The following is a 110,541-nucleotide window of genomic DNA, read 5'->3' as shown; positions in this document are numbered from 1 at the left end:
GCCGCCGCGATCATTGCCAGCCCCGACAACGCCAGCCCGGCGATGATGCTTTGCAAGGCGATCGATCGCGTTCGCCGTGCAATCCGAACTGCATCGGCGACGGGCTGCAGCCTGTCGGTCAGCACGATGACATCAGCTGCCTCGGAGGAGGCGGTCGCACCACGTGCGCCCATGGCCACACCGACCGTTGCGGCCGCCAAGGCGGGGGCATCGTTGATGCCGTCGCCGATCATCATCGTCGGCGCCAGGGCTTTCTCGGCTTCGACCGTCGCGACTTTTTCGGCAGGGATCGCATCGGCGACAACGGCGTCGAGGTCGAGCAAGGCGGAAATGCGCGTGGCTGCCGCGCCGTCGTCACCTGTGAGCATGATCATGCGCGCAATGCCGGCCGAGCGTAGCTTGCCGAGTGCGTCATGCGCATCAACGCGCAGGGCGTCTCCGAACGTGAAAACACCGGCAAGCCGTCCGCCGAGTGCTACAAAGACCCTGAGCACCGGCTCGTCCCGATATTTTTCCTCGCCGCTTTTCGCCCAGCGGGGCAGCGGCTTGTCAGTAAGCACGAGAGCCCGTGATCCCGCAGCGATCGACATGTTGTCGACCCGGCCCTTCAGGCCCGCACCGCGGTGCTCGTGAACATCATGCGGATGCGAAAGCATCAGCTGTCTGCCGCGCGCCGCCCGGATGATGGAGTCGGCTAGCACATGGTGCGAGGCCTGTTCCAGGGATGCCAACAGCTGCAGCGATTGGTTCGCGTCACGGCCGGGTGCTGTCTCGATTTCAATGAGTTCGGCGCCGCCGATGGTCAAGGTCCCCGTCTTGTCGAAGATCGCGGTTCGGACCTGCGCAAGAGCCTCCAGAGCCGCGCTGCCTTTCATCAAGATGCCTGCACGCGCGGCGCGGGACACGCCGCCGATGAAGGCAACCGGTGCCGCAAGGATGAGCGGGCAAGGTGTCGCGACCACCAGCACGGCCAGCGCCCGGATTGGATCGCCGGAGATGTACCAGGCGGCACCGGAAACCAGCAATGTGACTGGCAGCAGGAACAGGGCGAAGCGGTCGGCCATGCGGATGAACGGCGATTTCGCCGTCTGCGCTGCAGCCACCATGCGTACGATCGCGGCATAGGTGCTCTGTTCTGCCAAGGCAGAAGCCTGCATGCTGAAGGTCTCGCCCGCATTGATGGTGCCGCTGCGCAGCATATCGCCCGCTGTCCGCCGTTCCGGCAGCGGCTCACCGGTCACCGCTGACTCGTCGAGCGAGGCCGAAGCATCGAGCAGGATGCCGTCGACGGGAAGCAGTTCGCCGGCCCGAACCAGAAGCTCGTCGCCCACGGCAACGTCTTCCACGGAGATGGTCTCTGTCCCCAGTGTTGACGTCCGATGGGCGACACGCGGCGATCGATCTGTCAACGCCTTGAGGCTGCGTTCCGCGCGGCCGCGGGCGAAATCCTCAAGCACCGTGCCGCCGGCATACATGATCGCGACCACTATTGCCGCCAGGGGTTGACCGAGCAGCAGCGCGGCGGACATCGACACCAAGGCAATCGCATCGACACCGAAGCGGCCAATCCAGAAATCACGCAGAATGGAGATGGCGAGAGCCGCCACCACGGGCAAGGTCGCCACCGTCCAGATCGTGTCGGCTTCAATGGGCCCGAGCCCCGTTCGCCAGGCTCCGATTCCAACGGCGAGACCCAGGATGGCGATGACCAGCAATGCGCGTCGTAGTGCAGACTCGTTCATCCGATGTCCCTCAAGTTGGTGGCCCCCTTTGGCGCTAGAGTTCGCGGACCATCTCCTCGAGCAGGCGACGCACATCGTTCGCGACCTGCGCAAGCTCGCGATTGCCGATAGCGCCCATTGAAGCGACCGGATCCACCGCTGCGACCTCCACCTTTCCCGGTCCGACCTCGGTGACGATGACGTTGCAAGGCAGCATGGTTCCGATCTTGTCTTCGGCTTGAAGCGCCCGCCATGCGAAATGCGGATTGCACGCGCCCAGGATCACATATGGCCTGAAATCTGCGCCAAGCTTGGCCTGCATGGTCTGCTGGACATCAATCGAGGTCAGAACACCAAACCCCTTGCTTGCGAGCTTGTCGGTCACGAGGTCGATTGCCGCTGTGAACGGCATGGCGATGATCTTGCTGAAATAGTAGCCCATCCAACTCTCCAGTCATTGGTCGCAACAGCTCGTCGCCACTTTGTGAGCGACCTCGCGCAAGAGCTAATCGCGATGACCAGAGAACGCTTTGATCCAACGCAACGAACGGGCAAGATCGATTGGCGATGATTGCAAGGAATAGGAGACATTGGGGGTGACAATCCGAAATCTCGATCATGCGTTCGCTCCGAAGTCGGTTGCCGTGTTCGGGGCATCGGTGCGCGACGGGTCGGTCGGCCGTGTCGTCTTCGACAACATCGTCAATGGCGGCTTCGAAGGCGAGATCTGGCCGGTCAACCCGAAACATTCGCAGGTGGCTGGTCGACGTTGCTACGCGAAGGCGGCCGACCTGCCAGGCATTCCCGACCTCGGTGTCATCGTGACGCCGCCGGAGACGGTTCCCGGCATCGTGCGCGAGCTCGGCGACAAGGGCACGCGAGCGGCAGTCGTGATCACCGCCGGACTTACGCGCGAGAACGGCCTGCGTCAGGCCATGCTCGACGCCGCCAAGCCCAATCTTTTCCGCATCATCGGACCGAACACGGTCGGGCTGATGATCCCGCCACTGAAGCTCAATGCCGGATTTGCGCATATGGCCGCCAAGCCCGGCAACATCGCGCTGCTGTCGCAATCCGGCGCCATTGCCACGACGCTGATCGACTGGGCGGCTGACAACAATGTCGGCTTCTCGCAGATCGTCTCCCTGGGTGACATGGCGGACGTCGACGTGGGAGATTGCCTCGACATGCTGGCGGGCGACATGCACACGCGCGCCATCGTGATGTATCTCGAGACAATTCCCAATCCGCGCAAGTTCATTTCGGCCGCCCGTGCGGCGGCGCGGATCAAGCCGGTGATCGCAATTAAATCGGGCCGGCACGAGCAATCGGCCAAGGCGGCTGCGACCCACACCGGAGCGCTATCGGGGGCTGATCGTGTCGTCGACGCGGCATTGCTGCGCGCGGGCATCCTGCGTGTCAAAGGCCTGACCGAGCTGTTTGATGCCGCTGAAACGATCGCCCGCTTCCCTCCGCTCAAACGAGCCCGCGTCGGCATCGTCACCAATGGCGGCGGGGCAGGGGTATTGGCCATCGATCAACTCATAGACTGCCAAGGGGAACTGGCCGCGCTATCACCCGCCACCATCGAACGCCTGAATGCTGTATTGCCTCCAACATGGTCGCACGCCAATCCGGTCGACATCATCGGCGATGCCCCGCCGGAGCGCTACAAGGCCGCCGTCGAAGCCGTGGTGGCCGACCCCGGAACGGACGTCGTCCTGGTGATGAATTGTCCAACGGGGCTGGGTTCGCCGCTTGCCGCGGCAAGCGTGGTTGCGGAACTCGCAAGGGAAGGGATGGTCGCCGGCAAACCGGTTCTGACCTGCTGGCTGGGGGAGCATACCGCGCGCTCTGGGCGACAAATCCTTCAGGATGCCGGCATTGCCAGTTTTGAAACGCCGGCTGACGCGGCCACGGCCGTCTCCTACCTCAGCGAATGGTCGCGTGCCCAGCGGGCATTAATGCGCACACCGTCGAGCTGCAGCGAGGACATAACGAGCGATCGAGAAGCCGTTCTCGCCATATTCAGGCAGGTCGCGAGGGAGGGGCGGCGAATGCTGACCGAGCCCGAAGCCAAGGCAGCAATTTCCGCCTACGGCATCCCGGTGCCCGAGACGGTCGTCGCCAAAACTCCTGCCGAAGCGGAAGTGGCAGCCGTGCGCCTCCTCAAAACGTCCGAACGGATCGTCGTCAAGTTGCTGTCCAAGGCGATCTCGCACAAATCGGACATTGATGGGGTGGTGCTCAACATTGCCGATGCCGCAGCCGTCGGAGCGGCAGCACGCGCAATCGAGGCGGGTGTGCGCAAACACGCACCGCAAGCCGATATTGAAGGCTATGCCGTTCAGCCGATGGTGACGCGAAAACAGGCGCAGGAACTCATCCTCGGCATGAGCCGGGATCCGATCTTCGGGCCGGCCATCCTGTTTGGAGCCGGTGGCGTCGCGGTCGAAGTTATGGACGATACAGCGATCGCATTGCCGCCGCTCGACGACGTTCTTGCCAGCGACCTAATCGGGCAAACGCGGATCGGTCGCCTGCTCGCCGGGTTCCGCGATCGCAAGCCGACGAACCGGCAAGCGATCATTGCCGCCCTCAACGGCCTGTCGCAGATGATTGTCGACTTTCCGTGCCTCGTTGCGGTGGACATCAACCCGCTGCTGGCCGATGACGAGGGTGTGATTGCGCTCGACGCCCGCATCGAGATCGAGCCGGAACGCGTGGAAGAGGCCGGGCCTAACCCGGCACTTGCCATCAGGCCCTATCCGTCGGGTTGGGACAAGGCGTTTTCAGCGAGTGACACCCACTACAACATCCGCCCGATAAAGCCGGCCGACATCGCGCTCTATCCCGAATTCCTTGCCAGGATTTCACCGGACGATCTGCGCTTGCGATTCCTGTCGCCGCGAAAGAGTTTCTCCGACCAGATACTGAAGCGGTTCACCCAGCTCGACTATGACCGCAACATGGCTTTCGTCGCTCTGGAGACAGCCACCGGCGCTTTGGCGGGCATCAGCCGACTTTCCTGCGATCCCGATCACCTTAGCGCCGAGTACGCTCTGCTGGTGCGTTCGGATTTGCAGGGTCACGGTCTGGGCTGGGAATTGCTCAGGCAGATCGTCGCCTATGCGAAGGCCGATGGGATCGGACGGATCGAAGGGACAATGCTCGGCGAGAACACGAGGATGCTGGCCATGTGCCGCGAATTCGGCTTCTCGATCGCCCATCTTCCGGACGAACCCGGCCTTGTCGAGGCTAGGCTCCAACTGCACTAAGGGCGATCATCTGCCGTACCTTTCAGGAGGCCGTGCGCAGGGTGTCAGACGCATCGCTGTCGGAAAACCTTCTCAGCTCTGTGACTAAGTCGGCAAGCTTCCGATCGGCATTGATCCTGCGCCAGCTCGTTTGGGCGGCGTTTCGCTGCAATTGCCGTGAAAGGATATCTATGGTGGCGTCGGAAGGGCCGCCCTTGCGATCACTGACCCGTTGCCACAGAACAAGCGGGTCCGCTTCCAACCAGAACCCGGCGAAAGCCACACCCCTGACGCTTGCCGCCTTCTCGATACGGTCGCGATCGGTAGGCCTGTCAAACACAGAGTCAGCGACAACCGAACCGCCCTCCGCAAGGATCAGGCCGGCCCGCCATGCCATGTCGCGATAGACACGGTCCGATACCTCCGGCCGATAAGCTTTGTCCGGCAGCCGCGTTTCGGCCGGCACACCGTGCATGGCCTTGCGGATACGGTCGCTTTCGACAATGCGGGCCCCGGGCGGCGCACCGACATGGGCGGCCAGCGCCTCCGCAGCGGTCGTCTTGCCCGAGCCGCTCAGGCCGCCGATGGCAACGAGCTGCGGCGATGTTTCCTGGAGAAGTGTATGGGCAAGGTCGAAATAGGATCTGGCCTCGGCAGCCAGTCGATCGGAATCGGCGCTGCCTTCCTCGACCTGTGTTGCGGTGACATGGGCGCGCACTGCGGCCCGCACCGCCATGAAGAAGGGCAGCAGGACGAACCCATCCTCGTCGTCGGCTTCGTCGAGATAGCGGTTCATCACAAGATTGGCGAGCTTCGGAAAACCGCAATGCCAAAGGTCCATCAGCAGGAAGGCAAGGTCGTACAGAATGTCGATGCTGGCGATCTGGTCGTTGAATTCGATGCAATCGAAGAGGCGGGGCTCGCCGTCGAAAAGGCAGATGTTGCGCAGATGCAGATCGCCATGGCATCGGCGGACCTTGCCCGCGGCTTCGCGGCGGTCGAGCAATTCGCAATGGCGGGCGAGTTCCGTGCAGAAGGCCTCGGCAAAGGTCTCGATCTCTGCTTTCTTGAAGACATGACTGGTGGCAAAGCCAGCCTCGTTGATATCAAGCACGCCCGCCAGATTGAATGAGCCGCTGCCGTCGTGGATCGTCGGCGCGGCCCGGTGGTATCCGGCAATCATGCGCGCAACTGCGGTCATCAGTGCCGGCGTCAATTCTCCCGCGGTCGCCATACGATCGAGAAGCTTGGACTGATCGAAGCGGACCATCTCGATCGCCGCGTCGACTGTTTGCCCAGCGCCGTCAAAAACCATTTTGCCGTCGGCTTCCCGCGTGATGCGACGCACCCTCAGATAGAGGTCGGGTGCGGTCTTCGAGTTGAGTTCCACCTCTTTCTCGCAAGCGGCCAGCCTGAGGTCTGGCGTCGAGAAATCGACATAGGGCAGCTTGACCGCCCGCTTCATCTTGTAGGCACGCTGGCCAACGAGGAAGATGCATGAAATGTGGGTCTCGATCGCCTCGACCGGTCCGTTCGCGCCATAGGAAGCAGAATCCAGCAGAAACGCGGCTGCGCCTTGCTGGTCGTCGACGATCATAGCCGGCCTTCCCGGTGTGTCCTGCGAAATCGTTTCCGCGATCTGCGCTCATTGCTGCAATGTCTGGACATAACCTGCCAATTCATGGATGCGTTCCCTGGTGACGATTTCGCCGGCGTTCGGGCCATATTTCTTCACGTCCCCAGGCAGGAATTGGCTGCCCCATACCGGCATGTCGCGCTCGCTATGCGCCGGCACCATGGCGCGGCCGTCGATCACGGCATAGACGCGCCAGTACGGGAATTCGCCGCCATTGCGCCTGGAGATGCGTGTCAGGTCGCTCGGACGCTTCAACAGTTCGTCGCCCAACGGTCCATCGCCCTTGCCGTCCGGGCCATGGCAGACGGCGCACGAGTTCATGTATTCGGACTTGCCGTCGCCGAGCTCCTGCGCACTGGCCGTATGGTAGGTCATGCCAGCGAGAGCCGCCGCGACCAGGAATCTCATCTGCGTTTTCCCTGATTAGTTGGCTGAAGCCTACAGCCTTGGCAGGCCAGCACGTTGATGCGGATCAAATAGCCGCCACAGCCAAGACGTTTGATCCAGCGCAATGAACGCACCGGCTCCTGTCGGCTATGCCTCAGCAACGATTGAACCTTCACGCGAAATGAGGAGCTGCCGCCGTGTCCTTCAAGACATTGCTTACGGTTACCGGACCGAACCAGGGGGATGGCGATCTCAAGCTCGCCGCCTCACTGTGCGAACAGATCGCTGCCCACCTTTCGGTGCTCGTCCTTGAGCTTGCCGCACCGCCGTCGGGTGGTGAGTATGCTGCTATCGTCTCACCAGCCTGGCTCGAGGAGCGTCAGGCCGAGCTGAAAAGGCTCGAGAAACGAATATCGGCAGTCGGCGCCTTTCTTTCACAGACCCCGGTATCGGCTGATCTGAGCGACGATTATCCCGACACGGGATGGGCTGACGATGTCATCGGCAGGCGTGCCCGCTACGCCGATCTGACCATTCTGGGACCGGATCTGCTGGCAAGCTATGCGCTGAAGGATAAAGTGATCGAGGGCACGCTGTTCTCATCGGGAAAGCCCATTCTGCTTGTTCCCGAAGGCTCGCGCCCGACGCTGAAGCCGAGACGCATCCTCGTTGCATGGGACGCCCGTCTTGAGTCATCACGCGCCGTCCGCGAGTCGCTCGATATGCTGAAGGGCGCTGAAGAGGTGCACCTGGTTATGGTTGACCCGATCGAGGACGAGTTCCATCACGGCGCGGAACCCGGAGCCGATGCCGCCGCCTATCTTGCCCGGCACGGCCTGAAGGTTACGGTCGAGCGGCTGCCGAGCGCGAACCATTCGGTCGCCGACGTGCTTCGCCAGCGTGCCGGCGATATGGCGGCCGAGCTGCTGGTCATGGGCGCCTATGGTCATTCCCGGTTGCGCGAGCGGATTTTCGGTGGCGTCACGAAGTCAATGCTTGACGATCAATCGCTGCCGGTCCTGATGGCGCGATAACAAATCCACGTCACAGAAAATGGGCCGGCGCTGGATGCGCCGGCCCCATTCCATTTCCCACAACCAAATCGTCGAGCGACTTACTCGCTCGCTTCCCGTCCGGACACCTGTTCAATCAGGATCCGGAAGAAAACATGCGGCGCACTGTCGGCCGTTGGAGGAACGACCGGCTTGAGTGCACCCGGTTCCCACCAGTCGGCATGCTTGCTCAACACCGACCAGGCATGATCCCGCTGGAGCTTGTGGCCGATCCGATCAGGCAGCTCTTCGTAGCGGCCGTCGACGACGACGCTTCTCCATCCTCGCCCCTGGCCATGTTCGTCGACCTGGACGGACGCCAGCGGATTGGTCCGCATCCATTCGATCTTTTTTCCCGGCATCGAAAACCCGTAAAGATGGGCATCTGAATGGGCGTAATAGAAGGGCACGACGTAGGGCTGCCCATCCTTTGCGCATGCCAGGCGGCCCACGCGATTGGCCGTCAGGATTCTTGTGCATTCCAGGGCAGATAGCTCACGGATCAGCATGACATGATCTCCTATTTCTCTCGGTTATTCCGTGGCATTGTTTTCGTGGCGACTTTCGAACCGGCTGCGTGTTGCCCACTTAGGTGTTGCCTATCCGTTTGCGACCGGCCAGCCTCGCCTATGACAGCGACGACATCACTGTCCGAGAGCTGAGGAAACCGCATGTAATGGTAGCTCAGGGCACGGAACTGTCCTGGTTGACTTAGGCAAACCACACGATCTGCTTCGCATGCCAATTCTGCGACCGTCTCTTGCGGCGAAACAGGAACTGCCACGATGATTTCCCTCGGCGAACGGCGCTTTATGGCGCGGATCGCGATTTTCAGGGTCGTACCGGTCGCGGCCCCGTCATCCACGATGATCGCGGTCTTTCCCGCGATCGAGATCGGTTTGGTCTTCCCTCGATAGGCAGCGCGCCGGCGTTCGAGTTCTGGACGCTCATTTGCAATCAAGACGCGTAGCTCGCCTTCATCGAGCGCATAGGCCTCGACGATCTCCCGGTTCAACACGACGTCCCCGGGGTCACCATCGACGATTGCTGCAACAGCCAGCTCAGGATTGCCTGGGGCGCCGACCTTGCGGACGATCAGCAGGTCAAGAGGAGCGTTGAGAGCTCTGGCCACCTCCACTGCGACAGGCACGCCGCCACGCGGCAATGCCAGCACAACAGGCTGATGCAGTTTAAGGTTGCTCAGCTCCAGGCCAAGCTTCGCGCCAGCGTCTTCCCGGTCTCGGAACATGGGTCAATCCACCGGCCACAATTTTCTGAGCGACTTCTTCATCGAGTTTCGGACCTGCACGATCTCGCCATGCGAAATGTGACGGTCGAGAAGCTTGAACACGGCGCTGATCGCGACATCGAAATCGATCTCCTCATCGTAGCCGAAACTGTTTCTGACGCTGAGCATAAAGTCGCGCTTCGTGCGCTCATGCGCAGGCGCAGATGGAGTCCAGGCTTCGAAGTAAATGCCGCGAATCAAAACTGGGAGTTGGGCCGAGAGATCGGCCATTTCCGCTGGCGACAGCCAATCCCGGACAGTGTGCAGAACAGACCTGAGGAGGCGGCACGCGCTCGGCTCGCTCCAGCAGAGATCCTTGGCGATCTCTTTAACCCATTGCTGCGCCTGCTGGGCAGCGTGCGTGAAGTCGGCAAAGGACGTGTGGGAACTATGACCCATGGCGATGCTCCTCGAAGATTTGAGCTCCATTGTTAGGACGTCGAAAAGCTTCGAGCATTGAGCCGGATCAAATTGCTCACAGGCGGTTTGCCCCGATTGCGCTTCCGCCGTCGCCTCGATCAGGTCGAGGAAGCCACACACGGCTGGCAAAGGGGCTGAAGGCCGTTTGAGCAGTCAGCGGCTTTCAGCCGCCGGATTTCTGCGCCAGCAGGGGAATGATGCGGTCGCTCTTGGCCACCGAAGGCCGACCTGCCGAACCATAGGGGATGCCGAGCGCATCCCAGGTCTCGACCAGCGCATCCTGCAATTCGGCGATCAGCGCATCGGAATGGAACGGCGTCGGCGTGATGCGCAGCCGCTCGGTCCCGCGCGGCACGGTCGGGTAGTTGATCGGCTGGATGTAGATGCCGTGCACGCCGAGCAGGCGGTCGCTGGCCATCTTGCAGGCCTCGGGATCGCCGACCAGCAGCGGCACGATGTGCGTCGGCGAATCCATCACCGGCAGGCCGGCGGCCGACAGGATGTGCTTGGTTCGGCTCGCCTGCTGCTGCTGGGCGTCACGCTCGGCCTGCGAGCGCTTGAGATGGCGGATCGACGCGGTCGCGGCGGCAGCGATCGCCGGCGGCAGTGCCGTGGTGAAGATGAAGCCCGGCGCATAGGAGCGCACGGCGTCGATCACAGCGCTGGTGCCGGTGATGTAGCCGCCCAGCGTGCCGAATGCCTTGGCCAGCGTGCCTTCGATGATGTCGATGCGGTCGGCCAGGCCTTCGCGCTCGGTGATGCCGCCGCCGCGCGGCCCGTACATGCCGACGGCATGGACCTCGTCGATATAGGTCATGGCGTTGTAGCGCTCGGCGAGTTCGACGATCTCTTTGATCGGCGCGATGTCGCCATCCATCGAATAGACGCTTTCGAAGACGATCAGCTTGGCGCGTTCGCGCCCCGCCGCCTGCAAAAGGCTTTCCAGATGCGCCACGTCATTGTGGCGGAAGATCTTCTTTTCGGCGCCGGAACGCCGCATGCCTTCGATCATCGAGGCGTGGTTCAATTCGTCCGAGATGATCAGGCAGTTGGGCAAAAGCTTCGCGATGGTCGAGATCGAGGCTTCGTTGGAGACGAAACCGGAGGTGAAGACCAGTGCCGCTTCCTTGTCGTGCAGGTCGGCAAGCTCCACCTCGAGCTCGACCAACGGGTTCGAGGTGCCGGAAATGTTGCGGGTGCCGCCGGCGCCCGAACCCATCTTGCCAGCGGTATTCTGGAACGCGGCGATGACGTCGGGATGCTGGCCCATGCCAAGATAGTCGTTGGAGCACCAGACGGTGATTTCCTCGGCACGGCCATTGGAACGCCAGATGGCGCGCGGGAACTTGCCCGCGATCCGCTCGAGGTCGGCGAAAACGCGGTAGCGACGCTCGGCATGGAGCTGGTCGATCGCTTCCTCGAAAAACCGCTGATAGTTCATGTCGACTTTCCTTTGCCTGGTGAGCAATTGGTGGGGCCGCCGCACCACCTTCGCCGCCTGGAATTTGATCCAGCGGCGCAATTACAGTGCGGCGGCCCTTACCAAGTCTTGTTGCCTACATGACATATCGCTCAGCGCCCGCCCGCGTTTGCTCGCGGTTTCTTTCGCCGCACGTCATCGGCTACGCTCAACTTGGCAAGGATTAGACGTAGCCCGTTGCGGGAAAGGCCGACCTTGATTCATGTCAATATCGGAGAGCCTGAGATGTCTTTTTGCTCAATTTGAGATGAAGCGGTGCAACGAGCCGCTGCGCAGCACAGAACGCGTCACGCCGCCAAAGGTCATTTCCCTAACGCGGCTGTGCCCATACCCTCCCAGAACAATCAGATCAGCCGCAATTTCGTGCCCAATCCGCAGGAGCAGGTCCGCTTGCTCGGAGCCGCGCGCATCCAAAACTTCCGATCGCGCCTTCACGCCGTGGCGTGCCAGGAAGCGCTCGACATCGGCAACATTGTCCCGAGGCGCGGAGTTTCCCCGGTCCACGGAGACGACCACAACATTGCTGGCCTCGATCAAAAGGGGCATTGCGTCGACGACAGCGCGGCGCGCTTCCCGCGTGTCGTTCCATGCTATCAGGATGCTTGCAGCCCTGATCGGTGCAAAGGTTTCCGAGGCCACGAGTATCGGGCGGCCGGCTGCGAGGATGAGGCTTGCCGCATCCAGCAGTCGATGATGGTCGACGATCAGATCGACCGTCGGCGAGCCAGTTAGGATCAGGTCGGCGGCACGCGCATTGAGTGCAAGCTGGCGCGTGGGATTTCCTATTTCTCCGCGCCACGAGGCACGGTTGCTGCCGTTGACTGTGCTCAGGAATTCCTCTCTCAAGCAATTGAGGCGGCCCTCAATCTCCTCCACCTGACACCACAACGCCTTGGTCGCGGCCTGGTCATCGGTGCCGGTTGGTATGACAAAATGCGGCTCGGCTGCACAGAAGCCGATCAGATCGGCATCATGTCGTTGCGCAAGATCCCAGGCCATGGAGATGCGTGGCGCGGCGATGGTGTCCACGTCCAGTTGAACCATGATCGTTTTGAAAGCCATCGCTGCAGCCCTTTTTTTCGTCAGAGCGAGCTAGCCACGAAGAACGAACAACGACCTTGATGCGTGTCAAACGTGGGAACGACATCGGTGGCGCCCGATTGCATCTGTTGATCCGGATCAAGGACCCAGCGACGAATAGCGTTAGCGTCGTATGCTCGAACACTTTTGTTTGCACCCTCACAATGGAGTACCGATCATGCAGATCCGTCCCCAACCGTCGCAATTCGGTATGCAACTATTGCCGATGGTGGAGAATGGCCAGAAGGTCGTCTTCGCTGCGGCGTCTCTTCAGACGCATGCTTTCAAAGCAATGATGCGCTATCACATCGAAACGCTGGGGTTTCTGAAACATCGCTACGAGCAGGATGTAAAGCTGGCCGGTGACCTGATCGACGCTGAGTTCAACGACGCCTTCGACATCTTCTCCACTTTCCTGCAGAATGCGACATTGGAATACACAACCGAAGCCGGCAAGGTCGCGGGCCTGACCTCCAAGCTCGCGTCGGAAACGGCCAAGCGCGTGCGCGAGGAAACCAAAACCGCAATCGAGGACGCAGCGGCGAAGACAGCCGCGTAGATCGAAAGGCGGAGGCCTGGAACCATGAGCAGCCATATGTGCAGCGGGCGTCGCCGGCGGCGGTTTCGATGGGTTTGCGCACCTGCGGCGTTGCTGCTTGGATTCGTGCCTGCACAGGCCAACAGCCTGACGGAACGTGGCCAGGCATTGGTCGAGTTCAATTGCGCCCGCTGCCACGCCATTGGAAAAACCGATCAAAGCACCCATCCCGACGCGCCGGCGTTTCGCACCTTATCGAAGCGCTATCCGATCACGGATCTCGAGGAAGCCCTCGCCGAGGGCATTTCGACCGGCCATCCGGACATGCCCGAATGGGTTGCAAGCCCTGACCAGATCGAGGCGATAATCGCCTACATCAGCGGCTTGCAGCAGCCGTGATCGGGGCCATGGGCGCAACGGTCAACCGAACCAGACGGTCCGCTGCGCAGCCGATCGCGGGCCGTCAGAGCAACTCCAGACTGAGCTAGGGCAACATCCGGTCAGCAGCACGGAAGAACGACCGCGCGTGTGCCACAATCTGGGCCTCCGTAGGATGATCCGCCGTTTCAACACCGACGATGCGATCCTTCAAGTGCGCATGGTGGTCACGGATGTGCTTGGCCAGTTCATCTTTTGCCGATCCTGGTCCCACGATCAGCCATTCCTTGGCTGGCTCCAGGGCGTTGATCACATCGTGGTAGAAGGCATCGTCTTCGGGCGCTCGCTTGCCGTCGATGCTGCCTGCCTTGTTGTGGGTCTGATGATGCGCCAGCGTGGTGACAAGCCTCACGCGCTTCGGCTGTCTCACGGTTGAAGAAAAACACCTTGGCTTCGCGATGGTCGAGCCAAGCGACGGCATGTTGGGTCTGCATGTCTATACGTCCTTGAGTTATTGTTGATCAGCGCAATTGTCGGTGAGCCGTCGGCTGCCTCACGCGGATTGGAACTCCAGCGTTGCCAGGATCGAGCCGGGTTCGATGACGGCATCTGCTGTGGCGACAATCGTCGCGCGGCCACTTGCGGGCGCGACAACCTCGTGAAGCGCGTCTTCGACGCGAATTTCGGCTATTCGCTCGCCGGCCTTGATTGTGTCGCCGCTGGCAATGAACCAACGCTCCAGGATGCCCTCAGGCAACATGCTGGACGCCCATAGCGCTTCGTCGACCTTGATGTACTGCATGACAATCTCCTTCTGCTTCGCATGGTAGGCGCTTCGCCAAACTGGGCCTTGATCACGATCAAACAGCTGCGAGGATGCCAGCATGCAGACAGCGGCCGGCTGTTTTGCAACTCGCACAATGGCCGGGCTGGCATGGCCGGTCGCCAAGCGGCGCGCGCTTACCCCCTACACAACCAAATGATTGGACCTCGTCCGCTCGGAACGAGCGACGCGCATACTTGCCCCCAATCGCATCGCGCAATTTCAGAAATGATCCAGGTCAAAGTGCGCCGCGCTGTTTCCGTCAAAGCTAAGACAATGTGGAACTCTATCCTAAGCGCACCGTATGGTCGCGATCTCGAACTCGCCGTCGTCGACGAGGAGGGGACGCATGCGCTCGTATTTCCGTGCGTAAGGAGTCGAGAAGGCTGGAAGAACGCCACCACCGGCGCCCGTGTCGACATCCGGCCGACGCACTGGCGCGATTGGGAACCGGAGCAGGCTCAAGCCGGATTTGACAAACCTCTCGAAGGCTCTCCCTAGGGTCTGGATTCCACGATCAGCGCCATGCGCACAAGATGTGAAAGGCTGCCCGCGCCCATCTTGCTCATGACATTGGCGCGATGGATCTCGACTGTGCGCGGGCTGATTCCAAGGTCATAGGCGATCGTCTTGTTCGGCAGACCGGAAACAAGTCCATCCAGTACCTGCCGCTCTCGGTCCGACAAGCTCGACAGACGCGCGCGGATATCAGCAGACTGTGGATGCGCCGCGTTCGCCTCGTTCCGGTTGGCCAGTGCAGAGCGGATCGCTTGGATCAGCATCTCGTCGTCGAACGGCTTTTCGATGAAATCGGAAGCGCCTTCCTTCATGGCCTGAACGGCGAGCGCAACGTCGGCATGGCCCGTCATCACGATAACCGGAATTGTATGTCCGCCTGCTCTGAGCTGTCGCAGAAACTCTATGCCATCGATGCCCGGCATGCGGACGTCGGTGACGATGCAGCCGTCGAGACTGCTGGTCGCCGTCGACAGAAAAGCTGTAGCCGATTCGTGCAGGCGCACAGCGAAGTCTGCTGTGGCCAGAAGAAAACCGAGCGACTTGCGAACATCGACGTCGTCGTCGACCACGTGCACCAGATCACTGTCGGCCATTTGTGACCTCTTCTTTCTCTACGATGCGCAAGGTGAACCGGAACGCGGTCCCACCGGCCGGCACCGCCTCGGCCCATATGTGACCGCCATGCGATTCAACGATGGTGCGGCAAATGGAAAGGCCGACACCCATGCCTTGCTTCTTGGTGGTCACAAATGGCTGGAAAAGTTGTGCCGAAACCTCCGGCGCGAGGCCTGGGCCGGTATCGATCACGCTCACCTCGGCCATCCCATCTTCCCGGGCAGCGGTTGTGACTTTCAATTCGCGGCGCGGCGCATCCTGCATGGCCTCAACCGCGTTGCGCATCAGGTTGAGCAGAACCTGCTGAATCTGGATGCGGTCGGTCAAGACCAGTTCGGCGGACGGGTCGAGCTTGTAGCTGACGAGGAGATTCATCTCCCTTGCACCAACCAGGGCTAGGGACGCGGCTTCCTCTATCAGCACCGGCAGTCGTTCGACCTGTCGCTCGATTTCGCCCCTTGCCACAAAATCCCTCAGATGACGGATAACGTCTCCAGCTCGCAAGGCCTGCTCAGCTGCCTTTTCCACGGCATCCCGCAGCACGGGCGCATTCTTCTCCTCGCTGTGCTCGAGCAGCCGCCGGCTACCTTTCAGGTAATTCGTAATGGCGGTCAGCGGCTGGTTGATTTCATGAGCAAGCGTCGATGCCATCTCGCCAAGCGCGGTGAACCGCGCCATGTGCAGGAGTTCCTGCTGCTGTTCCTGTATTCGTGCTTCCGCGCGATGACGTTCGGTCAGGTCGCGGCAAAAGCCGGTAAAGAAGCGTCCGGTTCCCGGATGCATCTCGCCGACGGAAAGTTCCATCGGGAAAGTCGTGCCATCCTTGCGGGCCCCGGTGACGGTGCGGCCGAGCCCGATGATGCGGCGCTCCCCCGTCGTCAGGTACCGAAGCAGATAGGCATCATGCTCGTCGCGGTACGGCGCCGGCATCAGCATTTTGACGTTCTGTCCGATGACCTCGCCTGACTGGTAACCAAACAGCATTTCGGCAGCGGTGCTGAAAGATTGGATACTGCCTTGCTCGTCGATGACGACCATCGCATCGGGCACGGTCGCCAGGATTGAACGCAGATGATCTTCGCGCAACAGAAGCGCAGCATTGGCAAATGAGAGATCGCTGACATCCGTGCCTTCGATGAAGATGGCAGTAATTCGGCCGTCATCGGCCGTGATCGGCTGATAGACAACATCCAGGATACGCTCCTCAATTGGCCCATTGCTGTTGTTGCGGAAGCCGACCTTCACGCCTTTGCCGCTGTAGGTCTCCCCGGTTCGGTACACCCGATCGAGCCGTTCGAGAAATTCGTGTCTTTCGAGTTCGGGAAAGGCCTCGCGCGCCGATTTTCCAATAACTTGCCGGTCACCGATGAGGCGCTGATAGGCGGCATTGGTCAGCACGAATACATGGTCAGGCTCCCGTATCAGAGCCATGAACCCCGGCGCCTGATCGAACATTTGCGACAACAGGGATTTCAGTGTCGTCCCGCCGGGCGACAAACTGAGCGATTCGTCCTGGATCACCTGCGGTTCCTGGGCTCGAGGCACATGCAAGAAGGCCTAACTATCACTTCTCCGTTCAGAGGCAAAACGGATCGATTGCCAACGGTTTTCCCTGCAAATGCAATCGGCGAGCTCTTTGACGCGCATCAAGGAAGCATGCGCCCGCTGATGCAATTCATGAAGCATTCGAATTGCTGCAAGGAAAGGCGCGCACAGTGTCCTACAAGTCGATCATCGTGAATCTCGCCGCAGATCTGCCTCCGACCGCCATCGTAAAGGTGGGTATCGAGCTCGCGGAGCGCTTTGGATCCCATCTCATCGGGCTGGCGGCGGCAGATGTTCCGCCCTTGGTCGCGACCGGCGAAGGCATGGTCTACGAAGGCGAGGTGATGCAGATCGAGCGGACTGAGATCGAAAAGCGGCTTGCCGAATTGCGTGCCGAGTTTGAAAGCCTGGTTCCGGCTTCGATCACAAGCGAATGGGGACAAGCCGTCTGCAGCCCGACCAGGTTCCTAAGCACTTTCGCCCGGGTAGCCGACCTTATCGTGATCGCCGAATCGGGAGACAATGTGTTTCGCGCCGTCGATGTCGGCAGCCTGGCGCTCGGCATCGGCCGGCCAGTCCTGGTCACCGGAAACAATGTTGAACACATCCGCGCAAAAACGGTCCTGGTTGCCTGGAAGGATACCAGGGAGGCGCGAAGGGCGGTGGCGGATGCGTTGCCCTTCCTGGGCAAGGCCGATGAGGTTGTCGTCGCTACAATCGCGGCCAGAGGCGACGACAGCGTTCGTGACAGCCTCGCCGATGTCGCCGTCTATCTCGAGCATCACGGCATTGTGGCTGACACCGAACTGATAGCCGGTGAAGTCGACGGCGAACAGTTGTTGACATTGGCACGCTCTATCCGTGCCGACATGATCATCTCTGGCGCTTATGGCCACAGCCGCTTGCGCGAATGGGCGTTTGGTGGCGTCACCCGCACCCTGATCGAAGAGCGCAGCATCAACCGCTTCCTCTCATACTGATGGCACCGAACCTGGTGCCCCCTGGCGTGAACCAGCAAGCCGGCGCTACCGCCTCAGGTCCCTATTGGTCGATCACCAGCGACGAGCTGGTGCGAAGCCTGGCGACGTCCGTCACGTCGGGGTTGGCAGGGGCCGAGGCGGCCGCACGGCTCGTCTTGTATGGCGCAAACACGCCGGGGTCGAAGTCGCGCGCGTCGGCGCTTACCGTGTTCGCTCGTCAGTTCCGCAGCCCGCTTGTCCTGATCCTGATCTTCGCAGCCAGCGTTTCGGCCTTCGTCGGCGAAGGGCACGAGGCCGCAATCATCGGCGCGATCGTGCTCGCAAGCTGCGTTCTCAGCTTCACTCAGGAATATGGAGCATCGCGAGCGACAGAAGCCCTTAAACAGCGCATCTCGCGCAAGGCTGTCGTGCTTCGAGATGGGGTTGAATCCTCTGTTTCCGCTGAAGAAATCGTGCCGGGCGATCTCATCCGGCTATCAGCGGGAAACCTCATTCCTGCCGACGGCATAATCCTCGACGCACGAGACTTCAATGTCAGCGAGGCCGTGCTGACCGGAGAGACCTTCCCCGTCTTGAAGGCCGCGGGGCGATCTGACCCAGATGCCTCCGTCGCCCAACGCAACAATGCGGTTTTCACGGGCACATCCGTGCGTAGCGGGACTGCAACCGTGCTTGCGGCCGCAACCGGGGCCCGCACCGAATTCGCCTCGATTGCTGCGGCACTGGAGCGACAAATTCCGGAAACAGGGTTCGCCAGCGGGATCAGACAGTTCGGCTATCTGATGACCGAGATCATGCTGGCGATTGTCATCCTGGTGTTCTTCGCCAATTTGATGCTGCACCGACCGCTGATTGAATCGCTTTTGTTTTCGCTGGCACTGGCGGTTGGCCTCACGCCGGAACTGCTTCCGGCCATTATCAGTGTGACGCTGGCGCGAGGCGCTCGCGCCATGGCGGCCAATGGCGTGATCGTGCGCCGTCTCGACGCCATCGAGAACCTGGGCAGCATGGACCTGCTGTGCACCGACAAGACCGGCACGCTGACGGAAGGCGTGATCCACCTCGACGGTTGGCTCGATGTCGACGGCAATTCGTCAACCGATATCCTGCTTTGGGCACGCCTCAATGCAACCCTGCAAACCGGACTGAAGAACCCGCTGGACGAGGCGATCGCAGGTTCGCCGGGCGAGGGCGCTTCACTGGCCGCTTTCACCAAGGTCGACGAGATTCCCTATGATTTCATCCGCAAGCGCCTATCCGTTGTCGTGCGGACCAAGGATGCCGAAGACTTTCTGATCACCAAAGGCGCCGTGCAAAATGTCCTCGAAATCTGCGCCTTCATCCGCACAGCCAAGGGGTTGGAGCCCCTCGATGCAACGCACTGTGCGGCGATCGACGACAAATTCCGGCGCTGGAGCGCGGACGGCTACCGCGTGCTGGGCGTGGCGATCCGTCGATTTGAGACCCGGAAAACGTTTAGCAGGACTGATGAAATCGATCTCGCCTTCGCGGGCTTCCTGCTTTTCCTTGACCCGCCCAAGAAAGGCGTCAAGGAGACACTTGCCGAGCTCGCCCACCGCGGCATCGCGGTAAAGGTCATTTCGGGCGACAATCGCTACGTTGCCGCGCACCTTGCCCAGGCGGTCGGCCTACGCGCCGACAAGATCATGACCGGCGAGGCGCTTTCGAAATTGACCAAGAGCGCGCTGTTTGCAGGTGTTCAGCACACCGATCTCTTCGTCGAAATCGATCCCAACCAGAAGGAGCGCATCGTTCAGGCCTTGCGGAGCAGGGGGCGTGTGGTTGGTTATCTGGGTGATGGCATCAATGATGCGCCTGCTCTCCATGAGGCAGATATTGGCATCTCGGTCGACACCGCTGTCGATGTCGCGCGCGAGGCCGCCGACATTATCCTTCTCAAGCAGGATCTGGGTGTGCTGGTGCGCGGCGTAGACGACGGCCGCAAGACATTCGCCAACACTATGAAGTATATCTCCATCACCACCAGCGCCAATTTCGGCAACATGATTAGCATGGCTATTGCCTCGCTTTTCCTGCCTTTCCTGCCGCTCCTGGCAGCGCAGATCCTGCTCAACAATTTCCTTTCCGACGTTCCTTCTCTGGCGATCGCGAGCGACAATGTGGATCCAGACCAGCTGCGCCGGCCGCGCCACTGGGACATCCGTTTTGTGCGGCGGTTCATGATCAGCTTTGGCCTAGTCAGCTCGCTGTTCGATTTCGCCACGTTCGCGTTCCTGCTGTTCGTCGCTCACGCCACGGCGGCTGCCTTCCAGACCGGCTGGTTTGTCGAATCGTTGCTGACAGAGCTTGCGATCGTGCTCATTGTGCGCACACACGGAGCTTTCTGGGCAAGCCGTCCAAGCCCGTTGCTTGCCTGGCTTACGCTGGCTGTCGGGGTTGTTGCGATCACGATCCCCTATCTGCCGTTTGCTGCCTGGTTCGGCTTCGTGCCCCTGCCACTGCCCGTGCTTGCCGGGCTTGTCGCTATCACCGCGCTTTATCTCCTGGCCTCGGAGGCGACCAAGCGTTGGTTCTTTGGACCGGAGATCCGCCAGTCGCAGCGGAAGAGGGCGGGGCAGATGATCGATAGAGTCTCCAAACCTCATGCGGCCTACTCGAGGTTATAGGCCGGTGTGGGAGGCTTGAGGCGATGATGAAAAGAAGCGCGGGCATTCTGCCCTATCGCAGATCAAGCAATGGGCTGCAGGTGCTGCTCGTCCATGCGGGCGGCCCTTCCTGGCAAAGCCGCGATCTTGGCGCCTGGTCCATCGCCAAGGGCGAGTATGACGACAGCGAGCTGCCAGAAGCCGCGGCGCGGCGCGAATTCCAGGAAGAGACAGGTTGGGAGCCAAAGGGAGCCCTGCTCAATCTGGGAGAGTTGTGCCAGCGAAAGAGCAAAATCTTGCTTTCGCGCTGGAAGGCGATTTCGATACCGCCACGTTGCGCAGCAACATGTTTGAGATGGAATGGCCACGACGCAGCGGCCGCATGCAGTCATTTCCCGAGGTGGATCGCAGTGCATGGCTGGATCTGGACCTGGCCCGGGCAAACCTGCTTGCCGGCCAACGGCCCTTTCTAGACCGCCTTGTCGCTTCGGTTTTGCGCCACACAGCCTGTTGATCGAGATCAACGCCACCTGCCGCCAACATGGCAATGATGGCGAGTAGGCAGGACTGATCAATATGAGCCTTCTCGATTACCTGATTTCGGTCGACGCCAGAACGGCTCTGATGGGTCGCATGATGCGGACGGTCGGCGTCGACAAACATTTGAAGGTCGTGGCAGACCATGCGGCAGTCACCAATCGGGCAGTAAACCGCTGCCGTGCCTGCGGCCATCAGGACGAATGCATGACCTGGCTCGACGAACATCAGCAAGCCGAGAATCCGCCAGGCTATTGCCGTAACAGCGACCTGATCGCACGACTGCAGCACGTAGCCGGCCAACGGTAGTGCATCGAGCAGATCAGCCTTGAGGACGTTATCACTTCGGTGGACGATCTGGCACCAGGGCCAACCAACGCTCTTTTGATGGCGGGGTCGGTCAAACGAGCGAATGCGATCAAACTTTTAGCCGCTCAGGCATGCGGATACGGGATCGCATCCGCGTGCCGGTTGTCGCTGCGTCCACGGATGCCATTCAGATACTGAGGCTGGTTGCAGCCGGATGGCCGTCATTCGTGGGCTGCGCCTGGTGGCGAGCGCCGAGACTAACGTTTCCAAAAAAGGCGATGCCATTTCTGTTGCGGCGACCAGTGCCCTGACCCGAAGGCCTTATTTATTGCCTGGCTATCGTGCCGATGGACATCGAACTGCGGGCGCTGGGACTCTTCTGGATTACGCTGCTTGTGATGACAGCTGCCACAGGATCGTTGTGGCTGTTGCTAGGTCGGCGCTTCAGCGGAGGCAAAAGAATGGCAGAGAGAGTTACCGGCGCGGCGCTTGTTGCATTCGCCCTGCTGCTCCTTCGGCCATTGATCCTTCTAGTCGCGATCTGAGCGCAGCGAAGCGTAAGCGCTCACCTGTTTCGCTGCCGAGCTTTCCTCCGACGCAAGTTCAAGCTCTCTGGGCACAGCGGCTCGCGACACCAACCCGGCGTTGGTCGGCCAGCACTAAGAAACCAGGAGGACGGACACGGGATCAGCGCAGAAGAGACCATCCTCGACCGCTTTGACGCCGGAGACGTTTTCGGCCGCAACAATGGCCGCCTGGCGGTCACGTTCGTCGAAGATGGCACCGCTCAGTTTCACCACCCCGTTTTTCACCGTCACGTTGATCAGGTCCTTGCCGGCCCATTTCTTTGTCGCCAGCTCGGTCGTGATGTTCTGCCGAATCTCTTCGTCATCGATGGCTGAAGGCGTTGCATCTGGAAGGACGTTCAGCAATGCCCGCAGAAGATCAGAGCGGGTGATGATGCCGACGACTTTCCCGGCGTCGACAACTGGAACGCGTTTGACATGGTGACGCGTCATGAGCTCGACGACCTCGGCGAGCGATGCGGTAGGCGGTGCCGTGACGACATCTTGCGACATCACCTCCTCGATCCGTCGCCCGTTCGCGTGGGCATATTCATCGGCGGCCTTTCCGGGACTGACGAGAAACTCCAGCCAGCGCGAGCGCTTGCGCTGCGTGCCCAGTTCCCCGCGACGCAGGAAATCGCCCTCGCTGACGATCCCGACCAGGGTGCCGTCGTCGCGAATGACGGGAAAGCCGCTGATCTTTTTAAAGAGCATCAACCCGGCCGCCTCGGCGATCGATGCGGACGGGTCTATGCCGACGACCGGCTTGCTCATTATGGCTGCGGCTTGCATGTTCGCTCTCCGGAGTTTCTCAAAACCTCCGGCTTCTTAGGCTCCACATGCACGAAGCGCCTTGATCTGAATCATTTTGCCATCGAGGCAAATGGTCCAAAGGTTGGCTCGCAAGTGACGGGCGCGTTTCCGTTAGCCAGCGATCGCGGTCCTGGCGACATTCACGCCAAGTTCGTAGACAAGCAGTCCACCATAATAAGCCGTCGCAGTGACCAGAATTGCTCCGCAGATTTCAATCAAAGGGATGGCGATCGTTACAGCCCGAAACTCGCGATTCCGTACCCAAAGCGCGAGCCGCACCAGTCCCCAGATCAGGAAGGCAAAGGCAGTGATACCCCCCAGGCTCTCGTGGATTTCTGCGATATCGCTGCTGAAGCCGGCCGCTTCGGCGTGATCCAGGGCAAGACCGCCGAAGAACCAGGTCCCGATGGCGAACACTCCGGCAGCCAGGGCCACAAAAGTAGAGATCGTGCCGGCGCCCGATTTCCTGGTGACGGCGCTGCCGCCAGCCAGCGCCACAAGGTCGATAGCCGCAAGCGTGTAGATCAGGACGATAGGAAAATGAACAAGAATGGGGTGGATATGCTGAATGGGAACCACGAAAACTCTCCAGAAATTGGTAGGGACTTTGGACAATTGCCGGCCTTACGGCGAGCCTTGGCCCGACATTTGTGATCGTTATGTGCTGCGACGGGCCACGCACTGGCAACGAGAGATCTAGTCGTTTTCGTCGGCCTCATCGCCCTGCCGGTCGTCACACGCCTCGTCATCACCCCTGATGGCTTTCGGAGTGGTGGCATCCTGCATCGGGATGGCCTGCAGGTCGATCGGGCCGGACGGATCAACGGACGACGGCGCCCCACATGATCCATCGTCCGATTCAGCCGCCGCCGGCAGGGCAAAGATCGTGAGGCCTGCAAGTACTGCAAGGACAAGCATGGAATTGCGCATGGTCTGGTATCCTTCTCGGCGCGGCCATGATTGGACGCGACAATGCCTGATAGGGATCCTCTGCTTGCTGTGGGCTGAGGATGACTGACAGCAAATTGAAAGCTTCAATGTGCGACATGCCTTGCCGATGAAAAGCCTGTTGATGCGTTTGGCGGCGCTGGGGCTCGCTGGACTTGTCCTTGCCATGCCTCTCGCTGCCCACGCCGACGAGGACGATGACGGCGACCATGACCGGGCACGAGATTTGTACGAGCACGGCGAAATCAAGGGCCTTGCCGACATACTCGACGTTGTCCGTGCCAAAGCGCCAGGCGATGTCGTGGCGGTCGATCTCATCCGCAACGCCAATAGATGGGTCTACCGGCTCCAGGTCGTCGGTGCCGATGGCCGACGAAAGACCGTCGATGTCGACGCCGGTGCCGGTGTCGTCATCCACGATGGGGAGGGCGACTGATGAAGATCCTCCTCGCCGAAGACGAGCCCCGTATCGCTGCCGATATCGCGACCGCCCTCAAGGCGTCCGGAATGGCGGTCGATGTTGTAAAGGATGGTGAAGCCGCCTGGTTCGCGGGCGATGTCGAGACTTATGACGCAGCGATTCTGGATCTTGGATTGCCCAAGCTCGATGGCCTCACGATCTTGAAGCGGTGGCGGGCCAACGCCCGCCGGTTTCCGGTTCTGATCCTCACCGCAAGGGGGATGTGGACGGAGCGGGTCGAGGGCATCAACTCCGGTGCTGACGACTATCTTCCCAAGCCTTTTGAAATGGAAGAACTGCTCGCTCGGTTGCGCGCAATCCTGCGCCGCTCGGCAGGACAGGCGGCACCCGTTCTGAGGTCCGGCCCGCTGCTTCTGGACACGCGCCAGATGCGCATTTCGCTGCGCGGCATTCCCGTTTCCCTGTCGCCGCTGGAGTACCGGCTCCTGGCGTTTCTGATGCATCATGCAGGGCGGGTGGTGGCGCCGACCGAACTGGCTGAGCATCTCTACGATTCAGGCAACGACCGCGATCCGAACACGATCGAGGTGATCGTCGCGCGCTTGCGCCGCAAGCTCGGGAGTGGCGTCATCGAAACGCGGCGCGGGTTCGGGTATCTGATGCCCGATGATCCCGCCTGATGGGTAACTCTATCCGCTTCCGGCTGTGGTTGGCGGCAACCATCTCGATCCTTGCCGCGCTCGCCATAGCCGGCGCCGGCTTGCGCTATCTGTTCGAACTTCACGTCGAGCGGCGCGTTGTGGGCGAGTTGACGGTCGACCTCAACGAGCTAATCGGCGCAACGACCTTCACAAGCGATGGCCGCCTTGTCGTGACCCCAGTGCTGACCGACCCGCGGTTTGCCAATCCGCTGTCCGGTTACTACTGGCAGGTGGAGGACGACGCCAACGGCAGCCTCGAGCGTTCTCGATCATTGTGGGACGCCAAGCTGCTCCTGCCTGCCCGGAGCGCAAGTGGTGGGCAGCGAACGGTCGAGGAGTTCACGGGTCCGGGCGGAGAACTCACTATTGCGGTCGAGCGTACGATCATCGATGCCGGAGGCCGGTCCTTCCGTGCCATCGTGGCGGAAGATCATCGAACCGTTGAAGTATCTGTAAGCGAATATGTTCGTGATCTCGCTCCGGCTCTCCTGATGCTAGCTGCAGTTCTCATGGCCGCGTTTTTCATACAGATCACCATCGGCCTTGCACCGCTGGAGACCTTGCGGGTCGCCGTCAGAAGCGTGATTGCGCAGCGATCAGCGCGGCTCGATGTGGTGGCACCGAGCGAGGTGCAGCCGCTCGCTGACGAAATCAATCGCCTTCTCGATGCCCAGGAGAAGGCTCTCGCTCGGGCGCGCTCGCGCGCTACCGATCTGGCGCACGGCCTCAAGACGCCGCTGCAAGTTCTTTCGGCCGACATCCGCGCGTTGAGAAAAAAAGGCGAGACGGATCTGGCCGAGGAGATCGAGAAGAGCACCGGCGCGATCCGCCGCCATGTCGAGCGGGAGCTCGCACGCGCCCGCCTCGCGCCCGGAGTCTCGGGCAAGGCATCCTGTGGGGTGTCGGACGTCGCGGCTGGCGTCGTTACCGTCGTCAAACGAACGCCAAGCGGCAAACAGCTTTCTTTCACTATGGGGGTCGCGGAAGATCTGATGGCGCCAATCGACGAAGGCGACCTGTCGGAAATCCTCGGCAATCTGGTCGAGAACGCCGCCCGCTACGCAAAGTCGTCAGTCCGTGTCGATGCCTCCGCAACCGCCGGCGAGGTAGTCGTCACTGTCGCCGATGATGGTCCAGGCATACCTGATGCCGATAGGGAGTCCGCCTTGTCGCGTGGCGTCCAGCTCGACAGCAAGGGCGGTAGCAGCGGCTTAGGCCTGGCCATCGTTTCCGACATCGTCGAAGCCTATGGCGGACGCCTTGCCATGGCCAACGCCGATCCGGGTCTGGTCGTGAGCATTTCCTTGCCGCGACACATCTGAGCGTGCTTCAGGCAAAACCCGGGAAGTAGTCGACCTTTATCTTCGAACGGCGAACGCCCATGGCCAGGAGTTTCTGACGCAGCGCCTTGACCATCGCTTGCGGGCCGGAAATGTAGAAGGTGCGCTCGAGATAGTCGGGCATAGTCAGACGTATCAGGCGCTCGTCGATGTAGCCGGGGTACTGCCCGCGCTCGCCCCCTTGCGCCACAGCATGGACCGTTTTGATGCCAAGTTCCTGCCTGGCCGCGCCAAGCACGTCCCGATATGCGATGTCCTGCTGTCCCTCGGTTCCGTAGAGGATGACGATCGGTCGCCGCTCCTTGCGGTCGAGTAGATATTGCAGCATCGACCGGAATGGCGTGATGCCGATGCCTCCGGCCAGGAACGCGATCTTGGTTTCGCGCCGGGCGGGCAGCGTGAAATTGCCGGCCAGTTGCGCGGCGTGGATCGTTCTGCCTGGCTTCATGGTCATCAGTTCGCGCTTGAAGGCACTTGATTGCGGGTAGAACTTGACGCCGAGACGGATCGTTTCCTCCGTCGGTGCCGAGGCCACCGTGAAAAAGCGTCGGTTGCCGCGATTGTCGGCACGATCGAGGCCAAGTGTCCATTCGAGATACTGGCCAGCCTCGAAGGCGAGCTTGCGCGGCGAGCGGAAGATGAAGTCAAAGCTGTCGACGGCCGATTGCTCGATGCGTTCCAGCGTCAGCACGAAGCGTCCCTTGGGACCCGCCGCATAGGCAAACAGGTTGCCGGCAAGCAGCGCCAGTTCCGGCGTGAAATATAACGAGGCGATATGGATGTTGGGAGCAAAGAGAAAGCCGACCATGGCGGCAAAGGCGATGCGCGGCCAACGCATCGTCGGTGCCGTCAGCGGCTCGGTCAGCATCACGAAGGCAAAAAACAGCAGCGGCGATGAACCCAAGGTCTCCGCAAGTGCGCTCCGATACTGCGATGGGTCGCTGGTTGCCAGAATCGTCGCAAGCGCCACGATCACAAAAGTCGATACAAGATCAAGCCGGCGCAATTTGCGGACAATGAGCATGCCGCCGACGAGCACGAGTGGAAGCAGAGTCAGATTGCCGCCAACCCACCAGGTGGCTGGCTGGTCGAGCAGCAACGCAGACAGCGCCACGCCCAGTGCAGCCGGATTGAAAAGGTGCTTCCGGCCGATGGCGAGAATGAACTTTGATGAAATCGCCCAGACGGAGGCGAACGCCACCGCCGCGATTCCCTTGATGTCCGTGGCGGCTACCGGATCGAGGATGAGCGCAAGGATGAGCGCGGTAATGTAGACAGACTCGTTGTTAGCTGGGACTGCAAAGATCCGCGCAAAGACCTTGTTGGTGAGCCAGCAGGCGGCCAGCGCCAAAGCCGTCGTGAAGGCGAGCGCAATCGGATCATGTGGCACGAGCTTGGCGAAGCCGAGCACGAGCGCGGCGCCGACCAGCGCCATCAAATAGTAGAGGACCAGTCTGTACATTGTCAGATGATCGAGAAAACGGTCGATGGTTTTGATCATGGCAGGCAAAGGGCTCCGAACCCGGTTGTCGGCGTGGCGCGGCCATTGGCGTCGACGAGATAGCCCTCCAGGCCAGGCATCTGCTCGATGAAGAGAATACCGTCCCGTCCCATGGCGAAGGCCGCGGTGGCAAAACGATCGGCTTCGAGCACATCGGCGCCGATGACGGTCAGGCTGACAATGTCCTGGATCGGACTGTCAATTGCATGCGGGTTGTAGATGTGTTGGCCCCGCACATAGGATCCGGAGGTCGCCAGCCCGCGACCGCGTGGATAGACGATCTTCACGATTTCGTCCGGGTTGAAGGGATTGCGGATGCCGACGCTCCAGTCATGGCCCGATGCATTCTTGCCGCAGGACTGGATATCGCCGCCCGCCTCGATGAAGAAATCCCTGATGCCGCTTCGCTGAATGATGGCTGCCGCGTTGCGAATGGCCCAGCCCTTCACGATGCCGGAAGGATCGATCGAACCGTCGGGCTTGCGAATATCGAAGTATCCATCCGTCTCCTCTTTCGTCTGTTTGGCAATGGCCAGCACTTCCATCATCTCGCCACTCCAGTCGACGACCGGAAAGTCGCCGCGGTTGATGGCCGCGATCTCGCTGTCGGCCCGGTATGTGCTGAAGCGCCGATCGATATGCTGGAAATAGCCGAAGACCGTGTCGATCAACCCATCGGCCGACGCGCCGCCAATGTCGACCGTGATGGGCATGCCCATCAAAATTCGCGTGTCGCGCATGGACCTACGACGACGCTTTCTTCAGCGCGCCGCGCAGCGACTGGATGAAAGCCCTGCTGGTCAGCGTCGCGCCCGAAATAATGTCGACATTGGCGCTCTGGGCGCTGATCGCTTCGTCACGCAGCATGGGCAGCGCCTGCCTGTTGATGTTGACAGAGGTGCGGCGATCGGAGGGATATTTGAGCACTTTCAGCGCCGTAAGCTGCCCGCTCTGTACGAGAGCCTGAATCTGGATGATGCCGTAGTAGGCATCGGCCGTGGGGCCGGTGTAGACGCCGTCAGCATAGCCATGTGCCGCGAGCTTCATCCCCACCCGGACGACACGCGCTGGCGTCTCTGGGTATGCCGGCCTCGGCTGCGGGACCGGTATGTAAACGGCGGGAGTTATGGCGAAGGAAGGTGCTCTTGGCGCAGGATCGGAGGCAGCCGAAGCCACTGGCTGAGCCGACGGCGTCGGCGACGGTTGTGGTGCCACCGGAACCACTGTCTGCTTGTCTGGATCATTTGGCCGTTCAGCGGGCACTGCTATGGCAGCCGTCGTTTCCCGGGCAATCGGGAGCCTTGTTCTGAACCGGGGATCGAGGGGCGCCGGCGAGGTGCTGAGCACCGGCAAAGCCGCAGCGGATGCGGGCTCTTTTGGCTGCACGGAAGGCGCTTTGACCGCGTCGGCCGGCAGCGCCTCGCCGAGCATATCGTTTGCCGGATCCTTGCCGGCCTGATCCCAGACATAAGCGCCAGAGGCTGCGATCACAAAAATCGACAAGGCAATCTGTTTCATCGGAATTGTGTTTCCAGGTTGATTTCTAGCACGGCGGTCCATCTGGTCGTCCGCTTCGGATGCAATATCCCACGACCAAGCTGACAACTGGCTGTCAGCCGAGGTCGAACGGCGAGGAGTCCGTGAAAGCGCAGGAGACAGGAATTGATTTGTCCCAGATCAAGATCGTCGCATAAGCAGCGAGGTAGGAAGGTTCTCTCAAGCGAGGTAGCTGCCTTATGAATGTTGCCAACGAGCCCGCCGGGTACACCGGAACCCAGATAGTGCTGCATTGGGCAATCGCGGTGCTGATCGTCCTGCAGCTTGTAATCGGCGAGGACATCAAGCCGGCTTACCGGGCGTTCTCGCGCGGCACCGAGCCGGCAGCTGGCGACATCTTCAGCGCCAACATTCATGTCTATGTCGGTCTGGCAGTATTGGTGCTGGCGATCTGCAGGTTTGCGCTACGTCTCAGGCATGGCGTGCCGGCGGCGCCGCCCGAAGAAAGCGTCCTGCTGAAGCGGATTGCCGCGGCCGCCCATTTCCTGCTGTATCTTTTCATCTTCGGGATGCCGATTACCGGGGCGCTGGCTTGGTACTTCAGCTTTCGGGCGATGGGCGAGATTCACGAACTCGCCAAGCCGGTGATCATCATTGTCGTCGGCCTCCATGCCGCAGCGGCGCTGTGGCAACATTTTCTATATGAAATCGGATGTTCTGGTCAGGATGCTGCGACCTGCTGGACGGCGCGCGCCGTGATCTCATGAGCCGCCTGCATGCCGAAAACCATCTCGTATCGCGCGTCGGCTGGCTGCGCGCCGCCGTGCTTGGCGCCAATGACGGCATCGTGTCGACGGCCAGCCTGATCGTTGGCGTGGCGGCGGCCAATGCCGCGGCGTCCAATGTTTTGGTGGCCGGCGTCGCCGGACTGGTCGCCGGTGCGATGTCCATGGCGGCCGGCGAGTATGTCTCGGTCAGTTCGCAGTCCGATACCGAACAGGCCGACCTTGCCCGCGAAAAGGGGGAACTGGCGACGCAGCCGGACTTCGAGCGACAGGAGCTTGCGGAGATCTATGTCAAACGTGGCCTGGAGCCAACGCTGGCCTTGCAGGTCGCCGACCAGTTGATGGCCAAGGACGCGCTCGGCGCCCACGCTCGTGACGAACTCGGTATTTCGGAGGTGACGACGGCCAGACCGATCCAGGCCGCGCTGACCTCTGCGGCGGCCTTTTCGGTTGGCGCGGCCATGCCGTTGGCGATGGTGCTTGTTTCGCCGGCCGTCTGGCTTGCCGCAACGGTGTCTGTTGCCTCGCTCCTGTTCCTGGCGGTTCTGGGCGCCATTGGGGCCAAAGCCGGCGGCGCCAATGTGTTGAGGGCAACTGTTCGCGTCACCTTCTGGGGGGCGCTGGCAATGGCGCTGACCGCCGGTATTGGTGCCGTCGTTGGTACTGCCATCTGACGGTCCTGCGACCTTAATCCCGGCCCTTCCCATGGGCGCTTGTCGTACCTCAAATAATCCCGCCAGGATTCAACGCCAGTTCTGTGAAGTTGCGAAAGCGCAACGAAGGCGGCGCGAGCGGGATATATCACGAGACTTCGCAAATCGCGGAGACCCCATCGTGAAGGAACTCAGTTCGATCAAGCGAGACATGGTCGTCGACGAGATCATGAGAAAATGGCCGGCAACGGTGGCAGTGATGCTGAGCCACGGGATGCTTTGCGTTGGCTGCCCGATCGGCACTTTCCATACCGTGGCCGAAGCATGCCGAGAACATCGGATCGACGAGACCCGCTTCATTTTGGACCTGGAATCGGCTGTTCGACGAGAACGGTGAGGATCACCTCTTGTTCCGGTTCTCGGCCAGAACCACAAGGCGATGCGCATCCTTCACGGTGACTTTCTGGCGCCCGCTGACGATGATTCCATTGTCTTCCCACTTGCTGAGCAGGCGGCTGACGGTGTGCAGCGTCGTTCCCGTCATCTCGGCAATATCCTGCCTTGAAATCGGGAAGTCGATTTCGATGCCGCTGTCGGTCTTTCGGCCGGTCTGGTTTGCCAACCGCAACAACGCATGTGCAACCCGCTGCTCCACCTGCTCCGTGGACATTTCGACCACCCGTGTCTGGGCCTCCTGCAGCCTGGTTCCAACCGTCCTGTAGATGGTTGCCCCAAACGCCGGAAACCGTCGCGCCAATTCCGGCCAAAGAGCGTTGGGCCAGGCCAGCACCACGCAGTCGACCGCCGCAACAGCGCTGGCGGGATAGGTCGTCCGGCCAAGCGCTGCGGCGACACCAAAGATCTCGCCTTCGCTGATGTATCTGGCGATGACCTGCTGCCCATCCGGCGTGGTGCGGACGACCCGTATGTGGCCAGAGATCAGCACGAAGAAGGATTGCGCCTCGGCCTCCTGCTCGAAGATCGTTGTGTCTTTAGCATAGCGTGACGATCGAGCGCCTTTGAGAATCTCGCTTTGCTCCTGGGGCGCCATCCCCTGGAAGAGCGGCAGCTGCGATATCAGCGATCGGTCCAGCGCAACCAAGCAGATTTCCTCACAGCGTACGGCACGCACCATTCGTGCGGCAAACCTTTCTTATCCCGAGTTTGCGCCAGCGCAAATTGTCCCCGGCCGCATCAGGCTAAATGGCATGGAACGGCGCAGTGCCGCGAAGACGAAACAAAGGACAAATCAATGAAACTCTCCATCCTCGCCGCCGCCGTCACCATCCTCGCGCTCGCCAGCGGCGCAAGTGCCGCAGAGCATGTAGTGCAAATGCTCAACAAGGGCGAAAAAGGCGCAATGGTTTTCCAGCCGGACTTCGTCCAGGCGGCTCCTGGCGACACCGTGAAGTTCGTACCGACCGACAAGACGCATGATGCCGAGTCGATCAAGGGCATGCTTCCGGATGGCGCCGAGCCTTTCAAGGGAAAGCCCAGCGAGGAAATCACTGTCACGCTGACGAAGGAGGGCGTCTACGGCGTCAAATGTGCACCCCATTACGGCATGGGCATGGTCGCACTGATCGTTGTCGGCAAGCCGGTCAACCTCGATGCCGCCAAGGCGGTCAAGCACGCAGGCAAAGCAAAGACGGTGTTCGCCGATCTGTTCACTCAGATTCCCGCCAACTGACCAGCAATCGACTACAGCCATCCCTGCTCCATGAAAGGGTAGGTGCGGGCCGGATGGACCGAGGACGGCGGTTCATCCGGCCCTGCTCGTTTGAAGGATGCAAATCATGGGAATTCCTCGCCATCGGGCCTACATCGGGCCTGCATTTCTTTCCTACGGGTTCAGGCCCTTCTTCTTCCTCGGGTCGCTTTATGCCGCGCTCTCAATTCTGCTTTGGCTGCCGGTGTATGCGGGCGAACTCGATGCTCATAGTGTTTTTGTTCCCGTCGACTGGCACATCCACGAGATGCTGTTCGGCTATCTGCCGGCGATCGTCACCGGGTTCCTGCTGACCGCCATTCCCAACTGGACCGGCCGGCTGCCCGTGCAAGGCCTGCCGCTGCTGGCGCTGGTTGTCCTGTGGCTTGCCGGACGCGCCGCTGTCTTCTTCTCGACGGATATCGGCTGGGAAGCAGCGGCTGTGATCGATGGCTCTTTTCTGCTTGCGGTCGCAGCGGCGGCGGCACGCGAGATCGTCGCCGGACGCAATTGGCGCAATCTCAAGGTGCTGCTGCCGCTTGGCGTTCTGGCGGGCGCCAACGGCGCGTTCCACATCGAGGCGCACCTTCAAGGCACATCGGCCATCAGCCTCAGGCTCGGCATGGCTGCGGCGATCATGCTCATCTCGCTGATCGGTGGGCGCATCATTCCAAGCTTCACCCGTAACTGGCTCGTGCGCGAAAATCCGGGCAGGCTGCCGGCCCCATTCGAGCGTTTCGACATCGCATCGCTTGTCATCTCAGGCATGGCGCTGGCAGCGTGGACGTTCGCTCCCGACCACCGCGCGTCAGGAACGCTTATGGCCGTCGCCGCAGTCTGCCAGGCGTGGCGTCTGTCGCGCTGGGCCGGCGAGCGCACACTGCGGGATCCGTTGGTGCTGGTTCTCCATCTTGCCTATACCTTCGTGCCGGTCGGTCTTGCCTTGGTCTCGGCGTCGATCTTCTTTCCCGATGCCGTACCGGCGGCGGCAGGACTTCACGCGCTCGGCACTGGTGCGGTAGGTTCAATGACGCTTGCCGTGATGATCCGCGCGACGCTTGGGCACACCGGGCAAAAGCTCAAGGCCGGGAAAGGCGCCTTGTTCATCTTCGTGGCCGTCCTTCTCGCGGGATCATTTAGAATCCTGGCCGCCTTCTTGCCCTATGACGTGGTGATCGACATGGCCGGCACCGCATGGGTGGCGGCATTTGCCGGCTTCACCCTGATCTACGGAACCGCATTGATGACGCCAAAGGCACGGTGAGGCGACGGGGAGAGCAGGTGACAGTCGAAACGCGATGGAACAGCCGCTGCTCTTTTTTCACGCAATGCCGAGGTGGCCGAGGAAACGGTTCGCCCACCCTCGATGGTCCCGGACTAGCCTGAATCCAAGATTGTCGGGAGGCGTGCCAACAGCACAGCCTCCGCTTTTCCCGTCGCTGACGAAGTTCGACATGTAGGCTCTGTGAAGCCCTTCAAGGACGTGGACACCGCAATTGTCGACGGAACTGGCAACACCGGTCCCATCCGCCGCCAACGTGGTGCGGACATAGCAGGTCGACGTCCACTCCCAGACGTTACCGGAAAAGTCGTAGAGGCCGCGCGAATTCGCTCCAAAAGAGCCACGGCTCCTGGGCAAGGGATCCGGTTTGCGATTGAGGTCCACCTCGGCCTGGTAGCTGGTGAGCCAACGCCTGGCAGGGTTGCTGGCATCGTTTTCGACACCCTCAAATTCTCCTGCGAACCGCTCCGCCGCGGCAAACGCCCACTCCTCATCGGACGGCAGCCGCCAGTCGTCGCCTGTCGCCTTCGAATACCATTGGGCGTAGGCATTGGCGTCGAGATAACTCACTCCGGTAACGGGAGCACCGGGCGCGATCGCGCGCGTCTCCTGTGCTGTCTGACAACCGCCAGCCGCAACACAGCTCGCATAGTCTGACACGCTGACCTGATAGGTCATGATTTCGATGGGTTCGTTGAACTGTCGGCTGAGCCGGGGATTTGATTGCGGGCGTCCATTCCTCAGGTACTCGCCCGGCAGGGGATAGGTGATCGAGCCAGGGTCCAAGGTGACTGTCGTGGCGGCAGAGTGGGGCGGTCGATGTCCGCTCCAGCCGATGTTGAGCCAGGACAAGCCCATTGGCACCGTCGCGGCCGCCATGGCGACCGAAACAACCTTCAGGGTGAAAGAAGACATGGCTTTTGTCCATGCCCGGACAGCATCGCCGTCCGGGCAAATTGGAGTGCCGTCAGTTGGTGGCGATGGGTTTAGGCGCCTCGACCTGTGTCATCAGGTCGTCGTCCCAATCGCCCTCGACCATGAAGTGAGCGGTCGCCCCGAGTTCCACGGCTTCGATCAGATTGTGGTTGACGTAAGCGTAGACACCGGGCTGCAGGAACGTATAGAGCGCCGAGCCCGCCGAGCCGCCACGGATGAACCAGGTTTCCAGGTCCTTAGCCGGCGGGTTGGCAAATTTTCCTTGTTCCCAAACATAGTCGCCGTGTCCACCGATGAGATGTGGTCGCGTATCGCGGTTGGCCTGTGAATGGACGATCAAGACGGTTTCGCCGACCTTGGCTTTCATGGCGTTGTCACCGGTCAGGGATCCGACCTTGCCGTTGAACACGACATGCGTCGGGATCAACCCGCGCATGACCTTGACGATGTCGTCGTAGCCGTCGCCGGCCGATTCGTAGCTCTTGAAATTGCCCTTCTCGTCGCGCGGAATATAGAAGTCGCTCTCGCCGATGTAGAAGATCTTGTCGTATTTGACCGGCTCGCCCTTGTCGTTCCTGAGTCCGTCGCGCGGCAGCACCATGATTGCGCCATTCATGCCGGAGACGACATGCCAAGGGATCATCGGACCACCAGGGGCGCAGTGATAGACGAACGTTCCCGTCCGCGTCGCCTTGAAGCGCAAGGTCACCTGTTCGCCGGGATTGATCAGCGTGAGACCGCCGCCGCCCAGAGCGCCGGTCGCGGCGTGAAAGTCGATGTTGTGGGCGAGTGAGTTGGTATCGGGGTTGATGAGCGTCAGTTCGACATAGTCGTCCTGGTGCACGACCATCAGCGGGCCGGGGATCGAGCCGGCATAGGTCATCGCATTGAGCTTCGTGCCATCGGCGTCGATGACGACAGGCTTTTCCTCGATCGACATGGTGAACTCGAGGATCTTCGGTCCGCCCTCGGCGATCTGGTGATGCGGATGCACGAACGGCGGCGCCACGAGCTTGATCTTTTCCCGGGGGAGCCCCTGAATGTCTGCCTTTGTCACCGTTGCCGAAAATGCCGGCAATGCCGCCACGGCGGCAGCGCCAATGGCTGCTCCGAAAAGGGCCTCGCGTCGCGTGATCATGTCAGTCTCCTGTCTTTCTACCGTTGCGGATGAGTAGAAACTATCGGACCTGACGCAGCGTTTCTTTGCGCTGGCGCAAATTGGCGGATGTTAATCCCAGAAACAACAGCCCTCGGATTGCGTCAGCCTTGTGAGCCAAGTTTGATATGCTGCAGTTTTGGTGTCGCATCTTTCTGCAAGCCTGCGCAGTCACTGGCGGCTCTCTGAAGATCAGCCGCCGGTATCGTTCTGCAGATAGATTTGAGTTTGCAAGGTGGCCAAGCCCACCTCGACAGAGGGCAACGGCCATCGCATTTCCGTCAGTGCGCCTGCCGAGAGCGTGCTCGCCAAGCATGAAGGGCGCTACACGCCGCAGGAGGCGCCAACGGCCTCACATCCAAGCGATGTAGGAAGCGAGCAGAACCCGACAGGACTCTTCTTTGCGTCCCCGCTTTTCCGCAGCTACGAAACCATCATCACGGAGAGCGGATCTGTACCGAGGAAGAGGCTGTCCTTGACTTGCCCGACGCCGGCAACGTTCTCCGCTGCAACGATTGCAGCTTTCTGTTGACGCTCGTCGACAATCGCCCCGGTCAGTTCGACGACGCAGTCGCTGACCCTAACATCAATCAAGTCACCACCGGCCCACGATTGTCCCTGCAGCTCGGCAAGTATAGCCTTGCGGATCAGGTCGTCATCGGGTGGCGTGGTGCCCTGTTTCGACGTGGTGCGGATCAGGACACGTAGCAAATCAGTTCGCGTGACGATTCCGACGACCCTTTCCCGATCGACAATCGGCACATTGTTGATGCGGTGTTGCATCATCAAGTTTACAATATCAGCAATCGAGGCGCCTGGGCCGTTCGAGCGCGCATAGTCATCGGCGATTGTGCCCGGGCCAAGATCAAACTCCAGCCAGCGAGGACGCGCCCGCTCAGTTCCCAGTTCCTCTCGGCGCAAGAAGTCGCTTTTGCTTACAATGCCAACAAGGGCACCGTCGCTGCCCGTTACCGGGAGGCAGCTTATTTTGTTTGAGAGCATGAGCTCGACTGCTTCGGCAATCGTCGCGTTCGCATCCGTTGTGATGACTGGCTTCGTCATTATGGCTTCGGCTTGCATGCTCACCTCCTGATTTTTGTCAGACGACGATGGGACATTGCGACACGCGGCGCTTTGATCTGAGTCACTTGGAACGGGGGGCACTCTCCGCGCCGTCGTCGCGTTCGATGAGAATGCGCTCCGCCGCGCCGTCGAGATCCTCGTACTGACCGCTTCTCAACGCCCACAGGAAGCCGGACAGGCCGAGTGCGCCCAGAAAAAGCGCGACAGGTATGAGGTAAGTGAGAGTGGTCATGACGATCCGACCAGTTCGTTGGCGTTGGCCAGTCTTTCGCGGCGAATGTTCTTGGCCGGTGAAATTGGCTCTGACGAGCGCAGGCGCAGCGCATTGCCAATGACAAGCAGCGACGAGGCGGACATGGCGACCGCCGCTATCAAAGGCGTGACGTGCCCGAGGATGGCGATCGGTACCGCGACCGCATTGTAGACGATCGCGATGACGATGTTCTGCCGGATCAAGCGTCCTGCCTGGCGCGAGACGTCCAGCGCCAGTGGGATGGCCAGGAGGCTTTCGCGCAGAAAAACGAAGTCGGCTGCATTGCGGCCAATGTCGGCGGCCGTGGCGGGCGCGATCGAGACATGCGCAGCGCTCAGCGCCGGCGTGTCGTTGAGCCCGTCGCCAACCATCAGGACCTTGTGCCCGTCTCTCGCCAGACTCTCGATGCGTTCGACCTTGCCGGACGGCAGGAGGCAAGGGACGAAGTCATCGACACTCAGAACGTCCGCAACCTCCGAGCAGGCTTTGGCGGTGTCGCCCGAGAGCATCTCCACGTGCAGACCCGCATTGTGCAGTTGATCAATGGCTGTTCTAGCGTCGGCGCGCAGCGCATCCTCGAAAACGAAGGATACGACAATCATCCCGTTTTCCGTCAGGACTGTTCCGCCGTAGCCATGTTTGCCTTCACCGCCGGTTCGAGCCTTCCAGCCCGCCCATCCGCGTCGACCCAGCCGCCAAATGCTTCCAGCGGCGGCGGCTTCGATCCCGAACCCTGGGTGCTCGGTTACTTTATCGAATTTGTGCTGGCTGCTGCTAGCGGCAAGGCCGGCAATAGCCTTTGAATATGGATGGCGCGAATGCGCGGCCATGTCGGCTGCGATTTCCAGCATGGCGGGATCGATCGACGTCGCGTTGACGAGCCGCGGCTGGCCAAGCGTGAGCGTGCCGGTCTTGTCGAACACCGCCGTGTCGATTGTCGCCAGGCGTTCCATGGCCGAGCCGTCCTTGACCATGATGCCGTTCTCGAACAGGCGTCGCGCGGCGACCACCTGCACGATCGGCACCGCGAGGCCGAGTGCGCACGGGCATGTGATGATCAGAACGGCAATGGCGACGGTTGTCGCCCGATGCCAGTCGCCGGTCGCCGCCATCCAGCCCAGGAATGTCACAAACGCGGTGAGATGGACCACCGGGGCATAAAGCGCTGAAACGCGGTCGGCGATACGGCGATATTGCGCGCGGCCGCCCTCGGCGGCCTCCATCAACCGGACCATTTCCGCCAGGAACGAATCCTTCGCGGCGGCTGCCGCCTGGATCGTCAGCGGGCCTGTAAGATTGAGCACACCGGCCTGTACAGCTTCGCCCGGCGCCACGTTTTTCGGCGTGCTTTCGCCTGAGGCCAGCGAGCAGTCGAGATCCGACGTTCCCTGGATGATCTTGCCGTCGACGGGTATCCTTTCACCAGCCGCGATCAACAGCTGCATCCCCGGTTCGATCTCGCCGACCGGCAGATAGTCGCGCGCGCCATCGCCGCGCAGCACCATGGCGCCACGCGCGGCCAGCTGAGACAGGCCTTTCACGGCAGTCCGGGCACGCTCCCGCATCACATGATCCAGCGTGCGTCCGATCAAAAGGAAGAACAGCAGCGATACCGACGCGTCGAAATAGGCATGGTCGCCATGATTGATCGTCTCATAAAGGCTCATGGCGTAGGCGAGCGAAACACCGACCGCGATGGGCACGTCCATATTCATGCGGCCATGACGCAAGGCATTCCAGGCCGAGCGGAAGAAGATGCCGCCGGCGAAGGCGAGGACAGGAATGGCGATCAGCGCCGAGACCCAGTGAAACAGGTCGCGGGTCGCACCTTCGGCGCCGGACCAGACCGAGACCGAAAGCAGCATGATGTTGCCCGCCGCAAAGCCAGCAACAGCGACGGCGCGGATCAGTTCGGCAAGCGTCTTGTCCTTGTCGTCGACCTCGGGTGCGAACAGATGCGCTTCGTAGCCCAGCCTGCCAAGCGCGGCGACGAAGGGTGGCACCTCGTCTCCACGCCACTGGACCGCGACCCGCTTCGTCGACAGGTTGACGCGCGCGCTTTCGACATGATCAAGCTTTCCAAGTGCCGCCTCGATCGTCTGGATGCAGGCGGCGCAATGAACCGCCGGCACTGAAAGGTCGGTCTGGCGAAGGTTGTCGCCAAGCGATCGGCTCGCCAACCTGATCTCCTGGCTGGATGGCAGGACCGACGTGGCGCCCTTCAGATCCAGCGCCATTTCAGCGCCCGGTGCACAACAGCTCATTGCAGCGCTCCATGCGAAATCATGATCCTGCGGACGTCGCGATAGGGTCGCGCCAGGCCGGCATCGGCGTCGACTTCAACGATCCAGACGCCGTCCTTCGGCATGTGCTGCGCGGCGAACTCCGGGCCGGAGGCGAGGGCGAGCGTGACGGACTCGTCCTCTTTCTCGTAGGCGGGATGACGAAACAGGACCTTGACGCCGTGCAGGGGAACTGGCTTGCCGGCAGCGTCGGAGAGGCTGTAGCGGACCTCGCCCCATGCGATGGTCAGCTTGCCGGTCCAACCGAGCGCTGCTTGGGCGCGGCCGGCCTCGGCCTCCTTGTTGAATTGCTGGCTGGCCACATATGTGTTCTCGACGACGAGGCCGGTCCAACTCGTATTGGCGAGCGTGGCCATTGTCAGGTTGACCGCGATGACCACCCCGAAAAAGGTGAGAATGATGGCCAGCATGTGCCTGCCGGTGAATTCGCGAGGCTTTTGGGCATTGGCGGTCATTTGGCGGCCTCTGGCGCATTGAATGTTGCGGTGTACTCGTTCGACTCGAAGCTCGCTCTGTCCTCGACACGGAACTTGAAGGTCTGTGCCGGGGCGTGGATCTGGTCCGCCGGCTGGCGAACGAAGACCTTCAACGTTTTCAGGCGGTCGGGCTCGACCGGGATGGCGAAAGACCGGCCGGCCGGAATGTCGTCGCCGACGACGAGCATGTCGGCACCCTCCAGGCCCTGCATGGTGACGACGATTGTCCTTGGCTCGGGGATCATGTTGAGCAGCTTGACGGTATAGCCATTGCGGATGGAGCCATCGGATAGCGTGACGAATTGCGGATTGCGGTCATGCAGCACGTTCAGTTCGAGCCGATCGCGCGTCAGCAGCGAATAGAGCAGGCCCAGCCCGATCAGCGACCACAGGCCCATGTAGACGTAGGTGCGCGGCCGGAAGATCTTGCGAATGTGAAAATGCGCCACCTGATCGGAGAAGGTGCCGACGGCCGTCCTGACCAGTGACGGATTGACTGAACTGGAGCCGCCCGCGGTCGCCAGCATCATGTTGGCGTTGTAGTCGGAGAGCGTCGCGTAGGCGATCAGCCCGCGCTCCTTGCCGAGCTTGTCCATGACGCCGTCGCAGGCGTCGATGCACAGTGCGCAGGTAATGCATTCGAGCTGCTGGCCGTCGCGAATGTCGATCCCCATCGGGCACACCGCGACACAGGCATTGCAGTCGACGCAGTCGCCGACGGACTGCCCCGAGGCTTGCACCTTCTTCGCATGACGCGAGCGCGGTTCGCCGCGCCAGTCATTGTAGGTGACGGTGAGCGAATTCTCGTCGAGCATGGCCGCCTGGATGCGCGGCCATGGGCACATATAGGTGCAGACCTGCTCGCGCATCAGCCCGCCGAACGTGTAGGTGGTCGCCGTCAACACGGCGATGGTGATGTAGGCGATAGGCGCGGCGGTACCGGTGAAAAGCTCGCCAACCAGCGTCGGTGCATCGGCAAAGTAGAAAATCCAGGCGCCGCCGGTCGCCGCGCCGATGACCAGCCAGATCGTGTGCTTCGATACGCGCAGCATCAGCTTGCGGGCGGTCCAGGGACCTGCATCGAGCTTCATGCGGGCGTTGCGGTCGCCCTCTATCGCGCGCTCGACGACGAGGAACAGATCGACCCACACCGTCTGTGGGCATGCATAGCCGCACCAGGCACGGCCGACAGTCGACGTGATCAGGAAAAGACCGACGCCCGCCATGACCAGAAGGCCAGCCACGTAAAAGAATTCCTGCGGCCATATCTCGATGAAGAAGAAGTAGAAGCGCCGATTGGCGACATCGAGCAGCACGGCCTGGTCGGGCGCAAACGGACCACGGTCCCATCGCAGCCATGGCGTTAGATAGTAAATGCCAAGCGTGATCGCCATCACCAGCCATTTGAAGCGTCGAAAATTGCCCGAGGCGCGTTTTGGAAAGATCTTCTTGCGCGCGGCGTAGAGGGGCTGACGTGTCTTGGCGGAATTGACCGCCTCCGCTTCCAGCCGTTCCACCTGCGTCTTGTCGAGCACGATTATCTCCACTTGCGCGCAGACTGTGATTTTGAGCGCGCCGGGCAACATTGCCGCCGCATGGACCGACCCGCGTTGATGCAGGTCAATCGGCGAATGCCGAAAAGATCGAGGCCCGGACTGGCCGGGCCTCGTCGCTCAGGCGGTGAAGGGCAGGAAATAGGGCCCCCGACCTATTCCCCACCGCCGAGCGAATGGATGTAGACCGCCAACTCCTTGACCTTGGTCTCGCCGAGACGCGCGCCCCATGCAGGCATCACGCCCTGCTTCGGTGCGCGAACCTGGTCACCGATTGCCGTCTCGCCCGACCCGTAAAGCCAGATCGCGTCGGTCAGGTCGGGCGCGCCGAGTTCCCTGTTGCCTTTCGCATTGTCGCCATGACAGGCAACGCAGTTTTCGGCAAAGACCTTGGCGCCGGGTTGGATCAGACTTGCATCGTTGACCTTGCCTGACAGGCTGGCGACGTAGGCGCTGACCTGTGCAATCTGGTCAGCGGTGATGATGTCGCCAAAGGCCGGCATTTCCGACAGGCGCGTTTCTGCATCGTTCGCAAAGCGGATGCCATGCGTGATCGTCTGCTGGACCTGCTCGGCCTTGCCGCCCCACAGCCAGTCGTCGTCGTTGAGGTTGGGAAAGCCCTTGGAACCTTGGGCGCCGGAGCCGTGGCACTGCGTGCAATTGACCTTGAATGCGGCGCCGCCGGCCGCGACCGCGAATTCGCGCAAGGCATCGTCCGCTGCGATTTCCGAGACGGTCTTCGACTCTACGGCCGCGACATACTTGCCCTTCGACACTTCTGCCGCCACCAACTCGTTCTTGACGTCCTTGCGGCTCGAATAGCCGAGCACACCGGTTGTCGCGGAGTGCAGCAGCGGCCATGCCGGATAGGCGATCGTGTAGCCGATCGCCCAGACGATGGTGACGTAGAACGTGATGACCCACCAGCGCGGAAGCGGATTGTTCAGTTCCCGGATGCCGTCCCACTCATGGCCAGTGGTTGAGACGCCAGAGATTTCATCGATGTGCTCGTCGCTCATGATCACTCGTCCTCAAGGGGAATCCGGGCAGCTTCGTCGGCCAGCCTGCGGCTGCCGGGGCGCAGGGCAAAGACAATTGCTCCGACAAAGAAGAGCGCCATGGCGACCAGACCCCAGCTGTCAGCAAACTCCCGCATCAAATTGTATTCCATGGATAAACCTCCTCAGCGGTAACCGGCGGCCTCGTCGTAGTTCTTGAAATCCACCAAGGTCCCGAGCATCTGCAGGTACGCAACGAGGGCATCCATTTCGGTGACCTGTTGCTGGTTGCCGTCGAAGTCGCCGATCTTGGCTTTGGGGTAGCGGGCTTCGAGGCCGGACGTGTCGGCGTTGGGATCGGCTTGCGCCATCAGGTCGGCGTTGGCGTGGGCGACCATGTCATCGCTGTAGGGGACACCGACACGCCTGTTGGCAACCAGATGCGTCGAGAAGTCCTTCACCTCGATCGGCGTGTCTTTGAGGAACGCGTAGCTCGGCATGATCGATTCCGGCACCACCGAACGCGGATCCGTCAGATGCTCGACATGCCACAGATTCGAGTAGCGGTCGCCAACCCTGGCGAGGTCCGGCCCGGTCCGCTTCGATCCCCACTGGAAAGGATGATCGTACATCGACTCGGCAGCCAGGCTGTAGTGACCGTAGCGCTCGACTTCGTCGCGGAACGGCCTGATCATCTGGCTGTGGCAGAGGTAGCAGCCTTCGCGCACATAGATGTTGCGCCCGACAAGTTCGAGCGGTGAATAGGGGCGCATGCCTTCCACCTTCTCGATCGTGTTGTCGAGGTAGAAGAGCGGTGCGATCTCGACGATGCCGCCGACGGTCACCACAAGAAGGGAGCCCACGAGAAGCAGCGTCGCGTTCTTCTCGATGATTGCGTGTCTATCCATCAAGCCCATGTTCTGGCTCCTTATTCGGCAGGCTGAAGGGTGGGAACGGCGCCAGGCATTGGTTGCTCCTCGCGCTGGTGGCCGAGGATGGTCATGGCGATGTTCCAGGCCATGATCAGGGCGCCGGAGAGGTACATGGCGCCGCCCATGGCCCGCATGACATAGTAGGGGTGCATGGCGGCGACGGTTTCAGCGAAGGAGTAGACCAGAAAGCCCTGCTCGTCGTATTCGCGCCACATCAGGCCCTGCATGATGCCGGACACCCACATCACCGCGGCGTAGACAACGATGCCCAGCGTCGCCAACCAGAAGTGCCAGGTAACCAGCCGCAGGGAATAGAGCCGTTGACGGTTCCAGAGCTTCGGCACCATGTAGTAGATCGCGCCGAACGAGATCATGCCGACCCAGCCGAGTGCGCCGGAGTGCACATGACCAATGGTCCAGTCGGTATAGTGCGATAGCGAGTTGACCGTCTTTATCGACATCATCGGCCCTTCGAAGGTCGACATGCCGTAGAAGGCGATGGCCATCACCATCATGCGGATGATCGGGTCGGTACGCAGCTTGTCCCAAGCGCCTGACAAGGTCATCAGGCCATTGATCATGCCACCCCATGACGGCATCCACAGCATGATCGAGAACACCATGCCGAGCGTCTGCGCCCAATCGGGCAGGGCAGTGTAGTGCAGGTGATGCGGCCCGGCCCAGATGTAGAGAAAGATGATCGCCCAGAAATGGATGATCGACAGCCGATAGGAATAGACCGGCCGGTTCGCCTGCTTGGGGACGAAGTAATACATCATGCCGAGGAAGCCGGCAGTGAGGAAGAAGCCGACGGCGTTGTGGCCATACCACCATTGCGTCAGGGCGTCCTGGACCCCGGAAAAAGCGGAGTAGCTCTTGGAGCCGAGAAACGAGGCCGGCATCGACAGGTTGTTGATCACGTGGAGCATCGCGATCGTCACGATGAAGGACAGATAGAACCAGTTGGCGACATAGATGTGCGGTTCCTTGCGCTTCAGGATCGTGCCAAGGAACAGGACGAGGTAGGCGACCCAGACAATGGTCAGCCAGATGTCGACATACCATTCAGGTTCGGCGTATTCGCGGCTCTCGGTGATGCCGAGCAGATAGCCGGTCGCGGCCATGACGATGAAAAGCTGGTAACCCCAAAAGACGAACCAGGCGAGATCGCCGCCGAAAAGCCGGGCGCGGCAGGTCCGCTGCACGACATACAATGACGTGCAAAGCAATGCGTTGCCGCCGAAGGCGAAGACGACCCCCGAGGTATGCAGCGGCCGCAAGCGGCCGAAATTGAACCAGGGCTGGATGTTGAGATCGGGGTAGGCAAGCTGCAGCGCGATGACGACGCCGACCAGCATGCCGACGACACCCCAAAACATCGTGGCGATGGCGCCGTAGCGGATTGGACCGTCCATGTAGGCGGATGGGTCGATCGGAGCGGCCACTTCGAAGCTTGTGTTGCGGATGAGGATGCCGACAAACCCGAGCAGCACAAAAAACAGCACCCACATGTGCTGGCGGAAAGGCTCGTCGACACCGAACCCGGCCGCGACAAGGGCGGCAAATGTGAACAGCCCCAAAGCGAAGATTTGTGTACCAAACTTCATGACATGTCCCCGACGTCGATTCCGATGCGCGGACGCCAATCCGCGTGACACCAATTCAGCAGTCGGCCCACCGCCGCCTTGATCCATGTCAAAGCCACATCCTTTTGGATTGGGCAGCGTCGGTCGCACAAACGATCAGGAGGCTGCCGTTGAACAGGTTGAAGGAGCTGGGATCGTCGCTGAACGAAACAGGCCGTGAAAATACGACAGCTCGATCTGGCCGGGAGGCGGTTCCGGCGGCGGTGATGAAACGTGCCCATCTGGAAAAGCTGCAGCTCTGCGAGGCCCTCGAAAGAATCGCCGACACCTTGCCGAAGGTTGATCGTTTGAATGCCTGAGCACGGCAAACGCGATCGTCCCGCCATTGCGAAACATTCATCGATACGAAGAGACGATGATCTTCCCGGCCTACGAGGCTGGTTTGAACAGCCGCGACGCCAACCTCGATTCCACCCGGCGATTGCGCGCCGAACATGTCGAGGACGAATGCTTTGCCGGCGAGGTGACTGAAATTCTGCTGGCGATCGGCCATGGCAAGACCATCGACAATGCCGAAGCGGTTGGTTTCATGCTGCGCGGCTTCTTCGAAAGCGTGCGCCGCCACATCGCCTTTGAGCGCGAGCATGTCCTGCCGATGATCGGGATCGTCGATTAACTCTTAAGCGCCAGAGCGCATTTGCAGCCGATCCAAGTTCTCGACAACAACATGCCGATTGTTCTCGATGCGGATCACGTGATCCGATCGCAGCCGGGTCAGCTGACGGCTTACAGTCTCGATCGTCAGACCGAGGAAATCGGCGATGTCGGCGCGGGTCAGAGGTAGCTCGAAACGTGTCGACTGGGCGGCGGGGTCGAGCGCGGGATCGATGTTTCTGGCGATCATCAACAGAAAACTCGCCACCTTTTCCGATGCACTCTTGCGCCCCAGCGTCACCATCCAGTCGCGCGCGTCGTCGAGTTCGTTCAGCGTCTGTTTGAAGAGGCGGTGCTCCAGTCCCGGCGACTCTTTCATCATCCGTTCGATCGCGGCCTTGGGGAATGAGCACAGGGAGACGGCGGTAGCGGCTTCGGCGTTGATCGCGCTTTCTCCCTTGAAAGGCCGTCCCAGAAAATCGGGTGCGAACTGCAGGCCGACGATCTGCTGGCGCCCATCCGAAAGGCTCTTTGTGAGCTTGACCACGCCGGAGAGCACGTTCGCGTAACTGTCGACGGCCTCGGCGTCACCGATCAATTCCACGCCCGCTTCAACAGTATGCTTCGACGAGGTCTTGGCAAGGCCCACCAGCTGATCCGGATCGAGCGCGCCGCAAACGCCATGGTGCCGAGCTTCGCATGATTGGCAAAGCACGGGAATGCCGATGCTATGAACATCCTGACGCACTGTCATCGTGATCGTCCGCGGACCCAAAGTCCTTTCACGATATAGCATCGACCCAAGCAAAAGCGCTTGCGGCAGTTTGTCCGCAGCCGATGGGCGTTGACCGAAATCAAGGCGGCTATTGCGTCTCGTGAGCAGAGTCGTGCGAAACAGCCCGGAGCAGATTAGGACATGCGCCCAGATTTAGTTGCCCGACTTGGCGAGAACGTGCCGCGTTACACCAGCTATCCGACGGCGCCGCATTTTCATCCAGGTGTCGATGCTGCCGTTTGTCGCGGCTGGTTGCAAACGCTTGGCGGGGATGACGAGATTTCGCTCTATCTGCACATCCCTTACTGCGACAAGCTATGCTGGTTCTGTGCTTGCCATACCAAGCAGACCCGCCATTACGAGCCGGTGACCACCTATCTGCGTTCACTGCATGCCGAGATCGCCACCGTCGCCGGTCTTGTCGCAGGCAAGGGCCGCGTGCGTGCCGTCCATTTCGGCGGCGGTTCGCCGACGATGCTCAAGCCCGAGGATATGGTGGCGCTGGGAACGGTCCTGCGCAACAGCTTCGCCTTTCTTGCCGGCGCCAAGATCAGCGTCGAAATCGAGCCCAATGATATGGACGATGCCCGCCTCGACGCGCTTACCGAAATCGGCATGACAAGGGCGAGCCTCGGCGTTCAGGATTTCGGTCCGAAGGTGCAGAAGGCAATCAACCGCGAGCAGAGCTTCCTACAGACCAAGACGGTCGTGGACGGCGTTCGTTCGCGCGGCGTCGAATCCGTCAATCTCGACCTACTCTACGGCCTGCCGCACCAGACCAGGGAGAGCGTCGCCTCCACGGTTGCGCAGGCACTGACCCTGGAGCCGGACCGGATCGCGCTTTTTGGCTACGCCCATGTACCGTGGTTCAAGAAACATCAGACGATGATCGACGAGGCTTGGCTCCCCGGTCCCGCGGAACGATTTGCCCAATCGCAACTGGCCGCGCAGGTGATCGTGGACCAGGGCTACGAAGCAATCGGGCTCGACCATTTCGCCAAACCGGGCGATGCGCTGGCGCTTGCGGCCCGCGCCGGGACCTTGCACCGGAATTTTCAGGGCTACACCGAGGATCGTTGCGAAACCTTGATCGGCCTCGGCCCATCGTCAATCAGTCAGTTTCGCCGGGGCTATGCACAGAACATCCCTTCGACCGCCGAGTATGGGCGCATGGTCGCGGACGGCGGATTGGCTACGGTCCGCGGCGTTGCGCTTTCCGATGACGACCGCGTTCGCGGCTGGATCATCGAGCGCCTGATGTGCGATTTCGGCTTCTCCGCAATCGACTTGGTGGAGCGCTTTGGCGAACCCGGCCAGAGACTTCTCGTCAAGGCGAGTTCCACCGCCCTTCACGATCCTGCGCGGTTGCTTGAACTTGACGGTGACCGCTTCGTCGTGCCGGCGGAAAACCGCCCCTTTGTCAGGAGCATCGCGGCAAAGTTCGACAAATATTTCGAAACCGGCAAGGCGAGACATTCCGTAGCCGTCTGAGCGTCAGCTTGGTAGGACCGAGTGCGATGAGACCCGATTTTGGGCCAGGGCCGTCAAGCCTATGACGACCGTGTCCATGACCTGATGGATGACCTACATCCTCATCTGACAGCGCAAATGGTCGACCGCGTCAGGAATCGCTTCTCCCGCCCGTTGTCCAGCGAGAACATGCCGCCGCGACCAGCCACCTTGCGAGGCTCCGATGTAGAAGGGGGCCTCGCCGATGTGGCCGAGCAGCACATCCTGGTCACCAATGATGAAGCCCGCCACCGGACAGCACATCGGCGAAGAGCCGTCGCAACAGCCGCCGGACTGATGGAACAGCACCGGCCCATGATCGGTGACGATCTCCGCCATCAGTTCAAGGGCAGCCGGTGTCGCCGTGACTTTTGCAAGCATGGTCTTGTCCGCTTTCCAACCATGCGCGCGGCCCCAATGGAGCCGCGCGCATGAGCGCAGTGATCAGAAGAAGCCGAGCTTCTTCGGGCTGTAGCTGACCAGCATGTTCTTGGTCTGCTGATAGTGGTCGAGCATCATCTTGTGGGTCTCGCGGCCGATGCCGGACTGCTTGTAACCGCCGAAGGCCGCATGCGCGGGATAGGCGTGGTAGCAATTGGTCCAGACGCGGCCAGCCTGGATCGCCCGGCCGAAGCGGTAGGCGCGGTTGGCGTCGCGTGTCCAGACGCCGGCACCCAGGCCGTAGAGCGTATCGTTGGCAATCGCCAGTGCTTCCTCGTCGTCCTTGAAAGTCGTGACCGAAACCACCGGCCCAAAAATCTCCTCCTGGAAGATGCGCATCTTGTTGTGGCCCTTGAACACCGTCGGCTGGACGTAGTAGCCACCAGCCAGGTCGCCGGGTAGAAGATTGCGTGCCCCACCGGTCAGCAACTCGGCTCCTTCCTGGCGGCCGATGTCGATGTAGGACAGGATCTTTTCCATCTGCTCAGACGAGGCCTGAGCACCGATCATCGTCGCCGGGTCGAGCGGGTCGCCCTGCACGATGGCCTCGACGCGCTTGAGGGCGCGTTCCATGAACCTATCGTAGATCGATTCCTGGATGAGCGCTCGGCTCGGGCAGGTGCAGACCTCGCCCTGGTTCAGCGCGAACATTACGAAGCCTTCGATCGCCTTGTCGAAGAAATCGTCGTCTTCGGCGACGACATCCCTAAAGAAGATATTGGGCGACTTGCCGCCGAGCTCGAGCGTCACGGGGATCAGGTTCTGGCTGGCATATTGCATGATCAGCCGACCGGTCGTGGTTTCGCCGGTAAAGGCGATCTTGGCAATGCGCGGCGACGACGCGAGCGGCTTGCCAGCCTCGAGGCCGAAGCCGTTGACAATGTTGAGCACGCCTGGCGGCAGCAGGTCGCCGATGAGATCCGCCCACAGCAAGATCGCAGCCGGGGTCTGCTCGGCAGGCTTGAGAACGACGCAGTTTCCGGCGGCGAGGGCAGGCGCAAGCTTCCAGCATGCCATCAGCAACGGGAAGTTCCACGGGATGATCTGGGCGACCACGCCGAGCGGCTCATGGAAATGATAAGCGACAGTGTCGTCGTCGATCTGGGAAAGGCTGCCTTCCTGGCCACGCACCGCGCCGGCGAAATAGCGGAAATGGTCGATGGCCAAAGGCAGGTCGGCCGCGGTCGTTTCGCGGATCGGCTTGCCGTTGTCCCAGGTTTCGGCACAGGCTAGGAGATCGAGGTTCTCCTCCATGCGGTCGGCGATGCGGTTGAGGATAAGCGACCGCTCGGCCACGCTGGTGCGTCCCCAGGCATCCTTGGCGGCGTGCGCCGCATCCAGGGCCGCCTCGATATCCTGGGCATCCGAACGAGCAACCTCGCAGAGTAGCTGGCCGTTCACAGGTGAGTAGTTCTCGAAGTAGCGGCAGGACCGCGGCTCGGCCCATTTGCCGCCGATAAAATTGCCATAGCGCTTGTCGAAGGGCGCCTTGACCGGGCGTGAGAATTCAACCTTGTTCATGTGTCTTCCTCCCAAAGCTGACGTCGCGGGATGCGACGCTTCGGAAGAGACTTGCGATTTCCGCCTGGAGTTGTCACCGCACCGGTCACTGCGGTTGGACATGATGTGTCGCAGAATTGCGACAGTCATGGTCGCCAAGGGTGTTCAGTGTGACCGGTGGACATCCAGGCGGTTGAGTTTGCGGTGAAGCGTCGCGCGGCTGATACCCAGCGCCTGAGCCGCCGCGGAGACATTTCCGTCTGCCCGCGCCAGCGCACGCTGCAGGGCGCCGCGCTCTGCTTCGGCGAGGACTTTGGAGTCACTCTCGGCCCAGCCGAGCAGATCGGCGGCGGGCATCGGTCTGTCGAGACACTGTTGCGTAAGGCCAAGCGCCAGGCGGGCCGAACGGGTCGCGCCGACCACGAGATCGTCCGCGTCGACGGCAATCAGCGCACCGGAACCTTTGTCGATCACCGGTGCAAGTAGAATGCGCGCCTTTGCGAACGCCATCTTGAAGTTTTCACTTTCGATCCGTCGCGCCGCGTCGACGACAGCCATCGAGATGAGATTGGCGAAGGCTTCGGTCAGATCGGCCCGGCAGGAGGACACGTCAAGCGCGGCTACAAGGTTCCCCTCATGATCATGGACCGGAGCGGTGGTGCAACTGAGCAGCGTGTTGCGCGTGTGGAAATGCTGGTCACGGTGAATTGTCAACGCCCGGCGCTCAACTAGGCAGGTGCCGATTCCGTTGGTGCCCTGGCTTTCCTCATTCCAGACGGAGCCGGTCCACAAACCCCAAGAATGAAACGTCTCATCGTCGACAGGCGCCCCACGCCGTTCGACCGGCACGCCGTCACGATCGGCGAGCAGGACACAGCATCCGACGCCGCCAACAGCAAGATAGAGACGGTCGAGACTCGATTGGGCAGCTTGGACGAGAGGTTCGATGCGTTGCCGGGCGTGCCCCAGTTCGGCCTCTGTCAGATAGGGTGGGAGACTGCAGTCCGCTGGATCGAGCCGATGCAAATTGGACGACCGTCGCCAGGAGGCTACCAGCGCGGACTTCGCTGCAGCGTCCGAGGCAATCGCCACCTGGATGCGGTCAGCATGATGACCGTATTGATCTTCGCGCATTACTTATCCTCCCGCAACCTGATGTCTTTCCTCCGTCCTGGCCGACCGGTTTGCGGTCCGATCAGCACGTAGTCAATTCGTCGAAAGAAGCAGAAAGGCAGATCGCTTCCTGTTGCCTAAGCTCCCAACGACAAAGCCTACCAACAGAATGCCACGCAATCATTGATCAGGAGCAAGTCTGAGCATCGTTGGTCAGAAATGCTCGCCGGCCTTGAACGGCCCGATGCGGGTGCCTGCCGCGATCAGATAAGCCGTGGACCAGCCGATGAGCAGGAACCCGTTTACGCCTTCAAGCGCGGCCAGGACCCGCCACGCATGGGCGGGTACGATGTCGCCGTAGCCAACCGTCGAAAAGGTAATGGTGGAAAAGTACAACGCCGTTTCGAAATCAGCGAAGATATCGAGCAACCAGTAGAGCCCGGCCCAAAGCCAGACCTCTACGGTCATAACCCCAAAGAGCCCCATCACCACGCTGATCATCGCGACGATGCGGCTGCGGCGCCCGTGCATGCGAAACCGGGCGACCAGGTGTCCCATCGCGTGTGTCACGGCGATCAGACCAAAGGAATGGACCAGGACCGTCAGACTTATGACCGCAGTGCCGATGAGTAGATTGAGGATCATCGGCGAAAGCTAGATGACGCATGGATCTGGGTCCTTGTGCGAAATCAAATCCACCGCAGCATACTCCAAACCGCGACGGGGACTGCGTTCGCATGAACGCATTGGTTGCCGTTTCTGAAGACAAGGTCGTCGCAGGCTTTGTTTGCACCATGTGTGCAGAAAGACTTACTTGTGAAAAGTGGCTTTCTGCTGCGGCTGCAAAAGATCTGGCCTCCAATTGCCCTGGGGTTATTGGATGAACGATCTACGCCGCGAGGGCTGAAGCTCAACCGCAAGCCTTCGGCATCTGCCTCTCCTTACTTTGCTCCCTCGGACCGTGAAATGCGCCGCTCCCGATTGCGGCGCCGGCGCTTTTGTTCCGCGGACACGGCCGCAGCCTGCTTCAGATAAGCCGCCTTTTCCTTTCCCTTCAATTTCTTGGCGAATTCCAGCATCGTATAATACCAGCTGTGATGCGTGGCTGTACCCGTCGGCTCAATCTCCGCAGCCCGGCGGTATTTCTCAAATGCCGCCTTATAGGTCTTGGCGGCGCCGGTTCTACGGGCCAGATCGGCCAGCGCGTGGCCCCAGCTCAGATAGACGCTGTAATAATTTGGATTAGCCGCTCCCGCAGCCTGGAAATGCCCCATCGACTTCTTAAACAGCGCGAGGTCGTCCGTGATCCGCGCCAAATCATGTAGTGCCTTGGCAAAATTGTTGTGAACGACGTCGGGCGTCCGGGTGTGTCGGAGCGCTGCTTCGTAATGGCCAAATGCTTCTCTCAGTATCCCATTGTCGTTGCGGGGATATTCTGCGCGTGCCAGATCCGCCAGCGCATTCGCCAAATTGTTGTGGGCGTCTGAAAACTGAGGATCTATAACCAGTGCGGCCCGATATTTCACGACGGCGCGGTGGAGCAGCGCTTCCGCCGCCCTAGTCATCACTTCCAGTGCACCATCTCGGACTGCCCTAGACAGGTCGAACAGGACATTGCCCCAGTTGTAGAGGGCATCAGCTTCTGTGACCCGAATTTTCGTTGCGATGGCGAAATGCTCAGCGGCTTTCCGATAAAGGTCACGATCATCGTCGATTTTCGCCGCTGAGTGGGCGCGATCGCCCAGAATCATTTGGGGCCAGCCGTAAGTGTCCCGTTCCCGTTCGGTCAGCTTCTCCAGCTGCCGGCCCTTGAACAACGCGGCAACGCGCTCATGCTCGCCTGCGAGGAAATAGTATTCGGTAGATAGGGCCTGCTCTTGGCCGGCGATCAGCGCGTCGAGCTGGGGTCGTATGACGGCGGCGGCGTCAAACCGGCTTTCGCGGAGCCCAGGCTCGTCGTACAGATCGTTTCTCGGAGCTTTGTAGTCCTTCAGCATCTGAAACATAGATTTTAAATGCGAAAACGGCTGCGTTACGAAACGCGGGGGAAAGCATCCGAGCTTTTGAGCCAGCGTGACGAAGAAATCATCGGCATCCCAGTCGCCCAAAAAGTGCGTGCCGCGTCCGGGGGTGAGGAGCCGTTTGGAGACATGGGCCGGTGGCGTCTTTCCATAGCCTACCCAATAGAGGCCATACTCGAACGTCCTAACATCGGCCAGAAGATCAAAAACCGGATCGTTCTCGCCACTATAACCGACCACAATCCAAATCCGGCCTTTGTGCGCATCCTCGAAAACAGGTTTCACATATCGGCGATGTTTGTTCACCTCTTCACGCGTGTTGAGAAGCACAAAGCCATCACGCTGACCATGGAGATGGAATATCGACTTTTCACTCACCTGGTCGGGATTGAAAAGATGCGATGCGGCGAAGTCATAAATCGCCGGGAACGAATTTATAAGGGAGCAGGCCCGGGAAACGAGAGGATCAAAATTGGTGGTAAGTACCCGATCGACAAAGTCGTGATCAATAAGTTGAGCGAGCGCGAGGTGGGCCCAATTGATTTTCGCATTGTCGATGTATCCGCCAATAAGGTCGCGCCGGACCCCACGGTCAAGCGCTGCCATGCAGCCAGGATAGTCTTTCGGGGTCGCACGCGCGTAGGCGGCAGGATATGTGGTCCTTATATGCTCTACCACGGCACCTGCCGACGGAATCCTCGCGCTGATCGAAGAGCCAGCACCGAGTAGTACGGTGCATTTTCGCGTTGTGCCTGGTTTCGGCCGCAGCGCCTCTACAATGTCTTCTAACGTGCGTGGGGACGTTGGTGTCAAACTATTCTCATGTTGAAATTGAGTGCATCACGCCTCAGGTTCCCCGCGTTTTAAAAAGGTCTGCCGGCAACCCATTGCGCTGATAGAATGCGACGAGTCTTGAAAGACTGCCATAGGTTCCGTCCGCCGACCGATCATCACCTCTTAGCCCCTGCCATCTCTCAGGGCGGGTTTCATCTCTAGGCGCTATTCCTTGGAACCAAGCAGCTTCTTGACCGTATCGGTCATTTCGCATTTGTTTGCCCCTTGCGTATGCCTCAACAGAAAGATGTGAGCCGGGCTCTCGCCCGACGTTAACAGACCGGTCCTGGCGCTCTTTAAGGGTACGTTGGGAATGGAAAGATGCATCTCAGGCAGGGCCCAGCGAATTTTGCTGGAGAACACAAAAACGTTCTCAGGTTTATACCTCACCAAAATAGAGGTGAAACGCTCTTTCGCCTCTTCAACCATCTCGCCGGGGATCTGATTATATCGATCGTCAGCGCCACCGATCGATCGTGGCGCGTAGTTGAAAAAAATCACTTGGTTCCAAAATTCCAGAGCATCTGCAAAGGAGAAATAGTCCTTTATCTGCCGGAAGAAAGCGATGTTTTTCCAAGTCCCATCCAGAATTTTGGAAATGACAAACATCGTAGAATCCTCACTGTCGTCTTCGGACCAGTGTGAGTTTCCGACAATCGCGACTCGGGCCCCAGAGATGCCAACTCTGTAATTGGGACCTACCCAAGGCTTGTGCTGAAACATCCACTTCTCCTTACACGCAAAAAGCAGCGTGACAACGGGCTGCAGATCATTCAACCGTCATCTGCCGGAAGCCCACGAGCCGGACACGACGAACGCTGCGCTCGCCGACGGCAGCGCCCTGCGCTCGAACCGGGAATTTCCACCACTCCTCTCGCGAAAGTCACGTAGCGCATCACCTCGCCCGGTGTGGAGCCGACCCTTTCCCAGCAATGCCTCACCCGTGCGGGAGGCGTGACCGCAGCGGGATCACTCGGCCATGCGGTGGAGGATCAGGTGTGACGCAGCTATCCTCGCCTCCGATCTCAAATCAGACTTGCATCAAATCGACGTGAGACAGGAAATCGTCACAAGGATTGGCGGTCTCAGAACCCGCTGCGTTCAGCAATCAATCGGTCGTCTTCGGAGCCGCCCGAACTCGATGACGGGTCAGCCCAGATTAGGGAAATCGGACGTCCCTTCTTCACCGGTTGGAGTAGGACCAACACCGCCCTCGCGTGTGAGGAAGCGTCTTTGACCGAAATAGAGAAGCGCAGCGGCGCAAGCGACAATGGCCGTGACTGATCTTAGCCAATGTGGCGTTTCTTCCGGGTGTTCTTTCCAGGCCACGCCCACGGCGTCCTCGAATGGATTGGGTCTGATCGAAGACCGCCTTCGCTGCGCTCAGTCTCGATCGTCTTCCCGCAACGACGCCGCTGCGTTTTCTTCCCCTGTCCGCTGCGCGTCCATTCCTCGCGATCCAAGAAAGCCTCGCGTCGCCGTCTTTCACTTCGTTTCAGCCCCTTCAGGGGTGCGGACCGATCGTCTCCGGTCTCACGACCACCATCGAGGCCGCGATGGGCGCGGCCCGGGAAAACAAGAAGGAACATCACCATGGCTACGATCGGCACTTTCTCCCGCACCGCGAACGGCTTCTCCGGCTCGGTCAAGACCCTCAATCTCAACGTCAAGACGGTAACGTTCTCTCCGGCCGATGGCGAAAATGAAAAGGGTCCCGACTTCCGCATCTTCGCTGGCGCCACCGAGTTCGGGGCGGCATGGAAGAAGACCTCGCGCGAGGGCAGCGACTACCACTCCGTCAAGCTCGACGATCCCAGCTTCCCCGCTCCGATCTACGCGAGCCTGGTCGAGACCGACACCGAGGGCGACTTCTCGCTCATCTGGTCCCGCCGCACCGCAGAATGATCCATCTCAACACGAAGCCCCACCGCAAGGCGGGGCTTCGCCATGTTCAGGTCAGGCGCAGCCTAGGCCTCTGTCAGATGCAGCAGGTTACGCTTTGGCCCGCGCCTTGCGCGCCTTCTTCACCGGCGACTTGATTGCCGCCGCAGTGGTTCTCGCTGCCGCCGCCCGCACGGCCGGTTTGCGTTTTTCCGCCGCGGCAGACGTGGGCGTCGCCGCCTTGCGCCCGAGCCCTATTGATTTCGCCAGAGCCGACCGGGTAGCCGCGTAGTTCGGCGCCACCATCGGGTAATCGGCCGGCAGGTTCCACTTCTGCCGGTATTCGTCGGGGGTCAGGTTAAAGTGCTGAAGATGCCGCTTGAGCGATTTGAATTTCTTTCCGTCTTCCAGACAGCTGATGAAGTCGGGCGTTACCGATTTCTTGATCGAAACCGCCGGCTGTTGTTTTACCACAGGTTCTATCGCCGGCGTGCCGATGCCATTCAGGGCGGCATGAATGTCGCCGATTAGTTTCGGCAACTCGCCAACCGGTACTGGATTGTTCGATACATAGGCCGCGACAATGTCAGCCGTTATAGACACAGTATCCAGTTTGTTGCCTTGCTGCGAGAGCAGTGGTCATATAATTTCCCTTGTTTGTATCGGATGAATTGAGCGACGTTTGAGTTTTCTGCCCTGCCCACAGCGCAAATAGTACATTTCTTCGTAAAATCCACCTCTCTTGCGCAACATGACAAGAGTAGAATTTCGCTCTTGTCGTCCAATCGGCTGGGATGCCTTTGCCTATCTCATCTAAAGCGAGGAGCTTCCTTCACTTTTCCGCCCGTTCCAGCTGTGCAGAGCAATGCCGCTGGCTCGCGCCCTGGCTACAGAGTTTCTATCAACGCGCAGTGTGCATGATCGCGTGTGTGGGGTGTGCAAGGTTTCGAGGGCAACACGATCTGGCATTTGAAGTTTGCTTATACGGCAGCGCCTGCTTTGACGAGCTTTGCCAACTCGAGCCTTGCGCCCTTCATCATCTGGATCAAGGCGCGCGAGAGAAGATTGTCGCCGGTAGCGACAATCGCGAAGGCCTCCTGCGCAACCGCTTGACTGCGGCGTCGGCGCTGGCGCACCGGCGGAAGTCTGCTGTTGGGCTTCGTACCGGCCGCTGCTCGCGCCAACTGGGGCTAAGTTCGCTGGCTCGTCTTCTCCTCACGCCGTTCACCACCGAACGCCTGCCATCCTTTCGCGGCCCATAGGTCACGCGCATGCTCACCTTGATCGCTCTGCAGCTTGTCGGCGATCCAGAGGAGCGCTCCGTAGATGGTGGCGCGATCATCGTTGGTCAGCTCGACGATGCCCGCCTTGACGACAAGACCGCCGAGTTCGATCAGATGTCGGGTGCGCTTGCGGCGCTTGACCTGCCAAGTGCGCATGTCATGCCGAGCCAGTGCCGCTTGGTGGCGATTGCTGGCTACCCGATTGCGCTGGAGCGCCGCGCAGGTTTCGCTTAGACGCCGGATCAGTTCGCCGGGATCCGCTCTCGAAAAACATCACTCCGCGCTTGGCCCATGCCTCACGCTTTGCGGCTTCCTTCGTCTCGGCTATTGCGACCAGCGCACCAGCCAGTTCGTCAGTGCTGAGTTGATCGGCGCCGGTGGCGATCACCAGTTCGCCGAGCTGCTGGACCTTTCGCGTCTTGAGTTCTCGCGCCTTGTCTTCCAGTGCCTTCAGTTCGGCGTCGAAGTCACGTGGTTTACGCATGGCTGTCTCCATCGATTGTCGATGCGGCGATGATAGGCGAGGGGCCGCCGGAAGGCTTCGGGTGTGCCGAGACAGCCCGGGACGGGCTGGTCCATCCCGAGAATTTTTCGAGGGAGGGCGCGCTTATACGTCGTGCCGACGTGCGCTTTGACGTGCAAATGATCTGGTCGCGATGGCGATCTATCATCTTCACGTCAAGGTCATTGGCCGCAAGGCCGGGAGCAGTGCTGTGGCGTCTGCGGCCTACCGCTCCGCCTCGAGGCTGCGCGACGAGCGGATCGATCGTGTTCAGGACTTCTCCGCCAAACGCGGTGTCGTCCATTCCGAGGTCATGCTGCCGCAGGATGCGCCCGAAGCCTGGCGCGACCGCGAACGGCTGTGGAACGATGTCGAGGCGTTCGAGGTGCGCAAGGACGCCCAGCTTGCCCGCGAGGTCGAGTTCGCCCTGCCGCGTGAACTCAGCCAGGCGCAAGGCATCGAGTTGGCGCGCGACTTTGTTCAGGCCGAGTTTGTCAGCAAGGGCATGGTCGCCGATCTAAACGTGCATTGGGACAGGGCGGAGGATGGCAGTCCCAAACCGCATGCTCATGTCATGCTCACCATGCGGTCGGTGGACGAGAATGGTTTTGGTGCCAAGGTTCGAGACTGGAATGCTACCCAGCTGGTCGAGCGCTGGCGCGAGCGGTGGGCGGAGCTTGCCAATGAACGCCTGGCCGAACTCGACATCGACACCCGCATCGATCATCGCAGTCTGGAAGCGCAGGGCATTTCATTGGAGCCGCAAACCCAGATTGGTGCACCGGCTCAACGGATCGAGGGTGGTGGCCCAGACGCTGGCGATAGTGAAGCAGATCGCGCCGAACTGCACCGCGAGATCGCGCGCAACAATGGCGCGCGCATCATTGCCGATCCATCCGTCGCGCTCGACGCCATCACCCATCAGCAATCGACCTTCACTCGAAAAGACATTGCAAAGTTTGCGCATCGACACAGCGACGGAATGGAGCAGTTCAATGTGGTCATGGCCGCCATCAGCAACGCACCCGATCTGGTCGAACTCGGCAAGGACGGTCGCGGCGAAGACCGCTTCACCACCCGGCAGATGATCGAGACCGAACAGCGCCTTCACCGCGCGGCAGAGCGTATCGATTTGGACGAGCGCCACGCGGTAAGTGACGCACATCGCGAGGCGGCGCTGGCGCAGGCTGCGCAACGCGGGCTTGTCCTGTCAGGCGAGCAGAGCGATGCACTGGATCACATCACGAATAGCCGCGGTCTTGGTGTCGTTGTCGGTTTTGCCGGAACGGGCAAGAGCGCCATGCTGGGCGTTGCGCGCCAGGCATGGGCAGCCACGGGCTTCGAGGTCCGGGGCGCAGCACTCTCCGGCATTGCCGCCGAGACTCTGGAGAGCGGTTCAGGTATCTCGTCACGCACCATCGCCAGTATGGAGCATGGCTGGGGACAGGGCAGGGATCTGCTCACAACGCGCGATGTCCTGGTGATCGATGAGGCCGGCATGGTCGGCACGCGCCAGTTGGAGCGCGTGCTCTCCCATGCGGCGGACGTTGGCGCGAAAGTCGTCCTCGTCGGCGATCCGCAGCAGTTGCAGGCGATCGAAGCCGGCGCCGCATTCCGCTCTATCCACGAGCGACATGGCGGCGTCGAAATCGGTCAGGTGCGCCGGCAGCGCGAGGACTGGCAGCGCGATGCCACGCGCGATCTGGCAACCGGCAGGATTGGCGCCGCGATCGACGCCTACGCCGCGCAAGGCATGGTGCATCAGGCTGCAACGCGCGACGAAGCGCGCAGCGATCTCGTCGAGCGCTGGGATCGCGACAGGCAGGCGCATCCAGAGGCAAGCCGGATCATTCTCACCCACACAAACGACGAGGTGCGGGCGCTCAACCAGGCAGCGCGCGAGCGCATGCGCACTGCGGGAGATCTCGGCGACGAGGTTCAGCTGAATGTCGAACGCGGTGCAAGGAATTTTGCCCGCGGCGACCGGGTCATGTTCCTGCGCAACGAGCGGTCGCTTGGCGTCAAGAACGGCACGCTCGGTGTGATCGAAGAGGTCAGCGTCCAGACGATGACGGTTCAAACCGACGACGGCAGGTCTGTGCGCTTTGACCTGAAGGACTGTGCCCACATCGACCACGGCTATGCCGCGACTATCCACAAGGCGCAGGGCATGACGGTCGACCGCACGCATGTGCTGGCGACGCCAGGCATGGATGCGCACAGCAGCTACGTGTCCCTGTCGCGACATCGGGATGGGATGGAACTGCATTACGGCAGCGATGACTTCGCGGTCCGCGAACGGCTTGTCCGGACGCTGTCGCGCGACCGAGCAAAGGACATGGCGTCGGACTACGACCAGATCGATCCGGCGCAGAGCTATGCCGAGCGGCGCGGGATCACTTTCCGACAGCGTGTGGTCGAGGTCGTGCGCCGCATCGTTCCGGAGAAGCTTCGCGACAGGATCGACGGGCTGCTCGACGGGTTGCGCTTGCCCGCCGACGCCGAGCCCATGCAGGAACGTGGGCGGGGACCGGGAAGGGAGAATGTTGGGGGGCGGCTCGGAGATGCAGGCCGAACGCCGGAACGGGATTCTTCTGCCAGGGAAGTGCCGCGCGACGCGAATGTACCGGTGGACGCGGAAGCGGCGTTGCGCAGTGCTCGTACAAAAGCGCTTGTTCGTCACGCGCGAGCGCTCGACGCGATCCTCAGTACTGGAAATGCGGACGAGCTGGGTACTCCCGAGCAGCTGCGCGAGTTGAGGGATGCCCGTAGCGCTTTCGAGAAGGCGCGGCCGCATGGCTGGCGCGATGCCGAAGCGGCCTATGTGAAAAATCCCGACCTTGTCCGCGAAGCGGGCGCCGGCCGCGTCAGCCGCGTCGTGCTTGCTCTCCAGCTTGAAACGGAAATTCGCACCGGGATGGACCTCGATCCCGGCCGCCGCGCCGACCGTTTCGTGGAACGTTGGCAAAAGCTCGATCAGACGGGACGGGAGCAATATCAGGCCGGCGACATGTCCGGCTACAAGTCAACGCGCTCGGCCATGTCCGATATGGCCAAGAGCCTCGAACGCGATCCGCAGCTTGAATCCCTGCTAGCAAACCGCAAGCGCGACCTTGGGATCAACGTGGATTCGGGTCGTCGCCTGGGCGCGGAACTCGCCCTAAGCCATGGCATCGGAAAGGGGCAGGGCATTGGGATTTAAGTCATGCCGATTTGCCGCCGTTTCCACTCCGCAGGCGGCTGAAGCGACAAACCTGATTGCCTCCAGCACTCGGTCCGTCCTGTCTGTCCCAATAGATACCAGCAACAGCCACTGAGAAGCAGGCAAGCTATGCCCGAGCCGGATCGTATCATTCGCCTCAAAACCGTCATCGCCAGGACCGGCCTGTCCCGTTCAACCATCTATCGCAAGATCGCCGAAGGCACGTTCCCCGCTCAGATCAAGATAAGCATCAACGGGGCGGGCTGGCGGGAATCCGATGTCAATCGATGGATTGACGATCCAGTCTCATGGCACACCAGCGCATCACGAAAAAACAGCGACTAGTGGCGATGGAATGGCACGTTGCTGTCAATGTTGAACACTTTTCTGGGGCAGGTTCAATGACTGGGAAGGGGCCGACCGCCGACGGTCCGCTGGTAGGGTACCCAGCACGCAAGCGGACAATTGAAAGCTAGTGCCGAAGGTCTGGGGCCAGCCCATAGCGGACATTGCATGGGCGACGACGTCGCCGACTTCGAACCACTAGAGTTGTGAAACGACGAGGTCACTTTAGTGCGACGGACGTGGGCGCCTGGATTGCAGCTGTGACCGCTCGCGCAAAGTGCTCGACCGCCGCGTCCGCTATACCCAGTTCTTTCAGTTGCCGCTCTATAACCAAAACGTACTCAACGGCCCGGCCATCCGTGCCTTTTGCACCAAGGGTCATAGCCACAAGGCCTGCAGTCGTATGCCCGGAAAGAAGGTTCTTGCCGCGGTAAAGCGAGGTGGTGGCACTAACCGCACGCCCGTCCTGCAACGTGACATCGACCGTCCTGAACTCAAAGCCGCCTTCACGGTCATTCAGGTAAGCCTGAACGGCTTCGCCATCCTCGAAGCCGAACGCAATACCCGTGCAGACGACTCCGTCGTTCCTGGCAATGTTGAGCGTGGGACCCGGACGTTCTTTCGTGCCCCAGTTCCTGACCGACGCCTTGTTGAAGACACGGCCGTAGCCGTTCAGATTAGCCACAACGCGTTCGCGGCAGTCGTAGTCCTTCTCCCACCCGTCCCACATCAGGGAGCCGTATCCGAAAAACCACTTCATTCTTCCGCCCACAACCCATCAGGCCCGAGATACTCGACGGCGATCTGACCCTTGCCCACAGCGGTGGCCGTCAGCAGTCCACAGCGATCCGGGTTGAGAGGGCGATTGATCGTTCCCAGAGTCCTGAACTCCGCAGTTGTGACGATCGTAGTGCCATCGACGTCTTCGATCACGCGCAGAGGCGTGTCCACCGGTGGCTCATCCCCATTCCAGAAGACGCCGCAGATTTCGCTTTCCGAAGTCCAGCGTGCCCTGGACGTGCGAACAAATCCCTGAAGGTATTCAAGCCACAGGCGATGCGTTTCAGGCGTTGGGAAATTTGCATTGGAGGTGGCCTTGCGTACTTCCGCTCCGCGAAGCCAGGCTCGCAGCCCCTGCGTGGAGTCGAAATCGGGTTTCATGGCGCTGATAGTTTTGATGGCGGCACTCCGGGATGAGAAGCCAGTGCGCATCAACAGGGCCGCGCGGACGTCGAGCGATCCTGTTTCGACAGCAGCGACCGCCCGACCCAGGTCGAGGTCAGCCAGCGTCATATCAGGCAGCCCTTCTGTCGGCTCAAGTTTCTCCCCATTGGCGATGCTACGAACCCGCACGGCTTCCATGGCCCAGGGGAGATGATAGACCAGTCCCTGCTCGACAAACCGCAGGACCCTTTCTTGATCACTGGCGGCCACCGACTTTAGCGCCTTGCCTCGCAGCCATGCATCCAGGATGGCCTTCCAGTTTCCCGGCAAGTTGTCTGGTGTGAATGGGCTGATGCCAAAGACGATCTCTCCGAAGCTGATGATCGCCTCTATCGCGGCGTCGTCGTCTTTGTTCAGGATGGCTCCGTTCGCGACAACCAGCAGCTCGTTCAGCTGTGCAGCGTTCGCATCAAGGGCCCGGCCGGTCGCGAAGCCCACGCCAGAAAGGAAGTAGCCTTTGCGCTGAAGCGGTGTGGAGTTGCCCCAGATCACCTGCGCTCGTCCAAGAAGGATGGATTGATGGACTTTGTGCTGGCCTGGTTTAAGTCGTGAAAGCCGGCGCTGGAAAAGCGACGAACCGAGGACATCGTCGAGAGTCTTGGCAAGGTCGGCATCGGCGACCTCGCCATCACTTAGGAGACTGAGGATCGCCGTATCAAGGCTCGCAAGATGTCGGTTCCATTCGGCGCGTGCCTCAGCGGCGACCGCTGCGCTTTCGGTCTTCAGTTTCGCAAAGTCCCATGCGGCTGCATTATTGAGCGCGTACTCAGTGAGGCCCTTGACCGTCTGGTCCCCAATCTTCAGCGAAATGCGCCGGAGCAGGGTTGCCGTCAGACGAAGGAGCCCGCTTTCCATTTCATGGCCGGCCTGGTTGGCCAGAAGCGCATCCCACTTTGCCTTCCCACTGGTTTGCTTGTCGAACAATGGACAGAGCACCAGACCCTCGACGTCGACATAGGCCCGGCCGGCGCGGCCGACGATGTTCCTGAACTCGGACGACGTGAGGTCTTTCCGGTTCCGCTCGAGACCATGAAAGATCACAGCCGAAGCCGACAGATTGAGACCCTGCGCAAGCGTGGGCGACGAGATCGTCACCGGCAGGATTCCCTCTCTCAGGAGGCGTTCGACTTCCTTCCGGTAAGGCGTGGGTAGAGCTCCGTGATGGATGGCAACGCCCAGCTTGAGGCATTTAAGCAGCGCGTGATCAGCACCCAGCCACTCCGCGCCGATCGCGAGGGCCGTTGAGAGGACGGTCTCGTCGCCCTTGAAGACAGACTTGAGTCCGCCCTGCCTGTGCAGCTTCACGATCGCCTCTGCAAACGGCTGCACCGATTTGCGCAGCGGACAAAAGATCAGAGCCGTCTGACCGTCTTCGACGAGCCGCCATGCTGTTGCGAGACAGAGCTCGCGCTGATCGCGGGGAAACTGAGTTTTTCGACCTTTCGGGATAAACCCGGTGATGTAGTTCTCCACCCAGGGCGCTTCGTTGCCAACGCGCGCGTTAAGACGGGCATGCGTTTTGCGCCAGAGCACCTCCCCGTAGCGCAGGCGCGTCGGACGCCAGTTTTTGCGAACGAGGCCATCGGCGGCATCATTGGTAAGCCAGTCGCAGAAGTCATCCAGTTGATCGCCGTCAGGCAGCACGGCAGAAAGACACACGATCCGCCTATCTTTGGCATCGTCACGACGAAGCAGTCGCTGGATCTGGACCTCGTAGCGGATTTCGCGCTCGCCAAGACCAATCATGTGGCCTTCATCGAGCACGACAAGGCCGACATCATCCAGCAGCGACGGGTCATTCCGGAGTGCAAAATCGAGCTTTTCCGGTGTCGCTACGATCACATCGCGGTCCCCGAAAAATTCGGTGTCGGTTTCTGATACGCCTATGCTGCCGTAGAGACTGGAAACGGTCTTGCCTAACGGAGACAGTGTCTTCTGCAGCGATACTTCCGTCTGTGCCGAAAGCGCACGTAATGGCGTTACGAAGAAAATCCGCTGACCTTTCGCAAGGGCGCGAAGAATGCAGAGTTCTGCGACACGCGTTTTGCCGGCACTCGTTGGAAGCGATACGACCATGTTGCCGCTGCCGTTGACCGCCTGATCGACAGCCTCGAGCTGCGAGGGCCACAGTTCGATTTCGGCACGCGACCGTCTGAAAGCCGAGCCGATGAACAGCCGCCGCAGCTCCGCCCATTCCTCGGAACCCCCAAGGGTATTCGGCGACAGCGGGAGACGCTCATGAAGGCTGCTGTCCCAAAGGTCACGCAGCAGATGCGCAGTAAGACGATGGCACCACCACTGCGGCACCATGTTCATCTCGCCCGCCTCCTCGCGGCCGAGGTCAACACGCGCGACCGCCTCCTGCATCAGTCCGGCATCGCCCCTCTCTAGCGCCAGGAATGCTGTTGCAAGGGCGCTAAGTAGATTGTCGGTCAGCGCCAGATCGACGACATCGACAGTGACATCATCGTCTTCGCCGTCATCGTCATCCGGGGTTTCCTTTGTCCGTCCGACAGCCGTATCGGACGCCAGCATCTCAACGAGACGGCCATCATCGGCCAGTCCGTCACGGTGCCAGTCGAGAATGTCCTGCTGTGCGCGGTCGAGGTCCCGCAGCATGAGAAGGGCAACACAGCGCTCCGCGCGTGAAAGGTTGGCTTCATCAATGCTGGCGCGCAGTGTGGAATAGGCGCGCGCTGAAAAGCGTCCCAGATGGTAGGCGGCCGCGGCAACAAAGCGGTGGAAGTCACGATCAGGCGTGTCCGGACCGTGCACCACAAGGGATTCCAGGGCCTCGGCGCTTTGCTCGAACGCGCTCCGCGCGACGGCAGTATCGCCATCACCGTCCAGAAGCCGCAGGCCCATGTCGAGAAGGCCGTATCCGTATGAGAGCACATCGTAGGACAGCTGCGGGGAAAAATTGGGCGCATCCGGCGGGAGCTGCCCGTCACGCCAGATCAGCGCCCGCGACTGGCCACGCGCAAGCAGCTGCCCACGGAAACCCGCCTCGGTTGCCGTGCGCACGCGGGCTTCGATCGCTTCATTTCCCGTCGGCATTTTTCACGACCTTCCCGTAAACCGACGCGATGAACTCCTGGTGTTCCTTGATGCGCAGACCCACGACGCTTTGTGCAACCTTCCCGGTGTAGGCTTTCACGTTTGCCGACAGCAGCGCTGAGGCGTCATTGCCTGAGAACGTGAAGATCATGTGGGAGACCTGCGAGAGCTTCATGCGGTCGAGCAAAACAGCATCATCGATAAGATCTGCCAAAACATCTTCACCCTCATCGTGAAGACGGTCAGCAATGAACTGCAACGCGTGCGGGGAAGGACGTGAATAGGATTTCTTGAGCGCGGTGCGGGCCTTCCCGAGGATCGCCCCCGTCATCGTCTTCGCGCTTTTTACCTCTCCCTTGAGAAACCGGATCTTGTCCGGTCCGTCCACAGGCTCGAATGCAATTAAATCGTCACCACGCATCGCCATCTCGCGATGATCTTTCCAGCGCAGCTTGTTGACGCCGGTGTCGTAGGAAGTCGTTTCGTTGACATAGGTCGAGCCAAGGATTTCGCCGAGGTCGCCTGAGCGTATCTTTTTCGAGTCGGGAAGCTTCTCTTTGACGAATTTCGCGGCCGCCTTCTTGCCCAGCCGCTTGAGGATTCCCGCGACACGGTCGTCCGATGCGTAGTGGGAAGGCACGGCCTTGGCGACGGCGTCACCGGCTTCCTCAAACCGTCCTGCGTCGAGCTCCAGGACAGTGAGATCATGCGCGCCCACCTTTGTGCTTGTGGTTTTGCACCAGTCTTTAATACCCATCATTTGTGTCCCCCTGCCGTGACTTCTGGATGCAATGAAGCGAGCAGAAATGCCTAATAGTACCGAAAATCCGATGAAATACACGTCATCACACTCATATACTTAGACGAAGCAGAACAAGAGGCGATCCCGTTCTGCTTGGATCAGCGGTCGCTTTCCGTGCGGGGACCTCTACCAGTCCTTATCGCTCGTCGTGAGCAAACCCAGTCAACGACCGCTTCTGGCGCACAGACGCCATTACGCAGAAAGCCATGTGGTGTCTGCTTTAGGGCAGAGGTAACGGCTGACTCTAAGACCGACAAAAGGCGCAAAGCCGCCGCTCGCTCGCTACGGCGCTGTTGTGTGGCGCGCTCGCGAGCGGTTGGGACGGTCTCAGCTAAATTCAGTCTGGTTCTGCTGCCAATCTCTTGATGGCTGAAGAAGGGTCGAACCCCAGGATTTTCGCCAGATCGATGAATTCGACTACGTCGACGCGGCGTTGGCCGCTTTCGAGTCGAGCGACAAACGACTGATATTCGCCGAGCTTTTCGGCGAGCTCGGTCTGTGTCAGCCCGCTAGCCTCACGCTTTGCAATCAGCATCGTGATCAATGACTTGTGGCGCAGCGTTCCGAGCGTTTTCACCACCGGCCTCATCCAGTTCCAGATGAGGGCTTCAATTATATCTGATTTCCAGTTATCTTAAATTCAGATACGACCCAGCCATGTCGAATTGGAGGAATCCAAGATGGCGCAATCAGCAGCAATGAAACATGACCCAGCACTCGCCCTGTGGGCCGCATGGCATCGTGCCCAACACACATCTCTGGTGCTCTGCAGGGTCCAGCAGCGGTTGGAGACGAGAATTATCTGCAATACCGGAATTCAGGCATTGACCAGAGGCGAAATGAAAAAGCAGCCCATGCCAGTGATCGCGCCGGACGGCGTTCAGTACGCTGTTGCTCGGGAGGCCGAAGTCTTAGCGATGACCGAAGCGCTTAAACTTCAAGATGCGCTTCCAGAGGTTCCAGCTCTGTCGTTAGCTGGCATCTTAGCCAAGTTGGAGGTGATCGTCGGAGCGGACCGTGACATCGGCGATCCGACCGATTTCCCTTGGCCACACATCGCTTCCGTATTGCGCGATCTGAAAGCTATCGCGGGCGATTTGCAGCCGTGCGAGTTGGACCGCTTCGCCACTCGCGCTGATATAACGAGGCATCTACAGCAAGCAGCCCAACTCGTAGACTCAGTCGAGGCGGAACAGGCTGCGGAACATATACGCCAAACTGCGAAATCTTTCGCGGAAACATCAGTTCTTCCAAACCCGGCTGACAAACCGGCTGAATTTTAGAAATCAAGTCGGCCCTGTCCCGTCTCAAACGCCAAAAAAGAAGTCGCTAGCTCATGCAGCTTCTTTAAGGGTGACTTTACGCTTCTTCTTCGTCACGAGCTCGCGGACAAACTTGTCCCACCGGGCCATGGCAGCACGCTTTTCCGGCATGTAATTCCAGCGATCGTAGCTCTTGGAACTGACGTCCTGCAGAGTGTGGTTCTGCAATCGGTCTCGGATCTCTTTCGAGAGACCTGCCTTGCCGGCAAGCGTCTTCCAGGTTCGCCGGAGATCGCGGTTTGTCACGACGGGAATGACCTCGCGATCGCGCTGTCGCCACATGAACGAATAGAGCGTTCCATGACTGACAGGCTTGGACGGGTCGGTTGCGGATGGGAAAAACCAACCAAATTCATTCGGCTTGATCGACCCGATAAGCTCGGCCGCGATCTTGGGCACGGGGATGGCGTGAGGCTTTCCATTCTTGGTCTTGGACCAGTCGATGATGCACTCAGCGGCATCCCATTGATCGACGTGTAGCCGAGCAATCTCCTCGACGCGTTGGCCGGTCAGCATAAGAATTCTTACTGCACGCGTGTAAGGGGGATGTACCGGCGCATCGGGATATTCGAGCCAGCGATAGAGACGGACAAATTCCTCTTCGTCCAACCAACGCGTTCCAACGTTTTTTGGTTCTGTCGGAATACCAGCAGCCGGATTGTAGATGAGACGAAAGCGACGGACAGAGGTCGAGCGGTAGTCGTGCTCGGATTTTAGCCCCCAACTGTAGGCCGATCGAATATAGCTGCGAACATGATCGGCCATGGACCGTTTGCCTCGCTGATAGATCGGTCGAATGATGTCCCTGATCTCATCGGGCTCGATGTCACGGGCGGGGCGGTTGCGACCGAGCGAATCGGCGATCTTGTTCAATCCCTTTTCGGCCTCCTTCCAGGACGGTTTTCCATCTGCCTTGAGCGACGCGACGTAAGCCTCAAACAGATCGGCGACCGTGCCGGGTCGCGTATCGCCGGCTATCTTGATGCTGCGTCCCTTTTGGATCATGTCGGCGAAGTCGCGTCTGAAAATCTCGCGAGCCTGGCTGAGGCTCATTGACGGATACGACCCGAGCTTTTTCTTGACACGCTTTTGGTCTCGCCACTGCTGGGCCATCCAGTCCGCCGTTATGCGGGTCGGCATTGGCTTTATCACTAGAACGAGGCGGCCGGTTCCATGACCCTCGCCATCGACAAGGTTCTGCTGCTTTCCGGTCTCCTCGACCTGCTTCAAAGCGCGGCGAATCTCTCCATCGGTAAGGCTTGGCACTGGGGTCTCCCGTAGGCTTTCGAGTGGGATCGGCTGACGGGTAGTAGGGGTCTGTGGTTGGGTCCAAACGGGCCTTCGATCCCCCTAAAACCGACCCCAATATGCCACGATATCCGACTCTGCGACAAGTCGAAAAAGCGATATGTATCAATGTGCTAAAGCGTGATTGTGCGTGATTGAAAAGGGCCGAGTGGGATGATTGTGGACCAGGATAATGGCAGTCGCCGAGAGTTCGAGCGCCCGCTTGATCACTTCTCGCGGGTAGACAGGCGTGTGGTCGACAGTACCCGTCTGCTGCACCTCGTCGGCGATCAGCGCGTTCTTCTTGTCGAGGAACAGGATGCGGAACTGCTCGCGCGCCTCGAAGGCCATTGCTGAGCGGCAATAGTCGAGGAGCTGCTGCCAGGACGAGAGGATCTCGCGGCCGTGGACCTCGCCGCGTGCCATGCGCTGCGCCGTTGCGGCGAGGATTTTCAGGTCGAGTGCCACCGCAGGGCCGATGCCCTTGACCTCCTGCAGCAGGCCCACCGGGGCGCCAAGCACTTCGGCCAGCGTGCCGAAGCGTGCCAGCAGCGCCTTGGCCGCCGGTTTGGTGTCGGCACGAGGGATCAGGCGAAAGAGCAGAAGTTCCAGAAGTTCGTAATCGGGCAGGGCGTCCGGACCCGCCAGGGCAAAGCGCTCGCGCAAGCGGTCGCGATGGCCGAGGTAATGCGGCTTTTCGTCGAGCGTCGCCTTGGCTTTCGCAGCAGGCCGCATCGGCGCTTCGGAGAAGAAACTCCGCTCGTCATCGTCGCTTGTGTTCCCCATACCCCGCCCACATTGCTCCGGCACAGACATTAGAGCTGTTCTGGCCTGGATTGAAACAGTTCCGTTCTCCGATCGCGAGACGATCCACGGCAGATCGTGGCAGCCCGCTGTCAGCCTATGGCCTCCCTATACGGCAAGATGAAACCACGATTGCGCAACAAAACTTAACATCACTTAACGCATGCGGCCACTTTCACCTGACATGGTGACGCCACCGGAGGCTCTTTGCCTCGCTATACTGGAGCACGCATGTTCGCCAAAATTGACTCTGGACTATTTGCCGGCCGGGCATCTCTTGCGGTCATGGCAATCCTGCTTTCAGCCCATTCGGACGGCGCGCTGGCGGCAGACGCCATTGCGGTGAATTCCGACGATTTTACCCTGCCGCCCGAGCCTTCCCGTTTCGGGCGCTTCGAACAGAAACTGTCCGACTGGCACGTCGTGCTCGGCGGCGGCGCCATCATCGTCCCCAAATACGAGGGCAGCAATGAGTTCAAGATCATGCCGGTGCCTTTCGTCACGGCGACGTTCCTCGACACGGTGACGATCGATCCGACAGGTGCCAACATCGCCGTTTATGAACAAGGACCGTTCGCCTTCAGCGCGCGGCTTGGCTATGAGATGGGCCGCAAGGAAGACGACTCCGACCATCTGCGCGGCTTGGGGGATGTCGACATGGGCGCGACGGTCGGCGTGAAGGCAGCGGCGAAGTTCGGTCCGGCCGAAATATTCGCGCAGCTGGACAAGACCATCGGCGGCAGCGATGGCCTGGAGGGCAGGATGGGGATCGAGGTGACCCGGCCTCTGTCTCAATCGTTGATGATCGGCGCCAGCGCGTCCGCCGTGTTCGCCGACGAAAATTACATGCAGGCCTATTTTGGTGTCACGCCCGAGCAATCGGCTCGCTCGGGGCTGGCGCGCTATGATGCCGGCGCCGGTTTGAAGCGCGCCGATTTTTCGGTTTCCGCCACATATATGCTCGACGAGAACTGGATGGTGCGCGGCGAAGCGGGGGTCGGCGTTCTCTTGGGTGACGCTGCCGACAGCCCCGTCGTCGTCGAAAAGATCCAGCCTTCAGGGATGCTTCTCGTCGGATATCGGTTCTGATGCCTACCCAGGGCACCAAATGCAAGCTGGACAAGCTCCGGAATGGCACAGCAACGGCACCAAAGCGATTTGAGCGCCGAATCCAGGTCGGCAAGGCAAGGTTCGCGCATCCTCATTGTCGAAGACGATCTGGAGATCGCGCGCATGCTGGGCGACACGCTCACCGACAACGGCATGACTGTGGAAATTGCCGAGAGCGGCGTCCAGATGAATGCCGCGCTTCGCACCCAGAAATTCGATCTCATCGTGCTCGATGTCATGTTGCCGGGCGAAAACGGTCTCAACATCTGCCGCCGCCTTCGTGCCGCAACCAACATTCCGATCCTGATGCTGACCGCGCTCGGCGAGGAAATCGACCGCATCTTCGGGCTGGAAATCGGCGCGGACGACTATGTGACGAAACCGTTCAGCGCGCGTGAACTGACGGCCAGGATACGGGCGCTGCTGCGCCGTACAGCCTATGATCCCGACGAGCGGGACTGGTCGAAGGTACTTCGTTTCAACGGCTGGCGCCTTGATCCCATACGCCGGCAATTGCATGACCCCAACAATGCGCGGGTGACGACCACGACGCATGAATTCGACCTGTTGCTTGCGTTTTGTCGCAATGCAGGCCGGGTTCTCTCTCGTGAGGAACTTCTGGGCGTAACCCATGCCGGGCTCGCGGGGCCGATCGAGCGTAGCGTCGATGTCCATATCAGTCGAATCCGCAGGAAGATCGAAAAGGACGCGCGCGATCCGGTGCTTTTGAGGACCGTTCGGTTGGGAGGCTACATCTTCACCGCGACGGTGGAGGAAGCATGAGGGATTTCATCCGCCGTTTCTTGCCACAGTCCGTGCGTGGGCAGTTTGTGGCAATCATTTTCATCGCGGTGATCGTGATCATGTTCGTCGGTTCGGTCGTCGAGAGTTTCATAGAGAACGCCGATCTTCCCGCCGCGGAAGATAACGCCGGGCGTGCGGCCGTTGTTGCTGCCTTGTTGCAAGAAACGCCGGCGCAGGCGCGTGGCGCAATTCTGGCGACAGCAAAGCGGGCCGGCTTTGATTTCGAGATATTGCCCAAGGACCGGATACGCGGCATTCCCCAGTCCTATCTGCAATGGCGAAGTGTCGAATGGCTTTTACGTATCGACAGGGGGACGGTTGAGGGACGCTGGATAAGGATCGGCGGCCGATACGCGTTTGTCATCGACCTCGACCAGCAGGACGTCCTGGCCCATTTCGGCATGCCCGATTCCTGGCTGACATCGGGCCTCGTCCGTGCCTCGTTCTACAGGTTCATGGCTTTCGTTGCCTTGCCCGTGCTGATCTGGCTGTTTGCGGTTTGGGCCGTGACGGATCCGTTGAAGCGCATCTCGGCGGCAGTCGGTTCGGCCGAGATTGAGAATGGCGACCAGCTCTTCGTCGAACACGGCTCCATTGAAATGGTGGGGTTGGCGCGCGCCCTGAACAGGATGAGGACGCGTATCCGCACGATGATCGAAAACCGCACGCGCATGTTGCGCAGCGTCAGTCATGATCTGCGCACGCCTTTGACGCGGCTGCGGCTTCGCGCCGAGCGCATGGATGATGGCCCAATCCGAACCGCAATCCTGTCCGATGTCCAGCACATCGAAATCTTGATCGACGAGACCCTTACCTACCTGCGCAACGATGTTTCGACGGAGAAGCTGCAGCGCGCCGATATTGCCAGCGTTCTGCAAACCGTCTGCGCCGAATTCTCCGATGTCGGATTTCCTGTCTCATATTCCGGGCCGGACCGGCTTCTGGGCTGGTGCAAGCCCAATGCATTGGCGCGTGCGATCGCCAATCTTTGCGACAACGGGGTCAAATTCGCTGGCAATGTCACGGTCGCCTTGACGGCGACCGGCACGGCGGCGCGCATCACGGTAGGGGACGACGGGCCGGGTATTCCGATGACGGCACGTGCCCGTGTTTTCGAACCATTCTTCAAGGAAGATGCGTCGCGCGGCATTGCGTCGAAGCATGGCTTCGGTCTGGGCCTCTCGATCGTTGCCGACATCGTCCAGGGGCACGGCGGCAGGATCGAATTGGAGGATAACCAGCCCAGCGGACTGGTCGTTACCATCGACCTGCCGAATGCCGCGGATGTGCAGTCGGCATAGACGGCCTCCCGCCGGGTAAGGTGCGCTCTAAGCCGGCAGGCCGGGGCGATCGAGCTTTTTGGGCGACAGCGTGAAAATCTCGCACCCTGTGTCGGTCACGCCGATCGTGTGCTCGTACTGCGCCGACAGTGAACGGTCGCGCGTTACCGCGGTCCAGCCATCCGACAGAACCTTCACGTGCGGCCTGCCCAGATTGATCATCGGCTCGATGGTGAAGATCATGCCTGGCCGCATCTCGACGCCTTCATTGGCGCTGCCGTAATGCAGGATGTTCGGCGCGTCATGGAACAACTGGCCGACGCCGTGGCCGCAGAAGTCGCGCACCACCGAGCAGCGCTCGCCTTCGGCAAAGGTCTGGATGGCGGCGCCGATGGCGCCGGTGCGGGCGCCCGGCCTGACCGCCGCAATGCCGCGCATCAGGCATTCATGCGTGACTTCGAGCAGCCGCTCGGCGGCGCGCTTGATCGTGCCGACCGGATACATGCGCGAAGAATCGCCGTGCCAGCCGTCGAGGATGTAGGTGACGTCGATGTTGACGATGTCGCCATCCTTGAGCGGCTTGTTGTCGGGAATGCCATGGCAGACGACATGGTTGATCGAGGTGCAGGATGATTTCGTGTAGCCGCGATAGTTGAGCGTCGCCGGCAGCGCGCCGTGGTCCATGCCGAATTCGAAGACGAAGCGGTCTATTGCTTCGGTGGTGACGCCGGGCTGGACCATCGGCACCAGCTCATCGAGGCAGCGCGCGGTGAGATCGCATGCCTTGCGCATGCCGGCAAAGCCGTCCTCGCCATAGAGGCGGATCTGGCCGGTATTTCTGAGCGGGGCCGTGGCAGCGTCGAGATAGGTGACCATTTTGTCCGTGTAGCGGGTAGGGCCCTGCAGGAGAGCCGACGTGAAGATCTCCCCAGATTTGGCACTTGAGGGCAAAAGGTTCAAGGAAGAACTGCCCGATGCACCCGCACAGTTCGAGATATTCGCCTTGCATGGGCGGTTCAGCGACCCAAGTGACGACACATTTCTGGGCCAAAAGCCGGTCAAAGCAACTTTTGACGACGAACGGCGTTGCTGCGGTGGCGCCAGTTCGGGAGACAGGAAATGGACAGACTGCAATTCGAGGTGCCGGTGCGCATAGCGCCCGCGCCCGGCCTGCCGGTCGAGGAGATCTACGGGGTCGAACAGGCGCTCGATTTTCTCCAGGACTGGCCTGCGCGCCGTCAGGGCCCGATCTACCAGAAAGCCTTCAACGCCTGCTTTGGGGCCACGGTAGACGTGGTCAAGACCGAGGATGCTTGCCGGGCGTTCATGGCGTTTTGCCGGGCCAGCGGACTGATGGCCAGGGACATGATGACGCCGCGCAAGCGCGGCGGTGAGGCGAGGGCGCTCCAGGCCTAAGGGCCGCCGCCGTTTCGCCTGCCCCCCACTGCAACCAATGAAGCGCGTTTGACGCACAGGCGATGTCGCGAGCGTATCGTTGCGTCCCCGCACCCACGTCAGCGCCGTTAAGCTTCCGTTTCCACCTTCCCGGCTACGCCATTGCTTGTTGGCAATGGTTGATTCGTTGCGTCAGTCTCATGGTTCGGAAGATGTCCCCAGAAAAAATCCGTGCATTCCCGATCGACCGTCAGGTATTCTTGGTCAGAGAGGTTGCCGCCAAGCTCGGCAATCTGCATGGCGAGCCCGCCACCTCGTTCTGGAGGGCCAAGGCGTCGGAGTTGCTCGATCTTGTGGTCGGCTCCGGCAGGGACAGAACGGCAGCCGGCGACGAAGTGCGCAGGTTCTTCCTGGCCGTACAAAGAGAGATGTCGGCCGGGGTGGTTGCGGAGCCGATGCCGATTCTTTCCGCTTGAAGAAAATCCTGCACAGCTTTGGCTTCCCACTGCATTCTCCAATAGTGCGAGCAGCAACACATCGGTGTTTGCTGCCTTCGACGGCAAGTTCGCTGATCGGGTGCGAACCCATGGCCGCCTATCGCAGGCGGATGCTCTAGGACATCGATGCTCTCTCTCGCCGCCTCCCGCTGGCCCTAGCCCTTCTCGCTTGCCAGGAAGTGCGCTCGCGCGTTGATCAGCCAGCGAAGCACTTCTTTTTTGAAGCCAATGGACCACTGCTCAAAAATGCACCGAACTTTTTAGCCATTCGTTCATTTATGCGTGCTTTCTAATCTAAGCCATGGCCTTGAATAGCTTCACCCGTGTTCGGCTTGTAATGGACGCCATGCGCCGGAGCACGGGCGCAAATGTCGCCACCATTTTTGCCCTCACCTTGCCGGTCGTTGTCGGCGCTGCGGGCTTCGGCGTCGAGACCTCCTATTGGTACTACAACAGCCTGAGATTGCAGGCGACGGCCGATGCAGCCGCCTATGCCGGAGCGCTCGAACAGATTTCGGGTTCCGACAAGCCGACGATCGTCGCGGCTGCGACCCAGTCCGCGGCGTCGAACGGGCTGGGCTCGGGCACGATCGTCGTCAATACGCCGCCCGCGTCCGGACCGAATACGGCGAAAAAAGCGGTCGAGGTGATCGTCGGCCAGAAGCTCGACCGGATGTTCACCCTGATCTTCACACAGGACAAGGTTCCCGAACAGGCGAGGGCGGTGGCCGTCATTACCGATGCCTCGAGTGCTTGCATGCTCGCGCTCGATCCGTCCGCGTCGCAGGCGGTGCTGTTTTCCGGCAGCACCAGCGTTAAACTCACCGGCTGCTCGGTCATGTCCAATTCCATCGCCTCCGACGCCATCAAGCTTCAGGGCGCGGCCGGTCTGCAGGCCGATTGCCTGATATCGGCGGGCGGTGTCTCTCTCAGCAATCCCGTCACGACCGTCTGCGCGGCCCCGATCACCCAGGCACTGCCTGCCGGCGATCCCTTTGTCGACCTGCCGGCCCCGGTGGCCGCGACCCCCTGCCTGAACGACAACAAGGCGACGCTCGGTCCAGGCACCTATTGCAGTGGCATGAACCTGAAGGGCAATGTCACGCTTTCGCCCGGCGTTTATGTCGTCCAGGGCAATCTCAAGATAAACGCCAACGCGGCCATCACCGGCGCCGGGGTGACCATCTTCATGTCGGGCAGCTCGACCGTCAGCATGAACGGCAATGCGTCCGTGAAGCTCAGCGCGGCGACTTCGGGCACCTACTCAGGCGTTCTGTTCTACGGCGACAGGACCGGCATGAGTGCATCCAGCACATTCAACGGCACAGCGGACTCGCTTTTGACCGGGGCCATCTATTTCCCCAAGCAGCAAGTGAGCTATCTTGGCAACTTCTCGGGCAATGGCGGCTGCACCAGGGTCGTCGCAGATACGATTCAATGGTCCGGTAACTCAACCATCAATCAGGATTGCTCGAGCCTCGGAGTGCCCAACATTCCAGCCGCGCGGTCCGTGGCACTGTCCGAGTAGCTCCGTGGGGCGCCGGTCGATGCCGATCCTTGGCGATGATTCGGGCGTTGCGGCGGTCGAGTTCGCGATGGTGCTGCCCATTCTGTGCCTGGTGCTGCTTGGTATTCTGGACGGCTGGTCCTACATAACGAGTTCACTGTCGATGCGCGCCGGTGTGAAGACGGCCGCGAACCTGGTCATGAGCGGATCGACCGATGATGCGGCGACCCAGGCCCTTGCCATTGCGAGCTGGGAAAATCGGCCGGAAGACGGCCAGGTCACGCTAAGCCACATCCGTATGTGCGGGACGACCGTGGTCGACGCTTCCACCATGTGCAGTGGGCCCAAGGTGCCGTCGATCTATGTCCAGATACAGGCATCGGGCACCTGGGTGCCGCCAATTGCCTTCGGCGCCTTTGCCGCTCCCACCGTCATCGGTCACCAGGAGGTGATCCGTGTCCGCTAGGGTAAGCGCGTTGCGGCGGGATCGATCGGGCGGGGCCGGGCTGGAGTTCGCGCTGATCGCCCCCTTCCTTGTCATGCTGCTGTTCGGAATATTCGCCTTTGGCTGGTCGATGCACTCGGTCTCCAGTGTTCGCTATACGCTGGAGACGTCAGCGCGCTCGCTGCAGCTTAAGAACACGCTGACCCAAGCCGACATTCAATCGATCGCCACGCAGAAATTGCAGGCCTTGGGGTTCAAGGACGTGAACGTCACGATCGCCATCGACCCGGTGAGCGGCGGCTTCCGCATGGCGCATCTGACCGCCGCCTATGCCTTCGTCATCGACTTCCCCTACCTCAGTTCCTTCCCGATCAACTACGCGACAACCGTTACCGTGCCGCTGCTTGGCGGCGGCTAGGCTGTGGCCTGATAGCCTCGCGCGCCGGGGCTCTGCTTACTTGTACGCCTTGAGCGTGATCAGACCACCGAGAATGGCTATAGCTATCAGGATCAGCGCCCACGACACGATGTTGTGCGACAGACGCCTCCGTCGGCCGCGCAGGGCGCGGTCGCGCCAGCGTTTGGCCTGATCAGCTCCTATGTTCAGTTTATCCATGCCCTTCTCCCCACGAGCAGAATGCGACTCATGCCGGCTGGTGTCCAGATGGCACCGGTTTGGCGGTCGTGGCGCAAGCTTGGCACTCGGCCTGCTTTTTATGCCACGGGGCTAGCTAATATATTCGTTAGTGCTAATATTAAGATTACGTTACGTCATGTTCGACCATCTGTCGGGTGCAATGTGGGGGTTCCAATGAGAGTGGCTGTATTGTGCGCGGCTGTTGTTTTCGCTGCGACCGGTGTCGCTGTTGCCAAGGAAAAGAAGGCGGCGGTCAGTGACGCTGCCGCCTTGTGTTCCACGAAACCGTCGGCCAAGAAGCCCGTTGCAAATCTGGACTGCGGTTTCACCGGAACCGCCAAATCGGAAGACAGCGGCGCAAAGGCAGAGCCGCGTCTCGGATACGACTCCAATCCGTGGATCATAACAGGCTTTTGACTTTGCACTGTCGGATGCCGGCTGAAGCGCTGAAGAGGGTCGTCTTGAGCGGCGCGCGACCCGTTCTCATGTAGGCTCCCGCATGCAAGCCAGGCAAATAAATACGGACTTGCCACTCCGGGCTTCGCCCCGTTGTCGCAATGCCGTGAAAGCCCAACTCGACCGTGCAATAAAAAGCCCGCCACGGGGGCGACCTGCGGCGGGCTCTTGGAGCGGCTACATCCCTGAGGAATCGACCACTTTGTAGCAGGATTATGACCCGTGTGGCCGCGTTGGCCTATGGTGTGATCGCGGAAGACTGCGCGTCAGTTGAAGAGAGCAGCAGAGAGCCAAGCGAAATTGCCGACATTGGGAGGGAGGTTTGCGCCAAACGCAAATTTTTCTGGTACGCCCAAGGGGAATCGAACCCCTGTTACCGCCGTGAAAGGGCGGTGTCCTAACCGCTAGACGATGGGCGCGCTCAGACGAAGCGGCTTATACTGGCGTTGTGCGCAACCGGCAACCCGTCAGGTGCCACCTTGGACAACTTTTTTCCAGGCCTGCCAAATCAACGGTTTGCCGAGGGTTGGCAGGCTTTGATGATTAGCGGCGACACCCATCGTTTCGTCATCCACGGGTCTTCGCGACAGAGCTGTGCTCCTGCTCCGCCCGAGGATGACGAAGTTGGGGACGCTTCGGCCTATCTCGAATGTTCAGGAGGCTGGAACGATATTGCCGGAACGGCCTTGGCGGCTGACAGGCGTAGGCCGTCAAATAGCGCTGCTAGCCGTCACCGCCGCTGCGCCGGCGGCAGCGCCAGTTCCAGTCGCGCTCGGGACCGACGTCGACGTGAACCGATTCTGTGTGGCAGTATGTGCCGACACCGCCGCGACCGGGCATGCTTCTGATGTAGCTCGCCAGTTCCCATTTCGAAACGCCGGGAACCTGGATGTCTGCGGCGGCGCAATACATGTGCAGCGAATTCTTGGCGCCGTTGGCGCGCCGGTTGCGGGCCGGGTCGCGATAGCCTGACGTCACCGTCATCTTGCGGCCGTAGTGGCCTTCGATCGTCTTCAGCACGCGCACCAGCGACGGCTTCAGGCAGGCCACATCGACGCTTTCGTTCTGCTTGAGCAGCCCGTTGGGCGCCAGCCGGGCCATGCCGGCGGCGGACGCAACCTGATAGGAGCCGCCCACTGGCCCCTCATCCTCGTTGAGGTCGACGTCGCTTTCGTCATCGAGGCCCGACTTGCGCTTGATCTCGAACAGGGCCGTCTGGCGCACGCCGGGCAGGGCATCGCTGCCGGTGATGTGACCGCTATCGCCACCGAGCGAAGCCAACTGTACCGGCTTGGCCGTGGAATCGGCCGAGGCAAGCGTGATGATCGGCTTTGCCGCTGCTGGCGTCGCTTTTGCCTGCGCCGGGGGCTGCTCGCCCGTCCGGGCGTTGCTGATGAGGGGGGCTGGTGTCGCCGAGGCTGGCGTTGCGCCAAACATCGAGGCGAGGAAGCCTTTCTTCTTTGGTGCTTCGGCCTGCGGCATCTCGCCAGCCGTCACATAGACCGGGTTGTTCATGGCCGGAGCGGCAGCGGGCTTCGGCGCCGCCACGTCGCCGTCGGCCGCGGCGGCGATCTGCTGGGCGACCGCATCGGTCTGCTGCGCGGTCTGTGCCTGCTGCGTCAGCGACTGCGGCGTGTTTCCAACGATGGTTTCGGCGCCCGCCGGCATGGTCAGCGGAAAGGCAGCTCCCGGTTTGGACACAGGCACATAGGCGACCTTTTCAGGCAGCGCCGTGTCGCTTGCCGTCATCACGGTCGTCTGCTCCGTCGTGACATCAGACGAATCGGAGGCGGCGATCGCCTTGCCGCTGGAGGCCGCGTTTACATCCGATGCGGTGGCATTGTAGCCGGGCATTCCGACCGACATTGCCGGGTCGCCAGCCGAAGTACAGGAGGCCAGAAGCAAGGAGCAGAGCGCTGCCACAATGGCGCGGCGTTCTCCCTTTGCGAGGCTCCATCCTGCTGATTTCAAAGTCAAATTCCCCCTCGATGTCCGGTCGGCATATCTTGGCGCGGCATGCATGCGTCGCTGCCAAGGTGACCTTTGTCTCCGATCCGGAAACGAGACCTGTGTCAAATCCGCAAGCCTGGAAGTATTTTTGCAGTGATTGCCGAATTACGGCCGCTTGATGGTTGACGACACCATTTCGCCCGCTTTTGGCGGCCCGTCAACTCACCACACATTACAGTCCGTTACACACGGACCTTCACATAGGTGCCCGGAGCATCACCCAAGGTTTTCATATGCTTGCCCGGTTTGCGGGCAGGCACACGGGTGTTGTCCTTGGCCTCTATCCAGCCTTGCCAGTGCGGCCACCAGGATCCTGGATGGTCGGTGGCATTGGCTATCCACTGGCTGAAGTCGCCCGTCGGCGTACCCCCGGTCCAATACTGGTATTTGTTGGATGCCGGCGGATTGACGACACCGGCGATATGGCCCGACCCCGCCATCACATACTCGACCGTGCCGCCGAAATATTTCGAGCCGAGGAACACCGAAAGCGCCGGCGCGATGTGATCTTCCTTGGAGGCGAGGTTGTAGACCGGGATCGTGATGTCGCCGAGCGAGACCGTGCGGCCCGCCAGTTCCATCGTGCCTTGCGAAAGGTTGTTCTCGAGATAGCAGTTGCGCAGGTAGAAAGAGTGGTTGGCTGCGGCCATGCGGGTGGAATCGGCATTCCAGTAGAGCAGGTCGAAGGGCAGGGGATCCTTGCCGCGCATGTAGTTGTTGACGACGTAGGGCCAGATCAGGTCGCCTGAGCGCAGCATGTTGAAGGCGGTCGCCATCTTGGTGCCGTCGAGATAACCCTTTTCGCTCATCGACTTTTCCACTGCCGCGACCTGTTCTTCGTCGACGAACACCTTCAGGTCGCCGGCATAGGTGAAGTCGACCTGCGTGGTGAAGAAGGTCGCCGACTTGATGCGGTCGTCGCCCTCTTGCGCCATCAGCGCCAGTGCCGCCGCCAGGAGCGTGCCGCCGACGCAATAGCCGATCGCGTTGACGTCGCGTTCGCCGGTGGCCTTCTCGACCGTGTCGAGGCCGTATTGCAGACCCTCGCGGATATAGGCTTCCCAGCTCTTGGTGCCGTGGCGCTCGTCCGGATTGACCCAGGAGATGACGAACACGGTGTGGCCCTGTTCAACCGCCCAGCGAATGAAGGATTTCTGCGGGTTCAGATCGAGGATGTAGAATTTATTGATCCATGGCGGGCAGATCAGCAGGGGCCGCTTGAGCACCGTCTCGGTCGCCGGTTCGTACTGGATGATTTCGGCGACGTCGCTGCGGCCGACCACCTTGCCGGGAGTGGTGGCGATGTTCCTGCCGATCTCGAAGGGCGAGTAGTCGGCCTGCCGCAGCTTCAGGTCGCCCTTGCCGGCGGCGATGTCCTCGGCCAGCATCTTCATGCCGCGCACCAGGTTTTCGCCGTTCGAGGCGACGGTTTCGCGGAACAGTTCCGGATTGGTCAGGATGAAATTCGACGGCGAGATGGCGTTGGACACCTGCTTGACGTAAAAGCCGGCCTTGTGGCGGGTGTGCTCGTCAAGACCTTCGGCGTGCTCGACCAGATCGGCCGCCCAGCGCGAGGTGACGAGATAGGCCTGCTTGAGGAAATCGAAGAAGGCGTTGCGGCCCCATTCCGGGTCGAGGAAGCGTTTGTCGCCGCGCTCCGGCTTGACCGCGTCTTCGGTGTCTTGCGCGGCGTTGCTGGTGCGCTGAATGGCGTTGGCCCAGACTGTCATATAGCCGGAGAACAGCCGCGTCTGCGCTTCCAGCGCGCGCTGCGGATCGGCAAGCCAGTATTCGCTGAGCTTGGAAAAGGTCTTCACCATATCGACGACGGGCTCGGCCACATGGTCGCGCACGTCGCCTTTTTCGCGCGGCTCGGCCCAGGCGGAAGCGGCCTTGCCGGCCTGCTCGATCATGCGCGCCATGTTCAGGGCGAAGCGTTCCGGGTCCTTCACCAGATATTGCTCGACGGTCGAAGGCTGGTCATCTTCCGCTTTGCCCGAATCGGGTGTTTTGGACATGGTTGGCGGGGTTCCTCCCGAGGCCTTTTCTTGACATATTAACATGGGACATCCGACCGGGCCAATCTCGCTCTACCTCGGCTGCCAAGGAAACAATATGACGATTAATATTGGCGAGACTGTTTTTTTCGGTGCCGGACGTTTTTGCCGCATCGGCGCGGCGATCGTCCTCATCGGCATTGCCGGGTGCTCGAGCACCAACACGAATGGCCCGACGCCTGTCGCTGTGGGTGCGGGACCGAAGGACACCGGCACCTTCCCGAACCTGAACATCAAGCCGCAAGTGGCGGCGCCGCAGTTCACCGAAGCCGAGAAGAACGCCAAGCTCGCGCAATTGAAGGCGGATGAGAATGCGCAGGCGGCAAAGGGCGGCGGCCCCAAGGTCGCCAACCAGGCGGCGCTGACGGATCTGGCCAAGAAGCATGGCGACGAAACGCTGAAGCAGATCGAAGCCAAATGCGACCCCGCCCTCGACCCTACCTGCAAATAAGTATATAGCGCGCGCCCAACACCCCTTCGCTGTCTGGAACTGCCATGGAAGAATTTCACAAGGTTCGCCGGCTTCCGCCTTACGTGTTCGAGCAGGTCAACCGGCTCAAGGCCAGCGCCCGATCGCGTGGCGCCGACATCATCGACCTCGGCATGGGCAATCCGGACCTGCCGACGCCCAAGGCTATCGTCGACAAATTGTGCGAGGTCGTGCGCGACCCGCGCACGCATCGCTATTCCTCGTCGCGCGGCATTCCGGGCCTGCGCCGCGCCCAGGCCGCCTACTATGGCAGGCGCTTCGGCGTGAAACTCAATCCCGACACGCAAGTGGTGGCCACGCTTGGCTCGAAGGAAGGCTTTGCCAACATGGCGCAGGCGATCACCGCGCCCGGCGACGTCATCCTGTGCCCGAACCCGACCTATCCGATCCATGCCTTCGGCTTTATCATGTCGGGCGGCGTCATCCGCTCGCTGCAGGTGGAGCCGGACGACGGTTTCATCCCGGCGCTCGAGCGCGGTGTCAAGCATTCGATCCCGAAGCCGCTGGCGCTGATCCTCAACTATCCGTCGAACCCGACAGCGCTGGTCGCCTCGCTCGATTTCTACAAGGATGTGGTCGCCTTCGCCAAGAAGAACGACATCATCATCCTGTCCGACCTTGCCTATTCGGAGATCTATTTCGACGGCAATCCGCCGCCTTCGGTGCTGCAGGTGCCTGGCGCGATCGACGTTTGCGTCGAATTCACCTCCATGTCGAAGACCTTCTCCATGCCCGGTTGGCGCATGGGCTTTGCCGTCGGCAACGAGCGGCTGATCTCGGCGCTGACGCGGGTGAAGTCCTACCTCGATTACGGCGCCTTCACGCCGATCCAGGTGGCGGCGGCACACGCGCTCAACGGCGACGGCGCCGACATCGCCGAGGTGCGCGACATCTACCACAAGCGCCGCGACGTGATGGTCGACGCCTTCGGCCGCGCCGGCTGGACCATTCCGGCACCGGCGGCATCGATGTTCGCCTGGGCGCCGATCCCGGAGCCGTTCAAGCATCTCGGCTCGCTCGAATTCTCCAAGCTGCTCATCGAACATGCCGACGTGGCCGTGGCGCCCGGTGTCGGCTTCGGCGAGCATGGCGACGAATTCGTGCGCGTTGCTCTGGTCGAGAACGAGCACAGGATCCGGCAGGCGGCGCGCAACATCAAGCGCTTCCTGTCAACCAGCGCCAAGCAGCCCAACAATGTCGTGCCGCTCTCCGCTCACCGGTAAGCTTGCCGCACGCAAATTCGATCTGACTTTGAGGGACGTCGCCGGACATGGCTGAAGCATTGCGTGTTGGAATTGCCGGCCTCGGCACGGTCGGTGCATCGGTGGCGCGCGTGCTGCGCGACAAAGCGGTGGAACTGACCCGCCAGTGCGGCCGTGACGTGATCGTCACCGCCGTCTCGGCGCGCGACCAGAAGCGCGATCGGGGCGTCGATCTGAGCTCTGCAAAGTGGTTCGACGATCCGGTCAAGATGGCCCAGACCGCAGAAATCGACGTGTTCGTCGAACTGATCGGCGGCGACGAGGGCCCGGCGCGCTCATCGGTGAAGACGGCACTCGAAGCCGGCCGTCACGTCGTCACCGCCAACAAGGCGCTGCTGGCCAAGCATGGCGTGGCGCTGGCCGAGATCGCCGAGAAGAAGGGCGTGCTTCTGAACTACGAGGCGGCGGTGGCGGGCGGCATTCCCGTCATCAAGACGATGCGTGAGGCGATGGCCGGCAATTCGGTCACCCGCGTGTTCGGCATCCTCAACGGCACCTGTAACTACATCCTGACCCGCATGGAGGCCGAGGGCATCTCGTTCGATGCTTGCCTGAAGGACGCGCAGCGGCTGGGCTATGCCGAGGCCGATCCGACCTTCGATATCGAGGGCCACGACACGGCGCACAAACTGTCGATCCTGACCAGCCTTGCCTTTGGCACCAGGATCGCCGCCAACGACATCTACATGGAAGGCATTTCCAACATCACCCAGGCCGACATCCGCGCGGCCGCCGATCTTGGCTACCGGATCAAGCTGCTGGGTGTCGCCCAGCGCACCGAGAGCGGCATCGAGCAGCGCGTGCATCCTACCATGGTGCCGACCGCATCGGTCATCGCGCAGGTGCATGGCGTCACCAATGCGGTGGCGATCGAGACCGACATTCTGGGCGAGCTGCTGCTGTCCGGCCCCGGCGCGGGCGGCAACGCCACCGCATCGGCCGTCATCGGCGACATCGCCGACATCGCCAAGAGCCGGCCAGGCTTCCAGCATGGTCCGGTCTTCGGCCGGCCGGCCAAGGAGCTGAAACCCTACAAGAAGGCGCAGATGCGCAGCCATGCCGGCGGTTATTTCATCCGGCTGACCGTGCACGACCGCATCGGCGTGTTCGCGGCAATCGCCAAGCGCATGGCCGACAATGACATCTCGCTGGAATCGATCGTCCAGCACGCAGTCAACGGCGAGGCGGCGGCACAGAAGACGGTGATCCTTGTCACCCACGAGACGACGGAGGCCGCCGTGCGCAAGGCGGTAGACGGCATCACCAAGGACGGACATCTGACCGACAAACCGCAGGTCATCCGCATCGAACGGGCAGGGTAGCTTTGTCCGACACTCGCGCGGGACAAGAATTCCGCAGGCATTGAAGTCCGGTCTGGAGGCAGGCAGCCGCCACAGATCGGAACGAATTCGCGTCGACGCCGTTCTCTTGGTCACCAAACCAGAGGAACCGCTTCATGGCTGACACCAACAAATCCGACACCCCCGATATCGACGACATCCAGAAGACGCTGGAAAAGCAGATTGCCGAACTGCGCAAGGAGATCACCAAGATCAACAAGAGCATTTCGGCGCGCGGCGCGGAGATGCTCGATGACGCCAGCGAACAGGCGTCCGAGTTGTACGACACCGCGGCGAACCGCGCTTCGCGTACGGCGCAACAACTGCGCAGCCAAGCCCAGGCTGTTTCGGAAGTCGCGCGCGAGAATCCTGGTACGACGACAGCTTTGGTCGGCGTGATCGGCCTGCTCGGCTTTCTGGCCGGCTTCGCCATTGCTCAATCGACGAACGATACCTCCCGCCGCTGGTATTGACCGTAGCGCAATAGGGCCGGGCTTCCGGCCTTTTCTATTGTTTTCAGCAAATCACTTTTAAGGAGGACACCATGGCTTCATCAGCGTTGATCGGCATCCTGATCACATTCCTCGTCATCATCCTCGTTCTCTATCTGGTTCAACGCCTGCCGCTCGATGGCCGGATGAGACAGATAGTTCAGGTCATCGTCATCATCATCGGCATCATTTCGCTGCTCAAATACCTCGCGGTTTTTTAGGCCGCGAAGGCCGCCATTCTCACCGTTTTAAGACTGGCCCGGCGCGTGGCGATCGGGCCGGTCGTGTTTCAAGACGTAGTTTAATCGATTGATATTGTTGGATATTCGATAATATTCGTGGCAGGTCTTGCCGTTGTCATGCTCGTTTGACAAAACAGGCCCGCCTCCGGCGGGAGGCCGCATTGCCAACGAGGAAATCACCAGATGAATGTGGCCCAGAACATCGTCGCCGGCCTTGACCGGATACTCACCATGGAACTGGTGCGCGTCACCGAACGGGCCGCCGTCGCGGCCGCCAGGCTGCGTGGGCGCGGCGACGAAAAGGCGGCCGACCAGGTCGCCGTGGATGCCATGCGCCAGGAACTCAACCGGCTTTCCATCAGGGGCACGGTGGTGATCGGCGAGGGCGAGCGCGATGAAGCGCCGATGCTCTATATCGGCGAGGAAGTCGGCTCCGGCAAAGGTCCGGCGGTCGATATCGCGCTCGATCCGCTCGAAGGCACGACGATCTGCGCCAAGAACCTGCCCAATGCGCTCGCCGTCATCGCCATCGCCGAAAAGGGCAGCCTGCTGTTTGCGCCCGATGTCTACATGGACAAGATCGCCATCGGTCCGGGCTATGCGGACGGCGTCATCGATATCGATGCCTCACCGGCCGAAAACATCGCCAGCCTCGCCCGCGCCAAGGGCGTGGCTATTTCGGACATCACCACCTGTATCCTCGACCGGCCACGTCATGCCAAGCTGATCGATGCCGTGCGCGCCACGGGTGCCGCGATCCGGCTGATCGGCGACGGCGATGTCGCCGGCGTCATCCACACCACGGATCCGGAAGAAACCGGCATCGATATCTATCTCGGCACTGGCGGAGCACCCGAGGGCGTGCTGGCCGCCGCCGCGCTGCGCTGCACCGGCGGCCAGATGCAGGGCAGGCTGATCCTCGACACACCGGAAAAGGTTGTTCGCGCGGCAAAGATGGGTATTTCCAACCCGAAACGGGTCTATCGGACGGAGGACATGGCGCGCGGCGATGTGCTGTTTGCGGCCACCGGTGTCACCGACGGCAACATGCTGGCTGGCGTCAAGTTCGGCCACAATTACATCACCACCCACACGATCGTGCTGCGCTCGTCGTCGCGGACGGTGCGCGAGATCAAGGCACGCCATCAGGGCCTGGATAAGTTCTGACGCTTGCTTGCGAAGCCACCTTGCAATTGTTAGCCATTCGGGCGCACCCGATATTGGCTGCAAGGATTTGACGATGAAACCGTTCGACTGGCACGCGGATCCGATTTCGCGCGCCACCGCCATTACGCAGTCTTATCGCAACACCCAGAATGTGCGTCGCTTTCTCATCCGGGAATGCGGCGACGCATTCAGCTTCGACCGGCCTTTCATGGCCTGGCTCAAGGACGGTGTGGAAAAGACGATGGGCGATGCGGCCGACGAATGGCTTCGGCGCCAGGCTGAAAAGCGGAAAGCGCAGTTTTCTTGACACTTCCCGGACGGCGCACACCGTGAATCGCTTGGCTTTGCCTGCCTTTGGCCTATAGAGCGTCGCATGAACGTGACACGCTTTAAATTGTTGCCAATACAGGTCGTCGTCCCAAAACCGCTGCGCACTTTTGGGCGACATGCACTATCGTGCGGCCAACGATGAGTTGGCAAAGCGTATGACCGGCGAAAAGCGCCTCTTCCTCGATGTCAGGCAGTCGGTGTCAGGGGTTTCCTGGGAGCACCGGCTGACCGAGCGGCAGGACATGATCGCGCTCGCCATCGCGCAAGGCTACGGGGTACCCGATATCGTCGCACGGGTGCTTGCCGGCCGCGGCGTCACCGCCGAGCAGACCGAACGGTTTCTCGATCCGACGATCCGCGATCTTCTGCCGGATCCGGCATCGCTGACCGACATGGACAGGGCGGCGGCCCGGATCGCCGCCGCGGTGATGGCCAGGGAAAAGGTGGCGATCTTCGGCGACTATGATGTCGACGGCGCCGCCTCGTCGGCCTTGCTGAAGCGGTTCCTCACGCATTTCTCGGTGCCGTCGGAAATCTACATCCCGGATCGTATTTTCGAGGGCTATGGCCCCAACCCCGACGCCATGCGCGAACTTGTTTCGCGTGGCGCGACACTGATCGTCACCGTCGATTGCGGCACCAACAGCGCCGCTTCCATCGATGCCGCCAATGAGGCCGGGGCCGATGTCGTGGTGCTCGACCACCACCAGGTCGGCGGTGCCTTGCCGGCGGCAATCGCTGTCGTCAATCCCAATCGCGACGACGACCTTTCCGGGCAGGGCCATCTCTGTGCCGCCGGCGTGGTCTTCCTCGCCCTTGTGCAGACGGCCAGGATCCTGCGTAGCCGCATGGCCGATGCTAGGCCGCCGGACCTGCTTTCGCTGCTCGATATCGTGGCATTGGCCACCGTTTGTGACGTGGTGCCGCTGACCGGCGTCAACCGTGCCTTCGTGGTCAAGGGGCTGCAGATGGCGCGCCAGCAGAAGAACGAAGGGCTCGCGGCACTGGCACGGGTGTCGCGCATCGGCGAGCCGATCAGCACCTTCCATCTGGCCTATCTGATCGGCCCGCGCATCAATGCCGGCGGACGCATCGGCGATGCCGCACTTGGCAGCCGGTTGCTTGCGACCGACGACCCGGTCGAGGCGCGCACCATTGCCGAGACGCTCGACCGGCTCAACCAGGAACGGCAGTTGATGGAGCAGGAGATGCTCGCGGCGGCGCGCGCCGAGGCCGATGCGGAGCTCGCCGGCGGCAATGGCCCGGCTATCGTCGTCACCGCCAGCAACAGCTGGCATCCGGGCATCGTCGGTTTGCTCGCCTCACGGCTGAAGGATCATGCCCGCCGGCCGGCCTTCGCCATCGCCTTCAACGCCAACGGCATCGGCACCGGCTCGGGCCGCTCGGTCTCGGGTTTCGACCTCGGCCGGCTGGTGCGCGAGGCGGCCATTGCCGGTCTGATCGTCAAGGGTGGCGGGCATGGCATGGCGGCGGGCATCACCGTCGAGCGGGCGAGGCTTGGTGAGCTCAGGGCGTTTTTCGAAGAGCGGGCGGCAGCCGACGTGTTTCGCCTGCAGGGCGAGGAAAGCCTGGCCATAGACGGTGCGCTTGCCGCTGAAGGCGCGACACTCGGCCTGCTCGACGCGCTGGAACAAGCCGGACCTTTCGGTGCCGGGCACGTGGCCCCTGTTTTCGCGTTGCCGCGCCACCGGTTGGCCGATGCGCGGCCGGTCGGCACCAATCACATCCGCGTCGAGCTGCAATCGGAAAGCGGCGGCCGCATCCAGGCGATCGCCTTTCGCGCCGTCGATACCGCGCTTGGCGAATTCCTGTTCAAGAACCGGGGCAAGACAATCCACGTCGCCGGTTCGCTGTCGGGAAATTACTGGAACGGCAACCGCACCGTTCAGTTTCGTATCACCGATGCGGCTCGTGCGTAGGTTTTGATCAGGCGAGAACTGTCTGCAGCCGGGTCAGTTCGCCGATCTGCGCCATCGTCGCCTGATAGCCGAGCTTGATCGCCTCGTCGGCGCGGTGGAACTCGGTCAGGCCGATATGGCTGAGCTTCGGCTGCAGCGACATGTCGGGCGGGTCGCCGGCAAGCCTGGCGCGCGAAATGCGGTCCTGAATGATGTTGAAGGCCTCGACCATGACGCCGGTGATGCCGAGCCGGGTCTGATGCGACTGGTGTTCGGGATCGCCATGTCCGGCCCTCGGCGCGTCCTTTTCGACGACCAGTTCGCCTGCGCTGTGCTTGATGACGGCGGCACGGCCGAACAGGTCATAGTGAAGGTTGACCGCCACGACGAGCGGCTGCTCGTAGGCGCGGCAGACCGAAACCGGTACGGGGTTGACCAGAGCGCCGTCGACCAGCACGCGGCCGTTGCAATTCACCGGCTCGAACACGCCGGGAAGCGCATAAGAGGCGCGCATGGCGGTGATCAATGAGCCGCTCGACAGCCAGATTTCGTGGCCCGTGCGGATTTCGGAAGTGACCGCGACGAACGGCTTGGCAAGGTCCTCGAAACGAATGCCGGCCATGTGCTCGCGCAGCCTTGCATCGAGTTTCATGCCGCCGAACAGGCCGCTGCCGCGTAAATTGAGATCGAGCAGGCCGAAAATGCGGCGCTTGGTCAGGCTGCGGGCGAATTCTTCGAGCTCGTCCAGTTTGCCGGCGAGATAGCAGCCGCCGACCAGCGCGCCGATCGAGGTGCCGGCGATCATCGATACTTCGATGCCGGCTTCATCCAGCGCGCGCAGCACGCCGATATGCGCCCAGCCGCGGGCGCACCCGCCACCCAAGGCAAGCGAAATGCCTGTTTTCTTTTGGGAGTTCGTTTCGGACGCGCCGCCTGACGAGGACAGGCCGTTGGCCTCCCTGACATCTGGTCTGTTACGCAATGACGCCCACTCGAGCATCATGATCTCCCTTGTCCCACGGCTACTATACGAGCGGGGCGTATCGAAATGATGAATCTGTGTCGTTGGTGTCAGGCAGAAGGTTCAAGCTGTTGGTTTCCGATACGTGTTTTCCGCATCGAACAGCGGCTTGCTGCCGTCGATGGCAAGCGTCCCTTTGCCGTCGACCAGCCCCACCGTCCGATAAAAGCATGAACGCCGGCCAGTGTGACAGGTTGCGTCGTGGCCCAACACTTTGACGCGCAACCATATGGCATCCTGGTCACAATCCGTGAGCATCTCGACGACATGCTGAAAATTGCCTGATGTCTCGCCCTTTTTCCAAAGCGCGCTGCGCGAGCGCGACCAGTAGTGGGCGATGCCGGTCTCAAGCGTCAGTGCCAGTGCTTGCGCGTTCATATGCGCAACCATCAACAGCATGCCGTCCGCGGCATCTGTCACGACGACCGTGACCAGCCCGGCTGCATCGAAGCGCGGCGAAAACACCGCGCCCTCCTCGAGCGCTTTCTTGTCCGACGGAGCTTTTGCAAATTCCAGTGCCGACATCGCCGGTCCTTGTTTTGATGGCCGGCGAGGGCCGATCAGACCCCGCCGCCGCGCACCATGGTGACGAAACGGACCTGCTCTTCGGGCGTGTCCTTGAAAACGCCGGTGAAGGTCGAGGTCAGCGTGGTTGATCCCTGCTTGCGGATGCCGCGCATGGCCATGCACATGTGCTCGGCCTCGATCATGACGGCGACGCCGCGCGGATTGAGCACGTCCTGGATGACGCCGGCGATCTGCGCCGTCAGCGCCTCCTGGGTTTGCAGGCGGTGGGCGAAGATATCGACGACGCGTGCGATCTTGGACAGGCCGACGACCTTGCCGTCCGGAAGATACCCGACATGCGCCTTGCCGATGATCGGCACCATGTGGTGCTCGCAATGCGAATGGAATGTTATGTCCTTGACGATGACCAGGTCATCGTAGCCGGCGACCTCCTCGAAGGTGCGGCCGAGCTCGTCGGCCGGGCACATGTCGTAACCACCGAACATTTCGCGAAAGGCCTTTGCCACCCGCTTCGGCGTGTCGACCAACCCTTCGCGGTCCGGATTGTCGCCGGTCCAGCGCAAAAGCGTGCGCACGGCGGCTTCGACTTCGGCTTCGCTTGGCCGGTCGGTGACCGGCTTTTCCATATAGGCTGACTGTGGCATGAGCTTCTTGATGACGGCATCCATAAAGGCGTCTCCCGTAGTCCCTCTCGGCGGAGGAACGAGTTGAACGGACCACGACCTTTCGGTGTCGGAAACTCGCCCCGTTTCCAGCCCCGTAAGCGGCGTGAACTTCCCGGCAAGGACATTGGCTTTCGTCGTTCTTGTCGATACCGGACTGCCAGCATTATATAAGGTCATAGCGAGCGAAAGGAAGACACGACAGCGGCAATCGCTGTTCGCTTGGCGGCGACGGATTGGAAATTTATGATAAACGACGTCTACAACGCGAAAATTCTCGGTTTTGCCGGAAACATCGCCCGCATCGGCCGTCTCGATCATCCTGACGCGACCGCCAAGGCGCACTCCAAGCTATGCGGTTCGACCGTCACCGTCGACCTCAAGATGCAGGACGGCGTCGTCACGGACTTTGCCCATGACGTGAAGGCCTGCGCGCTCGGCCAGGCGTCGTCATCGATCATGGCGCAGCATGTCGTCGGCGCGAGTGCCGAGGAATTGCGCGCGGTGCGCGACTCCATGCTGAAGATGCTCAAGGAAAATGGCGCCCCGCCGGACGGCCGCTTTGCGGATCTCAGATATTTGGAGCCGGTGCGCGACTACAAGGCGCGGCACGCTTCGACCATGCTGACTTTCGATGCCGTGGTCGACGCGATCGGCCAGATCGAGAAGAAGCGCGCCGAAGAAGCGGCCTGACCTTGGGGTTTGGCCGTCCACGGTGCGCAGGCTTCGCGCAGGCGCCCAAATCTTTGCTGCCACTGCTTGGCATTTGGCTGGACAGGAACCGGGCCAGAAGGGTTTAAACCTGCGCTTCCAGCGCCCGCCTGCTTTCGGCAAATTCGCTTCTGAGCCAGTCGGCGAACGCGGCGGCCGGCTCCGAGAGGTCGTGCAGGTTTCTGGCCACCAGCCAATAGGCGCCGGATGCGACGTCGATGTCGAACGGCTTGACCAGCGCGCCGGATGCGATTTCCCCGCCGATCTGCAACAGATCGCCCAATGCCACGCCATGTCCGAGCAAGGCGGCCTGCTTTGAAAGCGACGCATCCGCCAGCATCGGCCCGCGCGCGGGCACGGCGTCGGCGGGCACGCCGGCCGCTTCGAACCAGCGCGCCCAGCCCTGGCGGTTCTCCTCGTGCAAAAGCGTGTAGCGGCCAAGATCGATTGGCTTCCTGAGGGCAGGGCCAGAAGCAAGCAGCGCCGGCGACAGGACCGGCGAATCGACCGTCGAGGCAAGCCGCTCGGCCTGGCTGCGCGGCCACGAGTCGGCATGCGCGCTGAAGCGCAAGGCAAGCTCCGGCTGATCGCTGCGGAACTCGATCAGCCTTGGATCGACTTCGAGGGAGACGTCGATGTCGGGCCGCAATTGGCGAAACCGGTTGAGCCGGGGAACCAGCCACACGGAGGCAAGCGACGGCTCGACACTGACGCGGACCACGGACTGTGCCGGTGTCGCCACCAGATCGCCAAGCAAGGTATCGATGGCGTCGAAACTTCTGACAAGCTGATCCAGCAGACGCCGGCCGGTGTCGGTCAGTTCGACTCGTCGATGGTGACGTTCGAACAAGGGTCGATGCAGGAAGATTTCGAGCTCGCGGATCTGCCGGCTGATCGCCGCCTGCGAGACGAAAAGCTCCTCGGCGGCCCGGCTGAAGCTCAGATGCCGGCCCGCCGCCTCGAAGCTCCTCAATGCCGTCAGCGGCAGGCGCCCACGCTTCATTTCGCATAACCCAGGATTATCCGAAGTGGAAATTATACTCGTTTGAAGGCGAAGGCCAGCGGCGGTCTAATCCATGTCGAAGGAGACCGACCATGATCCAGTTGCTGAACATTTTTGGCGATGTCATGCGGATCGTGACGTTTCAATGGCGTGACGAAAAGCAGCATTCAAAGCGCCGCGAGGGGCCGGCCAGTCGTGGCCGCTGGGCGCCGTCGGCTGACAGGCAGCCGTTTCGCCGTTCCCGTCCGTGATGGCGGGGCGCGCAAGGAGCGGGGATTGCGTTCTCCGGCGGAAGTCCACATCTATCGCCTGGGAAACGCGATACGGAGACTGTGGTGCGCGACCAGCATGGGCATGCGCATATAGACGGGTCGCAAAAACGCGGCCGCAACTGGCCCGGCCCCTGGCGCAAGACGCCAGGCCGTCTCCTCGGCACGTCGCTCGTGCGCCTCTACCAGTTGACGCTGTCGGGCTTTGTCGGCAATTCCTGCCGGCATCTGCCGACCTGTTCGGAATATGCGCATGAGGCGATCGCCCGCCATGGCCTGTGGGCCGGCGGCTGGATGGGATTCTTCCGCGTGCTGCGCTGCGGGCCATTCGGCACGCATGGCATAGACCTCGTGCCGGAGGCGCTTGCGGATCGCTATCTCTGGTTCATGCCCTGGCGGTACTGGCGGATCGGCAGCAAGCGCGGCAAAGCGCAGGAATGATGGCCGGGGAGAATAGCAGGTTTACGATCCGGTAGGGTTAACAACAGCCTGCACAAAGACTGCGCATTTGAGACAAAATCGAGACAAGAGACCCCGCTAAGCCGCTCGCGAACCCCCTTCTGGAGCGAGCAGAAAATGCGCAATTTCGACCGTCTTCCCTTCATCTTTGCCGGGATCCTGTTCCTGCTCGCCTGGCTGCTGGGATTTCCGCTGCGCGCGCAATCGGCGCCGCTGGGGGATTTGCAGTGCACGGTGATCGCCGATGCGGCGAGCGGCAAGACGCTTTACCAGGACGGAGTGTGCGACCAGCGGTTCAGCCCGGCCTCGACGTTCAAGGTGCCGCTGTCGCTGATCGGCTATGACAGCGGGATCCTGAGCGACGAGCATACGCCGGCGTGGGACTACAAGCCGGAGTTCAAGGCGGTGAAGCGGGACCAGAAGACCGTCGATCCGGTGATCTGGGAACGGGATTCGATCGTCTGGTTCTCCCGTGAAATCACCAGTCGGCTCGGGCCGGAAAAATTGGCTGGCTATGTCTCCAAATTCGGCTACGGCAATGCCGATGTTTCCGGCAATCCCGGCAAGAATGATGGTTTGACCCAATCCTGGATAAACTCCTCGCTCAAGATCACGCCGGTCGAGCAGGTCGATTTCCTGCGCAAGCTGCTGGCCCGCAAGCTGCCTGTCTCGGCCAGGGCCTACGACATGACATCAGCCATCATCCCGACCTTCCAGGCCGGAGGCTGGACGGTGCAGGGCAAGACCGGAAGCACCAGGCTGCGCAACGATGCCGACAAGGTTCAGGATAAGCGCTCGCTTGGGTGGTTCGTCGGCTGGGCGAACAAGGATGGCCGCCAGATCGTCTTTGCGCGCCTTGTCGTCGACACCGATCGGACCGATATGCCCAAAGGCCTCAAGACCCGAGCCGCGTTCCTGAAGGACCTGCCGCTGCTCATCAAATGAAGTCTGACATTTGAGCCGGGCTTTACGGCGGCGGAATCTGTCCATAAAAGACAGCCGCTGCCGGACGCATCCGGCCTACTCTTTGCATGTCGTAACCCCAAAACCGTCCACACACTTTTGGGCGACATGCATTTCAACCACCCGCGCTCGTTTGCGGGACTGGATAGGAGATATACATGCTGAATTCCGTTTCCCTGACATTTCCCGATGGCTCCGTCCGCGAATACGACGCGGCGATGACCGGTGCCGGCCTCGCCGAATCGATCTCGAAGTCGCTGGCCAAGAAGGCGGTCGCCTATGCGATCGACGGCACCGTCCGCGATCTCAGCGATCCGCTTGGCAAATCCGGCAAGGTCGAGATCGTCACCCGCGACGACCCGCGCGCACTCGAACTGATCCGTCACGACGCCGCACATGTGTTGGCGGAAGCCGTGCAGGAATTGTGGCCGGGAACGCAGGTGACCATCGGGCCGGTGATCGAGAACGGGTTTTACTACGACTTCGCCCGCAACGAGCCGTTCACGCCTGACGATTTTCCCGTGATCGAGAAGAAGATGCGCGAGATCATTTCGCGCAACAAGCCGTTCACCAAGGAAGTCTGGTCGCGCGACAAGGCGAAGAAAGTGTTTGCCGACAAGGGCGAACGCTACAAGCTGGAGCTGATCGACGCCATTCCCGAGGATCAGGATCTCAAGATCTACGCGCAGGGCGACTGGTTCGACCTTTGCCGTGGCCCGCACATGGCCTCGACGGGGCAGATCGGCAACGCCTTCAAACTGATGAAGGTGGCCGGCGCCTATTGGCGCGGCGATTCGAACAATCCGATGCTGACCCGCATCTACGGCACGGCCTGGGCTGATCAGGCGCAGCTCGAAGCCTATCAGACGATGCTGGAGGAGGCCGAGAAGCGCGACCACAGGAAGATCGGCCGCGAGATGGACCTGTTCCATTTCCAGGAAGAGGGGCCTGGCGTCGTCTTCTGGCACGCCAAGGGCTGGAAGATGTTCCAGAACCTGGTCAACTACATGCGCCGCCGCCTCGACGAGCAGGGCTATCAGGAGGTCAACGCGCCGCAGGTTCTCGACAAGAGCCTGTGGGAGACGTCAGGCCATTGGGGATGGTATCGCGACGCCATGTTCAAGGTGACGGTGGCCGGCGACGATACCGATGACGACCGGATCTTCGCTCTGAAGCCGATGAACTGCCCGGGCCATGTGCAGATTTTCAAGCATGGGTTGAAGTCTTATCGCGATCTGCCTGTCAAACTTGCAGAATTCGGCAACGTCCACCGTTACGAACCATCCGGCGCGCTGCACGGGCTGATGCGTGTGCGCGGTTTTACGCAAGACGATGCGCACATCTTCTGCACCGAAGAGCAGCTGGCGGCGGAATGCCTGCGCATCAACGATCTGATCCTGTCGACCTATGCTGATTTCGGTTTCGACGAAATCAGCGTCAAGCTGTCGACGCGGCCGGACAAACGCGTCGGTACCGACGAGGCGTGGGATCACGCCGAGGCGATCATGGGCGGCGTGCTGGAGACGATCAGGACACGGTCCGGCAATCGCATCAAGACCTCGATCAATCCGGGTGAGGGCGCCTTCTACGGGCCGAAATTCGAATATGTGCTGAAGGATGCCATCGGCCGCGAATGGCAGTGCGGCACGACGCAGGTCGATTTCAACCTGCCGGAGCGGTTTGGCGCCTTCTACATCGGCTCGGATTCCGAGAAGAAGCAGCCTGTCATGGTTCACCGCGCCATCTGTGGCTCGATGGAGCGCTTCCTCGGCATCCTGATCGAGAACTATTCCGGCCATTTCCCGCTGTGGTTCGCGCCGCTGCAGGTGGTGGTGGCGACGATCACGTCGGATGCCGACGACTATGCGACCGAGGTGGTGGCAAAGCTGAAGGCCGCTGGGCTGTTGGCGGAAGCGGATCTGCGCAACGAGAAGATCAACTACAAGGTCCGCGAGCACAGCCTGGCCAAGGTTCCGGTCATCCTCGTCTGCGGCAAGCGCGAAGCGGAAGAGCAGACGGTCAACATGCGCCGACTGGGCTCGCGCGACCAGGAATCGCTTGGCCTTGACCAGGCGATCGCGCAACTGACCGAGGAAGCCGTCACACCCGACCGCCGGCGCACACGCGCGGCCTGATTGGCATAATTTCGACCAAATGGCGGTGGAGCGATCCACCGCCATTTTCATATCCCTGTCACGCCGACCTTGTAACGAGCCCCTATGCTCAAGTTGAAATTGCGCGAACGACCCTTTCCCGAGCTTTCCTATGCCAATCCGCGCCAGCCGGCGCTGACGCGCTGGTTCATACATTCGGTCGAAGGCTTGTCGGGCCGCGACCGCTACACAGCACTTTATGATTTCTGGCGCCGCCAGATCGTGCCGACCGGCGAACGCGTGTTCAGCCGCATGCTCGACCTGATCGACGTGCGGGTGCGGACCGCTGATCAGTGGCCACCCGCGCAATTGCCGGACACGCCGCTGGTGATCGTCGCCAATCATCCGTTCGGCATCGGTGACGGTATCGCCGTGCTGTCGCTGGCCGAGCAGCTCGGCCGTCCGTTCCGGGTGATGATCCACAAGGATCTGCTCAAGATCCGCGAGATGGAGCCTTATTCGCTGCCGATCGACTTTTCGGAGACCAAGGATGCGCTGAAGAACAACATGGCCGTGCGCCATGAAGCGGTGCGGTTGCTGAAAGAGGGCGTCACCATCGTGGTATTTCCGGCCGGCGGTGTCGCCACCGCGCCAAAGGGTTTTGGCCGGGCGCGCGATCTGCCGTGGAAGATGTTTCCGGCCCGCCTCGTCCAGGACGCCAGGGCGTCGGTCATCCCGATGCATTTTTCCGGGCAGAACGGCAGGCTGTTCCATCTTGTCAGCGGGCCGATGAACATGGCCGAGCGCGACGGCCGGGTGGCCAAGTTCGTCGGCAAGGCCTCGCTGACGCTGCGCACGTCGCTGCTCATCCACGAATTCGCGCGGCTGTCGGGCAAGGCGATCGACATGCGCGTCGGCGATGTGCTGAGCTGGAGCGAACTGGAGCCGTTGCGCGACCGCAAGGCCTTGCTCGACCGCCTCTATCGCGGCGTGTTCGACCTGGCGCCAGCTTTGCCACGCCGCCGGATCCCGTTCCTGCCGGCGCGGACCGAGCTGGCGGCTTGAACAATAAACGTCCGGCTCACAGGGCCGAGTCTTGGCTGGCCGTTGAGAAAAATAGTATGACACTGTAATGTCATGCGCTATATTGGGCAAGGAAAGAGCTTGCCATGAGAACCAGCAAACCGATCACCGTGACCCTCGGCCGCCAGCAGGCCAGCGTTGACGTACGCCTGGCGTCGGGTGCCTACGACTCCGCCAGCGAGGTCATGCGCGCCGCGCTGCGCGCCCTCGACCGCGAAGAGCAGACCATCACCGCGATCATGCGCGCCAAGGTCCAGGAAGCCCTTGACGACCCGCGTCCGGACATCCCGGCAGAAGACGTCTTCAAAGCGCTGCGCGCCCATCATGCGGATCGCATGAAGGCCTCCAAGCGTGACACATAAGGTCGTCTTCAGACCGGCGGCTCAAGCCGACCTCTTCGCCATCTACGACTACATCGAAAACGACAGCGGGAGCAGACGTGCCGACGACTATGTCGACCGCATAGAGGCCGCGTGCATGGCGCTGTCCAACTTCCCGGAGCGCGGGACCGTGCGCGACACCGTTGGCCCCGGCGTCCGCGTCGTCGGCTTTGAACGCCGCGTGTCGATCATTTTCCGGGTCGACGGTGACACCGTGGTCATCCTGCGCGTGCTCTACGGCGGACAGGATTATCCTGCTGGTTCAGAGGATGACGCAGACACCTGATTCTTCTGGTGGAATTTCGAACTAATCCGCGCCTTCTTCAGGATCCATCGCCGCGGCCTCGGTGGCCAGAACCTCGATTTCCTGGTTCTGCCCGGCCACGACCGTAAAATCCTTCTGGTAGATGCGGTCGCGGTTCTTGGCGATGATGGTGTAGTCGCCCTCGGCCAGCACCATCGAGGCGAAAGCGCCGACGGTTTCCTTGATCGGATCGCCGGACTCGTTGAGCAGTGACCAGGACGTGTCGGCGATCGCCTCGCCACCGGTTTCGCGCACCAACTTCATCGTGATCTCGGCGGCGTGATGCTCGACGGTGGCTTCGGTCAGCTTGCCGGCCTCGACGCGGATGTCGGAGCGAATGACTGCATTGACCGCGCCATAGGTCGAGACGACATGGTAGATGCCGGCGTTGAGCCGCACGACGCTGTTGGGCTCGACATCGGGAATGATCAGCGCGCGGTCGCCATTGGCCTCGGCAGTGCCCTCGTAGATCGAAAAGCGCAGCTTCTTCGGTGGAATGCGCACGCCGCCGGACAGCACGGCGTCGAGCTTGAGGCCGCCGGCATCGAGCACGAGGCTTTCGCGCTTGGCGTCCTTGCCGACAGTGATGCGTTTGGTGGCGCCGGCCCGGCCGTAGGAGGCGTGAACCAGATAGCTGCCGGGTTCGAGCTGGAAGACGGCGGTGCCGCCATGCGAGGAGGCGACCATCGGCAATTTGCCGTTGACGGCTTCCGGCTTGAAGACCCGCCAGACGATGCCACGCGTGATGTCGGAACCCTTGTCGGTCAACTGGGCAGAGAGTGTGATGGCACCGCCGCCGCTCAGCGCCAGTGACGTCTCGCCTTTCGGCGTCGCGTAGCTCGAAATTCCCGGAAGCTTCAGGTCGCTGACACCGTCGACATTCTGCGCCATGGCGAACGAAACCGGCGCCATGAACAGCAGGGCGCCGACCCAGACCAGGAAAAGACGGACAGTCCCCTCAAACATGCCTTGCGTTGAAGCCCATGGCGGTGGCAATTTCAAGGCTTAAGAGTCCGACCGATACGACTCTTCCGTCCGGCGTATCCCGCGCCAATGCCCGAGCCGCCCGAATCCCCGATGGTGCGCTTCAGCTCAAAACAGAATGTCCAGGAGACTTGCGCCCATGGCGTCGCCGATCATCGACTTCCTGCTGACCCGAAACTCCGCACCGATTCCAGATCTGAAGGAGCCGGCGCCGAGCGATGCGGAGATCGCGACAATGGTCACTGCTGCCTCCCGGGTGCCCGATCATGGCCGGTTGGAGCCCTGGCGCTTCATCCTCTACCGTGGCGACGCCCGCGTCGAGATCGGCAGGCAACTGGCAGCACTTGCCGAGCAGCGGGAGGGCCCATTGACGGAGGGCCGCCGCAATCAGGAACTGGCGCGGTTCTCGCGCGCACCGCTGGTGATCGGCGTCGTATCTGTCCCCAGGGAGAATCCAAAAATCCCGCAATGGGAAATGTTCCTGTCGGGCGGCATGGCGGCGATGAACCTGATGATATCAGCCAACGCGCTGGGCTTTGGCACCAACATGATCAGCAACTGGTATTCGGATGTGCCGGAGGGCAGGGCACTGCTGGGGCTGGCGCCGCAGGAGCGGGTCATCGGCTTCATTCATATCGGCTCCTATGCCGGCCCGGCGCCGGAGCGGCCCCGGCCCGATCCGGCAAAGCTGTACAGTGACTATTCGGGGCCGTGGGTCGGCTGAATGTTCTACGAGCCTTCAAAGGGCCACGGCCTGCCGCACGACCCTTCGAAGGCGATCGTGGCGCCGCGTCCGATCGGCTGGATTTCGACACTGAACAGGGCTGGTGAGATCAACCTCGCGCCATATTCCTTCTTCAATGCCGTTTCGACGCGGCCTTTCATCGTCTGGTTCTCCTCCGAAGGCGAGAAGGACAGCGCCTCCTTCGCCCAGGAAACCGGCGAGTTCGTCGCCAATCTGGTCAGCCGCGATCTCGCGGAGAAGATGAACCGCACGTCGGTCAATGCTCCGCGCGGCGTCAACGAGTTCGTCTATGCCGATCTTGCCATGGCGCCGTCGCGCCTGGTCGCCCCGCCGCGCGTGGCGGCAGCGCCGGCCGCGCTCGAATGCCGGGTGACTGAAGTTTTTCGGCCAAAGGCCCTGGACGGGTCGCCGACAAGTGCCGTCATCGTCGCCGGTGAAGTGGTCGGCGTGCATATCGACGACGCCTTCCTGACGGACGGCCTGTTCGACATCACCAAGGCCGGCAATGTCGCTCGTCTCGGCTATATGGACTATGCCAGCGTCGACGAGGTGTTTTCGATGCGCCGGCCACGCTGGGACAAGGACTAGATATCAGGCTCGGCCAGTTACCGCGCCTGACCGGCACTCGTTCGCCGCCTGGCAGTCATGACGGTGCGCACATAGCCGGGCTCGCCGATCCGAATGCTTCCATCGGGCAGGCCCAGTATGCGGTCGAGGGCGATCTCGTAGAGCCTGACGCGTTTCTCCAGGACTTCGATCGCGGCCTCCATGTCGGCGTCGCTGCCGCCGGCAATGGCCTTGGCCACGACATCACGCGTGGCCATGCCGAATTGCATGACGATGTCGGCGACACCTTCCGGATCGAAGGTCCTGAAAGTGCCGTCTTCGATTCCTTGCCTGATGACCTTGGCCAGCAGCGGTGAAAACGACGCGCTGGCGGCCAGATTGATACGGTGGAAAAGCACCAGATTCTCAGGCCGGAACATCGTCTCGAAAAGAGCCCAAGCTTCCGGCGCGGTTTCGATCTTGGCCCGCCGCGACTGGCTGAGCAGGCCATTCAGGCGGCCAAGCGGGTCGAGGCCGGGATCGTGGAGTATGTCCTGGACCCCAGCCAGTGCCTGTCTTGCAAAGCGATCGGCCAATGCCTCCAGGAGAGCCTCCTTGGAGGGGAAGTAATGATAGAAAGCACCCTTCGAGATGCCGGCGGACGCAATCACGTCATTGAGGCTCGCTTTGTCATAGCCCTGGGTCAGGAACAGGGCCTGGGCATGGTCCAGAAGTTCTTCTCGCCTGAGTTCTGGATGCTTGATGACACGGGGCATGACGAACTTTCTGCACGTGATGGCTGCTCCCGTCCAGTCCCGACGTCGGCAGCCAGGGCAACGAATTTCGGGTTAACGGGTCCCTTCGGAGCCTCCGCCTGCGCGTTGGCTGACGGAGCATCAAACGAAAAACCCGCCTGTGCGGCGGGCCACTGGCGCAAATCAGCACCATGGGCAAAAATGTACCATAGCTGAGATCACCGAGTCAAGAAAAAATTCCTATCACGGAGGCTGCCCGGCAAAAGCGGCCAACACAACCGACTGCTGCAAGCCTTTTGTTAAGCTGGAGTTCGGAGCCTCGGGTCGAAGGTTCGCTTGAACTATAGACCAGTGGTCTGTATGGTAGACCAATGGTCTAAAATACCAATCATCAGCGGATATCAAGGCAGGTCGATCATGATCGCGAAATTGGTTCTTCAGACATTCGTCTGGTTCGTCGCTATGGGCGCCTTGCTCTTCCTGTCGGCCGGCACGCTGCATTGGCCGGGGGCCTGGGTCTATCTGGTGGGGATGGTGGGCCTCAGTCTCACCTTTGGCGTGGCGCTGGCGAGGCGCGATCCCGGCCTGATGAATGAGCGGCTGAGCTCTCCCATCCAGAAGAATCAGGACGCGGCCGACAAGGTGCTGCTGTCCATACTTCTGCTCGCCATCTTTGGTTCTCAGATATTCATGGGATTCGACGTTCGTTTCGGCTGGTCGGCGGTTCCCGTCTGGGTGCAGGTGGTCGGCGCACTGGTCCTGCTGCTCGGAATCTGGATCTGCTATCTGACGATGCTGGAGAACAGTTTTGCGGCGCCCGTGGTCAAGATCCAGGACGAACGCGGACAACGTGTGATCTCCACCGGGCCTTACAGCTACGTTCGCCATCCGATGTATGCCGGCGCCATCCTCTTCTTCGCCGGCACGGCACTTCTGCTTGGTTCCTGGTGGGGGCTGGCGTCGGTGCTCGTGCTCGTCGTTCTCTTGGCCATCCGCACCTTCATCGAAGAGAAAACGCTTCGCGCCGGTCTGCGCGGCTATGACGACTATGTGGCCCGGGTCCGTTACCGCCTGATTCCATTGGTTTGGTAGCAGGCGCTCAGGCGGAAACACCTGCCGCCTTTGCCCGCGCCAGAAGCCGCTCGGCCAGCCGCAGGTGCGGGCGGTCGAACATCTTGCCGTCGATAGCGACGACGCCGGGGCTTCCCGCTGCCGCGAACGCAGCAACGATTGCCGCCGATTGTCTCACCGCCTCGGCCGACGGCGTGAAGGCTGCGTTGATGACCGGCACCTGATCGGGGTGGATCGCCATCTTGCCGGTGAAGCCATCGCGTTCGGCCTCGGCGCACTCCGCGGCGAAGGCCGCCATGTCGCGAAAATTCGGGAAGACGGTGTCGATCGCCGCGACCTCCGCCGCACCGGCGGCGAGTATGGTCATGGTGCGAGCATGACGGAACACGTCCGTGTAGCGGCCATGCTCGTCGCGGGCGCTGCGCGCGCCGAGCGCCGCCGACAGGTCTTCCGCGCCCCAGGTGAGCCCGGCAAGCCGCGCGCTGGTCCCGGCATAGGTTGCCGCCGCCAGCACGCCTGCCGGCGTTTCGGTGATGATCGGCAGGATCTTGATCGCGCCGTCGGCCAGGCCGTTTTCGGCCTCGCGCACCCTGAGTTTTGCCGACAGGTGCTGCACATCCTGGCCGCCGTTCGACTTGGGCAGCATGATGCCGTCGGGTTTCGCCGGAACCAGCGCCGCCAGATCGTTATCCGTCAGCCCGGTCGCGAGGTCATTGACCCTGACATAGATGGCGGAAGTCGTTTGTGCCCTGCGTTCCAGGATGAAGCGCGCCGCTACGCCGCGCGCCAGCGCCTTGTTGTGCGGCGCCACGGAATCCTCGAGGTCGACGATGACCACGTCGGCGCCGGCACCAAAACCCCTTTCCAGCTTCCTCTCGGAATCACCGGGGACGAACAGCAGCGAGCGCATGATCAGGCCGCCTTCTTCAGCATCATCGCTTGCCTGGTGCATTTGGCGACGAGATCGCCATGCTGGTTGTAGGCGCGATGCTCGAATTCGACGATGCCGCGATCGGGCTTCGACCTGGACTCGCGCACCGAGATGACTGTCGTTTCGACGCGAACGGTATCGCCATGGAAGACCGGATGCGGAAACACGGTTTCCTTCATGCCGAGATTGGCCACCGTGGTGCCGACGGTGATGTCATTGACCGAAATGCCGATCATCAGCCCGAGCGTGAACAGCGAATTGACCAGCGGCTTGCCCCATTCGCTCCTGGCGGCGAAATCGAAGTCGATGTGCAGCGGCTGCGGGTTCAGCGTCATCACCGAAAACAGCATGTTGTCGCTTTCGGTAACGGTCTTGCGCAGCGTGTGCTGGAAGACATGGCCGACGACGAACTCTTCGAGATAAAGTCCGGCCATTTCTTTCTCCTCAGGTGCTTGACGGTTGATAGGCGCTGCAAATCAGCCTCGCAAGCCAGTTAATGAACATGGTGAACGGTTCGTAAACCAATTCTGCCTACGGTCGTCAGTGGGGTCGGAACCTTCCGGCAAGGGGCGTAAGCAGGCGGGCATGGTTGTTGTTTCGCATTTCCTGAAGTGGATCTACACGGCCAAGGTGTCGGAGCGCGCCGCGGCGGCGAGCGCTCTGGCCCGAGCCTACATCAATTCCGAATTGCCCTTCGAGGACCGCTGCGCCGCAGAGGCGGCGCTGACACTGTTGCTCGACGATGCCTCGTCGAAGGTGCGGCTGGCGATGGCCGAGGCGCTGTCGATGAGCCAACACGCGCCAATGCAGATCATCAGCGTGCTGGCCTCCGACCAGCCGGAAGTCGCCGGCGTGGTGCTGGCGCGCTCGCCGCTGCTCACCGACGCCGACCTGATCAACCGCGTGGCTTCGAGTCCGAAGGCGACGCAAAAACTGATCGCAGACCGGCCGCTCGTCTCTATGGCGCTGTCGGCGGCCATCGCGGAGATCGGCGAGGCGGACGCCTGCGCCGTGCTGCTCGCCAACAGCGGCGCCGACATCGCCTCGCTCAGCTTCCGCCGCATGGCCGAACGGCATGGGCACCTGCCGCTGGTGCGCGAGGCGCTGATATCGGATGTCAGGCTGCCGGCCGACTGCCGGCATATGCTGCTCGTCAAGCTTGGCGAAATGCTGAAAACGTCGCCACTGGTGATGGCGATGATGGGCGCGGCGCGAGCCGACCGCGTCATGCGCGACGCCTGCGTCAAGGCTTCGGTGACGCTGATCGAAGGCACGCGCACGGAAGAACATGCGGCCCTGATCGAGCATCTCAGGCTGCGTGGCGACCTCACCGCGAGCTTCCTCATCCGCACCATCGCGCATGGCAAGGTCGATTTCTTCGGCTCGGCACTGGTTGCGCTCAGCCAGCAGTCCGAACAACGTGTGAGGGCGCTGCTGGCCGGCGGGCACGACGTGGCCTTGCAGGCATTGTTCCGCAGCGCCGGGCTCGCCGGCGCCACGCACGCCATCATCCTGCGTGCGCTGAAGATCTGGCGCGAGGTCGCCAACGGCAAGCGCGTCGCCGGTGTGCAGGAGGTCAGCTGGCTGATGCTCAAGGAGGTGGGCGGTCAATCCGCCGAGGGTGATCTCGCCGCCTTGGTCAAATCGATCCATCTCGACGCGCTGCGCGAAAACGCACGCGGCCACGCGCTGGCGATAGCGGCCGCCTAGCCTTTATCCCTGGCGAAAAAATCCGGAAAATCCTCCATCGCGGCGGCGATGATGCGCAGCGATGCCGCGATCTGCAGCAATTCCCCGGTACCGTTTCGCTGCGCAATGCTCGCCGCATATTGCCGGGCGACGGTGACGGTTGATGTCTGCGGATCGCCGGGGGCGCGGAAGAGCAGTTCGCGCGCCAGCCCTCTCAGGAAGTTGGCGATCGAAAGCGCGGTCTCGGATGGGATGGCATGGCTTTGGCTCGCATCGCGCAGCCGAAGGACCTCCAGGCCGACGGTGACGGCGGCGACGCCGCCGCCCAGAACCGCATCGCCTTTCTGACCGGCATTCTGCACCAGCGGCATCAATTGGTTGATGCGGTCGTAGGCGAGGCTCTCGAAGGCCGACCGCCTCGGCACCCGCTCATGCAGGCAAAGCCGCGCCAGATCCTCACGCATGGCGCGCACGATGCGGTTGGCCGCGAGCCAAGGATCGGCCGGCAGCACGACGATGAAGACACCGATCGCCAGCAGGATGCCGACCAGGATCGACGCCGAACCGGCGAAGAAGGGTCCGGGATCGTAGGTCATCGCCTGGTGTGGACTGAGGAAGGCGAGAAAGTTGATGGCGAAAGCCGTCGCCACGCCGACATAACGTGGATTGGCCATGGCCAGCGCCGTCGGCACCAGGATCGGCACGACAAACAGCATGAACCAGCCGAAGCCGGGCAGGGCAGGCAATGCGATCTGGCCGACGAGAAAGGCAAAGGGCAGCGCCAGAAGCGTTCCCTTGAAGAAACCCCAGGCGACCTGCACAGGGTCGGGGCGAGCAGCAAACAGGCTCGACACGACGGCGACGAGAATGACCGTGCCGGCGGCTTCCGACCATTTCGTCGTCAACCAGAAGGCCGCGACCAGCAGCGTCGCAAGGGCAGCGCGCACCGCGTTGCGCGATGCGCCGGCGTAATCGCGATGCACCACCAGCGCAGGCTGCCTGCTGCCCCTGGCCGGGCGCGTGGCAGGCGCACGCAGGGCATCGAGGCCGCGCAGCACCTGCTTGAGCGCATCGGCGAAATCGGCGGCAATGGTCAGGCGGGTGATCGTGCCAACCCTGTCGCCTTGGTCGGTTGAGGCATCGGGCATTTGCCGGGCCTTGGCCGAGATGGTGTCGAGCCGCGCCACCCAAGGCGTGGTGTCGTCCAGCGCGCCGGGCTTCGTGGCCATTTCACCGACAAGGGCCTGCAACTCCGAACGCACCGGAATGAGCGCCGCATTCTTCGGAGCGGCATGCGAATGCAACGCACGTGCCGCCGACAACGCCGAGAGCAGTTGTCCGATCGTGCGCCGGACCGGATGGGCGCGCGGCGCGAAGCTCGGCGCCTCGAGCCTGGCATAGGCGCGCATCTCGCCGAGCGTCTGGGTATCCGTGACCAGCTTTCGGTGCAGCGCGGACAGCGTTGCCGGGTCGCCGCCGGAGAACGCACCGCCGGCATAGGTGGCAAGATCGAGGATGCAGCGTTTCAGGCGCGAGACGATGGCGTCGCTGGCCAGTTTTGGCAGGATCAGCCGGCTGGTCAGGCCGGCGCAGACGATGCCGAGCACGATCTCGGCACAGCGCGCGACAGCGAGGTCGACGACGAGATGCGGCTGTCCGAAAGCGGGCAGGCCGATGATCATTGCGGTGTAGCCGGCAAGCGCAGCGCCATAGGCTTCCGGATTGCGCAGCAGCGACGAGACGAAGGTGCAGATGCCGATCCAGATGGCAAGCACAGTCACCAGCACCCAGGGGTTGGTGCCGAAAACGGTGGTGATGCCGATCGCGGCGATGCCGCCGACCAGCGTGCCGAGCAGCCGGTAAAAGCCCTTCGCCAGCACCATGCCGGCAACCGGCTGGGCGACGATGAACACCGTCATCATGGCCCATTGCGGATGGTCGAGCTTCAGCGCATAGGCTGCCAGCAGCGCGATCAAGCCGGCTGAAACGGTGCGCAAGGCAAAGATCCAGTCGGAGCGCGTCGGCTGCGTCAACCCGGCTAAACTCGTCTCGAAATAGCCTTTCAGCCGCGTCCTGGTCACATGCTCGTCTCCGCAACTGGAGCCTTGTTATGGACCGGCTGGCGGCTAGATATCCAGCACTTCCGTCTCGGCGAATTCGGCGCGTTCCTGGATGAAGCGGAAGCGGGCCTCCGGCTTCGTGCCCATCAACGCATCGACGGCGTCCTTGGTCGCCGTCTCGGCGTCGATTACATCGATCCTGAGCAGCGTTCGCTTCCTCGGATCCATGGTGGTTTCCTTGAGCTGGGCGGCCATCATCTCGCCCAGACCCTTGAAGCGGCCCAGTTCCACCTTGCCGCGCCCGGTGAATTCGGTGCGCAGGAGCTCGTCCTTGTGGGCGTCGTCTCGGGCATAGGCGACCTTGCCGCCTTGCCTGATCGAGTAAAGCGGCGGCACGGCGAGATAGAGATGGCCGCCACGCACCAGCGCCGGCATCTCCTGGTAGAAGAAGGTGATCAGCAGCGAGGCGATATGGGCGCCGTCGACATCGGCGTCGGTCATGATGATCACGCGGTCGTAGCGCAGATCCTCATCGCGGTACTTCGAACGCGTACCGCAGCCGAGCGCCTGGATCAGGTCCGAAATCTGTTGGTTGGCCGCCAGCTTATCGTTGCCGGCGCTGGCGACGTTGAGGATTTTGCCGCGCAATGGCAGCACGGCCTGGCTGGCGCGGTCGCGCGCCTGCTTGGCCGAGCCGCCGGCCGAGTCGCCTTCGACGATGAACAGTTCTGCACCGGCCGCGGCATTCTGCGTGCAGTCGGCGAGCTTGCCCGGCAGCCGCAGCTTGCGCACCGCGCTCTTGCGCGACACTTCCTTTTCCTGGCGCCGGCGCACCCGCTCGTCGGCGCGTGCGATCACCCATTCGAGCAGCTTCGAGGCTTCCTGCGGATTGTCGGCCAGCCAATGGTCGAACGGATCGCGGATCGCGCTCTCGACAATTCGAATTGCCTCGATCGTCGCCAGCCTGTCCTTGGTCTGTCCGACGAATTCCGGCTCGCGGATGAACACCGACAGCATGCCCGCCGCCGAGATCATGACGTCTTCCGAGGTGACGATCGAGGCGCGCTTGTTGCCGACGAGGTCGGCATAGGCGCGCAGGCCCCGCGTCAGAACGCTCCGGAAGCCGGCCTCGTGGGTGCCGCCTTCGCCGGTCGGGATGGTGTTGCAGTAGGAATTGATGAAGCCGTCGCCGCCGAACCAGGTCACCGCCCATTCGAGCGAGCCATGGCCGCCCTGTTTCTCGCTCTTGCCGGCGAAAATCTCGCGCGTCACCTGGAAGTCGTCGCCGAGCGATGCCTTGAGATAGTCCTTCAGGCCGCCGGGAAAATGGAATTCCGCCTTGGCCGGCGTCTGGTCTTTTTCCTTGATCAGCGACGGATCGCAGGTCCAGCGGATTTCGACGCCGCCGAACAGATAGGCTTTCGAGCGCGTCATACGGTAGAGCCGCGCCGGTTCGAACGCCGCGCCCTTGCCGAAAATCTGCTCGTCGGGGTGGAAGCGGATCTTTGTGCCGCGCCGGTTGTGGACCTCGCCCAACTGTTCCAGGCCGGTCACGGGAACGCCGCGCGAGAATTTTTGCCGATAGAGTTGCCGTCCCCGCGCGACCTCGACCTCGAGATGGTCCGACAGCGCATTGACCACGGACACGCCGACGCCATGCAGGCCGCCTGATGTCTCGTAAACCTTGGAGTCGAACTTGCCGCCCGAATGCAGCGTCGTCATGATCACTTCAAGCGCCGGCTTCTTGAACTTCGGGTGCGGATCGATCGGGATGCCGCGGCCATTGTCCGTCACGGCGAGATAGCCGTCGGCCGAAAGCTCGACATCGATGAAGGTGGCGTGGCCGGCAACCGCTTCGTCCATCGAATTGTCGATGACCTCGGCGAACAGATGGTGCATCGCCTTGTCGTCGGTACCGCCGATATACATGCCTGGCCGGCGGCGCACCGGCTCCAGCCCTTCCAGCACCTCGATGTCGGCGGCGCTATAGCCCTCGCTGCCGTCCTTGGTCGAGGCAGGACGCTTGGTGGCTTGCACCACCAGTGGATCCGCCGGGCGCGCAGCGGTACGCACCGGCTGCGGCTGCTTGTCCATATTGCCGAAGAGATCGTTGCTGTCGTCCATGCCTGCCATAGGTTCCGGTGCTGCGAATCACCTCGCGATACTGCCACGCTTTTCAGCGCCAAGCGACCGAGGTTCCTGTTCCGTTCGGGGATCTGGGCCCTCTTACCCCAAAACCATTCGATAACCAAGCCGGCGGAAATAGATCCGATACCAACGCCCGGGATTCCTGATTCTTTAACAATGCCGCCTAACGTGAGCCCAACTAAATAAGAAACTGCTGATATCAGGGGTTTAGGCGTGAGGGGCAAGGCCATATCGATGATCGGCATCGCCGCCGTTTTCGGCGCGATCTCGATCTTTGCCGCGGATTTCTGGGTCAAAAGCCAGGCCAAGGCCGATTCCGAAGAGAAGACGTCGTCGATTCCGGCACCTGTCGTGCCGAAAGTCGAATTCAAGACCATCGTGGTGGCGAATGCCCCGTTGCGCTACGGCATGGAGCTCGACCGCGCGCAGCTCAGCGAAATCCCGTGGTCGCAAGAGTCCGTGCCGCAGGGCGCCTTCACCACCATCAATGCGTTGCTCGCCGACGGCACTCGCGTGGTGCTGTCGCCGATCGAGGTCAACGAACCGGTGCTGCTGACCAAGCTGTCCGGGCCAAATGGCCGCGCGACGCTCTCCAACATGATGACGCCCGGAATGCGGGCGGTGACCATCCGTACCGACGAGATCGCCGGGGTTGGCGGCTTCGTCACGGCGGGCGACCGGGTTGATGTCGTGCTGACACGCGATGCCGGCGAAATCCAGGAAGTGGCCAAGAATGCGCAAGGCGCTGCCGGTTCCACCATCACCTCCGAGATCGTTGTCGCCGATGCCAAGGTGCTGAGCGTCGGGCAGGGCGCCGACGAGCGCCAGACGACGCCGCAGATTTCCAATTCGGTGACAATCGAGGTGACGACGGACGGCGCGCAGAAAGTAGCGCTGGCCCGCACCGTCGGCACGCTCTCGCTGTCGCTTCGGTCCGCCAGCGAAGGCGGTGACGGCAAGAACGGCGTCACCACCATCTCCTCCTTCGGCGGATCGGTCGCCTCGAATGTGCAGGCCGCCGCCGGCTCGGTGTTCGACGCCGTCACCAAGGAGCCGGAGAAACCGAAGTTCAAGACGGTCATCGTAACGCGCGGCACGAAGGCCGAGGAATACCAGGTTCCTTCGCGGGACCAGAAATAAACCAGTGGGGACTGGGTGAGGGACGGGACAATGTTCGGGCTGTTCATATATCGGGTCATGACGCGGTTGCGCGTTTTGCGCGCCGTGGCTGTCGCGTCTTCGCTGGCCGCTGCGGCGATGCTGGCCTTGGGCGCCTCGGCGGCGAGAGCTGACAACGACGTCGTCTACGTGTCGTCGACCAAGAATGCGTCAATCAAGGTTGCCAAGGGCAAGCCGAAGACGATCATCACCAGTGCTGCCTTCTACCAGATCGTCATCGGCGATCCGGAGATCGCCAACGTCAATCCGCTGACCGACAAATCCTTCTATGTGCTCGGC

General features: G+C 61.3%; 115 protein-coding genes, 1 tRNA gene and 4 pseudogenes (2 of these 120 cut by a window edge). 57 read left to right on the top strand and 63 right to left on the bottom strand.

Annotated elements, in window-relative coordinates:
* Together LB519_RS08575 and LB519_RS08570 are read right to left on the bottom strand one after the other, a co-directional pair.
* Positions 1-1,742 carry the 5' portion of a heavy metal translocating P-type ATPase gene (locus tag LB519_RS08575; protein ID WP_127367247.1) on the bottom strand. It extends 112 nt beyond the left edge of the window, so 1,742 of the gene's 1,854 nt are visible here — the first part of the coding sequence; the start codon lies at positions 1,740-1,742; its stop codon lies off the left edge, out of view.
* A gap of 34 nt (positions 1,743-1,776) precedes the next feature.
* The gene (locus LB519_RS08570; protein ID WP_127367246.1) at positions 1,777-2,163 is read right to left on the bottom strand and encodes a DUF302 domain-containing protein; all 387 of its coding nucleotides are present in this window, start codon (positions 2,161-2,163) and stop codon (positions 1,777-1,779) included.
* Between the two features lie 154 nt (positions 2,164-2,317).
* Between LB519_RS08570 and LB519_RS08565 the strand changes: the two genes are divergently transcribed.
* Positions 2,318-4,999, top strand: a complete 2,682-nt coding sequence (locus tag LB519_RS08565) for a bifunctional acetate--CoA ligase family protein/GNAT family N-acetyltransferase (RefSeq protein ID WP_140670434.1) — start codon at positions 2,318-2,320, stop codon at positions 4,997-4,999.
* Positions 5,000-5,021: 22 nt separating this feature from the next.
* Here the strand turns inward: LB519_RS08565 and LB519_RS08560 are convergent, their stop codons facing one another.
* Complete coding sequence (locus tag LB519_RS08560) at positions 5,022-6,575, bottom strand: AAA family ATPase (protein WP_140670435.1); 1,554 nt, start codon at positions 6,573-6,575, stop codon at positions 5,022-5,024.
* Between the two features lie 48 nt (positions 6,576-6,623).
* On the bottom strand, positions 6,624-7,022 hold the full coding sequence (locus LB519_RS08555) for a c-type cytochrome (RefSeq protein ID WP_127367639.1): 399 nt from the start codon (positions 7,020-7,022) through the stop codon (positions 6,624-6,626).
* Between the two features lie 176 nt (positions 7,023-7,198).
* On the opposite strand from LB519_RS08555, the gene LB519_RS08550 reads away from it, so the two are divergent.
* Positions 7,199-8,035 carry a universal stress protein gene (locus tag LB519_RS08550; protein ID WP_127367640.1) on the top strand — a complete coding sequence of 279 codons (837 nt, stop codon included), beginning with the start codon at positions 7,199-7,201 and terminating at the stop codon, positions 8,033-8,035.
* Between the two features lie 80 nt (positions 8,036-8,115).
* Here LB519_RS08550 and LB519_RS08545 read toward each other — a convergent pair whose 3' ends face one another.
* The 5 genes from LB519_RS08545 to LB519_RS08525 all read right to left on the bottom strand — a co-directional run bounded on the left by LB519_RS08545 (position 8,116) and on the right by LB519_RS08525 (position 12,303).
* A complete protein-coding gene (locus LB519_RS08545; RefSeq protein WP_127371514.1) occupies positions 8,116-8,562 on the bottom strand; it encodes a pyridoxamine 5'-phosphate oxidase family protein in 447 nt (148 codons plus the stop codon).
* Between the two features lie 11 nt (positions 8,563-8,573).
* Positions 8,574-9,302, bottom strand: coding sequence for a phosphoribosyltransferase (locus LB519_RS08540; protein ID WP_127367673.1), 729 nt, complete (start codon positions 9,300-9,302; stop codon positions 8,574-8,576).
* A gap of 3 nt (positions 9,303-9,305) precedes the next feature.
* Complete coding sequence (locus tag LB519_RS08535; protein WP_127367672.1) at positions 9,306-9,740, bottom strand: DUF2267 domain-containing protein; 435 nt, start codon at positions 9,738-9,740, stop codon at positions 9,306-9,308.
* A 184-nt stretch (positions 9,741-9,924) separates the two neighbouring features.
* Complete coding sequence (gene hemA, locus LB519_RS08530) at positions 9,925-11,202, bottom strand: 5-aminolevulinate synthase (RefSeq protein ID WP_140670439.1); 1,278 nt, start codon at positions 11,200-11,202, stop codon at positions 9,925-9,927.
* Positions 11,203-11,478: 276 nt separating this feature from the next.
* The gene (locus LB519_RS08525; RefSeq protein WP_127366581.1) at positions 11,479-12,303 is read right to left on the bottom strand and encodes a universal stress protein; all 825 of its coding nucleotides are present in this window, start codon (positions 12,301-12,303) and stop codon (positions 11,479-11,481) included.
* A 196-nt stretch (positions 12,304-12,499) separates the two neighbouring features.
* Here LB519_RS08525 and LB519_RS31220 point away from each other — a divergent pair, with 196 nt between their 5' ends.
* Positions 12,500-12,880, top strand: coding sequence for a phasin family protein (locus tag LB519_RS31220; protein ID WP_127366580.1), 381 nt, complete (start codon positions 12,500-12,502; stop codon positions 12,878-12,880).
* Here LB519_RS31220 and LB519_RS31415 read toward each other — a convergent pair.
* A pseudogene (locus LB519_RS31415) lies at positions 12,796-13,062 on the bottom strand (hypothetical protein); the annotation flags it as partial. The gene LB519_RS31220 and the pseudogene LB519_RS31415 sit on opposite strands and share 85 nt — an antisense overlap.
* Between LB519_RS31415 and LB519_RS08510 the strand changes: the two are divergent.
* Positions 12,986-13,258, top strand: coding sequence for a c-type cytochrome (locus LB519_RS08510; RefSeq protein ID WP_318011920.1), 273 nt, complete (start codon positions 12,986-12,988; stop codon positions 13,256-13,258). The pseudogene LB519_RS31415 and the gene LB519_RS08510 overlap by 77 nt on opposite strands.
* A gap of 85 nt (positions 13,259-13,343) precedes the next feature.
* Here the strand turns inward: LB519_RS08510 and LB519_RS08505 are convergent, their stop codons facing one another.
* Complete coding sequence (locus LB519_RS08505) at positions 13,344-13,718, bottom strand: translational machinery protein (RefSeq protein ID WP_127366578.1); 375 nt, start codon at positions 13,716-13,718, stop codon at positions 13,344-13,346.
* A 72-nt stretch (positions 13,719-13,790) separates the two neighbouring features.
* Positions 13,791-14,186, bottom strand: coding sequence for a lipoyl domain-containing protein (locus tag LB519_RS08500; RefSeq protein ID WP_224619462.1), 396 nt, complete (start codon positions 14,184-14,186; stop codon positions 13,791-13,793).
* Positions 14,187-14,288: 102 nt separating this feature from the next.
* On the opposite strand from LB519_RS08500, the gene LB519_RS08495 reads away from it, so the two are divergent.
* Positions 14,289-14,561 (top strand): hypothetical protein, encoded by a 273-nt coding sequence (locus tag LB519_RS08495; protein ID WP_318011919.1) that lies wholly within the window; start codon positions 14,289-14,291, stop codon positions 14,559-14,561.
* Here the strand turns inward: LB519_RS08495 and fixJ are convergent.
* Positions 14,558-15,172 carry a response regulator FixJ gene (fixJ, locus tag LB519_RS08490; protein WP_127366577.1) on the bottom strand — a complete coding sequence of 205 codons (615 nt, stop codon included), beginning with the start codon at positions 15,170-15,172 and terminating at the stop codon, positions 14,558-14,560. The two genes, LB519_RS08495 and fixJ, sit on opposite strands and share 4 nt — an antisense overlap.
* The gene (locus LB519_RS08485) at positions 15,159-16,715 is read right to left on the bottom strand and encodes a PAS domain-containing sensor histidine kinase (RefSeq protein WP_127371639.1); all 1,557 of its coding nucleotides are present in this window, start codon (positions 16,713-16,715) and stop codon (positions 15,159-15,161) included. Before LB519_RS08485 ends, fixJ begins: the two co-directional genes overlap by 14 nt.
* Positions 16,716-16,909: 194 nt before the next feature.
* On the opposite strand from LB519_RS08485, the gene LB519_RS08480 reads away from it, so the two are divergent.
* The 5 genes and pseudogenes from LB519_RS08480 to LB519_RS08460 all read left to right on the top strand — a co-directional run bounded on the left by LB519_RS08480 (position 16,910) and on the right by LB519_RS08460 (position 21,737).
* A complete protein-coding gene (locus LB519_RS08480) occupies positions 16,910-17,719 on the top strand; it encodes a universal stress protein (RefSeq protein ID WP_127367698.1) in 810 nt (269 codons plus the stop codon).
* The gene (mgtA, locus tag LB519_RS08475) at positions 17,719-20,367 is read left to right on the top strand and encodes a magnesium-translocating P-type ATPase (protein WP_224619453.1); all 2,649 of its coding nucleotides are present in this window, start codon (positions 17,719-17,721) and stop codon (positions 20,365-20,367) included. The genes LB519_RS08480 and mgtA overlap by 1 nt, the downstream gene beginning before the upstream one ends.
* Positions 20,368-20,390: 23 nt before the next feature.
* Positions 20,391-20,860: pseudogene (locus LB519_RS08470) on the top strand (NUDIX domain-containing protein).
* Positions 20,861-20,922: 62 nt separating this feature from the next.
* Positions 20,923-21,192: a DUF6455 family protein gene (locus LB519_RS08465; RefSeq protein WP_127366127.1), complete on the top strand. Its 270-nt coding sequence runs from the start codon at positions 20,923-20,925 to the stop codon at positions 21,190-21,192.
* A 347-nt stretch (positions 21,193-21,539) separates the two neighbouring features.
* Complete coding sequence (locus tag LB519_RS08460; RefSeq protein WP_224619451.1) at positions 21,540-21,737, top strand: hypothetical protein; 198 nt, start codon at positions 21,540-21,542, stop codon at positions 21,735-21,737.
* A gap of 114 nt (positions 21,738-21,851) precedes the next feature.
* Here LB519_RS08460 and LB519_RS08455 read toward each other — a convergent pair whose 3' ends face one another.
* The 3 genes from LB519_RS08455 to LB519_RS08445 all read right to left on the bottom strand — a co-directional run bounded on the left by LB519_RS08455 (position 21,852) and on the right by LB519_RS08445 (position 23,501).
* Positions 21,852-22,550 carry a CBS domain-containing protein gene (locus LB519_RS08455; protein WP_224619450.1) on the bottom strand — a complete coding sequence of 233 codons (699 nt, stop codon included), beginning with the start codon at positions 22,548-22,550 and terminating at the stop codon, positions 21,852-21,854.
* Positions 22,551-22,682: 132 nt separating this feature from the next.
* Positions 22,683-23,150, bottom strand: coding sequence for a DUF2231 domain-containing protein (locus LB519_RS08450; protein WP_127366129.1), 468 nt, complete (start codon positions 23,148-23,150; stop codon positions 22,683-22,685).
* A gap of 117 nt (positions 23,151-23,267) precedes the next feature.
* Positions 23,268-23,501 carry a hypothetical protein gene (locus LB519_RS08445; RefSeq protein ID WP_127366130.1) on the bottom strand — a complete coding sequence of 78 codons (234 nt, stop codon included), beginning with the start codon at positions 23,499-23,501 and terminating at the stop codon, positions 23,268-23,270.
* Between the two features lie 142 nt (positions 23,502-23,643).
* Between LB519_RS08445 and LB519_RS08440 the strand changes: the two genes are divergently transcribed.
* The 3 genes from LB519_RS08440 (at position 23,644) to LB519_RS08430 (ending at position 25,963) form a co-directional block, all read left to right on the top strand.
* Positions 23,644-23,955 carry a PepSY domain-containing protein gene (locus LB519_RS08440; RefSeq protein WP_224619663.1) on the top strand — a complete coding sequence of 104 codons (312 nt, stop codon included), beginning with the start codon at positions 23,644-23,646 and terminating at the stop codon, positions 23,953-23,955.
* Positions 23,955-24,620: a response regulator transcription factor gene (locus LB519_RS08435; RefSeq protein WP_127371637.1), complete on the top strand. Its 666-nt coding sequence runs from the start codon at positions 23,955-23,957 to the stop codon at positions 24,618-24,620. The genes LB519_RS08440 and LB519_RS08435 overlap by 1 nt, the downstream gene beginning before the upstream one ends.
* An 80-nt stretch (positions 24,621-24,700) precedes the next feature.
* On the top strand, positions 24,701-25,963 hold the full coding sequence (locus LB519_RS08430) for a sensor histidine kinase (RefSeq protein ID WP_224619447.1): 1,263 nt from the start codon (positions 24,701-24,703) through the stop codon (positions 25,961-25,963).
* Between the two features lie 7 nt (positions 25,964-25,970).
* Here the strand turns inward: LB519_RS08430 and LB519_RS08425 are convergent, their stop codons facing one another.
* From LB519_RS08425 to LB519_RS08415, 3 genes are read right to left on the bottom strand one after another with little or no spacing between them, the layout of a single operon-like run.
* The gene (locus LB519_RS08425) at positions 25,971-27,482 is read right to left on the bottom strand and encodes an RnfABCDGE type electron transport complex subunit D (RefSeq protein ID WP_127366133.1); all 1,512 of its coding nucleotides are present in this window, start codon (positions 27,480-27,482) and stop codon (positions 25,971-25,973) included.
* Complete coding sequence (locus LB519_RS08420) at positions 27,479-28,201, bottom strand: FAD:protein FMN transferase (protein ID WP_224619445.1); 723 nt, start codon at positions 28,199-28,201, stop codon at positions 27,479-27,481. Before LB519_RS08420 ends, LB519_RS08425 begins: the two co-directional genes overlap by 4 nt.
* 25 nt (positions 28,202-28,226) lie before the next feature.
* Positions 28,227-28,529, bottom strand: coding sequence for an FMN-binding protein (locus LB519_RS08415; protein ID WP_224619435.1), 303 nt, complete (start codon positions 28,527-28,529; stop codon positions 28,227-28,229).
* Between the two features lie 689 nt (positions 28,530-29,218).
* Here LB519_RS08415 and LB519_RS08410 point away from each other — a divergent pair.
* The 3 genes from LB519_RS08410 (at position 29,219) to LB519_RS08400 (ending at position 30,814) form a co-directional block, all read left to right on the top strand.
* The gene (locus LB519_RS08410; RefSeq protein WP_224619433.1) at positions 29,219-29,746 is read left to right on the top strand and encodes a cytochrome b; all 528 of its coding nucleotides are present in this window, start codon (positions 29,219-29,221) and stop codon (positions 29,744-29,746) included.
* Positions 29,743-30,438, top strand: coding sequence for a VIT family protein (locus LB519_RS08405; protein ID WP_127367687.1), 696 nt, complete (start codon positions 29,743-29,745; stop codon positions 30,436-30,438). Before LB519_RS08410 ends, LB519_RS08405 begins: the two co-directional genes overlap by 4 nt.
* 160 nt (positions 30,439-30,598) lie before the next feature.
* Positions 30,599-30,814 (top strand): DUF1858 domain-containing protein, encoded by a 216-nt coding sequence (locus LB519_RS08400; protein WP_127367688.1) that lies wholly within the window; start codon positions 30,599-30,601, stop codon positions 30,812-30,814.
* A gap of 3 nt (positions 30,815-30,817) precedes the next feature.
* Here LB519_RS08400 and LB519_RS08395 read toward each other — a convergent pair whose 3' ends face one another.
* Entirely contained in the window at positions 30,818-31,519 is a 702-nt protein-coding gene (locus tag LB519_RS08395) for a Crp/Fnr family transcriptional regulator (protein ID WP_127371314.1), read from the bottom strand.
* Between the two features lie 150 nt (positions 31,520-31,669).
* Between LB519_RS08395 and LB519_RS08390 the strand changes: the two genes are divergently transcribed.
* Both LB519_RS08390 and LB519_RS08385 read left to right on the top strand, forming a co-directional pair.
* Positions 31,670-32,107, top strand: a complete 438-nt coding sequence (locus LB519_RS08390) for a pseudoazurin (protein WP_127365827.1) — start codon at positions 31,670-31,672, stop codon at positions 32,105-32,107.
* Positions 32,108-32,213: 106 nt separating this feature from the next.
* Entirely contained in the window at positions 32,214-33,389 is a 1,176-nt protein-coding gene (locus tag LB519_RS08385; RefSeq protein ID WP_140670441.1) for an NnrS family protein, read from the top strand.
* A gap of 57 nt (positions 33,390-33,446) precedes the next feature.
* Here LB519_RS08385 and LB519_RS08380 read toward each other — a convergent pair whose 3' ends face one another.
* The 11 genes from LB519_RS08380 to ccoN all read right to left on the bottom strand — a co-directional run bounded on the left by LB519_RS08380 (position 33,447) and on the right by ccoN (position 44,704).
* The gene (locus LB519_RS08380) at positions 33,447-34,322 is read right to left on the bottom strand and encodes an SUMF1/EgtB/PvdO family nonheme iron enzyme (RefSeq protein ID WP_127365826.1); all 876 of its coding nucleotides are present in this window, start codon (positions 34,320-34,322) and stop codon (positions 33,447-33,449) included.
* 52 nt (positions 34,323-34,374) lie between these two features.
* Entirely contained in the window at positions 34,375-35,481 is a 1,107-nt protein-coding gene (gene nirK / locus LB519_RS08375; protein ID WP_127365825.1) for a copper-containing nitrite reductase, read from the bottom strand.
* A gap of 441 nt (positions 35,482-35,922) precedes the next feature.
* The gene (locus LB519_RS08370; protein WP_224619431.1) at positions 35,923-36,579 is read right to left on the bottom strand and encodes a CBS domain-containing protein; all 657 of its coding nucleotides are present in this window, start codon (positions 36,577-36,579) and stop codon (positions 35,923-35,925) included.
* Positions 36,580-36,643: 64 nt separating this feature from the next.
* Positions 36,644-36,814, bottom strand: coding sequence for a cbb3-type cytochrome oxidase assembly protein CcoS (gene ccoS / locus LB519_RS08365; protein WP_127365823.1), 171 nt, complete (start codon positions 36,812-36,814; stop codon positions 36,644-36,646).
* Positions 36,811-39,099 (bottom strand): cation-translocating P-type ATPase, encoded by a 2,289-nt coding sequence (locus LB519_RS08360; protein ID WP_224619428.1) that lies wholly within the window; start codon positions 39,097-39,099, stop codon positions 36,811-36,813. The genes ccoS and LB519_RS08360 overlap by 4 nt, the downstream gene beginning before the upstream one ends.
* Positions 39,096-39,593, bottom strand: a complete 498-nt coding sequence (locus tag LB519_RS08355; RefSeq protein WP_127365821.1) for a FixH family protein — start codon at positions 39,591-39,593, stop codon at positions 39,096-39,098. The genes LB519_RS08360 and LB519_RS08355 overlap by 4 nt, the downstream gene beginning before the upstream one ends.
* Positions 39,590-41,149: a cytochrome c oxidase accessory protein CcoG gene (ccoG, locus tag LB519_RS08350; protein WP_127365820.1), complete on the bottom strand. Its 1,560-nt coding sequence runs from the start codon at positions 41,147-41,149 to the stop codon at positions 39,590-39,592. Before ccoG ends, LB519_RS08355 begins: the two co-directional genes overlap by 4 nt.
* A 173-nt stretch (positions 41,150-41,322) precedes the next feature.
* Complete coding sequence (gene ccoP / locus LB519_RS08345) at positions 41,323-42,186, bottom strand: cytochrome-c oxidase, cbb3-type subunit III (RefSeq protein WP_127365819.1); 864 nt, start codon at positions 42,184-42,186, stop codon at positions 41,323-41,325.
* 2 nt (positions 42,187-42,188) lie between these two features.
* The gene (locus LB519_RS08340; RefSeq protein WP_127365818.1) at positions 42,189-42,338 is read right to left on the bottom strand and encodes a cbb3-type cytochrome c oxidase subunit 3; all 150 of its coding nucleotides are present in this window, start codon (positions 42,336-42,338) and stop codon (positions 42,189-42,191) included.
* Positions 42,339-42,350: 12 nt separating this feature from the next.
* Positions 42,351-43,082, bottom strand: coding sequence for a cytochrome-c oxidase, cbb3-type subunit II (ccoO, locus tag LB519_RS08335; protein ID WP_127365817.1), 732 nt, complete (start codon positions 43,080-43,082; stop codon positions 42,351-42,353).
* An 11-nt stretch (positions 43,083-43,093) separates the two neighbouring features.
* Positions 43,094-44,704, bottom strand: coding sequence for a cytochrome-c oxidase, cbb3-type subunit I (gene ccoN, locus LB519_RS08330; RefSeq protein ID WP_127365816.1), 1,611 nt, complete (start codon positions 44,702-44,704; stop codon positions 43,094-43,096).
* A 149-nt stretch (positions 44,705-44,853) separates the two neighbouring features.
* Between ccoN and LB519_RS31410 the strand changes: the two genes are divergently transcribed.
* Both LB519_RS31410 and LB519_RS31405 read left to right on the top strand, forming a co-directional pair.
* Complete coding sequence (locus LB519_RS31410; RefSeq protein ID WP_411909237.1) at positions 44,854-45,042, top strand: hypothetical protein; 189 nt, start codon at positions 44,854-44,856, stop codon at positions 45,040-45,042.
* Between the two features lie 56 nt (positions 45,043-45,098).
* A complete protein-coding gene (locus tag LB519_RS31405; RefSeq protein ID WP_411909236.1) occupies positions 45,099-45,359 on the top strand; it encodes a hemerythrin domain-containing protein in 261 nt (86 codons plus the stop codon).
* 3 nt (positions 45,360-45,362) lie between these two features.
* Here LB519_RS31405 and LB519_RS08320 read toward each other — a convergent pair whose 3' ends face one another.
* Positions 45,363-46,091 (bottom strand): Crp/Fnr family transcriptional regulator, encoded by a 729-nt coding sequence (locus LB519_RS08320; RefSeq protein ID WP_127365815.1) that lies wholly within the window; start codon positions 46,089-46,091, stop codon positions 45,363-45,365.
* A gap of 162 nt (positions 46,092-46,253) precedes the next feature.
* Between LB519_RS08320 and hemN the strand changes: the two genes are divergently transcribed.
* On the top strand, positions 46,254-47,603 hold the full coding sequence (hemN, locus tag LB519_RS08315; RefSeq protein ID WP_127371636.1) for an oxygen-independent coproporphyrinogen III oxidase: 1,350 nt from the start codon (positions 46,254-46,256) through the stop codon (positions 47,601-47,603).
* A gap of 101 nt (positions 47,604-47,704) precedes the next feature.
* On the opposite strand, the pseudogene LB519_RS08310 reads toward hemN, so the two are convergent.
* The 4 genes and pseudogenes from LB519_RS08310 to LB519_RS08295 form a co-directional block, all read right to left on the bottom strand.
* A pseudogene (locus tag LB519_RS08310) lies at positions 47,705-48,002 on the bottom strand (DUF779 domain-containing protein).
* Between the two features lie 63 nt (positions 48,003-48,065).
* Positions 48,066-49,583 (bottom strand): aldehyde dehydrogenase, encoded by a 1,518-nt coding sequence (gene adh / locus LB519_RS08305; RefSeq protein WP_140670449.1) that lies wholly within the window; start codon positions 49,581-49,583, stop codon positions 48,066-48,068.
* Positions 49,584-49,727: 144 nt separating this feature from the next.
* Positions 49,728-50,696 carry a GAF domain-containing protein gene (locus LB519_RS08300; protein WP_127366683.1) on the bottom strand — a complete coding sequence of 323 codons (969 nt, stop codon included), beginning with the start codon at positions 50,694-50,696 and terminating at the stop codon, positions 49,728-49,730.
* A gap of 192 nt (positions 50,697-50,888) precedes the next feature.
* The gene (locus LB519_RS08295) at positions 50,889-51,320 is read right to left on the bottom strand and encodes a potassium channel family protein (protein WP_127366684.1); all 432 of its coding nucleotides are present in this window, start codon (positions 51,318-51,320) and stop codon (positions 50,889-50,891) included.
* A 92-nt stretch (positions 51,321-51,412) separates the two neighbouring features.
* Here LB519_RS08295 and LB519_RS08290 point away from each other — a divergent pair, with 92 nt between their 5' ends.
* A complete protein-coding gene (locus tag LB519_RS08290; RefSeq protein ID WP_164755320.1) occupies positions 51,413-51,559 on the top strand; it encodes a hypothetical protein in 147 nt (48 codons plus the stop codon).
* 57 nt (positions 51,560-51,616) lie between these two features.
* Here LB519_RS08290 and LB519_RS08285 read toward each other — a convergent pair whose 3' ends face one another.
* Both LB519_RS08285 and LB519_RS08280 read right to left on the bottom strand, forming a co-directional pair.
* Positions 51,617-53,302: an SIR2 family protein gene (locus LB519_RS08285; protein WP_127366685.1), complete on the bottom strand. Its 1,686-nt coding sequence runs from the start codon at positions 53,300-53,302 to the stop codon at positions 51,617-51,619.
* Positions 53,303-53,695: 393 nt separating this feature from the next.
* The gene (locus LB519_RS08280; protein WP_127366686.1) at positions 53,696-54,139 is read right to left on the bottom strand and encodes a hypothetical protein; all 444 of its coding nucleotides are present in this window, start codon (positions 54,137-54,139) and stop codon (positions 53,696-53,698) included.
* 984 nt (positions 54,140-55,123) lie between these two features.
* Between LB519_RS08280 and LB519_RS08275 the strand changes: the two genes are divergently transcribed.
* Positions 55,124-55,435 (top strand): DUF736 domain-containing protein, encoded by a 312-nt coding sequence (locus LB519_RS08275; RefSeq protein WP_127366687.1) that lies wholly within the window; start codon positions 55,124-55,126, stop codon positions 55,433-55,435.
* An 87-nt stretch (positions 55,436-55,522) separates the two neighbouring features.
* On the opposite strand, the gene LB519_RS08270 is transcribed toward LB519_RS08275, so the two are convergent.
* Complete coding sequence (locus tag LB519_RS08270) at positions 55,523-56,047, bottom strand: MucR family transcriptional regulator (RefSeq protein ID WP_127366688.1); 525 nt, start codon at positions 56,045-56,047, stop codon at positions 55,523-55,525.
* A 257-nt stretch (positions 56,048-56,304) separates the two neighbouring features.
* On the opposite strand from LB519_RS08270, the pseudogene LB519_RS31400 reads away from it, so the two are divergent.
* A pseudogene (locus tag LB519_RS31400) lies at positions 56,305-56,520 on the top strand (DUF932 domain-containing protein); the annotation flags it as partial.
* 81 nt (positions 56,521-56,601) lie between these two features.
* On the opposite strand, the gene LB519_RS08265 reads toward LB519_RS31400, so the two are convergent.
* Both LB519_RS08265 and LB519_RS08260 read right to left on the bottom strand, forming a co-directional pair.
* Positions 56,602-56,850, bottom strand: a complete 249-nt coding sequence (locus LB519_RS08265) for a conjugal transfer protein TraD (RefSeq protein WP_224619418.1) — start codon at positions 56,848-56,850, stop codon at positions 56,602-56,604.
* Between the two features lies 1 nt (position 56,851).
* Complete coding sequence (locus tag LB519_RS08260; protein WP_224619416.1) at positions 56,852-57,178, bottom strand: conjugal transfer protein TraD; 327 nt, start codon at positions 57,176-57,178, stop codon at positions 56,852-56,854.
* Between the two features lie 172 nt (positions 57,179-57,350).
* Here LB519_RS08260 and traA point away from each other — a divergent pair, with 172 nt between their 5' ends.
* Positions 57,351-60,398, top strand: coding sequence for a Ti-type conjugative transfer relaxase TraA (gene traA / locus LB519_RS08255; RefSeq protein ID WP_224619414.1), 3,048 nt, complete (start codon positions 57,351-57,353; stop codon positions 60,396-60,398).
* 129 nt (positions 60,399-60,527) lie between these two features.
* On the top strand, positions 60,528-60,743 hold the full coding sequence (locus LB519_RS08250; RefSeq protein ID WP_140555326.1) for a helix-turn-helix transcriptional regulator: 216 nt from the start codon (positions 60,528-60,530) through the stop codon (positions 60,741-60,743).
* A gap of 220 nt (positions 60,744-60,963) precedes the next feature.
* Here LB519_RS08250 and LB519_RS08245 read toward each other — a convergent pair whose 3' ends face one another.
* From LB519_RS08245 to LB519_RS08230, 4 genes are all read right to left on the bottom strand, one after another.
* Complete coding sequence (locus LB519_RS08245; RefSeq protein WP_224619411.1) at positions 60,964-61,503, bottom strand: gamma-glutamylcyclotransferase; 540 nt, start codon at positions 61,501-61,503, stop codon at positions 60,964-60,966.
* Entirely contained in the window at positions 61,500-65,024 is a 3,525-nt protein-coding gene (locus tag LB519_RS08240) for a DEAD/DEAH box helicase (RefSeq protein ID WP_224619409.1), read from the bottom strand. The genes LB519_RS08245 and LB519_RS08240 overlap by 4 nt, the downstream gene beginning before the upstream one ends.
* Positions 65,008-65,784 carry a Hachiman antiphage defense system protein HamA gene (locus LB519_RS08235; protein WP_224619407.1) on the bottom strand — a complete coding sequence of 259 codons (777 nt, stop codon included), beginning with the start codon at positions 65,782-65,784 and terminating at the stop codon, positions 65,008-65,010. Before LB519_RS08235 ends, LB519_RS08240 begins: the two co-directional genes overlap by 17 nt.
* Positions 65,785-66,163: 379 nt before the next feature.
* Complete coding sequence (locus LB519_RS08230) at positions 66,164-66,415, bottom strand: multiprotein-bridging factor 1 family protein (RefSeq protein ID WP_010909788.1); 252 nt, start codon at positions 66,413-66,415, stop codon at positions 66,164-66,166.
* A 91-nt stretch (positions 66,416-66,506) separates the two neighbouring features.
* Here LB519_RS08230 and LB519_RS08225 point away from each other — a divergent pair, with 91 nt between their 5' ends.
* Positions 66,507-67,109: a hypothetical protein gene (locus LB519_RS08225; protein WP_224619406.1), complete on the top strand. Its 603-nt coding sequence runs from the start codon at positions 66,507-66,509 to the stop codon at positions 67,107-67,109.
* A 51-nt stretch (positions 67,110-67,160) separates the two neighbouring features.
* Here LB519_RS08225 and LB519_RS08220 read toward each other — a convergent pair whose 3' ends face one another.
* The gene (locus LB519_RS08220) at positions 67,161-68,414 is read right to left on the bottom strand and encodes a tyrosine-type recombinase/integrase (protein WP_224619405.1); all 1,254 of its coding nucleotides are present in this window, start codon (positions 68,412-68,414) and stop codon (positions 67,161-67,163) included.
* Between the two features lie 147 nt (positions 68,415-68,561).
* Positions 68,562-69,221, bottom strand: coding sequence for a RadC family protein (locus LB519_RS08215; protein WP_224619404.1), 660 nt, complete (start codon positions 69,219-69,221; stop codon positions 68,562-68,564).
* A 249-nt stretch (positions 69,222-69,470) separates the two neighbouring features.
* Here LB519_RS08215 and LB519_RS08210 point away from each other — a divergent pair, with 249 nt between their 5' ends.
* Genes LB519_RS08210 through LB519_RS08200 form a run of 3 tightly spaced genes read left to right on the top strand, consistent with a single transcriptional unit; the run spans position 69,471 to position 72,454 of the window.
* Positions 69,471-70,328, top strand: a complete 858-nt coding sequence (locus tag LB519_RS08210) for a MipA/OmpV family protein (RefSeq protein ID WP_127365652.1) — start codon at positions 69,471-69,473, stop codon at positions 70,326-70,328.
* A gap of 42 nt (positions 70,329-70,370) precedes the next feature.
* Positions 70,371-71,132 (top strand): response regulator, encoded by a 762-nt coding sequence (locus LB519_RS08205; protein ID WP_063167867.1) that lies wholly within the window; start codon positions 70,371-70,373, stop codon positions 71,130-71,132.
* Positions 71,129-72,454: a sensor histidine kinase gene (locus LB519_RS08200; RefSeq protein WP_224619403.1), complete on the top strand. Its 1,326-nt coding sequence runs from the start codon at positions 71,129-71,131 to the stop codon at positions 72,452-72,454. Before LB519_RS08205 ends, LB519_RS08200 begins: the two co-directional genes overlap by 4 nt.
* Positions 72,455-72,481: 27 nt before the next feature.
* Here LB519_RS08200 and map read toward each other — a convergent pair whose 3' ends face one another.
* Positions 72,482-73,309 (bottom strand): type I methionyl aminopeptidase, encoded by an 828-nt coding sequence (gene map / locus LB519_RS08195; protein WP_013532002.1) that lies wholly within the window; start codon positions 73,307-73,309, stop codon positions 72,482-72,484.
* Between the two features lie 243 nt (positions 73,310-73,552).
* Here map and LB519_RS08190 point away from each other — a divergent pair, with 243 nt between their 5' ends.
* The 5 genes from LB519_RS08190 to LB519_RS08170 all read left to right on the top strand — a co-directional run bounded on the left by LB519_RS08190 (position 73,553) and on the right by LB519_RS08170 (position 76,695).
* On the top strand, positions 73,553-73,849 hold the full coding sequence (locus LB519_RS08190) for a DUF982 domain-containing protein (protein WP_013532001.1): 297 nt from the start codon (positions 73,553-73,555) through the stop codon (positions 73,847-73,849).
* A gap of 191 nt (positions 73,850-74,040) precedes the next feature.
* Positions 74,041-74,304 carry a DUF6074 family protein gene (locus LB519_RS08185; protein WP_024505702.1) on the top strand — a complete coding sequence of 88 codons (264 nt, stop codon included), beginning with the start codon at positions 74,041-74,043 and terminating at the stop codon, positions 74,302-74,304.
* Between the two features lie 322 nt (positions 74,305-74,626).
* Complete coding sequence (locus tag LB519_RS08180; protein ID WP_064995341.1) at positions 74,627-75,853, top strand: pilus assembly protein TadG-related protein; 1,227 nt, start codon at positions 74,627-74,629, stop codon at positions 75,851-75,853.
* A gap of 19 nt (positions 75,854-75,872) precedes the next feature.
* Positions 75,873-76,298 carry a TadE/TadG family type IV pilus assembly protein gene (locus LB519_RS08175; RefSeq protein ID WP_032808908.1) on the top strand — a complete coding sequence of 142 codons (426 nt, stop codon included), beginning with the start codon at positions 75,873-75,875 and terminating at the stop codon, positions 76,296-76,298.
* Complete coding sequence (locus tag LB519_RS08170) at positions 76,288-76,695, top strand: TadE/TadG family type IV pilus assembly protein (RefSeq protein ID WP_224619401.1); 408 nt, start codon at positions 76,288-76,290, stop codon at positions 76,693-76,695. Before LB519_RS08175 ends, LB519_RS08170 begins: the two co-directional genes overlap by 11 nt.
* Positions 76,696-76,731: 36 nt before the next feature.
* Here the strand turns inward: LB519_RS08170 and LB519_RS08165 are convergent, their stop codons facing one another.
* The 4 genes from LB519_RS08165 to phaC all read right to left on the bottom strand — a co-directional run bounded on the left by LB519_RS08165 (position 76,732) and on the right by phaC (position 81,398).
* On the bottom strand, positions 76,732-76,893 hold the full coding sequence (locus tag LB519_RS08165; RefSeq protein WP_013531996.1) for a hypothetical protein: 162 nt from the start codon (positions 76,891-76,893) through the stop codon (positions 76,732-76,734).
* An 821-nt stretch (positions 76,894-77,714) separates the two neighbouring features.
* A tRNA-Glu gene (locus LB519_RS08160) sits at positions 77,715-77,789 on the bottom strand.
* A 304-nt stretch (positions 77,790-78,093) separates the two neighbouring features.
* On the bottom strand, positions 78,094-79,347 hold the full coding sequence (locus tag LB519_RS08155; RefSeq protein ID WP_224619399.1) for a YcbK family protein: 1,254 nt from the start codon (positions 79,345-79,347) through the stop codon (positions 78,094-78,096).
* Between the two features lie 215 nt (positions 79,348-79,562).
* Positions 79,563-81,398 carry a class I poly(R)-hydroxyalkanoic acid synthase gene (gene phaC, locus LB519_RS08150; RefSeq protein ID WP_013531993.1) on the bottom strand — a complete coding sequence of 612 codons (1,836 nt, stop codon included), beginning with the start codon at positions 81,396-81,398 and terminating at the stop codon, positions 79,563-79,565.
* 97 nt (positions 81,399-81,495) lie between these two features.
* Here phaC and LB519_RS08145 point away from each other — a divergent pair, with 97 nt between their 5' ends.
* From LB519_RS08145 to recJ, 8 genes are all read left to right on the top strand, one after another.
* Positions 81,496-81,888, top strand: coding sequence for a hypothetical protein (locus LB519_RS08145; protein ID WP_027162587.1), 393 nt, complete (start codon positions 81,496-81,498; stop codon positions 81,886-81,888).
* Positions 81,889-81,932: 44 nt separating this feature from the next.
* Positions 81,933-83,150, top strand: coding sequence for an LL-diaminopimelate aminotransferase (locus tag LB519_RS08140; protein ID WP_013531991.1), 1,218 nt, complete (start codon positions 81,933-81,935; stop codon positions 83,148-83,150).
* 47 nt (positions 83,151-83,197) lie between these two features.
* The gene (locus LB519_RS08135; protein ID WP_224619397.1) at positions 83,198-84,511 is read left to right on the top strand and encodes a homoserine dehydrogenase; all 1,314 of its coding nucleotides are present in this window, start codon (positions 83,198-83,200) and stop codon (positions 84,509-84,511) included.
* A 134-nt stretch (positions 84,512-84,645) separates the two neighbouring features.
* Positions 84,646-85,002: a hypothetical protein gene (locus tag LB519_RS08130; protein WP_024505708.1), complete on the top strand. Its 357-nt coding sequence runs from the start codon at positions 84,646-84,648 to the stop codon at positions 85,000-85,002.
* 71 nt (positions 85,003-85,073) lie between these two features.
* The gene (locus LB519_RS08125; RefSeq protein ID WP_013531988.1) at positions 85,074-85,241 is read left to right on the top strand and encodes a Thivi_2564 family membrane protein; all 168 of its coding nucleotides are present in this window, start codon (positions 85,074-85,076) and stop codon (positions 85,239-85,241) included.
* 204 nt (positions 85,242-85,445) lie between these two features.
* Positions 85,446-86,429, top strand: coding sequence for a class II fructose-bisphosphatase (glpX, locus tag LB519_RS08120; protein WP_224619396.1), 984 nt, complete (start codon positions 85,446-85,448; stop codon positions 86,427-86,429).
* A 73-nt stretch (positions 86,430-86,502) separates the two neighbouring features.
* Positions 86,503-86,736, top strand: coding sequence for a DUF6434 domain-containing protein (locus LB519_RS08115; RefSeq protein WP_024505361.1), 234 nt, complete (start codon positions 86,503-86,505; stop codon positions 86,734-86,736).
* 178 nt (positions 86,737-86,914) lie between these two features.
* Positions 86,915-88,699: a single-stranded-DNA-specific exonuclease RecJ gene (gene recJ / locus LB519_RS08110; protein WP_224619394.1), complete on the top strand. Its 1,785-nt coding sequence runs from the start codon at positions 86,915-86,917 to the stop codon at positions 88,697-88,699.
* 7 nt (positions 88,700-88,706) lie between these two features.
* On the opposite strand, the gene LB519_RS08105 is transcribed toward recJ, so the two are convergent.
* The 3 genes from LB519_RS08105 to folE form a co-directional block, all read right to left on the bottom strand.
* Complete coding sequence (locus tag LB519_RS08105; protein WP_206519243.1) at positions 88,707-89,681, bottom strand: patatin family protein; 975 nt, start codon at positions 89,679-89,681, stop codon at positions 88,707-88,709.
* 81 nt (positions 89,682-89,762) lie between these two features.
* Positions 89,763-90,224 carry a phosphoribosyl-AMP cyclohydrolase gene (gene hisI, locus LB519_RS08100; RefSeq protein ID WP_224619392.1) on the bottom strand — a complete coding sequence of 154 codons (462 nt, stop codon included), beginning with the start codon at positions 90,222-90,224 and terminating at the stop codon, positions 89,763-89,765.
* A gap of 35 nt (positions 90,225-90,259) precedes the next feature.
* A complete protein-coding gene (gene folE / locus LB519_RS08095; RefSeq protein ID WP_013531982.1) occupies positions 90,260-90,895 on the bottom strand; it encodes a GTP cyclohydrolase I FolE in 636 nt (211 codons plus the stop codon).
* Between the two features lie 240 nt (positions 90,896-91,135).
* Between folE and LB519_RS08090 the strand changes: the two genes are divergently transcribed.
* Positions 91,136-91,582, top strand: coding sequence for an iron-sulfur cluster assembly scaffold protein (locus LB519_RS08090; protein WP_063167874.1), 447 nt, complete (start codon positions 91,136-91,138; stop codon positions 91,580-91,582).
* A gap of 103 nt (positions 91,583-91,685) precedes the next feature.
* Here the strand turns inward: LB519_RS08090 and LB519_RS08085 are convergent, their stop codons facing one another.
* A complete protein-coding gene (locus tag LB519_RS08085) occupies positions 91,686-92,603 on the bottom strand; it encodes a LysR substrate-binding domain-containing protein (protein WP_224619390.1) in 918 nt (305 codons plus the stop codon).
* Between the two features lie 92 nt (positions 92,604-92,695).
* Between LB519_RS08085 and LB519_RS08080 the strand changes: the two genes are divergently transcribed.
* The 7 genes from LB519_RS08080 (at position 92,696) to LB519_RS08050 (ending at position 98,136) form a co-directional block, all read left to right on the top strand.
* A complete protein-coding gene (locus LB519_RS08080; RefSeq protein WP_082826450.1) occupies positions 92,696-92,854 on the top strand; it encodes a hypothetical protein in 159 nt (52 codons plus the stop codon).
* An 84-nt stretch (positions 92,855-92,938) separates the two neighbouring features.
* Positions 92,939-93,313, top strand: a complete 375-nt coding sequence (gene yidD, locus LB519_RS08075; protein ID WP_027162584.1) for a membrane protein insertion efficiency factor YidD — start codon at positions 92,939-92,941, stop codon at positions 93,311-93,313.
* Between the two features lie 135 nt (positions 93,314-93,448).
* On the top strand, positions 93,449-94,276 hold the full coding sequence (blaOXA, locus tag LB519_RS08070; protein ID WP_013531977.1) for a class D beta-lactamase: 828 nt from the start codon (positions 93,449-93,451) through the stop codon (positions 94,274-94,276).
* Positions 94,277-94,452: 176 nt separating this feature from the next.
* The gene (gene thrS, locus LB519_RS08065; protein WP_127366465.1) at positions 94,453-96,429 is read left to right on the top strand and encodes a threonine--tRNA ligase; all 1,977 of its coding nucleotides are present in this window, start codon (positions 94,453-94,455) and stop codon (positions 96,427-96,429) included.
* An 84-nt stretch (positions 96,430-96,513) separates the two neighbouring features.
* Positions 96,514-97,452, top strand: coding sequence for a lysophospholipid acyltransferase family protein (locus LB519_RS08060; protein ID WP_127366466.1), 939 nt, complete (start codon positions 96,514-96,516; stop codon positions 97,450-97,452).
* Positions 97,453-97,556: 104 nt separating this feature from the next.
* Positions 97,557-97,832 (top strand): type II toxin-antitoxin system ParD family antitoxin, encoded by a 276-nt coding sequence (locus LB519_RS08055; protein ID WP_127366467.1) that lies wholly within the window; start codon positions 97,557-97,559, stop codon positions 97,830-97,832.
* Positions 97,822-98,136 carry a type II toxin-antitoxin system RelE/ParE family toxin gene (locus tag LB519_RS08050; protein WP_127366468.1) on the top strand — a complete coding sequence of 105 codons (315 nt, stop codon included), beginning with the start codon at positions 97,822-97,824 and terminating at the stop codon, positions 98,134-98,136. The genes LB519_RS08055 and LB519_RS08050 overlap by 11 nt, the downstream gene beginning before the upstream one ends.
* A 21-nt stretch (positions 98,137-98,157) precedes the next feature.
* Here the strand turns inward: LB519_RS08050 and LB519_RS08045 are convergent, their stop codons facing one another.
* Entirely contained in the window at positions 98,158-99,120 is a 963-nt protein-coding gene (locus LB519_RS08045; protein ID WP_127366469.1) for a hypothetical protein, read from the bottom strand.
* A 157-nt stretch (positions 99,121-99,277) separates the two neighbouring features.
* Between LB519_RS08045 and LB519_RS08040 the strand changes: the two genes are divergently transcribed.
* Positions 99,278-99,862, top strand: coding sequence for a nitroreductase (locus LB519_RS08040; protein ID WP_127366470.1), 585 nt, complete (start codon positions 99,278-99,280; stop codon positions 99,860-99,862).
* Entirely contained in the window at positions 99,863-100,471 is a 609-nt protein-coding gene (locus LB519_RS08035) for a flavin reductase family protein (protein ID WP_024505354.1), read from the top strand.
* Positions 100,472-100,488: 17 nt separating this feature from the next.
* Here the strand turns inward: LB519_RS08035 and LB519_RS08030 are convergent, their stop codons facing one another.
* A complete protein-coding gene (locus tag LB519_RS08030) occupies positions 100,489-101,205 on the bottom strand; it encodes a TetR/AcrR family transcriptional regulator (protein ID WP_127370969.1) in 717 nt (238 codons plus the stop codon).
* 396 nt (positions 101,206-101,601) lie between these two features.
* Here LB519_RS08030 and LB519_RS08025 point away from each other — a divergent pair, with 396 nt between their 5' ends.
* Positions 101,602-102,276, top strand: coding sequence for a methyltransferase family protein (locus LB519_RS08025; RefSeq protein WP_127367730.1), 675 nt, complete (start codon positions 101,602-101,604; stop codon positions 102,274-102,276).
* A gap of 7 nt (positions 102,277-102,283) precedes the next feature.
* Here LB519_RS08025 and LB519_RS08020 read toward each other — a convergent pair whose 3' ends face one another.
* Positions 102,284-103,165: an HpcH/HpaI aldolase/citrate lyase family protein gene (locus LB519_RS08020; protein ID WP_224619662.1), complete on the bottom strand. Its 882-nt coding sequence runs from the start codon at positions 103,163-103,165 to the stop codon at positions 102,284-102,286.
* A 2-nt stretch (positions 103,166-103,167) separates the two neighbouring features.
* Positions 103,168-103,620 (bottom strand): MaoC family dehydratase, encoded by a 453-nt coding sequence (locus tag LB519_RS08015; RefSeq protein WP_024505350.1) that lies wholly within the window; start codon positions 103,618-103,620, stop codon positions 103,168-103,170.
* 151 nt (positions 103,621-103,771) lie between these two features.
* On the opposite strand from LB519_RS08015, the gene LB519_RS08010 reads away from it, so the two are divergent.
* On the top strand, positions 103,772-104,896 hold the full coding sequence (locus LB519_RS08010; RefSeq protein WP_063167881.1) for a DUF2336 domain-containing protein: 1,125 nt from the start codon (positions 103,772-103,774) through the stop codon (positions 104,894-104,896).
* Here the strand turns inward: LB519_RS08010 and LB519_RS08005 are convergent.
* Together LB519_RS08005 and parE are read right to left on the bottom strand one after the other, a co-directional pair.
* Positions 104,893-106,956, bottom strand: a complete 2,064-nt coding sequence (locus tag LB519_RS08005) for an FUSC family protein (RefSeq protein WP_224619388.1) — start codon at positions 106,954-106,956, stop codon at positions 104,893-104,895. The genes LB519_RS08010 and LB519_RS08005 overlap by 4 nt on opposite strands.
* Before the next feature lie 45 nt (positions 106,957-107,001).
* Positions 107,002-109,059, bottom strand: coding sequence for a DNA topoisomerase IV subunit B (gene parE / locus LB519_RS08000; RefSeq protein WP_224619386.1), 2,058 nt, complete (start codon positions 109,057-109,059; stop codon positions 107,002-107,004).
* 237 nt (positions 109,060-109,296) lie between these two features.
* Here parE and cpaB point away from each other — a divergent pair, with 237 nt between their 5' ends.
* Both cpaB and LB519_RS07990 read left to right on the top strand, forming a co-directional pair.
* Complete coding sequence (cpaB, locus tag LB519_RS07995) at positions 109,297-110,223, top strand: Flp pilus assembly protein CpaB (RefSeq protein ID WP_318011918.1); 927 nt, start codon at positions 109,297-109,299, stop codon at positions 110,221-110,223.
* Between the two features lie 30 nt (positions 110,224-110,253).
* Positions 110,254-110,541 carry the 5' portion of a type II and III secretion system protein family protein gene (locus LB519_RS07990; protein WP_013531963.1) on the top strand. Its footprint extends 1,161 nt past the window's final position, so 288 of the gene's 1,449 nt are visible here — the first part of the coding sequence; its start codon is at positions 110,254-110,256; its stop codon lies off the right edge, out of view.

Origin of the sequence: Mesorhizobium sp. AD1-1 (assembly GCF_020164655.1) — a bacterium.
GTDB classification, from domain to species: domain Bacteria; phylum Pseudomonadota; class Alphaproteobacteria; order Rhizobiales; family Rhizobiaceae; genus Mesorhizobium; species Mesorhizobium ciceri.
Note: the sequence above shows the minus strand (reverse complement) of the source record. Positions and strands in the feature narration are given on the sequence as shown.

Excerpts from the sequence above, each read along its gene's own strand:
- LB519_RS08570 (WP_127367246.1), bottom strand. The coding sequence starts at position 2,163 with ATGGGCTACTATTTCAGCAAGATCATCGCCATGCCGTTCACAGCGGCA.
- LB519_RS08560 (WP_140670435.1), bottom strand. The coding sequence starts at position 6,575 with ATGATCGTCGACGACCAGCAAGGCGCAGCCGCGTTTCTGCTGGATTCT.
- LB519_RS08555 (WP_127367639.1), bottom strand. The coding sequence starts at position 7,022 with ATGAGATTCCTGGTCGCGGCGGCTCTCGCTGGCATGACCTACCATACG.
- LB519_RS08545 (WP_127371514.1), bottom strand. The coding sequence starts at position 8,562 with ATGCTGATCCGTGAGCTATCTGCCCTGGAATGCACAAGAATCCTGACG.
- LB519_RS08540 (WP_127367673.1), bottom strand. The coding sequence starts at position 9,302 with ATGTTCCGAGACCGGGAAGACGCTGGCGCGAAGCTTGGCCTGGAGCTG.
- LB519_RS08535 (WP_127367672.1), bottom strand. The coding sequence starts at position 9,740 with ATGGGTCATAGTTCCCACACGTCCTTTGCCGACTTCACGCACGCTGCC.
- hemA (WP_140670439.1), bottom strand. The coding sequence starts at position 11,202 with ATGAACTATCAGCGGTTTTTCGAGGAAGCGATCGACCAGCTCCATGCC.
- LB519_RS08525 (WP_127366581.1), bottom strand. The coding sequence starts at position 12,303 with ATGGCTTTCAAAACGATCATGGTTCAACTGGACGTGGACACCATCGCC.
- LB519_RS31220 (WP_127366580.1), top strand. The coding sequence starts at position 12,500 with ATGCAGATCCGTCCCCAACCGTCGCAATTCGGTATGCAACTATTGCCG.
- LB519_RS08505 (WP_127366578.1), bottom strand. The coding sequence starts at position 13,718 with ATGCCGTCGCTTGGCTCGACCATCGCGAAGCCAAGGTGTTTTTCTTCA.
- LB519_RS08495 (WP_318011919.1), top strand. The coding sequence starts at position 14,289 with ATGATCCAGGTCAAAGTGCGCCGCGCTGTTTCCGTCAAAGCTAAGACA.
- fixJ (WP_127366577.1), bottom strand. The coding sequence starts at position 15,172 with ATGGCCGACAGTGATCTGGTGCACGTGGTCGACGACGACGTCGATGTT.
- mgtA (WP_224619453.1), top strand. The coding sequence starts at position 17,719 with ATGGCACCGAACCTGGTGCCCCCTGGCGTGAACCAGCAAGCCGGCGCT.
- LB519_RS08465 (WP_127366127.1), top strand. The coding sequence starts at position 20,923 with ATGAGCCTTCTCGATTACCTGATTTCGGTCGACGCCAGAACGGCTCTG.
- LB519_RS08460 (WP_224619451.1), top strand. The coding sequence starts at position 21,540 with ATGGACATCGAACTGCGGGCGCTGGGACTCTTCTGGATTACGCTGCTT.
- LB519_RS08455 (WP_224619450.1), bottom strand. The coding sequence starts at position 22,550 with ATGCAAGCCGCAGCCATAATGAGCAAGCCGGTCGTCGGCATAGACCCG.
- LB519_RS08445 (WP_127366130.1), bottom strand. The coding sequence starts at position 23,501 with ATGCGCAATTCCATGCTTGTCCTTGCAGTACTTGCAGGCCTCACGATC.
- LB519_RS08440 (WP_224619663.1), top strand. The coding sequence starts at position 23,644 with ATGCGTTTGGCGGCGCTGGGGCTCGCTGGACTTGTCCTTGCCATGCCT.
- LB519_RS08435 (WP_127371637.1), top strand. The coding sequence starts at position 23,955 with ATGAAGATCCTCCTCGCCGAAGACGAGCCCCGTATCGCTGCCGATATC.
- LB519_RS08425 (WP_127366133.1), bottom strand. The coding sequence starts at position 27,482 with ATGATCAAAACCATCGACCGTTTTCTCGATCATCTGACAATGTACAGA.
- LB519_RS08420 (WP_224619445.1), bottom strand. The coding sequence starts at position 28,201 with ATGGGCATGCCCATCACGGTCGACATTGGCGGCGCGTCGGCCGATGGG.
- LB519_RS08415 (WP_224619435.1), bottom strand. The coding sequence starts at position 28,529 with ATGAAGCTCGCGGCACATGGCTATGCTGACGGCGTCTACACCGGCCCC.
- LB519_RS08410 (WP_224619433.1), top strand. The coding sequence starts at position 29,219 with ATGAATGTTGCCAACGAGCCCGCCGGGTACACCGGAACCCAGATAGTG.
- LB519_RS08405 (WP_127367687.1), top strand. The coding sequence starts at position 29,743 with ATGAGCCGCCTGCATGCCGAAAACCATCTCGTATCGCGCGTCGGCTGG.
- LB519_RS08390 (WP_127365827.1), top strand. The coding sequence starts at position 31,670 with ATGAAACTCTCCATCCTCGCCGCCGCCGTCACCATCCTCGCGCTCGCC.
- LB519_RS08385 (WP_140670441.1), top strand. The coding sequence starts at position 32,214 with ATGGGAATTCCTCGCCATCGGGCCTACATCGGGCCTGCATTTCTTTCC.
- LB519_RS08380 (WP_127365826.1), bottom strand. The coding sequence starts at position 34,322 with ATGTCTTCTTTCACCCTGAAGGTTGTTTCGGTCGCCATGGCGGCCGCG.
- nirK (WP_127365825.1), bottom strand. The coding sequence starts at position 35,481 with ATGATCACGCGACGCGAGGCCCTTTTCGGAGCAGCCATTGGCGCTGCC.
- LB519_RS08370 (WP_224619431.1), bottom strand. The coding sequence starts at position 36,579 with ATGCAAGCCGAAGCCATAATGACGAAGCCAGTCATCACAACGGATGCG.
- ccoS (WP_127365823.1), bottom strand. The coding sequence starts at position 36,814 with ATGACCACTCTCACTTACCTCATACCTGTCGCGCTTTTTCTGGGCGCA.
- LB519_RS08360 (WP_224619428.1), bottom strand. The coding sequence starts at position 39,099 with ATGAGCTGTTGTGCACCGGGCGCTGAAATGGCGCTGGATCTGAAGGGC.
- LB519_RS08355 (WP_127365821.1), bottom strand. The coding sequence starts at position 39,593 with ATGACCGCCAATGCCCAAAAGCCTCGCGAATTCACCGGCAGGCACATG.
- ccoP (WP_127365819.1), bottom strand. The coding sequence starts at position 42,186 with ATGAGCGACGAGCACATCGATGAAATCTCTGGCGTCTCAACCACTGGC.
- LB519_RS08340 (WP_127365818.1), bottom strand. The coding sequence starts at position 42,338 with ATGGAATACAATTTGATGCGGGAGTTTGCTGACAGCTGGGGTCTGGTC.
- ccoO (WP_127365817.1), bottom strand. The coding sequence starts at position 43,082 with ATGGGCTTGATGGATAGACACGCAATCATCGAGAAGAACGCGACGCTG.
- ccoN (WP_127365816.1), bottom strand. The coding sequence starts at position 44,704 with ATGAAGTTTGGTACACAAATCTTCGCTTTGGGGCTGTTCACATTTGCC.
- LB519_RS31405 (WP_411909236.1), top strand. The coding sequence starts at position 45,099 with ATGATCTTCCCGGCCTACGAGGCTGGTTTGAACAGCCGCGACGCCAAC.
- LB519_RS08320 (WP_127365815.1), bottom strand. The coding sequence starts at position 46,091 with ATGACAGTGCGTCAGGATGTTCATAGCATCGGCATTCCCGTGCTTTGC.
- hemN (WP_127371636.1), top strand. The coding sequence starts at position 46,254 with ATGCGCCCAGATTTAGTTGCCCGACTTGGCGAGAACGTGCCGCGTTAC.
- adh (WP_140670449.1), bottom strand. The coding sequence starts at position 49,583 with ATGAACAAGGTTGAATTCTCACGCCCGGTCAAGGCGCCCTTCGACAAG.
- LB519_RS08300 (WP_127366683.1), bottom strand. The coding sequence starts at position 50,696 with ATGCGCGAAGATCAATACGGTCATCATGCTGACCGCATCCAGGTGGCG.
- LB519_RS08295 (WP_127366684.1), bottom strand. The coding sequence starts at position 51,320 with ATGATCCTCAATCTACTCATCGGCACTGCGGTCATAAGTCTGACGGTC.
- LB519_RS08290 (WP_164755320.1), top strand. The coding sequence starts at position 51,413 with ATGAACGCATTGGTTGCCGTTTCTGAAGACAAGGTCGTCGCAGGCTTT.
- LB519_RS08285 (WP_127366685.1), bottom strand. The coding sequence starts at position 53,302 with ATGGCAGCGCTTGACCGTGGGGTCCGGCGCGACCTTATTGGCGGATAC.
- LB519_RS08280 (WP_127366686.1), bottom strand. The coding sequence starts at position 54,139 with ATGTTTGTCATTTCCAAAATTCTGGATGGGACTTGGAAAAACATCGCT.
- LB519_RS08275 (WP_127366687.1), top strand. The coding sequence starts at position 55,124 with ATGGCTACGATCGGCACTTTCTCCCGCACCGCGAACGGCTTCTCCGGC.
- LB519_RS08265 (WP_224619418.1), bottom strand. The coding sequence starts at position 56,850 with ATGCGCACTTGGCAGGTCAAGCGCCGCAAGCGCACCCGACATCTGATC.
- LB519_RS08260 (WP_224619416.1), bottom strand. The coding sequence starts at position 57,178 with ATGCGTAAACCACGTGACTTCGACGCCGAACTGAAGGCACTGGAAGAC.
- traA (WP_224619414.1), top strand. The coding sequence starts at position 57,351 with ATGGCGATCTATCATCTTCACGTCAAGGTCATTGGCCGCAAGGCCGGG.
- LB519_RS08250 (WP_140555326.1), top strand. The coding sequence starts at position 60,528 with ATGCCCGAGCCGGATCGTATCATTCGCCTCAAAACCGTCATCGCCAGG.
- LB519_RS08245 (WP_224619411.1), bottom strand. The coding sequence starts at position 61,503 with ATGAAGTGGTTTTTCGGATACGGCTCCCTGATGTGGGACGGGTGGGAG.
- LB519_RS08240 (WP_224619409.1), bottom strand. The coding sequence starts at position 65,024 with ATGCCGACGGGAAATGAAGCGATCGAAGCCCGCGTGCGCACGGCAACC.
- LB519_RS08235 (WP_224619407.1), bottom strand. The coding sequence starts at position 65,784 with ATGATGGGTATTAAAGACTGGTGCAAAACCACAAGCACAAAGGTGGGC.
- LB519_RS08230 (WP_010909788.1), bottom strand. The coding sequence starts at position 66,415 with ATGAGGCCGGTGGTGAAAACGCTCGGAACGCTGCGCCACAAGTCATTG.
- LB519_RS08225 (WP_224619406.1), top strand. The coding sequence starts at position 66,507 with ATGGCGCAATCAGCAGCAATGAAACATGACCCAGCACTCGCCCTGTGG.
- LB519_RS08215 (WP_224619404.1), bottom strand. The coding sequence starts at position 69,221 with ATGGGGAACACAAGCGACGATGACGAGCGGAGTTTCTTCTCCGAAGCG.
- LB519_RS08210 (WP_127365652.1), top strand. The coding sequence starts at position 69,471 with ATGTTCGCCAAAATTGACTCTGGACTATTTGCCGGCCGGGCATCTCTT.
- LB519_RS08205 (WP_063167867.1), top strand. The coding sequence starts at position 70,371 with ATGGCACAGCAACGGCACCAAAGCGATTTGAGCGCCGAATCCAGGTCG.
- LB519_RS08200 (WP_224619403.1), top strand. The coding sequence starts at position 71,129 with ATGAGGGATTTCATCCGCCGTTTCTTGCCACAGTCCGTGCGTGGGCAG.
- map (WP_013532002.1), bottom strand. The coding sequence starts at position 73,309 with ATGGTCACCTATCTCGACGCTGCCACGGCCCCGCTCAGAAATACCGGC.
- LB519_RS08190 (WP_013532001.1), top strand. The coding sequence starts at position 73,553 with ATGGACAGACTGCAATTCGAGGTGCCGGTGCGCATAGCGCCCGCGCCC.
- LB519_RS08185 (WP_024505702.1), top strand. The coding sequence starts at position 74,041 with ATGTCCCCAGAAAAAATCCGTGCATTCCCGATCGACCGTCAGGTATTC.
- LB519_RS08180 (WP_064995341.1), top strand. The coding sequence starts at position 74,627 with ATGGCCTTGAATAGCTTCACCCGTGTTCGGCTTGTAATGGACGCCATG.
- LB519_RS08175 (WP_032808908.1), top strand. The coding sequence starts at position 75,873 with ATGCCGATCCTTGGCGATGATTCGGGCGTTGCGGCGGTCGAGTTCGCG.
- LB519_RS08165 (WP_013531996.1), bottom strand. The coding sequence starts at position 76,893 with ATGGATAAACTGAACATAGGAGCTGATCAGGCCAAACGCTGGCGCGAC.
- phaC (WP_013531993.1), bottom strand. The coding sequence starts at position 81,398 with ATGTCCAAAACACCCGATTCGGGCAAAGCGGAAGATGACCAGCCTTCG.
- LB519_RS08145 (WP_027162587.1), top strand. The coding sequence starts at position 81,496 with ATGACGATTAATATTGGCGAGACTGTTTTTTTCGGTGCCGGACGTTTT.
- LB519_RS08140 (WP_013531991.1), top strand. The coding sequence starts at position 81,933 with ATGGAAGAATTTCACAAGGTTCGCCGGCTTCCGCCTTACGTGTTCGAG.
- LB519_RS08135 (WP_224619397.1), top strand. The coding sequence starts at position 83,198 with ATGGCTGAAGCATTGCGTGTTGGAATTGCCGGCCTCGGCACGGTCGGT.
- LB519_RS08130 (WP_024505708.1), top strand. The coding sequence starts at position 84,646 with ATGGCTGACACCAACAAATCCGACACCCCCGATATCGACGACATCCAG.
- LB519_RS08125 (WP_013531988.1), top strand. The coding sequence starts at position 85,074 with ATGGCTTCATCAGCGTTGATCGGCATCCTGATCACATTCCTCGTCATC.
- glpX (WP_224619396.1), top strand. The coding sequence starts at position 85,446 with ATGAATGTGGCCCAGAACATCGTCGCCGGCCTTGACCGGATACTCACC.
- LB519_RS08115 (WP_024505361.1), top strand. The coding sequence starts at position 86,503 with ATGAAACCGTTCGACTGGCACGCGGATCCGATTTCGCGCGCCACCGCC.
- recJ (WP_224619394.1), top strand. The coding sequence starts at position 86,915 with ATGACCGGCGAAAAGCGCCTCTTCCTCGATGTCAGGCAGTCGGTGTCA.
- LB519_RS08105 (WP_206519243.1), bottom strand. The coding sequence starts at position 89,681 with ATGATGCTCGAGTGGGCGTCATTGCGTAACAGACCAGATGTCAGGGAG.
- hisI (WP_224619392.1), bottom strand. The coding sequence starts at position 90,224 with ATGTCGGCACTGGAATTTGCAAAAGCTCCGTCGGACAAGAAAGCGCTC.
- folE (WP_013531982.1), bottom strand. The coding sequence starts at position 90,895 with ATGGATGCCGTCATCAAGAAGCTCATGCCACAGTCAGCCTATATGGAA.
- LB519_RS08090 (WP_063167874.1), top strand. The coding sequence starts at position 91,136 with ATGATAAACGACGTCTACAACGCGAAAATTCTCGGTTTTGCCGGAAAC.
- LB519_RS08085 (WP_224619390.1), bottom strand. The coding sequence starts at position 92,603 with ATGAAGCGTGGGCGCCTGCCGCTGACGGCATTGAGGAGCTTCGAGGCG.
- LB519_RS08080 (WP_082826450.1), top strand. The coding sequence starts at position 92,696 with ATGATCCAGTTGCTGAACATTTTTGGCGATGTCATGCGGATCGTGACG.
- blaOXA (WP_013531977.1), top strand. The coding sequence starts at position 93,449 with ATGCGCAATTTCGACCGTCTTCCCTTCATCTTTGCCGGGATCCTGTTC.
- thrS (WP_127366465.1), top strand. The coding sequence starts at position 94,453 with ATGCTGAATTCCGTTTCCCTGACATTTCCCGATGGCTCCGTCCGCGAA.
- LB519_RS08060 (WP_127366466.1), top strand. The coding sequence starts at position 96,514 with ATGCTCAAGTTGAAATTGCGCGAACGACCCTTTCCCGAGCTTTCCTAT.
- LB519_RS08055 (WP_127366467.1), top strand. The coding sequence starts at position 97,557 with ATGAGAACCAGCAAACCGATCACCGTGACCCTCGGCCGCCAGCAGGCC.
- LB519_RS08045 (WP_127366469.1), bottom strand. The coding sequence starts at position 99,120 with ATGTTTGAGGGGACTGTCCGTCTTTTCCTGGTCTGGGTCGGCGCCCTG.
- LB519_RS08040 (WP_127366470.1), top strand. The coding sequence starts at position 99,278 with ATGGCGTCGCCGATCATCGACTTCCTGCTGACCCGAAACTCCGCACCG.
- LB519_RS08035 (WP_024505354.1), top strand. The coding sequence starts at position 99,863 with ATGTTCTACGAGCCTTCAAAGGGCCACGGCCTGCCGCACGACCCTTCG.
- LB519_RS08030 (WP_127370969.1), bottom strand. The coding sequence starts at position 101,205 with ATGCCCCGTGTCATCAAGCATCCAGAACTCAGGCGAGAAGAACTTCTG.
- LB519_RS08025 (WP_127367730.1), top strand. The coding sequence starts at position 101,602 with ATGATCGCGAAATTGGTTCTTCAGACATTCGTCTGGTTCGTCGCTATG.
- LB519_RS08020 (WP_224619662.1), bottom strand. The coding sequence starts at position 103,165 with ATGCGCTCGCTGCTGTTCGTCCCCGGTGATTCCGAGAGGAAGCTGGAA.
- LB519_RS08015 (WP_024505350.1), bottom strand. The coding sequence starts at position 103,620 with ATGGCCGGACTTTATCTCGAAGAGTTCGTCGTCGGCCATGTCTTCCAG.
- LB519_RS08010 (WP_063167881.1), top strand. The coding sequence starts at position 103,772 with ATGGTTGTTGTTTCGCATTTCCTGAAGTGGATCTACACGGCCAAGGTG.
- parE (WP_224619386.1), bottom strand. The coding sequence starts at position 109,059 with ATGGACGACAGCAACGATCTCTTCGGCAATATGGACAAGCAGCCGCAG.